Annotated in this window: 114 protein-coding genes and 3 tRNA genes (1 of these 117 running past the window's edge); 60 read left to right on the top strand and 57 right to left on the bottom strand. The window is 73.6% G+C overall.

Annotated elements, in window-relative coordinates:
* The 4 genes from CLV37_RS21885 to CLV37_RS21870 form a co-directional block, all read left to right on the top strand.
* Nucleotides 1–1,971, top strand: partial view of a putative bifunctional diguanylate cyclase/phosphodiesterase gene (locus CLV37_RS21885; protein WP_245885543.1) — the 3' portion only. 747 nt of this gene lie to the left of the window's left edge; only the last 1,971 of its 2,718 coding nucleotides appear in the window; its start codon lies beyond the left edge, outside the window; its stop codon occupies nt 1,969–1,971.
* 42 nt (nt 1,972–2,013) lie between these two features.
* Complete coding sequence (locus tag CLV37_RS21880; protein ID WP_245885542.1) at nt 2,014–2,535, top strand: FBP domain-containing protein; 522 nt, start codon at nt 2,014–2,016, stop codon at nt 2,533–2,535.
* A gap of 66 nt (nt 2,536–2,601) precedes the next feature.
* Nucleotides 2,602–2,674: transfer RNA gene (locus tag CLV37_RS21875), tRNA-Gly, on the top strand.
* A gap of 23 nt (nt 2,675–2,697) precedes the next feature.
* Nucleotides 2,698–3,138 (top strand): hypothetical protein, encoded by a 441-nt coding sequence (locus CLV37_RS21870; protein WP_146149537.1) that lies wholly within the window; start codon nt 2,698–2,700, stop codon nt 3,136–3,138.
* 46 nt (nt 3,139–3,184) lie between these two features.
* Here the strand turns inward: CLV37_RS21870 and CLV37_RS21865 are convergent, their stop codons facing one another.
* Complete coding sequence (locus tag CLV37_RS21865; protein ID WP_106214458.1) at nt 3,185–5,239, bottom strand: SpoIIE family protein phosphatase; 2,055 nt, start codon at nt 5,237–5,239, stop codon at nt 3,185–3,187.
* Between the two features lie 23 nt (nt 5,240–5,262).
* Nucleotides 5,263–5,724, bottom strand: coding sequence for a redox-sensitive transcriptional activator SoxR (gene soxR, locus CLV37_RS21860; RefSeq protein ID WP_106214456.1), 462 nt, complete (start codon nt 5,722–5,724; stop codon nt 5,263–5,265).
* An 87-nt stretch (nt 5,725–5,811) separates the two neighbouring features.
* Here soxR and CLV37_RS21855 point away from each other — a divergent pair, with 87 nt between their 5' ends.
* Together CLV37_RS21855 and CLV37_RS21850 are read left to right on the top strand one after the other, a co-directional pair.
* Nucleotides 5,812–6,465, top strand: a complete 654-nt coding sequence (locus CLV37_RS21855) for a VOC family protein (protein WP_106214454.1) — start codon at nt 5,812–5,814, stop codon at nt 6,463–6,465.
* 40 nt (nt 6,466–6,505) lie between these two features.
* Nucleotides 6,506–7,543, top strand: a complete 1,038-nt coding sequence (locus CLV37_RS21850) for an LLM class flavin-dependent oxidoreductase (RefSeq protein ID WP_106214452.1) — start codon at nt 6,506–6,508, stop codon at nt 7,541–7,543.
* 155 nt (nt 7,544–7,698) lie between these two features.
* Here the strand turns inward: CLV37_RS21850 and CLV37_RS21845 are convergent, their stop codons facing one another.
* From CLV37_RS21845 to CLV37_RS21830, 4 genes are read right to left on the bottom strand one after another with little or no spacing between them, the layout of a single operon-like run.
* Nucleotides 7,699–7,980 (bottom strand): DUF3618 domain-containing protein, encoded by a 282-nt coding sequence (locus tag CLV37_RS21845; protein ID WP_106214450.1) that lies wholly within the window; start codon nt 7,978–7,980, stop codon nt 7,699–7,701.
* A complete protein-coding gene (locus CLV37_RS21840; protein WP_106214448.1) occupies nt 7,977–8,444 on the bottom strand; it encodes a phage holin family protein in 468 nt (155 codons plus the stop codon). Before CLV37_RS21840 ends, CLV37_RS21845 begins: the two co-directional genes overlap by 4 nt.
* Before the next feature lie 33 nt (nt 8,445–8,477).
* Nucleotides 8,478–10,103 carry an L-glutamate gamma-semialdehyde dehydrogenase gene (gene pruA, locus CLV37_RS21835; RefSeq protein ID WP_106214446.1) on the bottom strand — a complete coding sequence of 542 codons (1,626 nt, stop codon included), beginning with the start codon at nt 10,101–10,103 and terminating at the stop codon, nt 8,478–8,480.
* A 31-nt stretch (nt 10,104–10,134) separates the two neighbouring features.
* Nucleotides 10,135–11,052: a proline dehydrogenase family protein gene (locus CLV37_RS21830; RefSeq protein ID WP_106214444.1), complete on the bottom strand. Its 918-nt coding sequence runs from the start codon at nt 11,050–11,052 to the stop codon at nt 10,135–10,137.
* 89 nt (nt 11,053–11,141) lie between these two features.
* On the opposite strand from CLV37_RS21830, the gene CLV37_RS21825 reads away from it, so the two are divergent.
* Nucleotides 11,142–12,227 carry a PucR family transcriptional regulator gene (locus CLV37_RS21825; RefSeq protein WP_106214442.1) on the top strand — a complete coding sequence of 362 codons (1,086 nt, stop codon included), beginning with the start codon at nt 11,142–11,144 and terminating at the stop codon, nt 12,225–12,227.
* Nucleotides 12,228–12,231: 4 nt separating this feature from the next.
* A complete protein-coding gene (locus CLV37_RS21820; RefSeq protein WP_211298852.1) occupies nt 12,232–13,035 on the top strand; it encodes a PHP domain-containing protein in 804 nt (267 codons plus the stop codon).
* Between the two features lie 3 nt (nt 13,036–13,038).
* Here the strand turns inward: CLV37_RS21820 and CLV37_RS21815 are convergent, their stop codons facing one another.
* Both CLV37_RS21815 and CLV37_RS27820 read right to left on the bottom strand, forming a co-directional pair.
* A complete protein-coding gene (locus CLV37_RS21815) occupies nt 13,039–13,554 on the bottom strand; it encodes a GNAT family N-acetyltransferase (protein ID WP_106214440.1) in 516 nt (171 codons plus the stop codon).
* Nucleotides 13,551–14,045: a P-loop nucleotide/nucleoside kinase family protein gene (locus CLV37_RS27820; protein ID WP_170127425.1), complete on the bottom strand. Its 495-nt coding sequence runs from the start codon at nt 14,043–14,045 to the stop codon at nt 13,551–13,553. Before CLV37_RS27820 ends, CLV37_RS21815 begins: the two co-directional genes overlap by 4 nt.
* Before the next feature lie 22 nt (nt 14,046–14,067).
* Between CLV37_RS27820 and CLV37_RS21805 the strand changes: the two genes are divergently transcribed.
* Nucleotides 14,068–14,574 (top strand): GNAT family N-acetyltransferase, encoded by a 507-nt coding sequence (locus tag CLV37_RS21805; RefSeq protein WP_170127424.1) that lies wholly within the window; start codon nt 14,068–14,070, stop codon nt 14,572–14,574.
* A 339-nt stretch (nt 14,575–14,913) separates the two neighbouring features.
* Here the strand turns inward: CLV37_RS21805 and CLV37_RS21800 are convergent, their stop codons facing one another.
* The 7 genes from CLV37_RS21800 to CLV37_RS27815 are packed head-to-tail and all read right to left on the bottom strand — an operon-like array spanning nt 14,914 to nt 21,563.
* A complete protein-coding gene (locus CLV37_RS21800) occupies nt 14,914–15,516 on the bottom strand; it encodes a hypothetical protein (protein ID WP_106214434.1) in 603 nt (200 codons plus the stop codon).
* Nucleotides 15,513–16,832: a hypothetical protein gene (locus CLV37_RS21795; protein WP_106214432.1), complete on the bottom strand. Its 1,320-nt coding sequence runs from the start codon at nt 16,830–16,832 to the stop codon at nt 15,513–15,515. The genes CLV37_RS21800 and CLV37_RS21795 overlap by 4 nt, the downstream gene beginning before the upstream one ends.
* Entirely contained in the window at nt 16,829–17,608 is a 780-nt protein-coding gene (locus CLV37_RS21790; protein ID WP_106214430.1) for an ABC transporter ATP-binding protein, read from the bottom strand. Before CLV37_RS21790 ends, CLV37_RS21795 begins: the two co-directional genes overlap by 4 nt.
* Nucleotides 17,605–18,423: a hypothetical protein gene (locus tag CLV37_RS21785; RefSeq protein WP_106214428.1), complete on the bottom strand. Its 819-nt coding sequence runs from the start codon at nt 18,421–18,423 to the stop codon at nt 17,605–17,607. Before CLV37_RS21785 ends, CLV37_RS21790 begins: the two co-directional genes overlap by 4 nt.
* A complete protein-coding gene (locus CLV37_RS21780; RefSeq protein WP_245885541.1) occupies nt 18,423–19,004 on the bottom strand; it encodes an RNA polymerase sigma factor in 582 nt (193 codons plus the stop codon). Before CLV37_RS21780 ends, CLV37_RS21785 begins: the two co-directional genes overlap by 1 nt.
* 37 nt (nt 19,005–19,041) lie before the next feature.
* On the bottom strand, nt 19,042–21,060 hold the full coding sequence (locus tag CLV37_RS21775) for a SpoIIE family protein phosphatase (RefSeq protein WP_170127423.1): 2,019 nt from the start codon (nt 21,058–21,060) through the stop codon (nt 19,042–19,044).
* A 53-nt stretch (nt 21,061–21,113) separates the two neighbouring features.
* Nucleotides 21,114–21,563, bottom strand: a complete 450-nt coding sequence (locus CLV37_RS27815; RefSeq protein WP_170127422.1) for a MarR family winged helix-turn-helix transcriptional regulator — start codon at nt 21,561–21,563, stop codon at nt 21,114–21,116.
* 70 nt (nt 21,564–21,633) lie between these two features.
* Here CLV37_RS27815 and CLV37_RS21770 point away from each other — a divergent pair, with 70 nt between their 5' ends.
* Complete coding sequence (locus tag CLV37_RS21770; RefSeq protein ID WP_106214423.1) at nt 21,634–23,454, top strand: ABC transporter ATP-binding protein; 1,821 nt, start codon at nt 21,634–21,636, stop codon at nt 23,452–23,454.
* A 91-nt stretch (nt 23,455–23,545) separates the two neighbouring features.
* The gene (locus CLV37_RS21765; protein WP_146149534.1) at nt 23,546–23,767 is read left to right on the top strand and encodes a hypothetical protein; all 222 of its coding nucleotides are present in this window, start codon (nt 23,546–23,548) and stop codon (nt 23,765–23,767) included.
* 43 nt (nt 23,768–23,810) lie between these two features.
* Here the strand turns inward: CLV37_RS21765 and CLV37_RS21760 are convergent, their stop codons facing one another.
* Complete coding sequence (locus CLV37_RS21760; RefSeq protein WP_106214577.1) at nt 23,811–24,164, bottom strand: MerR family transcriptional regulator; 354 nt, start codon at nt 24,162–24,164, stop codon at nt 23,811–23,813.
* 118 nt (nt 24,165–24,282) lie between these two features.
* Nucleotides 24,283–25,356 (bottom strand): acyltransferase family protein, encoded by a 1,074-nt coding sequence (locus CLV37_RS21755; RefSeq protein WP_106214419.1) that lies wholly within the window; start codon nt 25,354–25,356, stop codon nt 24,283–24,285.
* A gap of 583 nt (nt 25,357–25,939) precedes the next feature.
* Here CLV37_RS21755 and CLV37_RS21750 point away from each other — a divergent pair.
* A complete protein-coding gene (locus CLV37_RS21750; RefSeq protein WP_106214417.1) occupies nt 25,940–27,445 on the top strand; it encodes a SulP family inorganic anion transporter in 1,506 nt (501 codons plus the stop codon).
* A gap of 110 nt (nt 27,446–27,555) precedes the next feature.
* Here CLV37_RS21750 and CLV37_RS21745 read toward each other — a convergent pair whose 3' ends face one another.
* Nucleotides 27,556–28,296, bottom strand: a complete 741-nt coding sequence (locus CLV37_RS21745; RefSeq protein WP_211298850.1) for an SDR family NAD(P)-dependent oxidoreductase — start codon at nt 28,294–28,296, stop codon at nt 27,556–27,558.
* Nucleotides 28,297–28,427: 131 nt separating this feature from the next.
* Here CLV37_RS21745 and CLV37_RS21740 point away from each other — a divergent pair, with 131 nt between their 5' ends.
* Nucleotides 28,428–29,033 carry a TetR/AcrR family transcriptional regulator gene (locus CLV37_RS21740; RefSeq protein ID WP_170127421.1) on the top strand — a complete coding sequence of 202 codons (606 nt, stop codon included), beginning with the start codon at nt 28,428–28,430 and terminating at the stop codon, nt 29,031–29,033.
* Nucleotides 29,034–29,243: 210 nt separating this feature from the next.
* Here the strand turns inward: CLV37_RS21740 and CLV37_RS21735 are convergent, their stop codons facing one another.
* Both CLV37_RS21735 and CLV37_RS21730 read right to left on the bottom strand, forming a co-directional pair.
* On the bottom strand, nt 29,244–30,479 hold the full coding sequence (locus CLV37_RS21735; RefSeq protein WP_170127420.1) for a GGDEF domain-containing protein: 1,236 nt from the start codon (nt 30,477–30,479) through the stop codon (nt 29,244–29,246).
* A gap of 90 nt (nt 30,480–30,569) precedes the next feature.
* The gene (locus tag CLV37_RS21730) at nt 30,570–31,160 is read right to left on the bottom strand and encodes a TetR/AcrR family transcriptional regulator (RefSeq protein WP_211298849.1); all 591 of its coding nucleotides are present in this window, start codon (nt 31,158–31,160) and stop codon (nt 30,570–30,572) included.
* 49 nt (nt 31,161–31,209) lie between these two features.
* Between CLV37_RS21730 and CLV37_RS21725 the strand changes: the two genes are divergently transcribed.
* Together CLV37_RS21725 and CLV37_RS21720 are read left to right on the top strand one after the other, a co-directional pair.
* Nucleotides 31,210–32,766, top strand: coding sequence for an MFS transporter (locus tag CLV37_RS21725; RefSeq protein WP_106214408.1), 1,557 nt, complete (start codon nt 31,210–31,212; stop codon nt 32,764–32,766).
* 26 nt (nt 32,767–32,792) lie between these two features.
* On the top strand, nt 32,793–33,215 hold the full coding sequence (locus CLV37_RS21720; protein ID WP_106214406.1) for a ChaB family protein: 423 nt from the start codon (nt 32,793–32,795) through the stop codon (nt 33,213–33,215).
* A gap of 6 nt (nt 33,216–33,221) precedes the next feature.
* On the opposite strand, the gene CLV37_RS21715 is transcribed toward CLV37_RS21720, so the two are convergent.
* The gene (locus CLV37_RS21715; RefSeq protein WP_106214404.1) at nt 33,222–33,800 is read right to left on the bottom strand and encodes a hypothetical protein; all 579 of its coding nucleotides are present in this window, start codon (nt 33,798–33,800) and stop codon (nt 33,222–33,224) included.
* Nucleotides 33,801–34,006: 206 nt separating this feature from the next.
* Between CLV37_RS21715 and CLV37_RS21710 the strand changes: the two genes are divergently transcribed.
* Nucleotides 34,007–34,654, top strand: coding sequence for a PilZ domain-containing protein (locus tag CLV37_RS21710; protein ID WP_106214402.1), 648 nt, complete (start codon nt 34,007–34,009; stop codon nt 34,652–34,654).
* A 102-nt stretch (nt 34,655–34,756) separates the two neighbouring features.
* Here the strand turns inward: CLV37_RS21710 and CLV37_RS27810 are convergent, their stop codons facing one another.
* The gene (locus tag CLV37_RS27810; protein WP_170127419.1) at nt 34,757–35,656 is read right to left on the bottom strand and encodes a DUF5666 domain-containing protein; all 900 of its coding nucleotides are present in this window, start codon (nt 35,654–35,656) and stop codon (nt 34,757–34,759) included.
* 180 nt (nt 35,657–35,836) lie between these two features.
* Here CLV37_RS27810 and CLV37_RS21700 point away from each other — a divergent pair, with 180 nt between their 5' ends.
* Nucleotides 35,837–36,547 carry a response regulator transcription factor gene (locus tag CLV37_RS21700; protein ID WP_106214398.1) on the top strand — a complete coding sequence of 237 codons (711 nt, stop codon included), beginning with the start codon at nt 35,837–35,839 and terminating at the stop codon, nt 36,545–36,547.
* Nucleotides 36,548–36,550: 3 nt separating this feature from the next.
* Complete coding sequence (locus CLV37_RS21695; RefSeq protein WP_106214396.1) at nt 36,551–37,930, top strand: HAMP domain-containing sensor histidine kinase; 1,380 nt, start codon at nt 36,551–36,553, stop codon at nt 37,928–37,930.
* 99 nt (nt 37,931–38,029) lie between these two features.
* Here CLV37_RS21695 and CLV37_RS21690 read toward each other — a convergent pair whose 3' ends face one another.
* Entirely contained in the window at nt 38,030–39,544 is a 1,515-nt protein-coding gene (locus CLV37_RS21690) for a CCA tRNA nucleotidyltransferase (RefSeq protein ID WP_106214394.1), read from the bottom strand.
* 32 nt (nt 39,545–39,576) lie between these two features.
* Between CLV37_RS21690 and CLV37_RS21685 the strand changes: the two genes are divergently transcribed.
* The gene (locus CLV37_RS21685; RefSeq protein WP_106214392.1) at nt 39,577–40,053 is read left to right on the top strand and encodes an NUDIX hydrolase; all 477 of its coding nucleotides are present in this window, start codon (nt 39,577–39,579) and stop codon (nt 40,051–40,053) included.
* On the top strand, nt 39,957–42,212 hold the full coding sequence (locus CLV37_RS21680; RefSeq protein WP_425433630.1) for a DUF6049 family protein: 2,256 nt from the start codon (nt 39,957–39,959) through the stop codon (nt 42,210–42,212). The genes CLV37_RS21685 and CLV37_RS21680 overlap by 97 nt, the downstream gene beginning before the upstream one ends.
* Here the strand turns inward: CLV37_RS21680 and murJ are convergent.
* A complete protein-coding gene (murJ, locus tag CLV37_RS21675; protein WP_211298848.1) occupies nt 42,177–43,841 on the bottom strand; it encodes a murein biosynthesis integral membrane protein MurJ in 1,665 nt (554 codons plus the stop codon). The two genes, CLV37_RS21680 and murJ, sit on opposite strands and share 36 nt — an antisense overlap.
* A gap of 90 nt (nt 43,842–43,931) precedes the next feature.
* Between murJ and CLV37_RS21670 the strand changes: the two genes are divergently transcribed.
* From CLV37_RS21670 to trxA, 6 genes are all read left to right on the top strand, one after another.
* Nucleotides 43,932–45,059 (top strand): C40 family peptidase, encoded by a 1,128-nt coding sequence (locus CLV37_RS21670; protein WP_106214385.1) that lies wholly within the window; start codon nt 43,932–43,934, stop codon nt 45,057–45,059.
* 140 nt (nt 45,060–45,199) lie between these two features.
* Nucleotides 45,200–46,789, top strand: coding sequence for a protein kinase family protein (locus tag CLV37_RS21665; protein WP_106214382.1), 1,590 nt, complete (start codon nt 45,200–45,202; stop codon nt 46,787–46,789).
* Entirely contained in the window at nt 46,786–47,379 is a 594-nt protein-coding gene (sigM, locus tag CLV37_RS21660; RefSeq protein WP_106214380.1) for an RNA polymerase sigma factor SigM, read from the top strand. Before CLV37_RS21665 ends, sigM begins: the two co-directional genes overlap by 4 nt.
* 51 nt (nt 47,380–47,430) lie before the next feature.
* Nucleotides 47,431–48,153: a hypothetical protein gene (locus CLV37_RS21655; RefSeq protein WP_106214378.1), complete on the top strand. Its 723-nt coding sequence runs from the start codon at nt 47,431–47,433 to the stop codon at nt 48,151–48,153.
* 105 nt (nt 48,154–48,258) lie between these two features.
* The gene (trxB, locus tag CLV37_RS21650; RefSeq protein ID WP_211298847.1) at nt 48,259–49,284 is read left to right on the top strand and encodes a thioredoxin-disulfide reductase; all 1,026 of its coding nucleotides are present in this window, start codon (nt 48,259–48,261) and stop codon (nt 49,282–49,284) included.
* A gap of 40 nt (nt 49,285–49,324) precedes the next feature.
* Nucleotides 49,325–49,654 carry a thioredoxin gene (gene trxA, locus CLV37_RS21645; RefSeq protein WP_106214374.1) on the top strand — a complete coding sequence of 110 codons (330 nt, stop codon included), beginning with the start codon at nt 49,325–49,327 and terminating at the stop codon, nt 49,652–49,654.
* Between the two features lie 69 nt (nt 49,655–49,723).
* On the opposite strand, the gene CLV37_RS21640 is transcribed toward trxA, so the two are convergent.
* A complete protein-coding gene (locus tag CLV37_RS21640) occupies nt 49,724–50,386 on the bottom strand; it encodes a GNAT family N-acetyltransferase (RefSeq protein WP_106214372.1) in 663 nt (220 codons plus the stop codon).
* A gap of 151 nt (nt 50,387–50,537) precedes the next feature.
* On the opposite strand from CLV37_RS21640, the gene CLV37_RS21635 reads away from it, so the two are divergent.
* Nucleotides 50,538–51,902: an aminotransferase-like domain-containing protein gene (locus CLV37_RS21635; RefSeq protein WP_106214370.1), complete on the top strand. Its 1,365-nt coding sequence runs from the start codon at nt 50,538–50,540 to the stop codon at nt 51,900–51,902.
* Nucleotides 51,899–52,852 carry a D-alanine--D-alanine ligase family protein gene (locus CLV37_RS21630; protein WP_106214368.1) on the top strand — a complete coding sequence of 318 codons (954 nt, stop codon included), beginning with the start codon at nt 51,899–51,901 and terminating at the stop codon, nt 52,850–52,852. The genes CLV37_RS21635 and CLV37_RS21630 overlap by 4 nt, the downstream gene beginning before the upstream one ends.
* 1 nt (nt 52,853) lies before the next feature.
* On the opposite strand, the gene CLV37_RS21625 is transcribed toward CLV37_RS21630, so the two are convergent.
* Genes CLV37_RS21625 through rpmH form a run of 8 tightly spaced genes read right to left on the bottom strand, consistent with a single transcriptional unit; the run spans nt 52,854 to nt 58,730 of the window.
* Nucleotides 52,854–54,020 (bottom strand): ParB/RepB/Spo0J family partition protein, encoded by a 1,167-nt coding sequence (locus CLV37_RS21625; protein ID WP_106214366.1) that lies wholly within the window; start codon nt 54,018–54,020, stop codon nt 52,854–52,856.
* Nucleotides 54,017–55,435: a ParA family protein gene (locus CLV37_RS28650; protein ID WP_170127418.1), complete on the bottom strand. Its 1,419-nt coding sequence runs from the start codon at nt 55,433–55,435 to the stop codon at nt 54,017–54,019. Before CLV37_RS28650 ends, CLV37_RS21625 begins: the two co-directional genes overlap by 4 nt.
* 21 nt (nt 55,436–55,456) lie before the next feature.
* A complete protein-coding gene (gene rsmG, locus CLV37_RS21615; RefSeq protein WP_106214362.1) occupies nt 55,457–56,212 on the bottom strand; it encodes a 16S rRNA (guanine(527)-N(7))-methyltransferase RsmG in 756 nt (251 codons plus the stop codon).
* Nucleotides 56,213–56,258: 46 nt separating this feature from the next.
* Nucleotides 56,259–56,864, bottom strand: coding sequence for a Jag family protein (locus CLV37_RS21610; RefSeq protein ID WP_106214360.1), 606 nt, complete (start codon nt 56,862–56,864; stop codon nt 56,259–56,261).
* Between the two features lie 41 nt (nt 56,865–56,905).
* Nucleotides 56,906–57,916, bottom strand: a complete 1,011-nt coding sequence (gene yidC, locus CLV37_RS21605; protein WP_106214358.1) for a membrane protein insertase YidC — start codon at nt 57,914–57,916, stop codon at nt 56,906–56,908.
* A gap of 31 nt (nt 57,917–57,947) precedes the next feature.
* Nucleotides 57,948–58,223 carry a membrane protein insertion efficiency factor YidD gene (gene yidD, locus CLV37_RS21600; protein WP_106214356.1) on the bottom strand — a complete coding sequence of 92 codons (276 nt, stop codon included), beginning with the start codon at nt 58,221–58,223 and terminating at the stop codon, nt 57,948–57,950.
* A complete protein-coding gene (gene rnpA, locus CLV37_RS21595) occupies nt 58,220–58,573 on the bottom strand; it encodes a ribonuclease P protein component (protein WP_106214354.1) in 354 nt (117 codons plus the stop codon). The genes yidD and rnpA overlap by 4 nt, the downstream gene beginning before the upstream one ends.
* A 19-nt stretch (nt 58,574–58,592) precedes the next feature.
* Nucleotides 58,593–58,730, bottom strand: coding sequence for a 50S ribosomal protein L34 (rpmH, locus tag CLV37_RS21590; RefSeq protein WP_106214352.1), 138 nt, complete (start codon nt 58,728–58,730; stop codon nt 58,593–58,595).
* A gap of 526 nt (nt 58,731–59,256) precedes the next feature.
* Here rpmH and dnaA point away from each other — a divergent pair.
* The 12 genes from dnaA to CLV37_RS21530 all read left to right on the top strand — a co-directional run bounded on the left by dnaA (nt 59,257) and on the right by CLV37_RS21530 (nt 73,967).
* On the top strand, nt 59,257–60,831 hold the full coding sequence (dnaA, locus tag CLV37_RS21585) for a chromosomal replication initiator protein DnaA (protein ID WP_106214350.1): 1,575 nt from the start codon (nt 59,257–59,259) through the stop codon (nt 60,829–60,831).
* Between the two features lie 1,343 nt (nt 60,832–62,174).
* The gene (gene dnaN / locus CLV37_RS21580) at nt 62,175–63,302 is read left to right on the top strand and encodes a DNA polymerase III subunit beta (protein WP_106214348.1); all 1,128 of its coding nucleotides are present in this window, start codon (nt 62,175–62,177) and stop codon (nt 63,300–63,302) included.
* A gap of 59 nt (nt 63,303–63,361) precedes the next feature.
* Nucleotides 63,362–64,276: a phosphogluconate dehydrogenase (NAD(+)-dependent, decarboxylating) gene (gnd, locus tag CLV37_RS21575; RefSeq protein WP_106214346.1), complete on the top strand. Its 915-nt coding sequence runs from the start codon at nt 63,362–63,364 to the stop codon at nt 64,274–64,276.
* Nucleotides 64,277–64,307: 31 nt separating this feature from the next.
* Entirely contained in the window at nt 64,308–65,492 is a 1,185-nt protein-coding gene (gene recF / locus CLV37_RS21570) for a DNA replication/repair protein RecF (protein WP_106214344.1), read from the top strand.
* A complete protein-coding gene (locus CLV37_RS21565; protein WP_106214342.1) occupies nt 65,485–66,087 on the top strand; it encodes a DciA family protein in 603 nt (200 codons plus the stop codon). The genes recF and CLV37_RS21565 overlap by 8 nt, the downstream gene beginning before the upstream one ends.
* 248 nt (nt 66,088–66,335) lie before the next feature.
* Nucleotides 66,336–68,414 (top strand): DNA topoisomerase (ATP-hydrolyzing) subunit B, encoded by a 2,079-nt coding sequence (gene gyrB, locus CLV37_RS21560; RefSeq protein WP_106214340.1) that lies wholly within the window; start codon nt 66,336–66,338, stop codon nt 68,412–68,414.
* A 53-nt stretch (nt 68,415–68,467) separates the two neighbouring features.
* Nucleotides 68,468–71,197 (top strand): DNA gyrase subunit A, encoded by a 2,730-nt coding sequence (gene gyrA / locus CLV37_RS21555; protein WP_106214338.1) that lies wholly within the window; start codon nt 68,468–68,470, stop codon nt 71,195–71,197.
* Nucleotides 71,194–71,706: a DUF3566 domain-containing protein gene (locus tag CLV37_RS21550; protein ID WP_106214336.1), complete on the top strand. Its 513-nt coding sequence runs from the start codon at nt 71,194–71,196 to the stop codon at nt 71,704–71,706. The genes gyrA and CLV37_RS21550 overlap by 4 nt, the downstream gene beginning before the upstream one ends.
* A 67-nt stretch (nt 71,707–71,773) precedes the next feature.
* Nucleotides 71,774–71,847 (top strand) — tRNA-Ile (locus CLV37_RS21545).
* 47 nt (nt 71,848–71,894) lie between these two features.
* Nucleotides 71,895–72,296 (top strand): VOC family protein, encoded by a 402-nt coding sequence (locus tag CLV37_RS21540; RefSeq protein WP_106214334.1) that lies wholly within the window; start codon nt 71,895–71,897, stop codon nt 72,294–72,296.
* 41 nt (nt 72,297–72,337) lie between these two features.
* Nucleotides 72,338–73,351, top strand: a complete 1,014-nt coding sequence (locus CLV37_RS21535) for an ATP-binding protein (RefSeq protein ID WP_106214332.1) — start codon at nt 72,338–72,340, stop codon at nt 73,349–73,351.
* A 19-nt stretch (nt 73,352–73,370) separates the two neighbouring features.
* Complete coding sequence (locus CLV37_RS21530; protein WP_106214330.1) at nt 73,371–73,967, top strand: arsenate reductase/protein-tyrosine-phosphatase family protein; 597 nt, start codon at nt 73,371–73,373, stop codon at nt 73,965–73,967.
* A gap of 10 nt (nt 73,968–73,977) precedes the next feature.
* On the opposite strand, the gene CLV37_RS21525 is transcribed toward CLV37_RS21530, so the two are convergent.
* Nucleotides 73,978–75,375, bottom strand: a complete 1,398-nt coding sequence (locus CLV37_RS21525; protein WP_106214328.1) for a tyrosine-protein kinase domain-containing protein — start codon at nt 75,373–75,375, stop codon at nt 73,978–73,980.
* A gap of 189 nt (nt 75,376–75,564) precedes the next feature.
* Between CLV37_RS21525 and CLV37_RS21520 the strand changes: the two genes are divergently transcribed.
* Complete coding sequence (locus CLV37_RS21520) at nt 75,565–76,965, top strand: sugar transferase (RefSeq protein ID WP_106214326.1); 1,401 nt, start codon at nt 75,565–75,567, stop codon at nt 76,963–76,965.
* Nucleotides 76,962–78,074, top strand: coding sequence for a glycosyltransferase (locus tag CLV37_RS21515; RefSeq protein WP_106214324.1), 1,113 nt, complete (start codon nt 76,962–76,964; stop codon nt 78,072–78,074). The genes CLV37_RS21520 and CLV37_RS21515 overlap by 4 nt, the downstream gene beginning before the upstream one ends.
* On the opposite strand, the gene CLV37_RS21510 is transcribed toward CLV37_RS21515, so the two are convergent.
* The 5 genes from CLV37_RS21510 to CLV37_RS21490 are packed head-to-tail and all read right to left on the bottom strand — an operon-like array spanning nt 78,039 to nt 84,216.
* Nucleotides 78,039–79,520, bottom strand: coding sequence for a lipid II flippase MurJ (locus tag CLV37_RS21510; protein ID WP_245885580.1), 1,482 nt, complete (start codon nt 79,518–79,520; stop codon nt 78,039–78,041). The genes CLV37_RS21515 and CLV37_RS21510 overlap by 36 nt on opposite strands.
* A gap of 10 nt (nt 79,521–79,530) precedes the next feature.
* The gene (locus CLV37_RS21505) at nt 79,531–80,622 is read right to left on the bottom strand and encodes a glycosyltransferase family 4 protein (protein WP_106214320.1); all 1,092 of its coding nucleotides are present in this window, start codon (nt 80,620–80,622) and stop codon (nt 79,531–79,533) included.
* Nucleotides 80,619–81,716, bottom strand: a complete 1,098-nt coding sequence (locus CLV37_RS21500) for a glycosyltransferase (protein ID WP_106214318.1) — start codon at nt 81,714–81,716, stop codon at nt 80,619–80,621. Before CLV37_RS21500 ends, CLV37_RS21505 begins: the two co-directional genes overlap by 4 nt.
* On the bottom strand, nt 81,704–83,059 hold the full coding sequence (locus CLV37_RS21495; protein WP_106214316.1) for an O-antigen ligase family protein: 1,356 nt from the start codon (nt 83,057–83,059) through the stop codon (nt 81,704–81,706). Before CLV37_RS21495 ends, CLV37_RS21500 begins: the two co-directional genes overlap by 13 nt.
* On the bottom strand, nt 83,056–84,216 hold the full coding sequence (locus tag CLV37_RS21490; protein WP_170127417.1) for a glycosyltransferase: 1,161 nt from the start codon (nt 84,214–84,216) through the stop codon (nt 83,056–83,058). The genes CLV37_RS21495 and CLV37_RS21490 overlap by 4 nt, the downstream gene beginning before the upstream one ends.
* Nucleotides 84,217–84,314: 98 nt before the next feature.
* Between CLV37_RS21490 and CLV37_RS28210 the strand changes: the two genes are divergently transcribed.
* From CLV37_RS28210 to CLV37_RS21480, 3 genes are all read left to right on the top strand, one after another.
* Nucleotides 84,315–84,431 (top strand): DLW-39 family protein, encoded by a 117-nt coding sequence (locus CLV37_RS28210; RefSeq protein ID WP_211298846.1) that lies wholly within the window; start codon nt 84,315–84,317, stop codon nt 84,429–84,431.
* Nucleotides 84,432–84,445: 14 nt separating this feature from the next.
* Nucleotides 84,446–84,518 (top strand) — tRNA-Ala (locus CLV37_RS21485).
* A gap of 80 nt (nt 84,519–84,598) precedes the next feature.
* Entirely contained in the window at nt 84,599–85,117 is a 519-nt protein-coding gene (locus CLV37_RS21480) for a hypothetical protein (RefSeq protein WP_106214312.1), read from the top strand.
* An 85-nt stretch (nt 85,118–85,202) separates the two neighbouring features.
* Here the strand turns inward: CLV37_RS21480 and CLV37_RS21475 are convergent, their stop codons facing one another.
* Nucleotides 85,203–86,162 (bottom strand): hypothetical protein, encoded by a 960-nt coding sequence (locus tag CLV37_RS21475; RefSeq protein ID WP_106214310.1) that lies wholly within the window; start codon nt 86,160–86,162, stop codon nt 85,203–85,205.
* 163 nt (nt 86,163–86,325) lie between these two features.
* Between CLV37_RS21475 and CLV37_RS21470 the strand changes: the two genes are divergently transcribed.
* Nucleotides 86,326–86,850, top strand: a complete 525-nt coding sequence (locus CLV37_RS21470; protein WP_106214308.1) for a peptidylprolyl isomerase — start codon at nt 86,326–86,328, stop codon at nt 86,848–86,850.
* Between the two features lie 51 nt (nt 86,851–86,901).
* Nucleotides 86,902–87,723 carry a rhomboid family intramembrane serine protease gene (locus CLV37_RS21465; protein WP_106214306.1) on the top strand — a complete coding sequence of 274 codons (822 nt, stop codon included), beginning with the start codon at nt 86,902–86,904 and terminating at the stop codon, nt 87,721–87,723.
* Nucleotides 87,724–87,736: 13 nt separating this feature from the next.
* On the opposite strand, the gene CLV37_RS21460 is transcribed toward CLV37_RS21465, so the two are convergent.
* From CLV37_RS21460 to CLV37_RS21450, 3 genes are all read right to left on the bottom strand, one after another.
* Nucleotides 87,737–88,405: a TetR/AcrR family transcriptional regulator gene (locus CLV37_RS21460; RefSeq protein ID WP_106214304.1), complete on the bottom strand. Its 669-nt coding sequence runs from the start codon at nt 88,403–88,405 to the stop codon at nt 87,737–87,739.
* Between the two features lie 393 nt (nt 88,406–88,798).
* The gene (locus CLV37_RS21455; RefSeq protein WP_106214302.1) at nt 88,799–89,719 is read right to left on the bottom strand and encodes a glycosyltransferase family protein; all 921 of its coding nucleotides are present in this window, start codon (nt 89,717–89,719) and stop codon (nt 88,799–88,801) included.
* 118 nt (nt 89,720–89,837) lie between these two features.
* Nucleotides 89,838–90,143 carry a cell division protein CrgA gene (locus tag CLV37_RS21450; RefSeq protein ID WP_211298845.1) on the bottom strand — a complete coding sequence of 102 codons (306 nt, stop codon included), beginning with the start codon at nt 90,141–90,143 and terminating at the stop codon, nt 89,838–89,840.
* A 98-nt stretch (nt 90,144–90,241) separates the two neighbouring features.
* On the opposite strand from CLV37_RS21450, the gene CLV37_RS21445 reads away from it, so the two are divergent.
* The 4 genes from CLV37_RS21445 (at nt 90,242) to CLV37_RS21435 (ending at nt 93,460) form a co-directional block, all read left to right on the top strand.
* The gene (locus CLV37_RS21445; RefSeq protein WP_106214300.1) at nt 90,242–90,967 is read left to right on the top strand and encodes a DUF881 domain-containing protein; all 726 of its coding nucleotides are present in this window, start codon (nt 90,242–90,244) and stop codon (nt 90,965–90,967) included.
* Complete coding sequence (locus CLV37_RS21440; protein WP_106214298.1) at nt 90,964–91,668, top strand: class E sortase; 705 nt, start codon at nt 90,964–90,966, stop codon at nt 91,666–91,668. The genes CLV37_RS21445 and CLV37_RS21440 overlap by 4 nt, the downstream gene beginning before the upstream one ends.
* Nucleotides 91,668–91,829, top strand: coding sequence for a hypothetical protein (locus CLV37_RS27805; protein WP_170127416.1), 162 nt, complete (start codon nt 91,668–91,670; stop codon nt 91,827–91,829). The genes CLV37_RS21440 and CLV37_RS27805 overlap by 1 nt, the downstream gene beginning before the upstream one ends.
* Before the next feature lie 101 nt (nt 91,830–91,930).
* On the top strand, nt 91,931–93,460 hold the full coding sequence (locus tag CLV37_RS21435) for an LCP family protein (protein ID WP_106214296.1): 1,530 nt from the start codon (nt 91,931–91,933) through the stop codon (nt 93,458–93,460).
* Nucleotides 93,461–93,487: 27 nt separating this feature from the next.
* Here the strand turns inward: CLV37_RS21435 and CLV37_RS21430 are convergent, their stop codons facing one another.
* Together CLV37_RS21430 and CLV37_RS21425 are read right to left on the bottom strand one after the other, a co-directional pair.
* Nucleotides 93,488–93,961 carry an anthrone oxygenase family protein gene (locus CLV37_RS21430; RefSeq protein WP_106214295.1) on the bottom strand — a complete coding sequence of 158 codons (474 nt, stop codon included), beginning with the start codon at nt 93,959–93,961 and terminating at the stop codon, nt 93,488–93,490.
* A gap of 137 nt (nt 93,962–94,098) precedes the next feature.
* On the bottom strand, nt 94,099–95,097 hold the full coding sequence (locus CLV37_RS21425; RefSeq protein ID WP_106214293.1) for a Gfo/Idh/MocA family protein: 999 nt from the start codon (nt 95,095–95,097) through the stop codon (nt 94,099–94,101).
* 83 nt (nt 95,098–95,180) lie between these two features.
* Between CLV37_RS21425 and CLV37_RS21420 the strand changes: the two genes are divergently transcribed.
* From CLV37_RS21420 to CLV37_RS21400, 5 genes are all read left to right on the top strand, one after another.
* Nucleotides 95,181–96,182, top strand: a complete 1,002-nt coding sequence (locus tag CLV37_RS21420) for a LacI family DNA-binding transcriptional regulator (RefSeq protein ID WP_106214291.1) — start codon at nt 95,181–95,183, stop codon at nt 96,180–96,182.
* Nucleotides 96,179–96,583, top strand: coding sequence for a YchJ family protein (locus tag CLV37_RS21415; protein ID WP_106214289.1), 405 nt, complete (start codon nt 96,179–96,181; stop codon nt 96,581–96,583). The genes CLV37_RS21420 and CLV37_RS21415 overlap by 4 nt, the downstream gene beginning before the upstream one ends.
* A 69-nt stretch (nt 96,584–96,652) precedes the next feature.
* Nucleotides 96,653–97,783 carry a baeRF2 domain-containing protein gene (locus CLV37_RS27150; RefSeq protein ID WP_146149531.1) on the top strand — a complete coding sequence of 377 codons (1,131 nt, stop codon included), beginning with the start codon at nt 96,653–96,655 and terminating at the stop codon, nt 97,781–97,783.
* A 122-nt stretch (nt 97,784–97,905) separates the two neighbouring features.
* On the top strand, nt 97,906–98,616 hold the full coding sequence (locus CLV37_RS21405; protein WP_245885567.1) for a metal-dependent hydrolase: 711 nt from the start codon (nt 97,906–97,908) through the stop codon (nt 98,614–98,616).
* Nucleotides 98,617–98,649: 33 nt separating this feature from the next.
* Nucleotides 98,650–98,859 (top strand): hypothetical protein, encoded by a 210-nt coding sequence (locus CLV37_RS21400; RefSeq protein ID WP_106214286.1) that lies wholly within the window; start codon nt 98,650–98,652, stop codon nt 98,857–98,859.
* Nucleotides 98,860–98,868: 9 nt separating this feature from the next.
* Here the strand turns inward: CLV37_RS21400 and CLV37_RS21395 are convergent, their stop codons facing one another.
* From CLV37_RS21395 to CLV37_RS21365, 7 genes are all read right to left on the bottom strand, one after another.
* Entirely contained in the window at nt 98,869–99,108 is a 240-nt protein-coding gene (locus CLV37_RS21395) for a helix-turn-helix domain-containing protein (protein ID WP_146149530.1), read from the bottom strand.
* Between the two features lie 78 nt (nt 99,109–99,186).
* Complete coding sequence (mnhG, locus tag CLV37_RS21390) at nt 99,187–99,543, bottom strand: monovalent cation/H(+) antiporter subunit G (protein ID WP_106214282.1); 357 nt, start codon at nt 99,541–99,543, stop codon at nt 99,187–99,189.
* Nucleotides 99,540–99,821, bottom strand: a complete 282-nt coding sequence (locus CLV37_RS21385; protein WP_245885538.1) for an MrpF/PhaF family protein — start codon at nt 99,819–99,821, stop codon at nt 99,540–99,542. Before CLV37_RS21385 ends, mnhG begins: the two co-directional genes overlap by 4 nt.
* Nucleotides 99,818–100,420, bottom strand: a complete 603-nt coding sequence (locus tag CLV37_RS21380) for a Na+/H+ antiporter subunit E (RefSeq protein WP_106214280.1) — start codon at nt 100,418–100,420, stop codon at nt 99,818–99,820. The genes CLV37_RS21385 and CLV37_RS21380 overlap by 4 nt, the downstream gene beginning before the upstream one ends.
* Complete coding sequence (locus CLV37_RS21375) at nt 100,417–101,979, bottom strand: Na+/H+ antiporter subunit D (RefSeq protein ID WP_106214278.1); 1,563 nt, start codon at nt 101,977–101,979, stop codon at nt 100,417–100,419. The genes CLV37_RS21380 and CLV37_RS21375 overlap by 4 nt, the downstream gene beginning before the upstream one ends.
* Complete coding sequence (locus CLV37_RS21370; protein WP_106214276.1) at nt 101,976–102,404, bottom strand: Na(+)/H(+) antiporter subunit C; 429 nt, start codon at nt 102,402–102,404, stop codon at nt 101,976–101,978. Before CLV37_RS21370 ends, CLV37_RS21375 begins: the two co-directional genes overlap by 4 nt.
* Nucleotides 102,401–105,193: a Na+/H+ antiporter subunit A gene (locus tag CLV37_RS21365; protein WP_106214274.1), complete on the bottom strand. Its 2,793-nt coding sequence runs from the start codon at nt 105,191–105,193 to the stop codon at nt 102,401–102,403. The genes CLV37_RS21370 and CLV37_RS21365 overlap by 4 nt, the downstream gene beginning before the upstream one ends.
* Before the next feature lie 94 nt (nt 105,194–105,287).
* On the opposite strand from CLV37_RS21365, the gene CLV37_RS21360 reads away from it, so the two are divergent.
* Entirely contained in the window at nt 105,288–105,698 is a 411-nt protein-coding gene (locus CLV37_RS21360; RefSeq protein ID WP_211298844.1) for a helix-turn-helix domain-containing protein, read from the top strand.
* A gap of 59 nt (nt 105,699–105,757) precedes the next feature.
* Here CLV37_RS21360 and CLV37_RS21355 read toward each other — a convergent pair whose 3' ends face one another.
* On the bottom strand, nt 105,758–106,354 hold the full coding sequence (locus CLV37_RS21355) for a hypothetical protein (RefSeq protein WP_146149529.1): 597 nt from the start codon (nt 106,352–106,354) through the stop codon (nt 105,758–105,760).
* A 294-nt stretch (nt 106,355–106,648) separates the two neighbouring features.
* Nucleotides 106,649–107,299: an ATP-binding protein gene (locus CLV37_RS28645; protein ID WP_245885537.1), complete on the bottom strand. Its 651-nt coding sequence runs from the start codon at nt 107,297–107,299 to the stop codon at nt 106,649–106,651.
* 153 nt (nt 107,300–107,452) lie between these two features.
* Between CLV37_RS28645 and CLV37_RS21345 the strand changes: the two genes are divergently transcribed.
* Nucleotides 107,453–108,589 carry a sensor domain-containing diguanylate cyclase gene (locus CLV37_RS21345; RefSeq protein ID WP_170127415.1) on the top strand — a complete coding sequence of 379 codons (1,137 nt, stop codon included), beginning with the start codon at nt 107,453–107,455 and terminating at the stop codon, nt 108,587–108,589.
* Between the two features lie 281 nt (nt 108,590–108,870).
* Nucleotides 108,871–111,270, top strand: a complete 2,400-nt coding sequence (locus CLV37_RS21340; protein ID WP_245885536.1) for a SpoIIE family protein phosphatase — start codon at nt 108,871–108,873, stop codon at nt 111,268–111,270.
* A gap of 356 nt (nt 111,271–111,626) precedes the next feature.
* Here CLV37_RS21340 and CLV37_RS21335 read toward each other — a convergent pair whose 3' ends face one another.
* Both CLV37_RS21335 and CLV37_RS21330 read right to left on the bottom strand, forming a co-directional pair.
* Nucleotides 111,627–112,679 carry a GTP pyrophosphokinase gene (locus tag CLV37_RS21335; protein WP_146149527.1) on the bottom strand — a complete coding sequence of 351 codons (1,053 nt, stop codon included), beginning with the start codon at nt 112,677–112,679 and terminating at the stop codon, nt 111,627–111,629.
* Nucleotides 112,672–113,700 carry a DUF262 domain-containing protein gene (locus CLV37_RS21330; protein WP_170127414.1) on the bottom strand — a complete coding sequence of 343 codons (1,029 nt, stop codon included), beginning with the start codon at nt 113,698–113,700 and terminating at the stop codon, nt 112,672–112,674. Before CLV37_RS21330 ends, CLV37_RS21335 begins: the two co-directional genes overlap by 8 nt.
* 445 nt (nt 113,701–114,145) lie before the next feature.
* Here CLV37_RS21330 and CLV37_RS21325 point away from each other — a divergent pair, with 445 nt between their 5' ends.
* Nucleotides 114,146–114,706: an NUDIX hydrolase gene (locus tag CLV37_RS21325; protein ID WP_106214264.1), complete on the top strand. Its 561-nt coding sequence runs from the start codon at nt 114,146–114,148 to the stop codon at nt 114,704–114,706.
* A gap of 3 nt (nt 114,707–114,709) precedes the next feature.
* On the opposite strand, the gene CLV37_RS27145 is transcribed toward CLV37_RS21325, so the two are convergent.
* Nucleotides 114,710–115,318: an NsdA family TPR-like regulatory protein gene (locus tag CLV37_RS27145; protein ID WP_146149526.1), complete on the bottom strand. Its 609-nt coding sequence runs from the start codon at nt 115,316–115,318 to the stop codon at nt 114,710–114,712.
* Between the last annotated feature and the right edge of the window lie 25 nt (nt 115,319–115,343).

Here is a 115,343-nt window from a genome sequence, read left to right as displayed (position 1 = left end):
CGCCACTTCGCGCTGCGCAACAGCTGGGGCACGGCCGTGCTCACCGCCGACGCCCAGACCGTCGACGGCACCCTCGACGAGGCCGCCGCCGCGACCACCCGGACCGTCCCGGACGCCGAGACCCTCGTCGCGCTCAGCACCGCCGTCGTCGGCCGCGACGACGCCCTGCACGCGGCCCTGCGCGTCGCCGCCGACCGGGCCGTCGGGGTGGCCGAGGGCTACCGCGGCGCCGCCGAGCACGAACTGGTGAAGTACGCCGCGATCACCGTCCTGCTGCTGGCGCTGTCCCTCGGCGGCAGCCTCTACACCAGCCGGTCCATCGGCCGGCCCCTGGAACGCCTCGCCGACGCGGCGGGCTCCATCAGCCGCGGCGAGCTCGTCGACGTCACCGTGGAGGGCCCCCCGGAGACCCGCGTCGTGGCGCACGGCCTCGGCGCGGCCGTCGCCAGCCTGCGCTCGATGCAGGCCCAGGCCCAGGCCGTCGCCGACGGCGACCTCGACGACGCCGTCCTGCACCGCCCCCTGGGCGGCCCCCTCGGGCGCGTCGTGCACGCCTCCGTCCAGCAGATCGTCACCGCCGTGCGCGAGCGCGAGGAGCTGCAGCAGGAACTGGCCCACCAGGCCACCCACGACGCCCTCACGACCCTGCCCAACCGCGCCGAGGCCCTCGCCCAGATCGACCGCGCCCTGCGCCGCACCCACCGCACCGGCGACCGCGTCGGCCTGCTCTTCCTCGACCTCGACCAGTTCAAGACCGTCAACGACTCCCTGGGCCACGTCGCCGGCGACGCCGTCCTGCAGACCGTCGCGCAGCGCCTGCGCGAACGGGTCCGGGCCGTCGACGTCGTGGCCCGCCTCGGCGGGGACGAGTTCGTCGTCCTCGTCGAACCCGTCACCGACGAGAAGGGGCTGCTGGAGTTCGGCCAGGCCCTCATCGACACCGTGTCCGCCCCCATCCCGCTGCTCGGCTCCGCCGAGTCCCAGGCCGTCATCGGCGCCAGCGTCGGCGTCGCCGTCAGCCGCGTCGAAGCCGCACCCGGGGCCGGCGGGCACGAGGCGGCCGACCGGCTGCTGCAGGAGGCCCACACCGCCGCCTACCGCGCCAAGAACGCCGGCCGCGGCCGCGTCGAGGTCTACGACGACGACCTGCGCGCGGCGCTCGCCGCCCAGACCGCCGTCGAGGACGGGCTCCGGCACGCCCTGGTCGCCGACGAGCTCGTCCTGCACTACCAGCCCGTCACCGACCTCGAGACCGGCCGCGTCCGCTCGGTGGAGGCGCTGGTGCGCTGGGAGAAGCCCGGTGAGGGGCTGGTCCCGCCCGGCAGGTTCATCCCCGTCGCGGAGGGCTCGGACCTCGTCTGCGACCTCGGGCGCTGGGCGCTGCGGACCTCGCTGCGCCAGCTCGCCGAGTTCGACGCCACCGGCGGACCCGCGGCCGGCCTGAGCGTCGCCGTCAACATCTCCGGCCGGCACCTGCGGTCCCCGCGCCTCGTCGAGGACGTGCGGACGGCCCTGGAGGCGTCCGGGACCGCCCCCGGCCGCCTCGTGCTGGAGGTCACCGAGACCGTCATGGTCGAGGACGACGCGGCCTGGGCGCGGCTGGAGGAACTGCGGGCCATCGGCGTGCGCGTGGCCATCGACGACTTCGGGACGGGGTACACGTCGTTCGGGCAGCTGGCCCGCGTGCCCGTGGACGTGCTGAAGATCGACCGCAGCTTCGTCGACTCCGACGACCCCCGCACGGTCGAGCTCGTGCGCCTCGTCGTCGGGGCGGCCCGCAGCTTCGGGCTGCGCGTCGTCGCCGAGGGGACCGAGCAGGCCTCGCAGGTGCGGGCGCTGCAGGCCGTCGGCTGCGACACCGCGCAGGGCTACTACTTCTCCCGGCCCGTGCCCGCCGGCCGCCTCGCCGAGGCCGTCACCGGGTGCGGCGAGATCTTCTCCACGCTCGGCCGTTTCGCCGAGGCGGGCTGACGGGCGTACCCTCGTGCGGGTTTTTCCTCCGAGGGAGAAGACGTGTCTCAGGCAACGCTGGACCTCGACCCCGGTCACCTGACCGACGAGGCCATCCGCTCCACGATGACGAACTGCACCCGCGGCGAGGCGCACCGCATGCGCGTGCCCGAGTGGGTGCACGGGACCGACCCCGTCCACGAGGTCGTCGGCTGGCGCGACCCCAAGGCCCCCGAGCGCGGCTGGCTGCTGGTGCCGCTGGGCGAGGCCGTCGTCGGGCTCGCGCTGCGCGCCACCCCCGGCAAGGGCGTGCGGACCACCGCCATGTGCGACCTGTGCCGCACGACCCGCTCCCCCGGGGAGGTCGGGCTGTTCGTCGCGGCCCGCGCCGGGGAGTCGGGGCGCAAGCTGAACACCGTCGGGACGTACGTGTGCGCCGACCTGGCGTGCGCCGACAACGTCCGGGTCCTGCGCGCGACGCCGCGGCTGAAGCCGGACCCTGGGCTGAGCATCTCCCAGCGCCAGGAGGCGCTGCGCGAGCGGGCCGCCGCCTTCGCGCGCAAGGTGCTCGCCTCCGCCGACTGAGGGGCCGAGCGGGGGAACGTGGTGACGAGCACCCCGCGGGAGCGTGTAGAGTCGTCACCGCACGTTGCGGACGTAGCGCAGTTGGTAGCGCATAACCTTGCCAAGGTTAGGGTCGCGAGTTCGAGTCTCGTCGTCCGCTCTGTGGAAGTACCGTCGGTCCTCGTGGACCGGCGGTACTTCTTTCATGCCTGGACGGTGTTCCGCGCCGTGCGCAACCTGCCCGCGAGCGCCGTCGCCGTGGGGTGGGCCCGCCACCACGGGGCCACGATCCTCATCGGGAACGACCTCTTCGTCGAGTGCTCCGGGATGCCGCGCGGGACGTACGGCCGGGGCGGGACGACCGTCGGGAACGTGTGGCTCTACGGCGACCTGGGCGGCCCCGACCGGCGCCGGCACGAGCTGCGGCACGCCGACCAGTACGCACTGCTGGGGACGCTGCCCTTCCTCGCGCTGTACGGGCTCAACGCGCTGGTGACGCGCAACCTGCCGCACCGCAACGTGTTCGAGCGGTGGGCGGGGCTGACCGAGGGGGGCTACACCACCCCGGCGATCGAGGAACCCCACGCGGCGATCGAGGAAGATCAGGGAGGCCCGGGGCGGTGATTCCTCGATCGCGGCGCGGGGTTCCTCGATCGCGGCGACGGGGTCCTCACGGGACGGCGGTCGCGGCGCCCGGCTCCGGGCGCACCCGCACGGCCAGCACGGCGACGTCGTCCTCGGCGTGACCCTGGACGAGGCCGAGGACGTGGTCGCAGATGTCCGACGGCGCCATCCCCGCGTACCCGGACGCCGTCTCGGCCAGCCAGGCGAGCCCGTCGTCGATCGCGGCGCCGCGGCGTTCGACGAGCCCGTCGGTGAACAGCAGCACGGTCGCCCCCGGCGGCAGGCCGTGGACGTGGTCGGCGCGCGCGAACCCGGCCTCCAGGCCCAGCAGCAGGTCCGGGCTGGTCCGGAGCAGTTCGACCGTGCCGTCGGGGGCGACGACCAGGGGCGGGGGGTGGCCCGCGTTGGACCAGCGCAACCGCCAGTGCGCCGACCCCTCCAGCGGTTCGACGGTGGCCAGGATGCCCGTCGCCAGGGCCCCGACCCCCAGGTCGCGCATGGCCCGGTCGAGGGCCGAGAGCGCCGCGGCGGGCGAGACCTCCAGGGAGTACCCGATGCCGCGCAGCAGGTTGCGGACCTGCCCCATGGCCGCCGCGGCGTCCTGGTCGTGGCCGGTGACGTCGCCGATGACGAGGCAGGCGGTGCCGGCGGCGGTGAGGAAGGCGTCGTGCCAGTCCCCGCCGACCTGGGCGTGCTCGGCGGCGGGCAGGTAGCGCACGGCGATCTCGAGGTGGTCCGGCTGGGGCGCCGCGGTCAGCAGGCTGCGCTGCAGCGTCTCGGCCATCGTCCGGACGGCGGCGGCGGCGGCCCGTTCGGCCTGGGTGGCGCGGACGCGGTCCAGGGCCTGGGCGGTGGAGGCCGCGAGGGCGGTGATGAGGTCGGTGTCCTCGGAGGACAGGTGGCGGGGGGTGCGCCACGACAGGCCGAGGGCGCCGATGACGCGCTCACCGACCCACAGCGGCCAGGCGGCGGTGCTGGGGTCCTCGTCGACGACGGCGCTGCCGCTGAAGGCGGCGGTGAGCGCGGCGACGGCCGGGTCGTGCCGGTCGCCGAGGACCTGCAGGCGCCCCTCCTCCAGGACCCCGAGGACGATGCCGTCGGCGCCGAGCAGCCCGACGGCCCCCCGGCCCAGGACGCGCAGGACGTCGTCGACGTCGTCGACGCTGGGCAGGGCCTGGGCGACGGCGACGAGACCGGCGAGGCGCTGGGCCTGCCACTGCTGCAGGTCCGCGCGACGGCGTTCGGCCTCGTAGGAGGCCGCGGCCGACAGGGCGTCGCCGACGGTGGCGGCGACGAGCCGCAGGAAGTCGCGGTGGGCGGCGTCCACGGGCACGAGGTCGCTCAGGCGGGCGGCCAGGACCCCGGGGGACTCCCCGCCGAGGGCCGCCGGGATCCGGACCCAGGCGAGCCGGGTGCCGTCGGGTTGTTCGCGGACGAGGACCTGCCGCGGCGCCAGGGCCTCCGGCGGTGGCGGCAGGCGCAGGGGCTGGCCGGGCAGCTGCAGGTCGGCGGCGGGCAGGTCCAGCGGTGCGGTCGCCAGCACGTCGAGGGCCTTGCGGGCCAGGTCGGCCGGTGACTGCAGCTCGGAGGCGAGGTCGCCCAGCCGCGTGAGCAGTTCCAGGCGGCGGTGGTCCTGGACCTGGCGGGTGGTCTCGGCGGCGATGTCCATGACGCCGGCGATGCGACCCTCGTCGTCGCGCACCGGGGAGTAGGAGAAGGTGAAGCACGTCTCCTCGGGGCGGCCGTGCCGGTTCAGCACCAGGGGCATGTCCTCGAACCACACCGCGTCGCCGCCGCGCGCCTGCTCGAACAGCGGCTCCAGGTCGTCCCACGCCTCGGCGAACACCTCCCCGACGGGACGGCCGAGGGCGGCGGGGTGCTTGTCGGCGATCATGTCGGCGTAGGGCTGGTTGTAGAGCATCGCCAGGTCCGGACCCCAGCAGATGACGATGGCGAAGCGGGTCTCCAGCGCCAGCTCCAGGACGCGGCGCAGCGAGCGGGGCCAGCGGGACGGGTCCCCCAGGGACGTGCTGTCCCAGTCGACCGCCTCGTAGACGTCCCGGAGGGCCTGCTCGGACCCGAACGGGAGGTTGGCCACCACGTCACGAACGTAGTGGTGATCGTCTAGCGGGGCGCGTTCTCCGCGTCCCGCAACCACCGCGACCCGGCGCCCTCCTCGGCGGCGGCGTCGTGCGGGTTGAACAGGGTGCAGCGGGTCAGGCTGAGGCAGCCGCAGCCGATGCAGCCGTCGAGCGAGGTCCGCAGGGCGTGCAGCTCGCGGATGCGGGCGTCGAGCAGCTCCTGCCAGCGCTCGCCCACGCGCGCCCACTCGGAGGCCGAGGGGGCGCGGTCGGCGGGCAGGGTGGCGAGCGCCTCGCCGATGTCCTTCAGGGACAGGCCGACGCGCTGACCGGCGGCGATGACCGCGAGGCGGCGCAGGACGTGGCGGGGGAAGCGGCGGCGGCCGCCGCCGTCGCGGACGGGGGCGAGCAGGCCGCGTTCCTCGTAGTAGCGCAGGGCCGGGACGGACAGGCCGGCGCGGGCGGCGACGGTGCCGATGCTCAGGAGGTCGTCGCGGGCGCTCACGCTGCGATCCCCCGCTCCGGCGGGACGAGGTCGTGGCTCACGGCCCCATCTTGACCTCCAGCGGGCTTGAGGTGGTGCCGTGGGGGCGTGAGGATCTCGCGCGTCGTCTTCCCCGTCCCGTCCGTGGCCTCGTCCCTGGCGTTCTGGCGGGACGTGCTGGGGCTGCCGGTCGAGGGGTCGACCGTCCGGGTGGGCTCGACGGAGCTGGAGCTCGTCCAGGACCCCGCCGCCCGGCCGGGGACGCAGCACCTGGCGATCGACGTGCCGGGGGACGCGGGGCTCGCGGCGCGGGACTGGTTGCGGGCCCGCACCCCGCTGCTGGCCCGGGACGGGGAGGACCTGCTGGAGTCCTCCCCGGCCTTCGACGCGTGCTCGGTGTACTTCGAGGCGGGCGACGGGACGGTGCTGGAGCTCATCGCCCGGCGCCGGCTCCCCGACCGGCTGGGCACCGCCGCGTTCGGGGCGCAGCACCTGCTGAGGATCAGCGAGGTGGGGGTGCCGGTGGCGTCGGTGCCGCAGGCGGTCTCCCGGCTGGGGCTGGGGGTGCTGGGGACGGCGTCGGCGACGTTCGCCGCGGCCGGGGACGACGGGGGGATGCTGATCCTCGTCGCGCCGGGGCGGGCCTGGTTCCCGACGCGCGAGCACGTCTCGGCGGTCGCCGGCCTGGAGGTGGTCCTGTCAGGGACTGGCCGTCGGGGTGGTGTGCGGTTGAACTCGGGTACGGTGGTCTCGTATGCTTGAGACTTCAAGCAATTAGGCGTCACACTCACGGGGGTTCGTCGTGGAGATCGGGATCAGCGCGTTCGCGGAGACCACGCCCTACGCCGACGGCAGCGGGACGATCTCGCACGCCGCGCGGCTCAAGGAGGTCGTCGAGGAGATCGTCCTCGCCGACCAGGTCGGCCTCGACGTCTACGGCCTCGGCGAGCACCACCGCGCCGACTACGCCTCCTCCGCCCCCGCCGTCGTGCTTGCCGCCGCCGCGACCCGTACGCAGCGCATCCGGCTGTCCACGGCCGTGACCGTGCTGTCCTCCGACGACCCCGTGCGCGTGTTCCAGCAGTTCGCCACGCTCGACGGCCTCTCCGACGGCCGCGCCGAGATCATGGCCGGGCGCGGGTCCTTCATCGAGTCCTTCCCGTTGTTCGGGTACGACCTCGACGCCTACGACGAGCTGTTCTCCGAGAAGCTCGACCTGCTGCTGGCCATCCGCGACGACCCGGCGAAGGTGACGTGGGCCGGCGGGAAGCACCGCGCCGCCGTCCCCGGCCTCGGTGTGTTCCCCCTGCCCGTGCAGCAGCCGCTGCCCGTGTGGATCGCCGTCGGCGGCAACCCGGAGTCCGTCGTGCGCGCCGGGACCCTCGGGCTGCCGCTGGCCCTGGCGATCATCGGCGGGATGCCCGAGCAGTTCGCACCGCTCGTGGACCTCTACCGCCGGGCCGGGCGCGAGGCCGGGCACGACGAGTCCGTCCTGCGCGTGGCGACGCACTCGCACGGGTTCGTGGCCGCCACCACCGCCGAGGCCGAGGCCGTGCACTTCAAGCCGTACCAGGGCGTCATGAACCAGCTCGGCCAGGAACGCGGCTGGGGCTACTTCTCGCACACCTCCTACGAGGCGGCGCGCTCGCGGCGCGGAGCGCTGCTCGTCGGCTCACCCGAGGAGGTCGCCGAGAAGATCCTCTTCCAGCACGAGCACCTCGGGATCGACCGGTTCATGCTGCACCTGTCGGCGGGGACGATGCCGCACGCGGACGTCATGAGGGCCGTGGAGCTGCTGGGGACCGAGGTGGCGCCGCTGGTGCGCAAGGAGCTCGACTGAGGGGGGCGCCGGGGTGGGGGTCGTGGACGCCTTGCGCCAATAGGTTCGGCGCAAGGCGTCCACGACCCCGACCCCAGCCCGCTCGTCCACAGGGTTGTCCACACTGTCCACAGGCCCTGCGCCGGGCCGGGGGTCGCAGGCCCGGGTCGCCGGTCTCAGTCCCGGTTGCGGACCACGAGCCAGACCGCCAGCGCCGTCGCCACGACGATCGCCCCGACGAGGACCGCGGTCTGCTGCTGCGGGGTGCCGGGGGCGTTGTCGCTCGCCTCGTGGACCTTGTGCTGCGCGGTGGCCTTGAGGTCCTCGGCCTTGGCCTGCGCCTGGGCCTTGACGTCGGCCTTGGCGGCCAGGGCGTCGGCGGTGTTCGCGAGGCGGGCGCGGGTGGCCTCGATGTCGCGCTCGAGCTCGGCGCGGTCGGTGGGGACGCTGTCGCTCATCGGTGGAAGCCTTCCTTGACGGTCTGGACGTCCTGCTTGAGCCCCTCGACGGCGTCCTTCGGGACGACCGGCGTGGCCTGCTGGACCTCCTTCTTGCCCATCAGCGCCAGCACCGCCGCGATCGCGAACAGCACGACGGCGACGATGAGCGCGGCCAGCCACGCCGTCACGGCGTGGGACAGGCCGATGATCGCCGTCGTGACGAGCGCACCGACGCCGAAGAACGCGAGGAGACCGGCGCCGGAGAACATCCCGATCCCGACGCCGGCCTTCTTGCCCTTCTCGGTGAGGTCGATCTTCGCGAGCTGCACCTCGTCGCGCACGAGGTGGGAGACCTGCTCGGTGAGCTGGCTCAGCAGCTGACCCACCGACTCGTCCGAGCGGGTGGGACCGGCCGTGGGTCCCGGGCCGTGGGTGACGCTGAGGTCGTCGGTCCGGGTGCCGGACCCAGTGGGTTGAGTCATGCCCTCCCTGTACCCCGCTCAGTGATCTCTCAATCAGCCCATGTGCGGGTACACGTGCGTCGTGGGCGCGACGAACGTCTCCTTGATCGCGCGCGGGCTCGTCCAGCGCTGCAGGTTGTAGATCGACCCGGCCTTGTCGTTGGTGCCGGAGGCGCGGGACCCGCCGAAGGGCTGCTGGCCGACGACGGCCCCGGTGGGCTTGTCGTTGACGTAGAAGTTGCCCGCCGCGAAGCGCAGCGCCTCGGAGGCCTGCGCGACGGCCGCCCGGTCGGTCGCGACGATCGAGCCGGTCAGGCCGTACGCGGCGCCGGAGTCGACGGTGCGCAGCACCTGGTCGAAGTCGCGGTCCTCGTAGACGTGGACGGCGAGGAACGGCCCGAAGTACTCGGTGCAGAACGCCTCGTCGGTCGGGTCCTGGCCCAGCACGACGGTGGGGCGCACGAAGTACCCCTCGGAGTCGTCGTAGGTGCCGCCCGCGGCGATCGTCAGGCCGTCGGTCGCCTTCGCGCGCTCGATGGCGGCGACGTTCTTGGCGTAGCTGCGGGCATCGATGACGGCCCCGCCGAAGTTCGACAGGTCGGTGACGTCGCCGTAGGTCAGGGAGTCGACGGTGGCGCAGAACTCCTCGCCCATGACGTCCCACACCGAGCGGGGCACGAAGGCGCGCGAGGCCGCGGAGCACTTCTGCCCCTGGTACTCGAACGCGCCCAGGGTCAGGGCCGTGCTGAGCACCGCCGGGTCGGCCGAGGGGTGGGCCACGACGAAGTCCTTGCCGCCGGTCTCCCCCACCAGCCGCGGGTACGTGCGGTAGCCGGCGATGTTCTCCCCGACGATGCGCCACAGGTGCTGGAACGTCGCGGTGGAGCCGGTGAAGTGGATGCCGGCCAGGTCCGGGTCGGCGAGCAGGACCTCGGAGACGTCCTTGCCGTCTCCGGTGAGCAGGTTGATGACGCCCGGGGGCAGCCCGGCGGCCTCCAGCAGCTTCATCGTGTGCCAGGCCGCGAGGGTCTGCGTCGGCGACGGCTTCCACACGACGGTGTTGCCCATGAGCGCGGGCGCGGTCGGCAGGTTCCCGGCGATGGCCGTGAAGTTGAACGGGGTGATCGCGTAGACGAACCCCTCCAGCGGCCGGTGGTCCAGCCGGTTCCACACCCCGGGGCTGGAGACCGGCTGCTCCTCCAGGATCCGGCGCCCGAAGTGCACGTTCCAGCGCCAGAAGTCGACGAGCTCGCAGGGGGCGTCGATCTCGGCCTGCTGCGCCGTCTTCGACTGCCCGAGCATCGTCGCGGCGGCGATCCTCTCGCGCCACGGACCGGCCAGGAGGTCGGCGGCGCGCAGGAACACCGCGGCGCGGTCGTCGTAGTCCATCGCGGCCCAGTCGTGGCGGGCCGCGAGCGCGGCGTCGGCGGCCCGGCGGGCGTCCTCGCGCGTCGCGGTCCCGAAGGTGCCCAGGACGGAGGCGTGCTGGTGGGGCTGGACGACGTCGTGCTTCTCCCCGGCCCCCAGGACGGCCTCACCGCCGATGGTCTGGGTGAGCTCGACGGGGTGCGCGACGTGCTCGGCGAGCGCGTCGGTCAGCCGCTTGCGCTCGGGGCTGCCGGGCGCGTAGCCGTGGACGGGTTCGTTGCGCGGGGCGGGGACGTCGGTGACGGATTGCACGTCGGGTTCCTTCCGGGTCAGGGGCGCGGCGTCAGCCGGCGACGAGGGAACGGGCGAAGAACGCGAGGTTCGCGGGGCGCTCGGCCAGGCGGCGGGAGAAGTACCCGTACCAGTCGGTGCCGTAGGGGACGTAGACCCGCACCGCGTGCTGCGCGGCGAGGCGCTTCTGCTCACCGGCGCGGATGCCGTAGAGCATCTGGAACTCCGCCGAACCCGCGGGCTTGCCGGCGAGCAGCTCCTCGGCGAGGGCGACGATGCGCAGGTCGTGGGTGGCGATCATCGGGTAGGCGCCGCCGTCGAGCAGGGTCTTGAGGCAGCGGACGTACGCCTTGTCGACGTCGGCCTTGGCGGGGTAGGCGACCTCGGGGGGTTCGTTGTAGGCGCCCTTGACGAGGCGGACGCGGGACCCGGCGTGGGCGAGGTCGCGGGCGTCGCCCTCGGTGCGGCGCAGCATGGCCTGCAGGACGCAGCCGGTGCGGGGGAAGTCCGCCCGCAGCGCGCGGACGGTCTCGAGGGTGTCCTCGACGCGGGTGTGGTCCTCCATGTCGACCGTCACGTCGACCCCGTGCGCGTGGGCGCGTTCGACCAGCGTGCGGGCACGTTCGGTGGCTCGGCGCGGACCGTCCGGGCCCAGGCCCTGGCCGAGGGCGGAGAGCTTGATCGAGATCTCGTTGCCGGTCGCGAGCCCTTCGGCGGCGAGCCGGTCGAGGAGCTCGGAGTACCCGGCGACGGTCTCGTCGGCCTGCTCGGGGGCGGTGATGTCCTCCCCGAGCCGGTCGAGGGTGACGGCGATGCCGTCGCGGGTCAGGTCCCGCACGGCGCCGGTGGCCGCGTCGACGTCGTCACCGGCGACGAAGCGGGCCACGACGGGCCGGCTGAGGCTGCTGCCGGTGACGAGCCGGCGGACGCCGGAGTTGCCGGCGACACCGAGGAGGAGTTGTCCGAACACACCTCGACGCTAGGCCTTCACGCCCCGCGCGGCCACTGACGGACGTCACACGTCTCAGAGCCCTCGTCATCCAGGTGGATGATGCCCAGGTGAACCCCACGGACCAGGTGCAGGACCTCGTCGACACCGTCGCCGAGCTCACGGGAGCGCCCGTGACGCTGGAGGACCGGGACCTGCTGCTCGTCGCGTCCTCCGGTCACGACGACGAGATCGACGAGGTCCGGCGGCGCTCGGTCCTGCGCCGCCGCTCCGACCCCGTCGTGCAGGAGCTGTTCAACGGGTTCGGCATCGCCCGGGCGAACGGGCCGCTGCGCATCCCCGGCGACCCCGCGACCGGCCGGCTGCCCCGCTGGTGCCTGCCCGTGCGCTGGCGCGGCGTGACGTACGGGTACCTGTGGCTGCTCGACCCGCACGACCGGGTGCGCGTGGACCACCTCGAGCGCGTCGACGAGGCCCTCGACCTCGTCGCCGCGCACCTGGCGACCCGGGCCCGCACCGCAGACCGCACCACGTGGGCCGTCGGGGAGCTGCTGTCCGCCGACGCCGGGTCCCGGGCCCGCGCCGTGGAGGAGCTGCAGCGCGACGGGCTGCTGACCCCTGCGGTCACCGTGGTCGCGCTGGCGCCCGTGGACGGCGGCCCGACCGGCGTCGTCAACGGCTGGCTGCTGCCGCGCTCGGTCCTGGTGGCCGGGGTGGGGCACCGGGCCGCGCTCGTCGTCCCCGCCCCCCTCGCCGGCCGCGACGTCGCCGAGCGCGCCGCGGCCGCGCTGCTGTCGCAGCACCCCGGCGGCCTGGCCGTGGGGGTCTCCGGCGTGGTCGAGGCGTCGGCGGCGCACGTCGGGTGGCGGCAGGCGGACGCCGCGCTGCGCGCGGGGACGGCGGGGGTGCGCGAGTGGGAACGGCTCGGCGCGCACCGGCTGCTCGCCCTCGGCGACCCCTCGACGGTCGTCGTGGACGAGCGCGCGCGCCGGCTGCTGGCCGACCCCGAGCTGGCGGGCACCGTGCGCACCTACCTCGACCTCGCGGGGTCGGCGCAGCGCACGGCCGAGGCGCTGTCGATCCACCGCCAGACGCTGTACCACCGGCTGCGGCGGGCCTGCGCGCTCAGCGGGTACGACCTGGACGACGGGCGGGACCGGCTGGCGGTGCACCTGGCGCTGGTGCTGGGAGGCTGACCCGGTGCTGCCTCCCGACGGTCACGTGCACAGCGAGTTCTCCTGGGACGCGCGCCGCGTGGGGTCGATGCGCGCGACGTGCGCGCGGGCCGTGGCGATCGGGCTGCCCTCGGTGGCGTTCACCGAGCACGTCGACCTGACGCCGTTCCGGGCGGGTTTCCTCGCCGGGTCCTTCGGCGACCTCGTCGACGCCGACGGGATCCTGCACGCGCCCCTGCCGGACTTCGACGCCTACGCCGAGAGCCTGGACCGCTGCCGCGCCGAGTTCCCCGGCCTGGAGGTCCTGTCCGGCCGGGAGGTGGGGCAGCCGCACCTGCACGTGGCCGAGCTCGCCGCCCTGCCGCCCGTGGACCGGGTCGTGGGCTCGCTTCACTGCCTGTGGGACGAGGAGGCGTCCGCGTACGCGGAACCCTGGCTGCTGTTCGAGGACCGCCCGGCGCCCGACGTGTTCCGCGACTACCTCGCGGAGGTCTGCCGGATGGGCCCGGGGGACTTCGACACGTTCGCCCACCTCGACTACCCCGTGCGGTCGTGGCCCGGGGAGTTCGACCCGCGGGACTTCGAGGAGGAGCTGCGGACGGCGCTGCGCTCCCTCACCGACCGGTGCCTGGAGATCAACACGCGGTTGCCGCTGCACCCGACGATCCTGCGCTGGTGGGCCGAGGAGGGCGGGCGGCGCGTGACGTTCGGCAGCGACGCCCACGAGGCGCGGTTCGTGGGGACGGGGTTCGCGCAGGCCGGTGAGCGGGCGTCCGCGGCGGGGTTCGCCCCGGGCCGCCGGCCCGGGGACCCGTGGGTGCGGGCCTGAGCGTCACCGCCTGACGACCCACACCTCCACGTCGCGCTCCTCGCCGCCGATCGGGTGCGTCGTCGCGCCGACCCGGGTGAACCCGGCCCGCGCGAGCGTGCGCAGCGAGGCGGTGTTCCACGGCTCGACCAGCGCCTCGACGGTCCGGGCCGCCGGGTGCGTCCAGGCGAAACCGACGAGGAGGCCCAGCGCCTCGGCGGCCAGGCCCTGCCCCCGGGCGCCGGGGACCACGGCGTAGCCGACGGTGAAGCGCTCCGCCCCGGCGAACCACAGCCCGCACTGCCCCACGGCGCGACCCCCGACCTCGAGCGCGAAGGAGTAGCCGGCGCCCTCGGCGAGACGGCCCTGCTGGCGCCGGACCCACGCGGCGGCCTGGGCGGCGTCGGCGTGCGCGGGCAGCGAACCGGTGCGCGGCACGTAGGGGTCGGTGGACAGCTCACGGGCCATCGCGGCGTCCGCGGGGACGAAGGCCCGAAGCCGCACGCGCGGGCCGACGAGCGGGTCCGGGAACCCGCTCACCACAGCTCCCCCACGGCGGCGGCCTGGGCGGCCGGGTCCAGCCCGGCGACGTCGAGGCGGACATCGGCGGCGGGCGGGTCCTCGGCGTCGCGGCGGTGCAGCCAGGCGAACTCCTCCTCGGTCAGCCACGCGGGGCGGGTGGTGGCCCGCCGCCGGGCCTCGGCGAACGGCACCCGCAGGTGGACGACCAGGACGCCGGACAGGAGCTGCCGGTAGACGGGGACGGTCGCGGGGGCCAGGACGTCGGCCACGACGACGTCGAACCCGGCGTCGGTGAGGTTGCGGACCAGGGCGCAGGCGTTGCGGGCGGCGAGGGCCGCCTGCCGGGGGCCGTCCGGTTCCCACGCGGCGGCCGCACCGGCGACCACGAGCTGGCGGACGTCATCGACGTCCACGAAGGCCCCGGCGGTGCGCGCCCCGGCGAGCCGGCGCCCCGTCGTGGTCTTGCCCACGGCCGGACCCCCGGTGAGGACCAGCGGGCGGCGGGGCACCCGTCGTGTCTACCGTCGGCGCGTGGCCGTCGCACCCGGGTTCCGCGCCCTGACCGTCGACGACCTCGCCGACCTGGGCTGGGCGGGGTCCGGGACGCACCTGCGGGCCGTGCGCGCGGAGCTGACGCGCGGTGACGAGGTGGACTACCTCGCCGCCGTCGTCGACGGGCGGGTCGTGGGGGTCGGGGCCGTCGACCACGTCGCGCAGCCGGGACGCGGGGCGTTGTTCCAGCTCGTCGTGCACCCCGGCCACCGCTCGCGCGGGGTGGGGACGGCGCTGGTCGGTGCGCTGGAGGACGCGGTCCGCGCCCGCGGTGGCGCCGAGGCGGTCCTGGAGGTGGAGGTCGACAACCCGCGCGCGCAGGCGCTCTACGAGCGGCTCGGGTACCGGCGGGCCGGGACGACCGTGAGCTCGTGGACGGCCGAGCGCGCCGACAGGAGCACGTACGAGCACCGGGCGCGGTGCCGGGTGCTGCGGCGAGCACTGGTCGGGGACGTCGGTGACGGTCCCGCACCGGGGCACCGGTGAGGCTCGGGGTGTCGGGACGCCGGGGGCGGTCGTCGGGCTGGGCGGGTGACGAGCGGCCACGGCACCGCGTACGACTTCGGATGACCGCGACGTCGGGTGAGGTGTGTGCAGGATCGATGCAGCCATCGCCCGCCGCAGCCCGGCGGACGGTCCCGGGGACGGCGTGTCGGGAGATGGGCGCATCGATCGTGCGCGCTCGCGACACAGCGGCCGGAGATGGTGGGGTGGGCCCGTGCTCGTGGGTGCGTCGTGGGTGCGGTGCGCGAACGTCACGACATCGACGTGAGCGCGAGGTCATCGGGCAGCCGTGACGGGTGCACCGCGGGCCGCGCCGCCACCTCACCGGCTGACCCCCCGCCGCGTGTAGAGGAAGGCACCGGCCGTGAGCAGGACGCCCGCGACGGCCCAGGACGCGTCGGCCCCGCCGGGCCGCACGAGCCACCCCCACCACGCGACGCCGGCGCCGTCGGCGTGACCGGCGGCCAGGTACGTCGCGAACGTCACGAGGGTCGCGGGCGCCCAGGCCAGGTGCACCGGGACCAGCACCGCGGCCAGCAGGGTCAGCCCCGCCAGCCCGAGGGTGTTGCGCACGACGGCGGCCGCGCCGAAGACCGCCGGGTCGGCCAGGAGCGCCAGCGCCAGGGCGAGGGCCGGGACGCTCGCGCCGAGCAGGGCGTGGAGCGTGCGGAAGGCGGGGGTGAACCGCGGTGCGGTGCGTTCGAGGTCGGGGTCGTCGCCGGCGAGGGTGCGGGCGAGCAGGACGGCCGCGAGCAGCGGGCCGCCGACGGCGACGGGCACCCGGGCCGACGGGCCGGGGAAGTACGGCCGGGAGGCCAGCCAGTCCCCCGCCAGCCACGCGCCCACGGCGACCGCCGCGACCCACAGGGCCGTCGCCGGCAGCCGGCGGGCGTGGGCGAAGGGGTGGACGGGGGGCGCGCTCACCGCAGCCGCTCCAGGGCGGCGTAGTCGCAGCCGTGGACCGCGTCCAGGTACCGGCCGATCCAGGCGCGGGCCTCGGCGGGGTCCTGCAGCCGGGCGCGCAGGGCGGTCGCGTCCTGCGCCGGGGGGTAGTCGCCGAGGGCGGGGCGCAGGCTGGGGACGAGGACCCCGGCGGCGACGTAGGACAGGTCGAACGACGTCTGCACCTCGTCCTGCGGGACGTCGGAGGGGCCCAGCGGGCAGCGCATCGACACGAACTGCATGACCGTCTGGAACCGGACGTCGTCGGGGTCGGTCAGGCCGGGGCGGAACATCGCGCCCGAGGTCTGCAGGTTGGTGAGGGGCAGGTACCCGTCGGGCACGTCGCCGCGCAGGTCCTCCTGGGCCCCGCGCACGGTGACGACCGGAGCCATCTCCGCGATCACGCCCCGGGCCAGCGGGGTGACGTCGGCGAGGAACGCCTCGTGCTCGCGCGTCACGCACACGACGGGGGCGTCGCCGGTGCAGACCTGCCGCGCCGCCACGGGGTCGGTCCGCGCCCACGTCGGGTACCCGTCCGGGGAGTCCTGGGCCAGCAGCAGCACGGTGACCGCGAGCGCCGCGGTGGCGGCCGGGACGAGCGCCCAGCGGCGGCGCTGGGCCAGGACGGCGACGAGGACGACGGCCGCGATCGAGGCGAGCCACACCGCGTAGCCGGGGACGATCCCGGGCAGCAGCTCCTGGTAGCTGCCGTAGGGGAGGTGACCCAGCGGGGAGAGGTACCCGAGGGCACCGGCGGAGTAGGACAGGACGCCGGCGACGGCGTAGAGCGCGAGCCCGACCAGGGGGGCGGTGAGCCGACGCGGGACGAGCCGGCCCACGGCCCAGCCCCAGGCGGTGGCGACGAGGACCCCGAGGACGCCGAGCGCCGGCACGACGAGGTCGTCGACGCGGGGGTGGCGGGAGGTGGGGGCGACGGCGAGGGCGTACGCGACGGCCCCGGCGAGCTGACCGAGCACGACGGCCACGCCGAGGGCGGTCAGGGTCAGGGCGCCGCGGTGGGCGCGCGGGCGGGGGGTGGTGGCGAGCAGCTCGGTGAGTCCCCACCGGCGCTCGCGGGCGCCGACCCAGGCGGCGACGGTCGCGGCGACCGGCCCCAGGACGATGCCCCAGGCGGTGAACTCCCCCGCGGCGGCGCTCCACCCCGACGACCACGAGTTGTAGCCGCTGAGGCGGGGGGCCCGGGAGGTGAGCAGGGCCGCGGCGACGAGGACGAGGACGACGACGAGGAACCCGGCGGCGCCCCGGCGCAGCTCGGTGCATAGGACGCGGCCGCTCACCGGCCCTCCCGGTGGGCGCGCAGGGCGGCGGTGTAGCCGTGCTCGACGGCGGAGACGTCGGCGCGGGCGTCGCCGCCGAGGTCGGCCAGGGCGGTGGGGGTCCCGGTCCAGGCGACGCGGCCGGCGTCCAGGAGCGTCACCTCGTCGCAGGCGGCGGCGACGTCCTCGACGAGGTGGGTGGACAGCACGACGGTGGTGTCGGCGGACAGGTCGCGCACGAGGCGGCGGAAGTCGACGCGCTGCTCGGGGTCGAGACCGGCGGTGGGCTCGTCGAGCAGGAGCAGCTCGGGGTCATTGACGAGGGCCTGGGCCAGGCCGACGCGCCGGACCATCCCACCGGACAGCTCCTTGAGGCGGGAGTCGGCGCGGTCGGCGAGCCCGACGCGGTCCAGGGCGTGGTCCACGGCCAGCGGCGCCCGGGCGGCGGGGACCTCCTTGAGCCAGGCGAAGTACTCGACGAACTCGCGGACGCTGAAGCGCGGGTACCCGCCGAAGGTCTGCGGGAGGTAGCCGAGGCGGCGGCGGACCTCGCGCCGGTCGGACTCGCGCCCGGGGCGGCGGCCCAGCAGGTGCAGGTGGCCGTCGTCGGGGTCGACGAGGGTGGCCAGCACGCGCACGAGCGTCGTCTTCCCGGCGCCGTTGGGGCCCAGCAGCCCGTGGACGCCGTGGCCGAGGTCCAGGTCGACGCCGTCGAGGACGGTCCGGGCGCGCCGGCCGCGGCCCAGGCGCACGCGCAGGCCCTCGGCGCGGACGGTCGTCGTGGTGGTCGTGGTCATCGGGTCCTCCGGGCGGGCAGGAGCTGGAAGGTGTCGCGGCGCAGGGCCGTGACGGCGGCGGCGGCGAGCACGACGAGGACCCACAGGGGCTGGGCGCGGGCGGTGAGCAGGAACGGTTCGAGGGACCCGGGGTGCAGCCAGGGGGTCTGCGGGACGACGGCGAGCAGCGTCCAGGCGGCGGCGACGGCGACGGCGGCCCGGTGCAGCGGGACGAGCGTGCCGAGGGCGAGGCTGGCCGCGGACGTGGCGAGGCTGGGCAGCAGCCAGCGGAACTCCAGCGGCGAGGACCCGACGAGCAGCCCCGCCAGGGCGGTCAGGGGCAGCGCGGTGGCGACGACGAGGCAGGTGCGCCACAGGGTGGTCCGCAGCCCGGCGGAAGGGGTGGCGAGGGCCGCCTCGCGGGCGGGGTCGTCCTCGCCCCACGTCGACAGCGCCACCCCCAGCGGGGGGACGACGGGGGCCAGCACCCACAGTCCCGGCCACGACGGCGAGGCCAGCAGGTCCAGGACGGTGGCGGCAGCGACGGCGGCCAGGACGACGAGCGCCGCGCCGGGCCGCAGGAGCCAGTGCAGGTGACGGCGGCGGGTGCTGCGGGCGGGGCGGGTGGCCTGCGGGGGCGGGTCGGTGAGCAGGGCGGTGCGCTGGGCGGCGAGCAGGTCGGCGTCGTCGGGGTCGAGGACCAGGGCCAGCGCGGCGCGGCACTGGGCGCAGTCGACGAGGTGGGCCTCCAGGGACCAGGAGTCGCTGGGCCCGCTGCGGCCACCGGCGTAGGCGCTCAGCAGGGCGGGTGAGGCGTGCCAGGTGGGGTTCGTCATCACGCCTCCGGGGCGAGCTGTCGGCGCAGGGCGGTGCGGGCGCGGAAGGCGCGGGCCTTGACGGTGCCCTCGGGGATGCCGAGGACGCCGGCGGCCTCGCGGGTGGACAGGCCGTCGAGGACGGTGGCCTGCAGGACGTCGCGCAGCTGCGGGGACAGGCCGTCGACGGCGGCCTGCAGGGGCCCGGCGAGCAGGCCGTCGACGACGACCGCCTCGGCCGAGGGGGTCGTCGCCTCGTGCCGGTCGGCGGTGCGCAGCCGGTGCGCGGTGCCCTCGCGGACGGCGCGGCGGCGGAAGGCGTCGACGAGGCGGCGCGCGGCGATCGTCCACACCCAGGCGGCGACCTCCCCGCGCCCGTCCCAGGTGCCCGCGGACCGCCAGACGGCGGTGAAGGACTCCTGCAGGACGTCGGCGACGAGTTCGCGGTCGGAGCACCGGCGGCGCAGCCGCAGCAGCACCGTCGGGGCCAACCGCGCGTGGAGCTCGGCGTAGGCGGTGGTGTCCCCGCGCGCGACGCGGCGCAGCAGCACCGCGTCGTCCACCACCGTCAGGTCGTCCACGTGCTGCCTGACGCGGCTCACCCGGACCTGGTTCGCCCCGGGCGGGGACGACGTGGGATCAGGGGCGGACCGCCCCACGGACGCGGACGGCCACGAGCGCGACGTCGTCCTCGGGCTGCTGGGGCAGCAGGTCGTCGAGCAGGGCGTCGCACAGGTCCTCGAGCCCGCGGCGGGCGTGCCGGGCGACGGCCTCGAGCAGGCGGGCGGTCCCCACGTCGAGGCTCTGGTCGCGGCGTTCGACGAGGCCGTCGGTGTGGAACAGGAGCGTGTCGCCCTCGTGCAGGAGCAGTCCGCCGTCGTGGCGCGCGGTCGCCGGGTCGATGCCGAGCAGCAGGTCGGGGTCGTGCGCGGGAGCCAGCGGCGCGGCCGTGCCCGCCGCGCGCAGCAGCACGGGCGCGGGGTGCCCGGCGCTGGAGAACGCGAGCAGGACGCCGTCGGGCCGGGGTTCGAGGCGGCCGACGAGGGCCGTGGCCATCGTCGTCAGCCCCAGCCCGGCCATCGCGGCGTCGAGCCGGCCGAGCAGCCCGGCGGGCCCGTCGGGGGCGGCGAAGGAGATGCCGCGCAGCAGGTTGCGCAGCTGCCCCATGGCGGCGGCGGCGCCGATGTCGTGGCCGACGACGTCACCGATGACGAGGGTCGTGGAGCCGTCGGGCTGGTGGAAGGCGTCGTACCAGTCGCCCCCGACCTGGGCGGCCTGGGCGGCCGGGAGGTAGCGGACGGCGGTCTCCCAGTGCGGGGACTGCGCCGGCGGGGTCAGCAGGTCGCGCTGCAGGCCCTCGGCGATCTTCTGCTGCTGGCCGTAGAGCCGGGCGTTGTCGAGGGCGAGGGCGGCGCGCTCGCCGACGCCGGAGACGGTGGCGAGGTCCTGGGCGCCGAAGGGGCGCCGGCCGTGGTCGCGGGCCAGGGTGACGATGCCGACGGTCCGCCCGCGGGCGCGCAGCGGCAGGACGACGACGGACTCGGGGGCCAGCGCCCGGACGGCGTCGAGGGCCTGCCCCGGGTCCAGGACGTCGCTGATCGCGTCGACGGCGGGCACGGGCAGCGTGACGGGCCGGCCGGTGCGGACGGCCTGCAGGACGTACGGCGGGCCGCCGGGGTTCTTCGCGACGAGGGCGCGCATCCGGTGGGCGCGGTAGGACTCCAGGAGGTCCTGCCGGGCGGGGTCGGCGTGCTGGCAGCCGACGTCGCGCAGCGCGCCGTGCTCGTCGACGACGGAGACGATGCACCAGTCTCCCAGGACGGGCACGAGCACCCCGGCGAGCCGGGCGACCGCGGTCTCGGCGTCGAGCGTGCCGGACAGGTGGGCGCCGACCGCGGCGAGGACCTGCACCTGGGTGGTGGCGCGTTCGGCGGCCTCCTCCGCGGCCCGGCGCGCGGCCGTGGGCAGCAGCAGCACGCTGGTGCCCTGCCCGTCGGGCCAGGCCCGCAGCTCGCACCACAGCGACAGCGGCTCGGGGTGCAGGAGCTCGATGGTCTCGGCGCGGCCGGTGCGTTCGACGCCCTGCAGCACGCGGTCGGCCTCGGACCCGGCGGCGAGGGGGAAGACGTCGCCCCAGGGGTGGCCGAGGAGCTCGTCGCGAGGACGGCCGGCGAGCCGTTCGGCCTCGGCGTTGAGGGTGCGCAGCACGCCGTCGTGGTCGAGGGCGTAGTAGGCGGCGGGCAGCGACTCCAGGGCACTGGCGACGCCGAGCACGTGGTCGCGGCTGGAGTCGTGGGCCACCCCCACCAGGCGCCGCGGTTCGCCCCCCTGGAGGAGGACCCGCCCGTGCACGCTCAGCCACGCCGGCGCACCGGCCCCGTCGCGCAGCCGCAGTTCCACGTGGAACGTCCCGACCCCACCCACGGCGTCGGCCACCGCGGACCGCAGCCGGTCGAGGTCCTCGGGGCCGACCAGGTCGGTCAGCCGCCGCTCGAGGGCGGCGGAGGAGGTGCTGGGCGGGCAGCCCAGGAGCGTGGCGAGCCGTTCGTCGGCGCGCAGGTCGCGGGTGCGCAGGTCGTAGTCGAAGGGGGCCAGACCGACGGAGACGAGGGCCAGGTCCAAGCGCAGACGCTCGGCGTCCGGGGCGGGGTCGGGCACGCGTGCCGCACCTCCCAGCGGTTCCTGCGGTGGACTCCTCGGGCCGTCCGACTCTAACCGTGCGCGGCCGCGGGGTCCTCGGCCACGGCGCTCTCCACCCGGCGCAGCAGGTCGAGGAGCTGGCGCCGTTCGTCCACCTCCAGGACGGAGAAGGCCCGGGCCGCGCTCCGGCGCGCCCGCTGCCGCAGGGCGTCGAGGACGACGCCGCCGCGCGGGGTGAGGTCGAGCAGGACGGAGCGGCGGTTGTCGGGGTCGGTCGTGCGCCGCAGCAGGCCGGCGGCCTCCAGGGGGTCGACGAGGTCGGTCAGCGACCGGGGCGCGATGTGCAGGCGCTCGGCGACCGCACCCATGCGCGGCGGGGTGTCGCAGCGGCCGACGACGCGCAGGACGCGGCCCTGGGCCGGGGTGATGCCGAGGTCGTCGACGTCGCCGTGGCCGGTGCGGCGCAGCCGCCACTGCAGGGAGCGCAGGGTCTCGAAGAGGTCGGCGTCCAGGTCGTCCACGAGTGACAGCCTACCGTTCCTGAGGTAACCTCACCGTGAGGTAACCACACGATCCCCTGGAGGTGCGCCCGTGCGGGGTGACCCCGAACGCGACCCCTACCGGCCGGGCAAGGCCGACACCACCGGGCTCGACCGCCCCCGCAAGGACGAGGTCGCCCGGGTCCTGCACCTGTTCCGCCCCCACACGCGCACGCTGTCCGTCGTCGCCGTGCTCATCGCGGCCTCGGCCGTGGCCGGCGTCGCGTCCCCCTTCCTCATCCGCGAGGTCGTCGACGTGGCCCTGCCGCGCGGCGACGTGCGCCTGCTGGCCTGGCTCGCCGCCGGCCTCGTCGGCATCGTCGCCGTGAGCACCGCACTCGACGTCGTCCAGGGGCTGCTCACCACCCGCGTCGGGCAGGCCGTCATGCACGGCCTGCGGACGTCGCTCTACACCCACCTGCAGCGCATGTCGCTGGGGTTCTTCGCGCGCACCCGGACCGGGGAGGTCCAGTCGCGCATCGCCAACGACATCGGCGCCATGCAGACCGTCGTCACCAGCACGGGCGCCGACCTCGTCCAGAACCTCGCGACGGTCGTCGTCACCGTCGTCGCGATGCTCGCCCTCGACTGGCGGCTCGCGCTGTTCTCCTTCGTCGTCCTGCCCTTCTCTGTGTGGCTGAACCGCCGCGTCGGCCGGCTGCGCCGGCGCATCACCGCCCAGCGCCAGCGCCAGCTCGCGGACATGTCCGCCACCGTCGAGGAGACCCTGTCGATCTCCGGGGTCCTGCTGACGCGCACGACCGGGCGGACCCCCGAGGTCGTGCAGCGGTTCACGCGCCAGTCCGACGACGTCGCCCGCCTGGAGGTGGGCTCGGAGATGGCCGGTCGCTGGCAGTGGTCGCTCATCACGCTGACGATGGCCGCCGTCCCCGCCCTGACGTACCTGCTCGGCGGCTGGATCCGCGGCACCGGCACCGCCCTGAGCATCGGGACGCTCGTGGCCCTCGTCACCCTGCAGGGGCAGCTGTTCCGGCCGCTGGGGGCGCTGCTGCGCATCGTCGTCCGGTTGCACGCCTCGATGGCCCTGTTCACGCGGGTCTTCGAGTACCTCGACACCCCCGTGGAGGTCGAGGAGAAGCCCGGGGCGCGCACCCTGGCCGCCCCCGCCGGGCACGTCCGGTTCCAGGACGTGTCGTTCTCCTACCCCGGCGCCGACCGGCCCACGGTGGAGGGGATCACCCTCGACGTCCCCGCAGGGTCGTCGCTGGCGGTCGTCGGCGCGACGGGGTCGGGCAAGACGACGCTGGGGTACCTGCTGGCCCGGCTGTACGACGTGGACTCCGGGGCCGTGACGGTCGACGGCGTCGACGTGCGCGACCTGACCGCGCGCTCGCTGTCGGACGCCGTCGGCGTCGTCACGCAGGAGACGTTCCTGCTGCACGCCTCCGTCGCCGACAACCTGCGGTTCGCCCGGCCCGGCGCCACCGACGACGAGCTGCGGCGCGCGGCGCGGATCGCACAGATCGACGACGTGCTCAGCGCCCTGCCGCAGGGCTACGACACCGTCGTGGGCGAACGCGGCTACCGCTTCTCCGGCGGGGAGAAGCAGCGCATCGCCCTGGCCCGCACCGTGCTGCGCGACCCGCCGGTGCTGCTGCTCGACGAGGCCACCTCGGCCCTGGACACCCGCACCGAGCGGGCGATGGCCGGGGCCCTGGCCGAGCTGTCCAGCGGCCGGACGACCATCACCATCGCGCACCGGCTGTCCACCGTCCGCGGCGCCGACCAGATCGCGGTGCTCGACCACGGCCGCGTCGTCGAACGCGGCAGCCACGCCGAGCTCCTCGCCGCGGGCGGCAGGTACGCCGAGCTCGTCGCCGCCGACGAGGCGCGCGCCGAGCTCGTGCAGTAGGGGCGGGGCCCCCGTGCGTCCCCCGCACGTCGGACCCGACCGCGACCGACGGGGGATGGGGACCGGGCGCCTCGCGCGGCAGGGTCGGGGCATGACGCAGCGACGCACGCCGCCGGCGGTGGCCCCCACGGACCGGCCCGTCACCTGGATCGCCCTGGCGGTCGCCTTCCTGGCGATCTCGCTGCCGTCGTGGGTCCAGGCCCTCGGCGGCGGGAAGACCCTCGGCTACCTGCCCGCGGCGGCCTTCACCCTCGCCGCCCTCGCCTTCGCCGTGCAGGCCCGCCGGTGCGCCCGGCGCCGCAGCGGGCGCTGAGGCGGCCGCCCCACCCGGCGCAGGAGCACCGGGGCGGACCGCCTCACAGCCGCGAGCGCAGGTCCTCCAGCCAGGCGTCGGCGGTTCGCACCTGCTGGGCGAGCCGGTCCCGGCGTTCCTGAGCGGTGGCGACGAAGGTCCGCAGCTCCCGGACGCGCTGCTCGTCACCGGGGGTCGCGGTCAGCTCGTCCAGGACGGCGATGAGGTGACGCATGTCGTCCAGGGAGAAACCCAGCGGCTTCATCTGCCGGATCAGCAGCAGGCGCTGCACGTCGGCCTCGGTGTAGAGGCGGAAGTTGCCGGCGCTGCGGGTGGGGGTGAGCAGGCCCTCGTCGTCGTAGTGGCGCACGGTGCGGTGGGAGAGCTGGACCCGTTCGGCGACCTCACCGATCTGCATGAGCCGCGTGGTCCCCGGCTCCGAGGCGGCGGGGGTGTCCACCGTCGTAGTCAAGCACTCCCCCGCCGGCCCCCGGTCCTCAGGCGCCGACCGGGGTCCGGACGCCGGCCCCCGCTGGTCAGCGGCGCAGCCGGCGGGGTGTCCGGGTGACCCAGGTGGCGTTCTTCCAGCTCAACGCCGGGCGTTCGACGAAGGTCCAGGAGGCCGCGGCGATCGCGGCGGTCAGCGCCAGGCCGAGGAGGACGAAGGGCACCACGGTCACGGCGCTCGCGCCGAGGGCGAACAGCACCTGGGCGGTCGGCCAGTGCCAGACGTACGTGCCGTAGGACAGGTCGGTGCGCAGGCGCGGGCGCCACGGGCAGCGCACGACGGCCCACAGGAACAGGTAGGCGAACGCCGGCCCGGCCAGGGCGCGGTAGTCCGGCAGGACGACCAGCCCGACGACGACCAGGACCAGGCTGAGCGCGGCCAGCCACCCGCGCACCGGGATCCGGTCGGCGAAGAGGTGCCCGGCGGCGCCCAGCAGGAACACGAAGCTCAGGCGCAGCATCAGCGTCGAGCCCAGCGGGTTGAACCCCGCCGTGGCGGCGATGGTCAGCACCCACAGGGCGACCACCAGGGCCAGCACCAGCCACCGCCGGCGGCGCAGGACGCCCAGCACGCCGAGGGCGGCGACGAGGACGTAGCAGCAGGCTTCGTAGAACAGCGTCCACAGGGATCCGTTGACCACGTCCGGCGCGCCGGAACCAGCACCCAGACCGCTGATGCCGAACTGCTCGACGTGCAGCAGCGCGTTGCGCGTCAGGTAGTCCAGCGCGGAGTCCGGGCCGGTGAACACCGAAGTCGCTGAGCGTCCTTCGAGCACGGCCAGCAGCGGGGCGACGACTCCGGCGGTCAGCAGCAGGGACACCCAGAACCCGGGCAGGATCCGCAGCGCGCGGTGCCAGACGAAGCGGCGCAGGGAACCCAGTCGCAGGTAGCTGCGGGTGACGAGGAAGCCGGACAGGACGAAGAAGGCGTCCACGGCCAGGCTGCCCAGGTCGGTGGAGCCGGTCTGCGGCTGGTGGCCGGTGCCGATGAGCGCGGTGTGCACCACCGCCACCGTGGTGGCCAGCGCCAGCCGCAGCAGGTCCAGGGCGTTGCTGCGCGGGTCGAAGGCCTCGGCCAGCGTCGGCCGGTCCCGGCGGTGCACCCGCCTGCCGCGGCCGTTCGTCGAGGGTGCTCCCGGGGCGGAGGTCGACCCCGGGCGGCGGGTGCCGGGACCGTGCGGTCGGTCGGAACCACGACGGAACGGGATCGCCGGTGCGGCTGGTGACCCCCCGATCCGGCCGTGCTGGGGGCGGACGTCGGGGTGGTGGGCGCGGCGGCCAGCGGGACGGCCGGGAGTGGTGCTCACTCGTCCTCATCTCATCGACCCGGGTGGGAGCAGTCGGGGGACGACGCGGTGCGTGACGTCCACGGGTGCCCGGCGGGCACGGGGACGCCACTGCTGCGCCGTCAGCGACCCGGACTCTACCCTTACGTTAGGGTAGAGTTGAGAGCACGGCGGGACACCACCCACCGATCGGGTCACCTCTCCACGAAGTCGTCGCAGCCAGCACAGAAGCCACCACGCTCTGGTGCGGCCGGCGGGTCAGGGAACGAGGGAAACGGCCCGGCGGCCGGTACGCCGCTCACCACCCCTGCGCACTGAGCACTGATCCACCCACCGACGGCCGGACACCTCCGCCCGGCGCCGGTGCCGTCCTGCTGACCACCCGTGAACGGAGCACCCCTTGGCCTCGTCCGCCACGTCCCCGGCCGCCCCGGCGCCGGTCACCCACCGCCGCCCGCCGTGGCTGACGCCCCGGGTCCTGCGCACCGAGGCCCTCGCCGGCCTCGTCGTGGCCCTGGCCCTGATCCCGGAGGCGATCTCGTTCTCCGTCATCGCCGGCGTCGACCCCCGCGTGGGGCTGTTCGCCTCCTTCACCATGGCCGTCTCCATCGCCGTCCTCGGCGGCCGTCCGGCGATGATCTCCGCGGCCACCGGCGCCGTCGCCCTGGTCGTCGCCCCCGTGGTGCGCCAGTACGGCCTGGACCACCTGCTGGCCACCGTCATCCTCGCCGGGGTCCTGCAGGTCGTCCTGGGCCTGCTGGGAGTGGCCAAGCTGATGCGCTACGTGCCGCGCAGCGTGATGGTCGGCTTCGTCAACGCCCTGGCCGTCCTCATCTTCTGGGCCCAGGTGCCCCACCTGCGCGACGTGCCCTGGATCGTCTACCCGATGGTCGCCGTCGGCATCGCCCTGATGGTCCTCCTCCCCCGCCTGACCCGGGCCGTCCCGGCCCCGCTGGTCGCGATCGTGCTGCTGACCGTCGTCACCGTCGCCGCGCACCTGGCCGTCCCGAACGTGGGCGACGAGGGCGAGCTGCCCAGCAGCCTGCCCTTCCCGCTGCTGCCGGACGTGCCGCTGACCCTGCACACCCTGAGCGTCATCGCCCCCTACGCCCTGGGCATGGCCCTGGTCGGGCTGATGGAGTCGCTCATGACGGCCAAGCTCGTCGACGACGTCACCGACACCCCCTCGCGCAAGGGCCGGGAGGCCTGGGGCCAGGGCGTGGCCAACGTCATCACCGGCTTCTTCGGCGGGATGGGCGGCTGCGCCATGATCGGGCAGACCATGATCAACGTGAAGGCCGGCGCCCGCACCCGCGCCTCCACGTTCCTGGCCGGGGTGTTCCTGCTGGTCCTGGTCGTCGGCCTGGGCGACGTGGTGGCCACCATCCCGATGGCCGCCCTGGTCGCGGTGATGATCGTGGTGGCGGTCGGCACCTTCGACTGGCACTCCGTGCGCCCGGCGACCTTGCGCCGCATGCCCGGGAGCGAGACCGCCGTCATGGTCGCCACCGTCGTCGTCGTGGTCGCCACCGACAACCTGGCCATCGGCGTCGTCGTCGGGGTCCTCCTCGCCGCCCTGCTGTTCGCCCGCCGGGTCGCGCACCTGGTGGAGGTCACCAGCGTCCTGGACCCGGCCGGCACCACCCGCACCTACTCGGTGACCGGCGCCTTGTTCTTCGCCTCGTCCAACGACCTGGTGACGCGGTTCGACTGCTCCGGCGACCCCGGGCACGTCGAGATCGACCTGTCCGCCGCGCACGTGTGGGACGCCTCCACCGTCGCGGCGCTGGACGCGGTCCAGACCAAGTACGCCGCCCGCGGCAAGACCGTGAACGTCACCGGCCTGAACGCGGACAGCTCCGCCCGCCTCGAGCGGCTCGCCGGGCACCTCGGCAGCGGGCACTGACCGCCCGCTGCCGAGTCGGCCACGGGCCGGACCCCGATCGCCGCCCGAGCCCGCCCCCACGCACGAGCTCGGGCGGCTCCCCGCGACCGGCCCGCCGACGTCCGGTGCGCTCAGACGGCGGTGCGACCGCCGTCGACGGGCAGGACGGCGCCGTGGACCCAGCCGGCGGTGACGAGGTAGGCGATCGCCTCGGCGACCTCCTCGGGGGTCCCCGGCCGGCCCGCCGGGGCCTGCGCGGCGAGCTGGTCCAGCGCCTCGCCCATGACGGCGGTGCCCTCGGTGCGGGTGGGGCCGGGGCTGACGGCGTTGACCCGCACGCCCGAGGGTCCGTACTCGGCGGCCCACGCCTTGGTGAGCGAGGTCAGGGCCGCCTTGGAGGAGCCGTACAACGCCATGCCGGCCGCGCCGTACTGGGCGACCATGGTGGTGACGTTGACGATCGCCCCGTCACCGCGCTCGGCCATGCGGGGGGCCAGCTCGGCGACGAGGAAGTACGGCGCCTCGACGTTGAGCGCGTAGACGGCGTCGAAGTCGGCCCCACGGGTCTCGTGGGTCGGACCGAAGGGGAAGACGCCGGCGCTGTTGACCAGGACGTCGACGTGGCCGCCGCCGAGCTCGGTCGCGGTCCGGGCCAACGAGCGGGCGGCGCTCTCCCCGTCGAGGTCGGTGGCCGCGAAGTCGGCCCGGTGGCCGTCGGCGCGCAGGGCCGCGACGACCTGATCGCCGCGGACCCGGTCGCGGCCGCTGACGACCACGTGGGCGCCCAGAGCGGCCAGCTGGCGGGCGGTCGCACGGCCGATGCCACTGGTGCCGCCGGTGATCAGGGCGGTCTTGCCGTCGAGGGTGTTCACGGTTCCTCCGAAGGTGCGTGAGGTGGATCAGAACTGAACAGGTCCGTTCAGTTGAAGACGACTGTACAGGTCTGTTCAGTCGCGTCAAGGGGAACTGAACAGATCTGTACGACCACGCGTACGCTGGGGCCGTGACCGCGCTGAAGACCCGTCGCCGACCCGGCCTGGAGAAGGTCCTGAGCACCGCTGACCGCCTCTTCTACGAGGCCGGCATCCACGCCACCGGGGTCGACACCATCGCCGCCGAGGCGGGGGTGTCCAAGACGACGATGTACACCTACTTCCGGACCAAGGAGGACCTGGTCGCGGAGTACCTGCGCGGGCGCAGCCGCTCCTGGCAGGACCACGTCGCCGACCGGCTCGGGGCCCACGACGGCAGCGGGGTGGACAAGCTGCTGCTCGTCTTCGACCTGCTCGGGGAGTGGTTCGACAGCGACGGCTTCCGCGGCTGCCCCTTCACCAACGCCGAGGCCGAGAGCGAGCCGGACGCCCCGGCCCACCAGGTGAACCTCGCCCACCGCGCCTGGGTCCGCGAGCTGTTCGCCGGCCTGCTGCGCCAGGACGGCCTGACCGGTACCGACGTCCTGACCCACCAGCTCGCGATGCTCTACGACGGGGCGATGACCGGCGCCCACGCCGAGCCTGGCCAGGGCTGGGCCGTCGCCGCGCGCGAGGCCGCCCGCGCGCTGGTGGCGGCGGCCGGGACGGCCGGAGATCCCGGTCGGGCCCGCGGGTAGAGCACCTGCAGGTCGTTCGGCAGCGCCGCCTCGACCTCGCGCGTGACGTCGTCGACCAGGACCTCCGCTGCCCCCGAGCGGATGCCCTCGACGATCTGCGCGGCGCGGTCGAGCCGGCGGTCCAGGGGGTGCGGGAGCCGCACGCGGGTCCAGCGCCACGTGCGGCGGGCGCGCCGGGACGACCGCCCGCGCGCAGCCGCCGGCCGCGGGTCAGCGGGCCGCGCGCTTGCCCTCGGCCACGGCCTCCTCCACGCGCTGCAGCACCGACCGCACCCCCGTGTCGAAGGGTGAGCGGCACTCCAGCGAGGTGGCGCGCACGACGCCGACGGTGACGCCGACGGGCGGGTCGTCGGCGCGCCGGCCGCGCGAGGGCAGCGGGAACGGCGGGGTCCACGCGCCGACCGTGCGGGCGACGCGTTGCACCTCGTCCTCGGCGAGGCCGGGCAGGACGACGGCGAACTCGTCGGCGCCGAGGCGGCCCGCGGTCGCGGTGGGCGGCAGCGCGGAGCGCAGGTGCGCGGCGAAGGAGATGAGGACCGCGTCGCCGGCGGCCAGGCCGTAGGAGTCGTTGACGGCCCGGAAGCCGTCGAGGTCGGCGGCGAGGACCCAGACGGGGTCGTCGCCGTCGGTGGCCGCGGACAGGACGGCGCCGATGCGCTCCTGCAGCAGGCTGCGGGCCGCGACCCCGGTCAGCGCGTCGCGGTGGCTGGCGCGGGCGACGGCGGCGGCCCGGTCGCGCAGGGCGCGGGTCGCGGCCCGCAGGGACTGCTCGAGCTCACGCACCGGGGTGACGTCGCGGCTGACCAGGACGGCGCCGGCGTAGCCGCCGTGCGGGTCGGACAGGGCGGTGGCCGACGTCTCGACGAGCACCGTCCGGCCGGCGAGGGTCGTGACCTCCCCCTCGACGCCGCGCCAGGGCTCACCGGCGCGCAGCGCCCGGGCCACGGCCCGCAGGACGTCGTCGGTGCCGTCGTCGCGGGTGAGGGCGCGCGCGGGGCGGCCGACCGCCTCGACGGCCGGGACGCCGTACAGCTTCTCGACGCCCCCGTTGGCCGAGCGCACGATCCCGTCGGCGTCGACGGTCAGGACGGCGTCGCTCACGTGCTCGAGCAGCTCGGCCAGCACCGCGCGGCCGATCGCCCCGGCGTCGCCGGTGCTCACGCGCAGCGACGCGTGGCGCAGCCCGTCCTGCACCCAGAGCACGACGGAGCCGTGCACGGGCCGGCCGTGGGCGTCGCGCAGCGCGACCGGGCCCGCCGCCGCGGCGGCGTCCCCGAGCACGTCGAGCGGGGTGCGGCCGGCGACCTCGGCGAGGGTCAGGCCGAAGACGTCCTCCGCGGCGCGGTTCCACGCGACGAGACGGCCGTCGCCGCCGACGCTCCAGGTGGGGTCGGGGAAGCTCTCGAAGGACCGGGCCGTCGCCGGGACCCCCTGCTCGAGCTGCACCACTCCACCCCTCCCCGCGGACCCCCGTGGGGTCCGTCACGGATTTCTTCGGCAGCGCTGCGTGGCGGCCGGAGCCGCCGAACGGGTGGATCAGCCCGTGGTCGCGGCGTGTCGGCTCGACCGCACCAGGCGGCGGACCTGGTCGAGGACGACGTCGAGGTCGTCCACCGGGATGCCCATGGACGCCGACCCCCACAGCCCGTCGCCGACGAGCTGGACCATCCGGGCCAGCGACCGGTCGCCGCCGACCTCGGTCTCGATGAGGGCGCGCCAGTCGGCGTTGACGGCCGCGAAGGCGGCCGTGGCGCGCGACTCGCCCTCCTGGGCCAGGCGCAGGGTGGCGACGAGCGCCGTGGACAGCGGGTCGGGCTCGTCGGCGAACAGGCTCACCGCCTCCAGCGCGGAGGTGCGGACGTAGTACTCGGCGGGGCCCTCGGGGGCGGTGCGCATGCGCTCGAGGTCGGCCTCGGTCAGCTGCCGCAGCCGGGCGAGGAGACCGTCGACGAGGGCGCTCTTGGAGGCGAAGTGGTACAGCAGGCCGCCCTTGGACACCCCCGCACGGGCGGCGACGGCCTCCAGGGTCGCCGAGCGGGCCCCGGACGTCACGACGATCGCGGCGAAGGCGTCGACGAGTCGGTCCCGGGTCGCCGCGGGGTCGCGGGGCGCGCGTTCTCTCGGCACGGGGGGAAGGCTAACCACTCGCCAACTGTACCGTCCGGACGGTACAGTCATGGACGACCTCCGATCCAGGAACGAGACCATGACCCTCCAGGCCGCCCCGGCCCCCGCCCGTCCGACCTCCCGCCAGTGGGCCGCGCTCGCCGTGCTCGTGCTGCCCGTACTGCTCATCTCGATCGACATGACCGTCCTGAGCTTCGCGCTGCCCGCCATCAGCGAGGCCGTCTCCCCCACCGGCACCCAGCTGCTGTGGATCGTCGACGGCTACTCCCTGGCGATCGCCGGCCTCCTCGTGACCATGGGCACCCTCGGCGACCGCTACGGCGCCCGCAGGATGCTGCTCATCGGCTCCGCCGGGTTCGGGGTCGTCTCCTTCCTGGCCGCCTTCGCCGACTCCGCGACGGCGCTCATCGCCGCCCGCGTCGCCCTCGGGGTCTTCGGCGCGACCCTCATGCCCTCGACGCTGTCGCTGCTGCGCAGCACCTTCACCGACCGCGAGCAGCGCCGCACCGCGTTCGCCGTGTGGGCCGGCGGGTTCGCCGCCGGGGGCGCCCTCGGGCCCATCGTCGGCGGCTGGCTGCTCGAGCACTTCCGGTGGGGCTCGGTCTTCCTGCTCAACGTGCCGTTCATGGTCGCGCTGCTCGTCCTGGCCCCGCTCCTGGTGCGCGAGCACCGCAACCCCGGCGCGCACGGCCGGCTCGACCTGGTCAGCGTCGCCGTCTCCGTCCTGGCCCTGACCTCGCTCGTCTACGGGGTCAAGACCCTCGCCGAGCACGGCTTCACCACCGGCCCCGTCGCGACGTCCGCGCTCGGGCTCGTCCTGGCCGTCGTCTTCGTGCGCCGCCAGCTGCGCCTGGCCGATCCGCTGCTGGACGTCGACCTGTTCCGGCTGCCCGTCTTCCGCGCCTCCGTCCTGGCCAACCTCATGAGCGTCTGCGGGATGACGGGCATGCTCTTCGCCGTCTCGCAGTACCTCCAGCTCGTCCTGGGGATGCGGCCCCTGCACGCCGGTCTGCTGCTGCTGCCCGGGGCCGTCGTGACCTTCGCGGCCGGTCTCGTCGCGGCCCGCCTCGCCCGTCGGTTGCGCCTGGACCTGCTCATCGCCACCGGGCTGCTGCTCGGCACCACCGGGTACGTCGTGATGTCGCTGCTCGGCTCCGGCACCGGGACCGGCGCCGCCGTCCAGCTCGCCGTCGCGTTCGTCGTGCTGTGCGCGGGCGCGGGCCTGGCCGAGACCCTGACCAACGACGCGATCCTGTCCGCCGCCCCCGCACACCGCACCGGCGCCGCCTCGGCGATCTCCGAGACCGCCTACGAGGTCGGTGCCGTGCTCGGCACCACCGTCCTGGGCAGCGTCCTGAACGCCGTCTACCGCCACCGGGTCGAGGTCCCCGCCGGGGCCGAGCAGGCGCGCGAGACCCTCGGCGCAGCCGTCGAGACCGCCGCGGCCCTGCCCGACGGCTCCGCCCTGCTGGACTCGGCGCGCGCGGCCTTCACCCACGGCCTCGACGCGACGGCGCTCGCCGGCGCCGTCCTGACGGCCGGGGCCGCGCTCGTCGTGTGGCGCTCGCTGCGGCCCCGGGGTGTGGAGGGGGCCGGGCGGGCCTAGCGTCGGAGGCGTCGAGAGGAGTCGCGATGCCCAAGACGACCGGGGGCGGCAAGCCCGTCGCCGACGAGCTGCCCAGCACGCTGCAGCGCTCGGACGCCAAGGCCCAGGCCACCTACGCCAAGGCCCACGACGCGGCCGAGGAGCAGTACGACGACGCCCAGCGCGCCAACCGCGTCGCGTGGGCCGCGGTCAAGCACACCCACGAGAAGGTCGGCGACCACTGGCAGCCCAAGGAGGACGGCCGCAAGGGGCCCTCGGACCCGCAGTCCGAGGGCGGGGTCGACACCCACCGGCGGACCTCCGGCGGCGTCGACGAGCACGCCACGAAGGAGCACCTGCTGCAGCTCGCCCGCGAGCTCGACGTGCGGGGGCGGTCGTCGATGACCAAGGCCGAGCTCGTCGACGCGCTGCGCAAGGCCAACGACCGGGCGACGCGCGCCAGCCGCTGAGCCGCCTCAGCTGTTGAGCAGCGGCGTCGCGCACCGGCGGTGCGCGGCCTCCACCTCGTCCCGCTGGGCCTGCGCGCGGTCGGCCAGCCCGCGGACCCCGGCGGTCCACTCGGCTCCCTGCCGGGCCACGAGCTCGCCCAGCAGCCGGGCGGCGACGGCCCGCCGGTGCAGGCCGCCCACGACGTCCTCGAGCGTGATGAGGGCCTCGACGACGGCCTCGCGGCTGGGGTGCGTCGCGGGCAGCGCCCCGGCGACGCGGTCGACGACGGGCAGCCGGTGCAGCAGCGGCGACAGGCGGCTGGCGTGGGCCGCCAGCCATCCGGCCCCCACCACGGCCCAGTCGGTCGAGGCCCCCAGCCGGCGCATGGCCGTCCGCAGCGCGGCGCGGTCGGCCCCGACCTCGCGGCGCACGCGCAGCAGCGTCGTCCGCTCGGCGACGAGGACCTCCATCGCGGCGGCCCGCCGCAGCTGCTCGCCCAGACCCGTCGCGGCGGCCAGCTGCTCGTTGAGGTAGGCGCGGAGCACGGGGTCGGCGGGCGGCGCGTCCCGACGCCGGCCGCTGATCAGGGTGGGGACGGACAGCACGGGGACGACGCTAGCCCCGGGGCTCTGGAGGCGCACCGCCGGTGCGCCCGGCCGCGACCCGTCCCGCCGGTGGTGGGACTCCTGCGCAGGGAGTGACGGATGTGACCAAGGGTCACGACGAACTCCCTCGTTCCGGTGGAACGACCCCCCTTTGTCACGTAGCGTGTTCATTCGGTCACACCATTGCACGACACCAGGGGGACGCTGTGGACGGCACGCAGGGCGGCACGCTCATGACCGAAGGACCGGCGATCGACACCACGGTCACCCTGATGCCGACCACGAGCAGCACGGGTGCCTGGCACACCGGCACCGTCCGGTCCTGGACCGCCGGGGCCGCCGGCCTCGTCGTCACCAGCCACGTCGCCGCCGACCCCGCCACCGTCGAGGAGCTCGACGGGCAGCGCGTCTGGGTCAGCACCGACGCCGGCGACGACACCTCCGTCACCCCGCACGCCGTCTTCCAGGCCGTCGCCCAGGCCCACCGCGACGACGAGCTCGCCCTCACCGGCGTCATGCTGCTCGCCGCCGAGACCCGCCGCGGCGCCGTCCGCGCCCCCGCCTCCCTGCCCGCCCACCTCACGATGGCCGAGGGCGTCGCCGACGTCCGCACCGTCGACTACTCCCGCACCGGCATGCGCGTCGAAGGGGCCATGGACATGCCCGCCCACGCCGACGTCGACGTCGCCCTCGAGCTCGCCGACGGCCGCGAGGTCCACGCCCGCGGCGAGGTCCTGCGCGTCGACGAGACCTCCGGCGAGGCCGTCGTGCGGTTCGTCGAGCTCGACGAGGGAGCCGCCGAGGCGCTGGAGCGCAGCGTGCTCACCGAGCTGGCCCGGCAGAACCGGGGCTGAGACCCGCACGCGCAGCACCCCCGGACCGCTCCGGTCCGGGGGTGCTGCGCGTGCGGGCGGGCGGGACCGCACTGGGGGCGGCCCCGCCCGCCCGGGGCCGGGTCAGCTCCCGCTGGTCGGTGCGCTGCCGCCCGTCGTGGGCGACGCGCTGCCCGTGGGGGGTGCGGGCGCGTCCTGACCGGGCGTCGGCGCACCGGTGCCCGGGGCCGGAGCGCCCTCGGGCGGGGTCGGGGCCCCGGCCGGCGGGGTGGGGCGGCCCACCTCGACGCGCGTCGCGGTGAACGACCCGTCCTGACCCACCGCCGTGCCCGCGGCGGCCTCGGCGTGCACGTGCTCACCGACGGCGATCGAGGAGACGTCCGCGCTCTGGCCGTCGCGCAGGACCTGCGCCCCCGCGACGTCCACGACGGTGCTCGCGCCGTCGGGCCCGGCGATCGTCAGCGAGTCCCCGTCGACGGCCGTCACGTCCCCGTCGGCGCGCACCGGCTCCACGACGACGCGGGCCGCCGTCACGCCGCCGGTCGTGGACGACGAGGAGGACGCCGCCTCGACGTGGACGCGCTGCCCGACGCTCAGGGCGCTGCGGTCGGTGGTCTCCTCGCCCTGCCCCAGGCCCCGGTCGAGCACGACGACGGTGTCGCCGGTGAGGGTGACGGTCGTCATCTCCCCGCGCGGCGCGGTCAGGGTCAGGGTGTCGCCGTCGACCGCGGTGAGCGTCCCGCCGGCCGGCGGGCCGGCACGGCCCGGGCCACCGGGGGCGCCGGGTCCGGCGGGGCCGCAGGGGGCCGGTGCGGTGCCGTCACCGGGCGCGGCCGGGGCCGAGGCGGACGGGCTCGTCGCCGTCCCGGTGGGGGTGTCCGGTGCGCTGGTCGCCGCGACGGCGGCCGTCGCGGCGAGCCCGCCGGCGGCCGTCGCCACGGCGGCGCCGAGGACGAACCGGCGGACGCGGGCGCCGCGGCGCGCGGCGCGGTCGGTCGGGTCGGTGGGGCGGGTGGTGGTCACGGTGTTCCTCCACGGTCGGTCTCGGACCTGCTCTCACCGCGACCTCGCGGTCCGCGGCGAGGTCCACACCACCGGCCGGACCTGAAGCCGGCCTGAAGCGGGCACCCCCGGCCGCGGTCCTTCAGCCTCCCTTCAGCTCGTGCGCTGGCCGCGCCTGCACCGCTCTGCGATGTTCGTGCGGTGCCCACCGCAGCCGTCCGGGTCCTGCTCGTCGAGGACGACCCGCTCATCGCCGAGTCCGTCACCGAGGCGCTCACCGGCACCGGGATGGTCGTGCGCGCCCGCCCCGACGGGCGCGACCTCGACGAGGTCGTCGAGCACTTCCGCCCCGACATCGCCGTCCTGGACGTCATGCTGCCCGGCGAGGACGGCACGTCCCTGGCCCGGCGGGTCTGCGTGCCGCGCGACGTGCCCGTCGTCTTCGTCACGGCCCGCGACGACATCGACGACCGGCTGTCCGGCTTCGCCGCGGGCGCCGACGACTACGTCGTCAAGCCGTTCGCCGTCGAGGAGCTGCTCGTGCGGCTGCGCGCCGTGCTGCGCCGCTCCGGCCGGACCCCGCAGGTCGTGGAGGTGGGCGACCTCGTCGTCGACGAGTCCGCGGCCGTGGCCCTGCGCGCCGGGGTGGCGCTGGACCTCACGGCGACGGAGTTCCGGCTGCTCGCCCAGCTCGTCCGCCACCGCGGGCGGACCCTGTCCAAGCTGCAGCTGCTCACCCAGGTGTGGGGGTACGAGCACTACGACCAGAACCTCGTCGAGGTCCACGTCAGCGCCCTGCGCCGCAAGCTGGAGGAGCACGGACCCCGGCTCGTGCACACCGTCCGCGGGCTCGGCTACGTGCTGCGGGTCCCCACCGCGAGCCCCACCGCGCCCACCGACGGCGACGGCTGAGCGGTGCGCACGGTCTCGCTGCGCCGCCGGGTGGTCGCCGTCGCGACGGCTGTCCTGGCGGCGCTGCTGCTCGCCGTCGGGCTGTTCGTCGACGCCGACCTGGGCTCGCGGCTGCGCGACGACGCCCGGACCCGGCTGTCCTCCCTGGCCGAGCTGGGCGTCCAGCTCGACGGCACGGTCGACGACCAGACCCTCGTCAACCGGCTCCAGACCGCCGGGGCGGACGCGCGGCTGGAGTCCGACGAGGGCACCGTCGTCGGCACCCCCGGTCCCCTGGACGGACCCGCCGGGCCGCCCGGGACGGCCGGGCCCGCCCCGGGCGGCCCGAAGGCGGCCGTGACGCAGGACGGGGACCTGCTGCGCACGAGCCGGACCCTGCGCGGCGACCGGGTCCTCGTCCTGACGACGTCGCTGCGGCCCGTCGAGGACGCCCTGGCCCAGTTCCGCCGCTCGATGCTCCTGGGGGCGCTCGCGGGTCTGGCCCTGGCCGTCGTGGCCTCGTGGCTGCTGCTCGGCCGGGCCCTGGCCCCGCTGGACACCATGACGGCCACGGCCCGCTCGATCGCCGACGGCGACCGCGGCCGGCGGCTGGACCCGGACCGCACGGACACCGAGCTGGGCCGCACGGCCGCTGCCTTCGACCGCATGATCGACTCCCTGGAGGGGGCCGAGGAACGCGCCACCCGCTCGCGGGACCGGATGCAGCGCTTCCTGTCCGACGTCGCCCACGACCTGCGGACCCCGCTGGCCGCGGTCACCGCGGCGGCCGAGCGGCTGCTGCTGGACACCGGGGAGGGACCGGACCGGCGGGCCCGCGAGGAGGCCGCGGTCCGCATCGTGCGCGAGGCCCGGCGCGCGGCCCAGCTCGTGACGGACCTGCTGTCGGTGTCGCGGCTGGAGGAGCTGCAGCCCCGGCCCGTGCGCACCGGCCTCGCCCCGCTGGTCCGCGCGGCCGTGGAGGAGGCCGGCCCCCTGGGGCGGGGCGTGGACGTGCGCGCCCCGGAGGGCACCGTGGTCGAGGTCGTCGCCGACCCCGACCACGTCCGCCGGGTCCTGGTGAACCTGCTGTCCAACGCGCGGCGGGCCGCCCCCGCCGGGCCCGTCGTCGTCACCGTGGACCGGCCGGACGGGTGGGGTCGCGTCGTCGTCGCCGACGGCGGTCCGGGCATCGCACCGGCCGACCGCGAGCGCGTCTTCGACCGCCTCGTGCGGCTGGACCCGGCCCGCGCGGGCGACGGGGGCGCGGGGCTGGGCCTGTCGATCTCGCGGGGGCTGGCCCGCTCCGGCGGCGGGGACCTGCGGTGCGCGGACCCGGCCGAGGTGGACCTGCCGCCCGGCCTGCCCCGCGGGGCCGTCCTCGTCCTGACCGTGCCCCTGGGCTGAGGGCCGGGTCGGGGTCGGGACCGTTGACGCATCGGTACGAACCTTTCGCACCGATGCGTCAACGGTCCCGACCCGACGAACGACCAGAGTCCCGGCTCCTCAGCCCTGCGGGGACTCCTGCGACTCCGGCTGCTGCGCCCACCACGCCCGCAGCTCCCGTTCGGCCTCCTCGGCCCCCAGCGGCCCGCGGTCCATCCGCAGCGACAGCAGGTGCTGGTAGGCGCGCCCGACGACGCGCGAGGGCCCGATCCCGAGCAGCGCCATGATCTGCGTCCCGTCGAGGTCGGGGCGGATCGCGTCGAGCTCCTCCTGCTCACGCAGCCGGGCGATGCGCGCCTCGAGGTCGTCGTAGGCCTGCGAGAGGCGCTTGGCCTTGCGGGCGTTGCGGGTCGTGCAGTCGCTGCGGGTCAGCTGGTGCAGGCGCGGCAGCAGCGGGCCGGCGTCGGTGACGTAGCGCCGCACGGCGGAGTCGGTCCACTCCCCGTCGCCGTAGCCGTGGAAGCGCAGGTGCAGCTCCGTCAGCCGCGCGACGGCCTTGATCGTGTCGTTGTCGAAGCGCAGCGCCTTCAGCCGCTTGGTCACCAGCTTCGCGCCGACGACCTCGTGGTGGTGGAAGCTGACGCCGCCGCCGTCCTCGAACCGGCGGGTGCGGGGCTTGCCGATGTCGTGCAGCAGCGCGGCGAGGCGCAGCAGCAGGTCCGGGCCATCCGTCTCGAGGTCCATCGCCTGCTCCAGGACGGTCAGGGAGTGCTCGTAGACGTCCTTGTGGCGGTGGTGCTCGTCGATCTCCAGCCGCAGCGCGGGCAGCTCCGGCAGGACGTGGTCGGCCAGGCCGGTCTCGACGAGGATCCGCAGCCCCGCGACGGGGTCGGGCGCGACGAGCAGCTTCTCCAGCTCCACGCGCACGCGCTCGGCCGAGACGATGGCGATGCGCTCGGCCATCGCGGCCATCGCCGCCGTGATCTCGGGGGCGACGCGCAGGCGCAGCTGGGCCGCGAACCGGGCCGCGCGCATCATCCGCAGCGGGTCGTCGGAGAACGACTGCTCGGCGGTCCCGGGGGTGCGCAGGACGCCGGCGGCGAGGTCCTTCAGGCCGTCGTGGGGGTCGGCGAAGTCCAGCGACGGCAGTCGCAGGGCCATCGCGTTGACGGTGAAGTCGCGCCGGGACAGGTCGCCGACGAGGTCGTCGCCGTAGGAGACCTCGGGCTTGCGGGAGTCGGCGTCGTAGCTCTCGGAGCGGTACGTGGTGACCTCGACGACGAGGTCCTTCTTGCGGGCCCCGATGGTGCCGAAGTCGCGGCCGATCTCCCAGTAGGCGTCCCCCCACTGCTTCAGCAGCGCGACGGTGTCGTCGGGGCGCGCGTCGGTCGTGAAGTCCAGGTCGGCCGAGCGCCGGCCCAGGAACGCGTCGCGCACGGGCCCACCCACGAGGGACAGCTCGAAACCGGCCCCGGCGAAGACCCGGCCGAGGTCCACCAGGAGCGGCATGACGGGTTCGAGGGCCTCCACGGCCCTGGCCCGCGCCTCGTCCAGGGCCAGCTCCAGCGCGGCGGCGGGTTCGGTCGGGGCGGTCGGGCGGGACTCCTCGGGCAGCACGGGGTGCAAGCCTGCCATGAGACGGCACCCGCCCTGGCTACAGTGAGCCGATGGTCAAGCCTGCCCGGGAACCGCGTCGGCGGTTGCCCACCGTGCAGGAGACCTCCTCGGGTGGGCTCGTCGTCGACCTCTCGACCGGTGTGCCCCGCGCCGCCGTCATCTGCCGCCTCAACCGCGCGGGCCGCGCCGAGTGGTGCCTGCCCAAGGGCCACCTCGAGGGCGAGGAGACCCTCGAGGAGGCCGCGGTGCGCGAGATCGAGGAGGAGACGGGCATCCGCGGCGAGATCGTCGAGACCCTCGGCGCCATCGACTACTGGTTCTCCGCGGACGGCCGGCGCATCCACAAGGTCGTCCACCTGTTCCTGCTCAAGGCCGTCGGTGGGTCGCTGACCGTCGAGAACGACCCCGACGCCGAGGCCGTCGACGTCGAGTGGGTCCCGTTCACCGACCTCGACACCCGGCTGGCCTTCCCCAACGAACGGCGCGCCGCGACGGCGGCGACGCTGCGGCTGGGCGAACTGGCGTGAGCTCCCGGCTCCCCGTGACGCGTCGGGGGCTGCTGACGGGGCTCGCGGTCGGTGGCGTCGCGGCGGGCGTGCCCGCGAGCGCGCAGGCGCGGTCGAGACCCACCGCGAAGACGACGGGGACGGCGACGACGGGGACGGCGACGGCGACGACGGCGACGGCCCTGCCGCTGGGGGTCGTCCTGCTCGACGTCACCCCGACGGCGTACGCGGCGGCCGACCCGGCCCGCTCCGTCGTCACCGTGCGGGCCCGGGTGCGGCACCGGGGGACGAGCGCGCTGACGGGCCTGACCGCGCGGTTGGTCGCCCAGCGCTCGCCGACGGTGGCCCGCACGGCGCTGGACCAGTGGGCGCGGGCCTCGGACCGGGCCTCCATCACCCGCTCCAGCGCCAGTTCGGACGACGTGGTCGTCGGCTCCGGGGGCCTGTCGCCCGGCGAGTCGGCCGACGTCCTGCTGACCCTGCCCGCGGCCTCGCTCGGCGCCGGGGTCGGTGCGCACCTGGCCGCCGTGGAGGTCTCCGACGACTCCGGCCGGGTCGGTGTCGCGCGCACGTTCCTCGTCTCCGCCCCCCAGGGCGACCCGACGCCGCTGACGCTGCTGCTGCCGCTCGTGGCCGGCCGCGACGGGTCCCCGGGCGGGCTGGCGCGGGCCGTGGAGGACCGGCTGCGGGCGCTGGTCGCCGGCAGCGCCGACCCCCGGGTGGCGTGGGCGCTGGACCCGGCGCTGACGGCGGCGGTGGACTCCCTGCGCGGCGGTGCGCAGACCGCCGCTGCCACCGCCGGGGCCGACGCGGACGCGGCCACCCTCACGGGCTGGGTCGCCGAGCTGACGGCCGCGGCCGCCGGCCGCGTCGTCCTCGGGCTGCCCTTCGGCGACCCCGACCTCGCGGCGCTGGAGCGCACGGCCGTCGGCTCCGACCTGCTCGGGCGCGCCGTGCGGTCCGCGGGCGGGGCGTTCGACGCGCTGACGGGGGCCGTGGTCCGCACGGACGTGGCCTGGCCCGCCGACGAGGCCGCCGACGAGGACCTGCTGGCGTTCTGCGTCGGCGGCGGCGCCACGACGGTCGTCCTCGACGACGTCTGCCTGCCGCCGTCGGCGGACCTGACGTTCACGCCCGTGGGACGTGCGAGCGTCGACCTGCGCGACACCTCGGTCGAGGCCCTCGTCGCCGACCGGACGATGTCCTCGGTGCTGGCCGACGCCGCCGACCCCGACCAGGTCGTCCTCGTGCGCCAGCGGCTCATCGCCGAGGCCGCGACCACGGCGTCGCAGCGCCCCAGCGACCCCCGCGGGCAGCTGCTCGTCGCCCCGCGCAGCTTCGCGCCGGCCGCCGAGCAGCTGTCCGCCCTGATCGCCGACGTGGAGTCGTCCGGCTGGGCGAGCTGGCAGCCGCTGACGGACCTGCTCGCGACACCCGCGCCCGACGTGGAGCGTTCGGGCCCGGACGTCCCGGCGGCCACGGCCCGGGCGGCGCTGCCGACCGCGCACGTCGTGGACGTGCAGGAGGCGCTCGTCGGGGTCGACGACTTCGCCACGGCCCTGCCGTCCGGTGCCCTCGGCGCGGGTCTGCTCTCGCAGCAGCGCGCGGCCCTGGTCCTGCTGGGGGTGTCCTGGCGCGGTCACGTCGCGGAGCTGCCCGCGGCCCGCGCCGGGCTCGCGCGCGCCGTCGAGGCCCTCACGGCGGGGGTGAGCGTCGTCACCGGCAGCGTCCGCAACCTCGCCGCCGAGCGCAGCGAGCTGCCCATCACGGTCGTCAACGAGCTCGACGTGCCCGTGCAGGTCGACCTGGTGCTGCGGCCCCGGACCGCGCGGGTGCAGCTGGACGCCGTGCCCCGCCAGACGGTCGCGGCGCGCAGCCAGAGCCGCGTCGCGGTGCCGGTGCGGGCCCTGGCGAACGGCTCGGTCGTGGTGGAGGCGCAGCTGCGCACGCCGGCGGGCAGCGCCCTCGGCGAGCCGGTGGAGATCCGGCTGAACGTGCGCGCCGACGTGGAGAACTGGATCAGCGGGGTCGTGGGTGGGGGGGCTGCCGGGTTGCTGGTGCTGGGCCTCGTGCGGGCGTTCCGGAAGGGGCGCCGGCGCGTCGACGGGGCCGCGCACGCCGACGTCGCGCCCCCGCCCGCCCCCTCAGAGCCGGCGCAGGCCGGGGACCCGGCGAAGTAGCGGGTTCACGAGGTCCTCGAGCTCGCGGACGCGCATGAGGCGGCATAGCAGGGTGAAGACGGCCAGGACGAGGACGCCGCCGACGAGCACGACGGCGAGGTCCACGACGCGGCCCTGGCCGACGAGGGCCCCTGCGCGGGCCACGGCGAACCCGACGACCGCGGCGAGGACGGTGATGATCGTGAGCCGGACGAGCGTGCGCAGCAGGCGGTGACCGTCGACGCCCCGGCCGTCGAGGGCGTGGAAGCGGCGGCGCAGCAGGCTCAGCCCGAGGACGCAGCCGACCACGTTGGCCGCGCTCATCGAGACGCCGATGGCGACGACCTGCCACTGCACGGGCACCTCGAAGTGGATGACGACGTTGCCGACGGTGGTCACGGCCGCGACGACGACCTGCACGACGAACGGGGTCCGCGCGTCCTCGTAGGCGTAGAAGACGCGCTGGACGAGGTAGGTGACGCTGAAGGGGACGAGGCCCACGGCCATCGCCACGAGCACCTGCCCGATGGGACGGGCCCCGAACATCGCGCCCCCCACGGCCGGGCCGAGGGAGACGAAGGCGGCCACCGCCAGGGCCCCGGCGACGGCGACCGTGCGGGCGCCGGAGGAGAAGTCGCGGCGGACGGCGGCGACGTCCCCGGCCACGGCCGCCTTGCTGAGCCGGGTGAACAGGGCGGTGACGAGCGAGACCGCCACGAGGGAGTGCGGGAGCATGAACAGCAGGTAGGCGTAGCTGTAGGAGTTGCCGGAGGCGCCGTCGACGTGGGCGGCGTTGAGCGCCTCCCCCGCCGCGGTCATGACCTTCGACGTCGGGATGAACGCGACCTGGCCGACGAGCACCCCTGCGAAGGTCCAGCCCGCGACGCGGCCCGCGCTGCCCAGCCCCATGCCCCGGAAGCCGAAGCGGGGCCGGTAGCGGAACCCGACGCGGTGCAGCGGCCACAGCAGGACGAGCGCCTGCAGCGCGACGCCCGCGGTGGCGGTCCCGGCGAGCAGGGCGATCATCTGCGGGGTCCACCGCTGCGCCGTGAAGCCCTCACCCCCCGGGTAGACCGCGAGGAAGGCGACCGTCCCACCGATGGCGACGACGTTGTTGACCACGGGGGCCCACATGAACGGGCCGAAGCTGCCGCGGGCGTTGAGGACCTGCCCGAGCACGGTGTAGAGGCCGTAGAAGAAGACCTGCGGCAGGCACCAGAAGGCCATCGCGGTGCCGAGGGCCAGCCAGTCGTCGTTCCAGCCCTTGGAGTAGAGCCGCACGACGAGCGGGGCCGCGGCCGTGATGAGGACGGTCGCCACGGCCATGATCAGCAGGGCCAGGGTGATGAGCCGGTCGACGAACTCCTGGCCGCCGTCGGGGAGGCGGAACGCCTTGACGATCTGCGGGACGAGGACGGCGTTGAGGACGCCGCCGGCCACCAGGATGTAGAAGTTGTTCGGCGCCTTGTTGGCCACGTCGAAGACCTGGCCGCCGACCCCGGCCGCCGTCCCGCCGATCGCCGAGGCGAGCAGCGCGACCCGGACGAAGCCCAGCACGCGCGAGACGAGCGTCCCGCTCGCCATCAGCGCGCTGGAGCGCGCCAGGGAGTCCTTCGACGCGGTGGTGGGCTCGTCCACTTCTGCACTCACGGGGTCGATGGTCGCCGATGAGTGCGCCGGACGGGTCATCGCGTCCCCGGTCCGGTCAAGGTCTTCACACGCCGTGACGACTCATCGACGGTGACGAGGGTCCAGCGGGTCGTGGCGGCGGGTGTCGTGGCGCTCGCGCTCTGGGCGCCGGTGGCGAGCGCCCACGCCGAGCCCGCGCCGGCCGTCCCGGCGAGCGCGACGCTGAAGGCGCAGGCCGACGCGCTGCGCGCCCGGGTCGAGGCGCTGCAGCTGCAGCAGTCCGTCGCGACCGAGGCGTACGACACGGCCGTCGACGACACCGCGACGGCGGTCTCTGAGGAGGTCCGCGCGCAGTCCGCCCTGGACGCGGCGACGGGCACGAGCAGCCGGGCCACGGCGCAGGCCACGCGCCGGGTCCGCTCGCTCTACATGACGGGCCCGAGCCTGCCGGCGGGGTTCGACCTGCTCTCCGGGGACCTCGACGCGGCGGCGACGGCGGCGCGGGCCGCGGCGATGGCCGCGAGCGTCGTCACCGACGACGCCACCACGGTCGACCGCGCGGCGGACGCCCGGGCCGCCGCGCAGGCCGCCGAGACCCGCCTGCAGCAGGTCCGGGTGCGCAAGACCGCCGCCCAGGCCGCCGCCGCGCAGGCGCAGGTGCAGGTCACGCAGGCCCTGGCCACCCAGCGGCAGCTGCTCGCCGACGCCGACGCGGCGGTCGCGCGGGCCGTGGCGCAGGAGGAGGAGCAGGCCCGGCAGGACGCCCTCGCGCAGGCCGCCGCCCGGGCCGCCGCGGCCGGGGTCGCCGATGCGACGGCGTCGGGGTCGGGGTCGGGGTCGGGGTCCACGGTGGCCGACGCCGTCGCGGGCGCCTCCAGCACCGCGCAGGCCGCCATCGCCGCCGCGCACACCCGCGAGGGGATGCCGTACGTGTGGGGCGCGACGGGCCCGTCGACGTTCGACTGCTCGGGCCTGACGCAGTGGGCGTACGCGCAGGCGGGCGTCACGATCCCCCGCACGTCGCGCCAGCAGTACGCGGGCCTGCCGAAGGTCCCGCTGGACGCGCTGCAGCCCGGTGACCTGGTGTTCTACGCCAACGGCAGCGACCCGTCGAGCATCCACCACGTCGCGCTGTACCTGGGCGGCGGCAAGGTCCTGCACGCGCCGCACACCGGGGACGTCGTGCGCGTGGCCGGGGTGGCGATGCCGGGGCTGTTCGGGGCCGTGCGCCCCTCCTGACCCCGCGCGTCCGGCCGCGTCCGCGCGTCCGGACCGCCGCACCGCGCGGGCGCCCTAGCATGGGGCGACCGGACGTCGGCGCGACACGAACACGGGGGGTAGGTCTGGACGGGGCAGGCCGCAGCACGGGCGAGCAGCTCGTGGCCGACCGCTACGTCCTCGATCGCGAGCTGTCGGTGGCCCGGTGGGTCGACGGGCAGGGGCTCGGGACGAGGGACTACCTCGGACGCGACCTGACGCTGGACCGGCCCGTGCGCGTGCGGACGCTGGACGCCGCGGACCCGCGCGCCGAGGAGTTCCTCGACGCCGCGCGGCGCGCCGCCATGATCACCGACCCGCGGGTCCCGCGGGTGCTGGACGCGGGCACGGACCTGACCGACGGGACCCCGCCGGCGGTCTACGTCGTCGAGGAGGCCGTCGAGGGCCGGTCGATGACGGACCTGCTGCGCACGGGGCCGCTGAGGCCCGCGGCCGTGCGCGCCCTGGTCGGCGAGGTCGCCTCCGCCCTCGACGCGGCCGCCCGCCGCGGTCTGCACCACACGCGCCTGACGCCCGACGACGTCCTGCTCGGTCCCGACGGCGTCGTCCGGGTCCGCGGGGTGGGCCTGGGTGCCGCGCTGGACCCGGACCCGCCGGCCCTCTCGGCCGCGCGGGCGGCGGCGCTGGCCAACCGCGCCGACGCGGTCGCCCTGGTCGCCCTCGTCTACGCCGGGCTGGTCGCCCGCTGGCCCGCCCTGGAGGGCCTCGCCGCCTTCGACGGCCTGCCCGAAGCGCCCACCGGCGACGGGAAGCCGTTGCCGCCCAAGGACATCCGTCCCGACGTCCCCAACGACCTCGACACCTTGTGCGTCGTGACGTTCGGCCCGCACGAGGACGGCCCGCACGACCCGGCCGAGCTCGCGCTGCAGCTCGCGCCGTGGTCGATGGACGTGTGGGACGAGACCCTGCGCCGCATGCGCGGGGAGGCCGCGACGGCCGCCGTCCGGGGGCGGCTGAAGAACCGCGAGGACGTCGTCCCCGAGGCCGAACCGCCCGTGCCGTTCACCCGCCCGCACTCCACGGCCCGCCCGCCGCGCGGCGACGCGCGGCTGGTCCTGACCATCCTCGGGGCCGTCGTGGTCGTCGGGCTCGTGCTGGCGGTCTGGCAGCTGACCTCGATCAGCGTGCCCGGCATCCCCACCAGCACCCGGCCGAGCGCGTCCGCGTCCGCGTCCTCGGCCCCGGCCGCCGACGCCCCGACACCGGCCCCCACCGCTCCGGCGTCCTCGGCGCCGGCCGCGGCGGCTCCCGCCGTGGTCCCGGTCGTCGCGATCTCGGCCCTGGACCCGCAGGGCGGCGGCGAGTCGTCCCAGACGGCGCCGCGCGCGATCGACGGCGACCCCGCCACCGCGTGGCAGAGCCAGCGCTACAACTCCGCCGCGTTCGGCGGGCTCAAGGACGGCATCGGGCTGCTGCTCGACCTCGGCGCCCCCGTGGACGTCACGACGGTCGCCCTGACGAACGGCGGCGAGGGCGGGGCGATGTCCCTGCTCGCCGCCCCCGGCGACACCCCCGACGGCTGGCAGCCCGTCGCGACGGCCCCCGCGGCCGGCGGGCAGCAGTCGCTGACCCCGGCCCAGCCCGTGCGCGCCCGCTACCTCGCGGTGTGGTTCTCCCAGCTGCCGACGACCGACGGCGCCTTCCGCGTCTCGGTCGCCGAGATCGCCGTCACGGGGACGCCGGCGTCGTGAACGTCGCGGGCGCCGTTCCGGACCCGCGCACCGACGCCGAGCTCGTCGCCGCGCACGTCGCGGGGGACCCGGAGGCCTTCGGCGAGGTCGTCCGCCGGCACCGCGACCGGCTGTGGGCCGTGGCGCTGCGCACGACCGGCGACCGCGAGGAGGCCGCCGACGCCGTCCAGGACGCGCTCGTGTCCGCGCTGCGGGCCGCGTCCAGCTTCCGCGGCGACTCCGCCGTCACGACGTGGCTGCACCGGATCGTCGTCAACGCGTGCCTGGACCGCGCGCGCCGCCGGGCCGTGCGCCCGACCCGGCCCCTGGAGGAGGAGGCCGGCGGCGGTGACGACGGCGTGCGGACCGGTGCCGCGCTGGCCGTCGTCGAGGACGCGACCCCGCACGTGGAGGCCCGGCTCGACGTGACCGCGGCCCTGGCCCGGCTGCCGGAGACGCAACGGGCCGCCCTCGTCCTCGTCGACATGTACGACGTGCCCGTCGCCGAGGCCGCGCAGGTCCTGGGGGTCGCGGTGGGCACCGTGAAGTCCCGCTGCTCGCGCGGACGGGTGGCCCTGGCCGAACTCCTCCGCGTGCGGGGGAACCCGTGAGTCCGGTCGAGCGTCGTAGTGCCGGTTCGACGAGGAGGAGGCGGGTCCCGGGTGAGTGAGTTCGACGACGCGCAGCTCAGCGCGCAGGAGCGCCGCGTGCGCGACCTGCTGCGGGGTGCGGCCGACGTCGGCCCGATGCCGGACGACGTGGTCGCCCGGATCGACGAGGCGCTCGCGGCGGCCCGGCCCGCCACCCCCGTCGCGTCGCTGGCGGCGCGCCGCCGCCCCCGCGTCCCGCGCGTGTTCGCCGCCGCGGCCGGTCTGATCGTCGCCGCGGGAGCCGGGGTGCTCGCGCTGGACCAGCTGCAGTCCGGTGGTGGCGGTGCGGCCTCGTCGGGGTCCGCGGCGGACTCGGCGGCGGGTTCGGCGGCGGTCACCACCGAGCAGGTCCCGGCCGACGCCGAGATCCTGCTCAGCGGCACCGACTACACCGACGTCGCCGCCGTCCAGGACCTGGGGGAGGAATCGCTGGACTCCCCCGCGACCGACGACGCCACCCGGGGCAGGACGCCCGACATGCTGAGCGCGCCGCAGTCCTCCGAGTCCGCCTCCAGCGACCCGTCGCAGCGGCCGCAGGCCGAACGGGCCCTGGCCTGCACGAAGGCGCTGGGGGTGGACCCGGCCTCGGTCGTCGCGGTCGAGATCGCGGCCTGGCGGTCCGAACCCGCCGCGTTCGTCGTGCACCGGACGCCGGGGGCCGCCGAGGTCGTCGTCGTGGCCCTCGACTGCGCCCCCGGGGACGCGGCGCTGAGCACGGTGCCCGTCCCGTCCTGACGGGTTCGGCCCGGGAACACCGGCCCCCTACGATCGGTTGAGCAGTCAGCACGGCACCCCGGGCAGCGGGGTCCGGCACCGATCGAGGGAAGCAGGTCCGCACAGGTGAGCACCACCAACGAGATCCGCAACGTCATCGTCGTGGGCTCGGGGCCTGCCGGGTACACCGCCGCGTTGTACGCGGCGCGTGCGGAGCTGAAGCCCCTCGTCTTCGAGGGGTCGGTGACCGCCGGCGGTGCGCTGATGAACACGACCGAGGTCGAGAACTTCCCCGGGTTCCCCACGGGCATCATGGGCCCGGACCTCATGGACAACATGCGCTCGCAGGCCGAGAAGTTCGGCGCCGAGCTCGTGACGGACGACGTCGTCGACGTGCGCCTCGACGGTGACGTCAAGGAGGTCACGACCGGCGGCGGCGAGACGTACCGCGCCCACTCCGTGATCCTCGCGCTGGGGTCGGCCTACCGCGAGCTCGGGCTGCCCGACGAGAAGCGGCTGTCCGGTCGCGGCGTCAGCTGGTGCGCCACCTGTGACGGGTTCTTCTTCCGCGAGCAGGACATCGTCGTCGTCGGCGGCGGGGACTCCGCGGTCGAGGAGGCCACGTTCCTGACGCGCTTCGCCCGGTCGGTGACGATCGTCCACCGCCGCGACGAGTTGCGCGCCTCGCGGATCATGGCCAAGCGCGCCGAGGACAACCCCAAGATCCACTTCGCCTGGAACTCCGAGGTCATCGGCATCACGGGCGAGAACAAGGTCGAGGGCCTCACGCTGCGCGACACCGTGACCGGCCAGACCCGCGAGATCGCGGCGACGGCGTTGTTCATCGCCATCGGCCACGAACCGCGCACCGACCTCGTGAAGGGCCAGATCGACCTGGACGAGAACGGGTTCGTCCTCGTCGAGGGCCGCAGCACCCGGACGAACATCCCCGGGGTGTTCGCCGCCGGTGACGTCGTGGACCACGAGTACATGCAGGCCATCACCGCCGCGGGCATGGGGTGCTCCGCCGCCCTGGACGCGGAGAAGTACCTCGCCGCCCGCGGCGACGCCGGGCTCGACGAGCAGCCCCCGCGCGAGGAGACCGACGCGTCCGTGCCGACCGCCGAGACCGTCGCCCGTCCCCAGCTCTGACCTCTACCGAGACCACCTTCGCGAACACCAGGAGGAAACCGTGAGTGCCACCACCCCCGCCGTGACCGACGACAGCTTCGACGTCGACGTCCTGCAGTCCGACAAGCCCGTCCTCGTCGACTTCTGGGCGCCCTGGTGCGGCCCGTGCCGCCAGGTCGCCCCGATCCTCGAGGAGATCGCGGCCGAGCACGGCGAGAAGATCACCGTCGTCAAGGTCAACACCGACGAGAACCCGCGCATCGCGGCGAAGTACGGCGTGACGTCGATCCCGACGCTCAACGTCTACTCCGGCGGTGAGGTCGTCAAGACGATCATCGGCGCGCGGCCCAAGCCCGTGCTGCTGAAGGAGCTCGAGGACTTCGTCGGCTGACGTCGACCACTGCGCGCAACGGCCGGTACCCCGTCGGGGTGCCGGCCGTTTCACGTGGAACCAGCCCTCTCACGTCGGGGCGACGCCCGTGAGGGTGGGGATCCGCACGCTGCCGAGGAGCCGCTCCAGGGCCGCCTCGACGTCCTCGCGCCAGGACAGCGCGTTCTTCAGCTCCAGCCGCAGGCGCGGGTGGCGGTGGTGCGGGCGCACGACGGTGAACCCGACCGACTCCAGCAGGTGGGCGGGCAGCACGCACGGCTCGCCGTGGTCGTGGGCGACGTCCTCCCGGCCGTCCCCGCCGACCGCGGCCTGACCGCCGCCGAAGACCTCGACGGCCTTCGTCCCGCGCTGGGTGAGGTCCTTCGCCGCGCCCTGCAGCAGCATCCGGGCCAGGCCCTCCCCGCGGAAGGCCGGCTCGATCCATCCCGTGGTCAGCAGGACGGCGTCCCCCGAGACCGGGGAGGTCGGGAACTGCGTCGAGGCCGGCACGTACTCCGGCGGTGCGTACATGACGAACCCGACGGCCTGGTCGTCGACGTAGACGAGGCGGCCGCACGGGCCCCACTGCAGGAGGACGGTGGAGATCCACGCCTCCTTCTCGAAGTCCGGGTACCCCGCCTCGGCCGCGCGCTGCGCCGCCGTCGCGTCCAGCTCCCAGAAGACGCACTGCCGCGACTGCTTGGGCAGGTCGGCGACGGTGTCGAGCGTCAACGGCGCCATTCGACGACCCACCGGGGCTGCCTCCCGTCCCGATCGAGGTTCCTACGAGGCGTTCACGTTTCGCCGGTGCGGCCGACGCGTCCGGAGTGGCAGGCTCGTGGTGAGCTCCCCACCGGGAGTGACCATCTCACAGTGCCGTCACGTAGAGCCACAGGAGGCCGCCATGAGCCAGTACCCGCCACCCTCGAGTCCCGGGGACGCGCACCCCGCGTCCGCCGCGGCCGGGGCCGGGGCGGCTGCTGGTAGCCGGCTGGACCGCTGGGTGGGCACCTACGCCCAGCGCACGTCCTCGATGACCGCCTCGGAGATCCGGGCCCTGTTCGCCGTCGCGAACCGGCCCGAAGTCGTCTCGCTGGCCGGCGGGATGCCGTACCTGCCCGCACTGCCCCTGGACGCCATCGCCGACCTGACGGCCCGGTTGGTCGCCGAGAAGGGTGCCAAGGCCCTGCAGTACGGCTCCGGGCAGGGCGAGGAGGTGCTGCGCGAGCAGATCGTCGAGGTCATGCGCCCCCAGGGCATCACCGCCCACCCGGACGACGTCGTCGTGACGACCGGCTCTCAGCAGGCCCTCGACCTGGTCTCGCGCATCTTCCTCGACCCCGGCGACGTCGTCCTGGCCGAGGCCCCCAGCTACGTGGGCGCGCTCGGGGTCTTCAAGAGCTACCAGGCGCAGGTCGAGCACGTCCCGCTCGACCACGACGGGCTGCAACCGGCCGCCCTCGAGGAGACCCTGGTCCGGCTGCGGGCCGCGGGCAAGCGCGTGAAGTTCCTCTACTGCGTGCCCAACCACCACAACCCGGCGGGCGTGACCCTGTCCCTGGAGCGCCGCCGCGAGGTGGTGGCCATCGCCCAGCGGCACGACCTGCTCGTCCTGGAGGACGACCCCTACGCCCTCCTCGGCTTCGACGGGGACCCGCTGCCGGCGATGCGGTCCCTGGACGCCGACCACGTCATCCACCTCGGCTCCTTCTCCAAGACCTTCGCGCCCGGGTACCGCGTCGGCTGGGCCGTCGCCCCGCACGCCGTCCGGGACAAGCTCGTCCTCGCCTCGGAGTCGGCCATCCTGTGCCCGACCTCCTTCGGCCAGTTCGCCATCGCCGAGTACCTGTCGACGTACGACTGGAAGGGCCAGGTCAAGGTCTTCCGCGAGCTGTACCGGGAGCGGCGGGACGCCATGCTCGCGGCGCTGGCCGCGCACCTGCCGCAGACCACGTGGACCCACCCCGGGGGCGGGTTCTACGTGTGGGTGACGCTGCCCGACGGCCTGGACGCCAAGGCGATGCTCCCCCGAGCGGTCACCGGCCGCGTCGCGTACGTCCCGGGCGGGGCCTTCTACGCCGACGGGACGGGCGGGCAGTCGCTGCGACTGTCCTACTGCTTCCCCACCGCCGAGCGGATCACCGAAGGCGTGCGCCGGCTGGCCGGTGTCGTGCGGGACGAGCTGGACGTCGTCCAGCTGTTCGGCTCCCCCGCGAACTCCCGCGCCGGACGTCCCGGCGTCGACAACCCCGGACCGGAGCTGGCATGAGCGACCACCCCGAACCCACGACCGTCACCGTCCTCGCCGGCGGACTCTCCCACGAACGCGACGTCTCGCTGCGGTCGGGGCGCCGGGTCGCCGAGGCCCTGCGCACCTCCGGGTTCGACGTGGACGTCCTCGACGCCGACGCCCACCTGCTGCCCCGGTTGGCCGCCGACCGCCCGGACGTGGTGTGGCCGGTGCTGCACGGCGCGATCGGGGAGGACGGGGCCCTGCGGGACGTCCTGGAGGTCCTGGGACTGCCGTACGTGGGCTCCCGGCCGGCGGCGTGCCGGCTGGCCTGGGACAAGCCCATCGCCCAGTCCCTCGTGGCGGCGGCCGGGATCTCCGTCCCAGCGTCGATCGCGCTGCCGCAGGCGACCTTCCGCGACCTCGGGGCGCAGCCGGTCCTCGCCGCGGCGGCCGACTGGGCCGGGTTCCCGCTCGTCGTGAAGCCCAGCCGCGGCGGCTCCGCGCTGGGGGTCGCCGTCGTCGGCGAGACGCGCGACCTCGCCCGGGCCGTCGTCGACGCCTTCGCCTACGGCGACACGGCCCTCGTGCAGCAGTTCGTGCCCGGGACGGAGGTGGCGGTCTCGGTCGTGGAGACCGGCGGCACGGTGCAGGTGCTGCCCGCCGTCGAGATCGTCGCCGACGGCGGGTCCTACGACTACGCGGCCCGCTACACCGCCGGTGCGACCGAGTTCTTCGCCCCGGCCCGGCTGCCCGACGACGTGGCCGAGCGGGTGGCGAAAGCGGCGCGCGGGGTGCACGAGGCGCTCGGGCTGCGGCACCTGTCCCGCGTCGACTTCATCGTCACCGACGCGGGGGACCCGGTCTTCCTGGAGGCCAACGCGGCCCCCGGGATGACCGAGACGTCCCTGCTCCCCCAGGCCGCCGAGGCGGCCGGGATCGCTCTCGACGTCCTGTACCGCGGGATCGTCGAGAGCGTCCTGGGCTGACTCAGCCCGGCTGGTTCGTCGCGCCGAGGAGGGCAAGGATCCGGTCCAGGTCCTCCTCGCCGGCGAAGTCCACGGTCAGCCGGCCCCGGGTGCGACCCATCGAGATCTTCACGCGGGTGTCGAGCCGGTCGGCGAGCATCGTGGCCCGCGCGTCCAGCCCCGGCTGCGGCTCGGCCGCGGCGCGCCGGCGCGGGGTGTGGTCGGCGTCGCCGAGGGCGATCATCTCCTCGACGGCGCGGACCGACAGCCCTTCGGCCACGACGCGCTGCGCGAGCCGCTCCATGGCCGCACCGTCCTCCAGGGACAGCAGCGCCCGGGCGTGCCCCGCGCTGATGACCCCGGCGGCGACGCGACGCTGCACGAGCGGTGGCAGCTTCATGAGGCGCAGGGTGTTGCTGATCTGCGGCCGCGACCGGCCGATGCGGGACGCCAGCTCCTCGTGCGTGCAGCCGAAGTCCTCCAAGAGCTGCTGGTAGGCCGCCGCCTCCTCGAGCGGGTTCAGCTGACTGCGGTGCAGGTTCTCCAGCAGCGCGTCGCGCAGCAGGTCGTCGTCGGCGGTGTCCCGGACGATCGCGGGGATCGTGTCCAGACCGGCTTCCGTGGAGGCCCGCCACCGCCGCTCCCCCATGACGAGCTCGTAGCGCGCGCCGCCGTCCTCGGCGGCCGCGATCGGGCGGACCACGATGGGCTGCAGCACCCCGATCTCGCGGATCGAGTGGACCAGCTCGGCCAGGTCGTCCTCGTCGAACACCGTCCGCGGCTGGCGCGGGTTCGGCGTGATCGAGGTGACCGGGATCTCCGCGAAGCGGGCACCCGGGACGTCGACGAGGTCGTCCACCGTCGACCCCTGAGGGGTCTCTGACGGGGCGGCAGGACCTCCGGCGTTCTCCGGGTCCCTGGGCGTCTCGGAGACCCCCTCAGGAGCCTCCTGGGGCGTCTCGTCGGTGGTGACGACGCTGAGGTCAGCGGGGTGACCGTCGTGGACGTCCTCCTCCTCGACCGGCAGCGGACGCTGGTCGAAGAACAGATCGACCGGGCGGCTCGCCGGACGCATGGCCGGGGGGACCGAGGTGGTCGCCGAACCGGGCCGGTTCGCCGTGGTGGTCGCCCCTCCGCTGGGGATCAGGGCACCCAGACCACGTCCGAGACCCCGTCGCTTGTCGCTCACGCTCCACCCTCCTTCGACGCGCTCCCGCGCCGTGTCGCCAGGCCGTCCGTCCACCGAGCCCACGGATCCGGCGCCGCGGGCGGTGCGCCCACGTCAGGATCCCCCTCGGGTTGCGCGTCCTCGTGGACGCCACGCTGAGCCATCTCGCGCGCCGCTTCCAGGTACGCGAGGGCCCCGGAGGACAGCGGGTCGTAGGCCATGACCGTCTGGCCGTGGCTCGGTGCCTCCGAGATGCGCACCGACCGGGGGACCAGGGACCGCAGGACCTGCTCGCCGAAGTGGTGGCGGACCTCCTCCACGACCTGCGCCGCGAGGCGCGTCCGGCCGTCGTACATGGTCAGCAGGATCGTCGTGACCGCGAGGTCCGGGTTCAGGTGCTCCTGGATGAGCTCGATGTTGGCCAGCAGCTGGCTCAACCCCTCCAGGGCGTAGTACTCGCACTGGATGGGGATGAGGACTTCGGGTGCCGCGACGAAGGCGTTGATGGTCAACAGGCCCAGGCTGGGCGGGCAGTCGATGAGGACGTAGTCCACGCGACGCTCCCCGGCCTGCTTCAGCGCCTTGAAGTACTTGGCCACCGCGCGCTGCAAGCGGGACTCCCGCGCGACCATCGAGACCAGCTCGATCTCCGCGCCGGCGAGGTCCACCGTCGCCGGGGCGCACCAGAGGTCCGGCGCCTCCTCGCACTTCTGGACGACGTCCTCCAGCGGTTTGCCCTCGACGAGCACCTCGTACATCCCCGCGACGCCCGAGTGGTGGTCGATGCCCAGGGCAGTCGACGCGTTCCCCTGCGGGTCCAGGTCGAGGACGAGGACCTTGAGCCCAGCCGCTGACAACGCCGACGCCAGGTTGACGGCTGTCGTCGTCTTCCCGACGCCACCCTTCTGGTTGGCGATCGTCATGATGCGCGTCTGGGTCGGACGCGGGAAGCGCTCGTTGACCCGCACCGCGGGTGTTTCACGTGGAACGGGGGCCTGCGCCTCGTCCTCGTCGGAGAACAGGTCATCCGGGAACTCGGGCGTGGAGTCCCGTGAAACGTCTCTCAACGGCAGGACCGGAGCGAGCGTTTCACGTGGAACATCTGCTTTGTTCGTGGCGACGGGCTCCGCGACGGGCTCCGCGACGGGCTCCGCGACGGGCTCCGCGACGGGCTCCGCGACGGGCTCCGCGACGGGCTCCGCGACCGGCTCCGCGACCGGCTCCGCGACCGGCTCCGCGACCGGCTCCGCGACCGGCTCCGCGACGACGGTTTCACGTGGAACGATGACGTCAACCTCGGTCACCGTTTCACGTGGAACATCAACGGCCGACTCGGCCTCTGTTTCACGTGGAACCTTGGTGGAGTGGGTCGAGAGCCACCCCAGCTGTCCGTGGTCCCTCGAGGTCGAGCGACCGAACCAGCCCAGCTGTGTCACGCTTCGTTCCCTTTCCATCGATCAACGACGCCGACTGCGCGGCGGACGGCGCTTGAGAGCGGCGGGTGCCGCAGCCGAACGCAGAGCACCGTGCCCACGGGCGACTCGGACCACCGTCGTCCCTGACTCCTCGTCCGGACCGACCCGGAGCACCTCGGGGGCCTCGGTGATGCCCATCGCCTGCAGTGTCTCCGCTGCGGCGGCGATCTCGTCGGAGGCGCTCCGCCCCTTGATAGCGATGAGGTGACCTCCGGTCACCACGAGCGGCAGCGCCCAGCCGTAGAGCGTCGCCAGGGGTGCTACAGCCCGAGCCGTGACCACGGAGGCGGAGAACTCCCCCCGCACGTCCTCGGCGCGTCCGCGCGCGACGGCGACCTGGTCTCGGAGGTCCAGTTCGGTGATGGCTTCGCGGAGGAACGTGTAGCGACGTTCCAGCGGTTCGACGAGCCGCACCTGGACGTCGGGACGTGCGAGAGCCAGGGGGATCCCCGGGAGGCCGGCACCCGAGCCGATGTCGATGACCGAGGCCCCCTTCTCGATGACCTCACCGAGGTAGGCGCAGTTCAGCACGTGACGGTCCCAGAGTCGCGGCACCTCCCGCGGACCGATCAATCCCCGCTCGACGCCAGCACTGGCGAGCAGGTCGCGGTAGGCCTCCGCCTTGGCCGCGCGATCCCCGAACACGCGGGTGATCTCTTCGAGAGGGACCTCTGCAGGGTCCCCGGGAACGACGAAGGGCGGTGGTGTTTCACGTGGAACACCACCGCCCTCAGGCACTTCATCCGACACGCGGCCAGCCTATCGGCCGGGTGCAGGAGTCAACTCACTCGTTCTCGGCCTGTGCACCCTCGTCGTCGGAGACGGCGGCCGTCGGCAGGACGACCACGCGGCGCTTGGGTTCCTCACCCTCGGACTCGCTGCCCAGACCGGCGGCGGCCACCGCATCGTGGACGACCTTGCGCTCGAAGGCCGGCATCGGGTCGAGGCGTTCCGCGGTACCGCTCGCCTTGACGCGCGCGACGACCTCATTGGCGAGACGGACGAGCGAGCCGCGCTTGGTCGAGCGGTGCCCAGCGACGTCCAGCATCAGACGCGTCCGGTCACCGGTTTGCGCCTGCACGGCCAGCCGCGTCAGCTCCTGGAGGGCCTCGAGGACTTCTCCGCCGGGCCCGACCAGGCGCGACAGGGCGGGGGTGCCCGCCTCGTCGGCGACGATCGCGACCGACGCGCGGCCGTTCTCGATGTCGATGTCGATGTCGCCGTCGAGGTCGATGATGTCGAGGAGTTCCTCGAGGTAGTCGGCGGCGATGTCGCCCTCCTCCTCGAGGCGGCTCTTCGCGGAGCCCTTGCGGCGGGGCTCCTCCGCGGGCGCGGCGTCGGCGGTCTCGTCCACCGGGGTCGACTCGACCGTTTCCGTCGTGTCGTTCACACGTCCTCCTGGCTGGTGTGGCTGTGGAGCTGGTCTGGTGGTCAGCGGTTCGGGCCCTGGCTCGACCGCGAGCCTCCCGGACGGCGCTGTTCGCGGCTGTTGCCGCGCTTGGGCTGCTGACGCTGACGACGCGCCGGTGCCGTGGTGGTGTGCTCAGCGGTGGTCGTGCTGCCCGCGGCGGGGTCGGTGCTGAGCACCTGGCCACGACGGGCCGCCCGGCGAGCGCGGCGCTCCTCCAGCTCCTTCTCGGCCAGGGAGCCCGGGTTGGGCATGCGGCGGATGACGAAGAACTGCTGCCCCATCGACCACACGTTCGTCGTGAGCCAGTAGAGGAGGACACCGATCGGGAAGTTGACGCCGGAGACGGCGAAGATGATCGGCAGCACGTAGAGCATCAGCTTCTGCTGCTGCGCGAAGGGGTTGCCCTCCATCGAGGCCGACGAGGTGTTCTTGGCCATCAGCTGCTTCTGCGTGATGAACTGCGACGCAGACATGAGAACGATCATCACTGCGGTCAGGACGATGGCGTTCCAGTTGCCCGAGCTCCACGACTTCATGAAGACGTCGGACAGCTGCGCACCGAAGATCGTGGCCTTGTCGGCCTGGTCGACCAGCGTCTGGTCCAGCGGCCCGATGGTCTTGCCCTGACCGATGCCGTTCAGCGTGTGGAACAGGGCGATGAAGATCGGCGACTGGAGCAGGATCGGCAGGCAGCTGGCCATCGGGTTCGTCCCCGAGGACCGGTAGAGGGCCATCATCTCCTGCTGCATGGCCTGACGGCTCGCAGGATCGTTCTTGCCCTTGTACTTGGCCTGGATCTTGCGCATCTCCGGCTGGATGACCTGCATCCCGCGCATGGCCTTGATCTGCTTGACGAACAGCGGGATCAGCAGGATGCGGATCACGACCACAAGGCCGACGATCGACAGGGACCAGGCGGCGCCGCCGGCCGGGTTGAACCCGAGCAGCGTGAACAGGTCGTGGAACCGCACCATGATCCACGCGACCACCCACTGGATCGGATGGAGCAGGGAGTAGAAGAAGTCGATCATCGGGCGGTTTGTCCTCTCACAGGGTTCGGGCTCACGGGGCCTTCACCCGCGAGTGGCCCTTCGGCGGAACGGGGTCCACCCCACCAGGGTTCCACGGGTGGCAGCGGAGCAGGCGCCGGACGGTCAACCAGGTGCCGACGACCGCCCCGCGGGTGCGCAGCGCCTCCACGGCGTACGCGGAGCAGGAGGGGTAGAAGCGGCAGGTGGGGCCCAGGACGGGCGACACGAGCAGCTGGTAGGCCCGCACGAGCAGGACCAGGAGCAGAGCCGGCCAGCGCAGCGGGTGCCACCACCTGCGTCCGGTCACGGGTTCTGGGCTCCCAGACCCAGGCGACGCAGCCCACGGTCGACGTCGACCGCCAGCTCCGCGGACGTCGCACCGCCCGCGGACGGGAGCGCCCGCACGACGAGCAGCCCCCCCGTGGCCGGCAGGACCGGCAGACGGGCCGAGGCCAGGTGCCGCAACCGCCGTTGCGTGCGGTGCCGGACGACCGAGCCGCCGACCGCCTTGGACACGACGAAGCCCACCCGCGTGGGGTGGGCTGCGTCGGTGGCCGCCCAGTGCAGGACCAGGCGGTGGGTCCCCGCGCGCCGACCGTTCCTCAGAGCGACCGTGAAGTCGTCCCGATGGCGAAGGCGGTGCTCCGCAGCAAGCACGCGGGGGTGGTGGGGGAGGTCAGGCGGAGATCGCCGCGCGGCCCTTGGCGCGACGCGCCGAGAGGATGGCGCGGCCGGCGCGGGTGCGCATGCGCAGACGGAAGCCGTGCACCTTGGCGCGACGACGGTTGTTCGGCTGGAAAGTGCGCTTGCTCACGGCGTTGCTCCTGGGACTCGTGCGGGCGGGGCCCCGCCGGGATGCCGACGCGGATCGCTGAGCGAGAAGCACTGAGCGAACCGGCGGCGGTGCGGAGCACAATCCCCAGCAGAGTACGGGGCGTTGCGCGCCCGGGTCAAAGCGCGCGGGGACGACTCGCGGCCCGTCGTCCACAGGGTGCTCGCGGAGACCGTCCGGGTGATGCCGGGAAGGTACCGTTCCTCCTCAGGTCCGGCGGGCACGACCCGCCGGGCGAGGTCCTCGACGGGCCGGGCCCGACGCCACCCGGAGGGGGTGGGGGAGGTCACGGCGCGGTCGGGACGTCCAGCGGGCGGCGACGGGGGAGACGGCACTTGAACGGTGGCCGTCGACGTTGTTACCGTCCGCCTCGACGTGCCGACGCCCGCATCCCGATCGAGGTGCCTGCGGCGGGCCGTTCGTCGCACCCCGCCGTCATGCACAGTTGTGGACAGGGGTGTGGACGAGCACCCGTCGAACGGATCCGGTACGACGGGAGAGGGCTCGAGTGGAGACCGACGGAGGGGACTTCCCCAGCGTCTGGGAGCGCGCGGTCGCGCAGCTGGACGACGGAGGGATCACTCCTCACCAGCGCGCCTTCGTCCGCCTCACCCGCCCCCTGGGGCTGCTCGACGGGACGGCGCTGCTGGCCGTGCCGAACGACCTCACCAAGGAGGTCATCGAGCAGAAGGTCCGCGAACCGCTGATCCGGGCGCTGTCCGACGCCTACGGCTCGGCCATCCGGCTCGCCGTGACGGTGGACCCGTCCATCGGTCAGGTGCTGACCCCCGAGCGCACGGGGGAGCGGTCCGGGACCGACGGGGTCCCGAGCGTCGAACGCGAACGCGTCGCGGCGGCCACGTCGCTGGACGCCGAGGCCACGGTCCCCGCGCAGGACGACCGGCGTGCCGGGTACGCCCACCAGCTCGACGAGGAGTCGCCGCTGGACGACTCCGACCCCGACCTGCTGTTCACCGGGTACAAGGTGGACCGCGGCGCGGGGACGGGCCGGCAGGCCCCCCGCGGCCGTTCCACCGCCAAGGTCGAGAACTCGCGGCTGAACCCGAAGTACATCTTCGAGTCCTTCGTCATCGGGGCCAGCAACCGCTTCGCGCACGCCGCGGCGGTCGCCGTCGCCGAGGCCCCCGCCAAGGCCTACAACCCGTTGTTCATCTACGGCGAGTCCGGCCTGGGCAAGACCCACCTGCTGCACGCCATCGGGCACTACGCCCAGAACCTCTACCCCGGCGTGCAGGTGCGGTACGTGAACTCCGAGGAGTTCACCAACGACTTCATCAACTCCATCCGCGACGACAAGGCCCAGGCGTTCCAGCGCCGGCACCGCGACGTCGACGTCCTCCTGATCGACGACATCCAGTTCCTGTCGAACAAGGTCCAGACGCAGGAGGAGTTCTTCCACACCTTCAACACGCTGCACAACGCCAGCAAGCAGGTCGTCATCACCTCCGACCTGCCGCCGAAGCAGCTGTCGGGCTTCGAGGAGCGCATGCGCAGCCGCTTCGAGTGGGGTCTGATCACCGACGTCCAGCCCCCGGACCTCGAGACCCGCATCGCCATCCTGCGCAAGAAGGCCATCGGGGAGCGGCTGGAGGTCCCGGACGACGTCAACGAGTACATCGCCTCGAAGATCTCCTCGAACATCCGCGAGCTCGAGGGCGCCCTCATCCGCGTCACGGCGTTCGCCAGCCTGAACCGGCAGCCGGTCGACATGAGCCTGGCCGAGATCGTGCTGCACGACCTGATCCCCAACGACGAGACGCCGGAGATCACGGCGTCGGCGATCATGGGGCAGACGGCGTCGTACTTCAGCGTCACGCTCGAGGACCTGTGCGGGACGTCGCGCTCGCGCACCCTCGTCACGGCCCGCCAGATCGCCATGTACCTGTGCCGCGAGCTGACCGAGCTGTCGCTGCCGAAGATCGGCCAGCACTTCGGCGGCCGCGACCACACGACCGTCATGCACGCCGAGCGCAAGATCAAGCAGCAGATGGCCGAGCGGCGCAGCACCTACAACCAGGTCACCGAGCTGACCAACCGCATCAAGAAGCAGGCCGGGGCCTGACCCCCGCTGACGTCAGCCCGCTGACGTCAGCCCGGCGGTGAAAGCCCGCAGGTCCGCCGGCAGCGGGTCGGGGGCCTGCGACGAGGCGACGTGGTCGCCGGAGAAGACCGCCCCGGCCGTCGGGACGCCGGAGGCCGGTCGCGGCCCGGAGGCGTCCTGCGGCTCCTGATGGAGCCGGGCCGAGGTCTCGGCCGGTCGACGTCAGCCACGTCGCGCTGACGTCGGCGAGCACCGCTGAGGGGTCCCATGGGGCTCTGGCGCCCCCGGGCCAGCAGTCCGGCCGGTGAGTCCACGAGGGCGTGGGCCAGGGTCTGCGGGCGCGTCCCCTGCACGACGGCGTACCCCTGCCGCTCCGGCCGCTGGGCGGCTCGGGCCGCCGCGACAGTCCTCTCCTGGTCGGGCAGACCGGCCGGCGGCTCCGGTGAGCGCCGGTCGGGGGTGGCCACGAGCGCGTCGACGTGCACCCCGAGCGTCCGTACCGGGACGACGCGGCCCACCTCGGGCGAGACGAGGGACCGGACGACGGCGACCGGGCCCGCGCGGTGCGTCGCGCGTCCTCGCCGGCGCCCCGCAACGGCCCCCTGGCGGCGAACCCCGGCAGCGCGGCGTCCTGCGGGCCGCTCAGGGGCTCCAGCAGGTCGGGGGAGGGCACGTCGAGGAAGTCCGGCACGGTGCTGTGCCACCCGGTCGCGCACGTCCCCGACCCTCATCCACAGGTCACCGACCACGTCCTGCGCGGTGGGTCCAGCCTGCACCGAGAGGCTGTCCACAGTTGTCCACACCCTGGGGACAGAGGTGTGGACATCTGCGTCCCCAGCGGTGGACAAGAGGGTGGACAACCCGTGGACGCCGTGCGGACCGCCTGGGGACAGCGGTGGACCGCCGCGACCGTCCGCCGGGGCCTGTGGACGGAGCAGCCTGTGGATCCACGGGTCGTCCACACCGCCGAACTAGGGTGGATCGGGCTCTGACCTGCGACGACGCCCGTTCGTCCACAGGCTCCACAAGGGCTACTACTACGACTGATCCCTCTACGCTGATGCCCGTCAGCCCACGTCCAGTGTGGACTGGTGCTGGGGACGGAGGCCCTGGAGGGGGAGTGGAGCCACGGGCCCGCTGCCCGTTCGAACAAGCTGTGGCGCTGCCGCCCCACCCCTGGTCACGCACCGTGACCGCCGGCTGGGATGCCTTCTAGAAGAGGTTGGCGGGGCGGTGGAGGCCCGTTCACGTCCGTCCGGGCTCTCCACTACTGTCGAAGCCGCCCCTCGACCACGCGGGTGGACGACCGGCCCCGAGGACCGGTCCGGGGCTGGACGCGCAGGACGACAGGAAGGCGGTGCCTGGTGGAGTTGCAGGTCGAGCGCGACGTGCTGGCCGACGCCGTGGCGTGGGCGGCCCGGGCGCTGCCTTCGCGGCCGCCGGTGCCGGTGCTCGCGGGTGTCCTCCTCGAGGCCACCGACGAGGGCTCGCTGAAGCTGTCCACCTTCGACTACGAGGTCTCCGCCCGCGTCGAGCTGCCCGCCGACGTGCGCACCGCGGGTCGCGTCCTCGTCTCCGGCCGGCTGCTGGCCGACATCTCCCGGAGCCTGCCCAACCGCCCGGTCACCCTGACGACCGAGGGCTCCAAGGTCGTCGTCACCTGCGGGGCCAGCCGCTTCACGCTGCTGACCATGTCGGTCGACGAGTACCCGGCGCTCCCGCAGCTGCCCGAGGGCTCCGGACGGATCCCCGGCGCGGAGTTCACCGAGGCCGTCGCCCAGGTCACGATCGCGGCGAGCCGCGACGAGACCCTGCCGATCCTCACCGGCGTGCGCATGGAGATCGAGGGCGACAAGCTGACGCTCCTGGCCACCGACCGGTACCGCCTCGCGGTCCGTGAGCTGCGCTGGAACCCCAGCACCCCCGACCTGTCGGCCGTCGCCCTCGTCCGCGCCCGCACGCTGTCCGACGTCGCCCGCTCGCTCGGTTCCTCCAGCGACCTGACGCTCGCGCTCGCGGACGGCAAGAGCGACCTCATCGGCTTCCAGGCCGGCGGCCGGTACTCGACCTCGCTGCTGGTCGACGGGGAGTACCCCAAGGTGCGGGCGCTGTTCCCGGCCGAGTCCCCCACGCACGCGGTGGTCTCGACCGCGGCCCTGACCGAGGCGGTCAAGCGCGTCGCCCTCGTCGCCGAGCGCAACACCCCCGTCCGCTTGCGGTTCGAGGACGGCGTGCTGTCCTTGGAGGCGGGTCAGGGTGAGGACGCTCAGGCGACCGAGGCCCTCGAGACCACGCTCGTCGGTGAATCCATCGCCATCGCCTTCAACCCGCAGTTCCTGCTGGACGGTCTCGGTGCGCTCGCCGCGCCGTTCGCCCGGCTCTCGTTCACCCAGGCGACGCGTCCGGCGGTCCTCACGGGCCAGCAGGACCTGGACGGGGACGACGACGACAGCTACCGGTACCTCCTGATGCCGGTCCGCCTCGCCGGCTGAGCCGGCACCACCAACTGCCCGGTCCCCGCGGCCGGGCGCGAGAAGGGAAGCGTCTGGCCATGCACATCGGTCTCGTCGGTCTCGGCAAGATGGGCGGGAACATGCGCACCCGCCTGCGCGACAAGGGCATCGAGGTCACGGGGTACGACCCCAACCCCGACGTCACCGACGTCCCCAGCCTGGCGGCGCTGGTCGAGGCCCTGCCCTCGCCGCGGGTCGTCTGGGTGATGGTGCCCTCGGGCAAGATCACCCGGGACACCGTCGCGAACCTGGCGCCGCTGCTCAAGGACGGCGACCTGGTCATCGACGGCGGCAACTCCAAGTGGACCGACGACGAGGTCAACGCGGCCCTGCTCGCCGAGCGCGGCACCGGCTACCTCGACTGCGGCGTCTCCGGCGGGGTCTGGGGCAAGGACAACGGCTACGGCCTCATGGCCGGCGGGGCCAAGGCCCACGTCGAGCTCGCGATGCCCATCTTCGACGCGCTGCGTCCCGAGGGCCCCCGCGAGGAGGGCTTCGTGCACGCCGGCGGCGTCGGCGCGGGGCACTACTCGAAGATGGTCCACAACGGCATCGAGTACGGCCTGATGCACGCCTACGCCGAGGGCTACGAGCTCCTCGAGGCGAAGGGGATCATCCACGACGTCCCCGCCGTCTTCAAGGCGTGGACCCGCGGCACGGTCGTGCGCTCCTGGCTGCTGGACCTCATGGTCCGGGCCCTGGAGGAGGACCCCAAGCTGGACAACATCAAGGGCTACGCCCAGGACTCCGGCGAGGGCCGGTGGACCCTGGAGCAGGCCATCGAGAACGCCGTCCCGATGCCGGTGCTCGCCGCGGCGCTGTTCGCCCGGTTCGCCTCGCGCCAGGAGGACTCCCCCTCGATCAAGGCCGTCGCCGCGCTGCGCAACCAGTTCGGCGGTCACGCCGTCGCCCACGCCGGGCCCACCTCCGGCACGGGCTCGACCCACGACTGACCTGACGGACTGAGCCCAGGACCGGCCCGGCGTGCACGTCGCGCACCTCTCCCTCGTCGACTACCGCTCCTACCCGAGCCTGGAGCTCGACCTGCGTCCGGGGACGACGACCTTCGTCGGCCTCAACGGGCAGGGCAAGACGAACCTCGTCGAGGCCATCGGGTACGTCGCGACGCTGGGCAGCCACCGGGTCTCCGGTGACGCCCCGCTCGTGCGGCAGGGGGCTCCGCGCGCCGTCGTGCGGGCGGAGCTGGTGCGCGGCGGGCGCCGGGCGCTCGTCGAGCTCGAGATCACCCCGGGCAGGGCCAACCGGGCGCGGCTGAACTCCAACCCGGTGCGCCGCACGCGCGACGTCCTCGGCGTGCTGCGCACGGTCCTGTTCGCCCCGGAGGACCTCGCCCTCGTCAAGGGCGACCCGACCGAGCGGCGCCGGTACCTCGATGAGCTGCTCGTGACCCGCTGGCCGCGCGTGGCCGGGGTCCGCGCCGACTACGACCGGATCCTGCGCCAGCGCGGGGCCCTGCTGAAGTCCGCCGGCGGCGCGATGCGCTCGGGCCGGGCCGACACCCACACCCTCGACGTGTGGGACGAGCACCTCGCCGCGACCGGCGCCGAGCTGCTGTCGGCCCGCCTGGCGCTGCTGGCCGACCTGCGCGAGCCGGCGGGGGAGGCCTACCGGTCGGTGAGCAAGGGGCAGGGCGACCTCGAGCTCGGCTACCGCTCGTCGCTGCCGCTGCTGGCCGAGGGGGTGGCGACCACCCCGGGCGGGGCCACCCCGAGCCCGGAGGAGCTGCGGCAGGGGCTGCTGGCCTCGATGGCCGAGCAGCGCAAGAACGAGCTCGACCGCGGGGTGTGCCTCGTCGGCCCGCACCGCGACGACCTCGTCCTGACCCTGGGTGGGATGCCCGCCAAGGGGTACGCCAGCCACGGCGAGAGCTGGTCGGTGGCCCTGGGGCTGCGCCTCGCCAGCTACCGGCTGCTGCTGGAGGACGACGTGATGGACGACCCGGGTGGTCCCGTCCTCGTCCTCGACGACGTCTTCGCCGAGCTCGACGCCGGGCGGCGCGAGCGGTTGTCGGAGGTCGTGGCGGACGCCGAGCAGGTCCTCGTCACCGCCGCCGTCCCGGAGGACGTCCCCGCCGCCCTGCGCGGGGAGCGGGCCGACCGCGTGCACGTCAGCACCGGGGTCGCCGTCCGCGAGGACGGCGGTGACTGAGCAGCCGGGCGAGGGGGCCGGGCCCGGGGACCGCGAGGACGACGCGGACCGGGACGAGCAGGCGCCCGAGGGCGCCGACCTGGCCCGCACGGCGCTCGGCCGGGCCCGCGCCGCGGCCGCCCGCAAGGGACTGCGGCCCGGGCAGGCCCCGCCCGGCAGGAGGTTCGGGGACGACCGGCGCCCGGAGGGACCCCGCCGGGGTGACCCCTCCGCCCGCTCCGGCGCCTGGCCCGACGCCCGGGACCCGCAGAGCCTCGACGCCACCCTGGGCCGCTTCGTCGGTGAGCGCGGGTGGCAGGAACCCGTGGCGGTGGGCGGGGCCTTCGGCCGCTGGGACGCCGTCGTCGGCGCCGAGCTCGCCGGGCACTGCACCCCCGAGTCGCTCAAGGACGGCACGCTCGTCGTGCGGGCGGAGTCGACCGCGTGGGCGACGCAGGTCCGCCTGCTGACGAGCCACCTGGTGCGCCGGCTGGACGAGGAGCTGGGCCACGGGGTCGTGACGAAGGTCGTGGTGCGCGGCCCGCAGAGCCCGTCGTGGCGCAAGGGCGGCCGCTCGGCACCGGGCGGGCGGGGACCGCGCGACACCTACGGCTGATCCGTGGGCCATGCTCGGCCCTCCCGTCGCCCGACCCCCCGGTACGTGGTCCCCCACGTCCACGGGGGTCGAACGCCTCAGGAGCCGCGCCAGGGCGCGCGCAGCGTGAGGAAGCCTGCCAGTCGGGGTAGACTGTGGAGGAATCCGGCGGTCGACACGGGCCCTCCTCGGAGAACCGGCGCACTGGGCCCTCCCGCCCCGTCGCCGCCCGCGCCGACCGCCTCGACGCGGAGGGAGCACACCCGCTCGTGCCTGACGAAGAGACGCAAGGTCCCGAGGACACCACCCCCGAGGTGAGCCCCGAGGACGCACCCTCGTTGGCCGACGCGGTCGCCCCCGACGGAGCCCCCGACCCCGAGTACGGCGCCGACGCCATCACGGTGCTCGAGGGCCTGGAGGCCGTCCGCAAGCGTCCCGGCATGTACATCGGGTCCACCGGTGAGCGCGGTCTGCACCACCTGGTCTCCGAGATCGTCGACAACTCCGTCGACGAGGCGCTCGCGGGCCACTGCGACCGGATCGACGTGACCCTGCTGGCCGACGGCGGTGTCCGGTGCGTCGACAACGGCCGCGGCATCCCGGTCGACGTCATGCCCGGTGAGGGCCGCCCGGCCGTCGAGGTCGTCCTGACCGTCCTGCACGCCGGTGGCAAGTTCGGCGGCGGCGGGTACGCGGTCTCCGGTGGTCTGCACGGCGTCGGCAGCTCGGTCGTCAACGCGCTCTCGACGCGCCTGGACGTCGAGGTCCGCCGCCAGGGCCACGTCTGGCGCCAGTCGTACGCGAACGGGGTCCCCCTCGCGCCGCTGGAGAAGGGCGAGGAGACCCACGAGACCGGGACGACCATCACGTTCTGGGCCAACGGCGACATCTTCGAGACGACCGACTACTCCTACGAGACGCTGCGCACGAGCTTCCAGCAGCGCGCCTTCCTCAACAAGGGCCTGACGCTGTCGCTGAAGGACGAGCGCGCGCACCCCGAGGACGACACCGCCGAGGTCTCGACGGACGACAAGCCGCAGCGGGAGGTGAGCTACCGCTACGACGAGGGGCTCATCGACTACGTCAAGCACATCAACGCGCAGAAGAAGAACGAGCCGCTGCACGAGACGGTCATCTCGCTGGAGGCGGAGGACAAGGAGAAGGGCATCGCGGTCGAGATCGCGATGCAGTGGACCACCGCCTACTCCGAGGCCGTGTTCACCTACGCCAACAACATCAACACCTCCGAGGGCGGCACGCACGAGGCGGGTTTCCGCACGGCGCTGACGAACCTCGTCATCGACTACGCGCGCACCGCGAAACCGGCCATCCTCAAGGAGAACGAGTCCCTCGACGGCTCCGACATCCGCGAGGGCCTGACGGCGATCATCTCGGTCAAGCTGTCCGAGCCGCAGTTCGAGGGGCAGACGAAGACGAAGCTGGGCAACACCCTGGCCCGCACGTTCGTGCAGGCGCAGGTCCGCGAGCACCTCGGGCACTGGTTCCAGGCCAACCCGAAGGAGGCCTGGACGATCGCGAAGAAGGCCCAGTCGGCCTCCATCGCGCGCCAGGCCGCCCGCAAGGCGCGCGAGGCGAGCCGCAAGTCGCTGCTGGAGCGCAACTCGCTGCCGGGCAAGCTGAAGGACTGCCAGTCCAACAACCCCGCCGAGTGCGAGGTCTTCATCGTCGAGGGCGACTCCGCGGGCGGTTCGGCCACCCGCGGCCGCGACCCGCGCACCCAGGCGATCCTGCCGATCCGCGGGAAGATCCTGAACGTCGAGAAGGCCCGGCTGGACCGCGCCCTGGGCAACCAGGAGGTCCAGGCCCTCATCACCGCGTTCGGCACCGGGATCGGCGAGGACTTCAACCTCGAGAAGCTGCGCTACCACAAGATCATCATCATGGCCGACGCGGACGTCGACGGGCAGCACATCCGGACGCTGCTGCTGACGCTGCTGTTCCGGTACATGAGCCCCCTCGTCGAGAACGGGCACGTGTACCTCGCGCAGCCGCCGCTGTACCGCATCAAGTGGCTGGGGGGCATGGAGAACCACGAGTTCGCCTACTCCGACCGCGAACGCGACGCGCTCATCGAGGCGGGCCTGGCCGCGGGCAAGAAGCTGCCCAAGGAAGGCCGGACCCAGCGCTACAAGGGGCTGGGCGAGATGAACTGGGACGAGTTGTCCGAGACGACGATGGACCGGACGCACCGCACGCTGCTGCAGGTGACCCTGGAGGACGCCGCGGCGGCCGACGCCGTGTTCTCGATCCTCATGGGCGAGGACGTGGAGTCGCGCCGCAGCTTCATCCAGCGCAACGCCCGCGACGTGAGGTTCCTCGACGTGTGATCCGGGTTTCACGTGGAACACCCGCCGAGACCTTGAGCTGAGAGGCACCACCCGTGAGCGAGAGCACCACCGAACCCCCCGCCGGCGACCGCGTCGAACAGGTCGACCTGCAGGCCGAGATGCAGCGCTCGTACCTCGACTACGCCATGAGCGTCATCGTGTCGCGCGCCCTGCCCGATGTGCGGGACGGGCTGAAGCCCGTCCACCGCCGGGTCCTGTACGCCATGTACGACGGCGGCTACCGCCCCGACCGCGGGTACTCCAAGTGCGCCCGCGTCGTCGGCGACGTCATGGGTCACTACCACCCGCACGGCGACTCCTCCATCTACGACGCCCTGGTCCGCCTGGCCCAGGACTGGTCGCTGCGCTACCCCCTGGTCGACGGGCAGGGGAACTTCGGTTCCCCCGGCAACGACCCGGCCGCTGCCCCCCGGTACACCGAGTGCCGCATGGCGCCGCTGGCCATGGAGATGGTCCGCGACATCGACGAGGAGACCGTCGACTTCTCCCCGAACTACGACGGCCACACCACCGAACCCGACGTCCTGCCCAGCCGGTTCCCCAACCTGCTCGTCAACGGCTCGGCCGGCATCGCCGTCGGCATGGCGACGAACATCCCGCCGCACAACCTGCGGGAGGTCGCCGACGGGGTGAAGTGGTTGCTGGACCACCCCGAGGCCTCCGACGAGGAGCAGCTCACCGCGATGCTGCAGCGCATCAAGGGCCCGGACTTCCCGACCGGGGCGCACATCCTCGGCCAGCGCGGGATCGTCGACGCGTACCGCACCGGCCGCGGGGCCATCACGATGCGGGCCGTCGTCACGGTCGAGGAAATCTCGAACCGGACGTGCCTCGTCGTCAGCGAGCTGCCGTACCAGGTGAACCCGGACAACCTCGCCGAGAACATCGCCAACCTGGTCCGCGACGGCCGGCTCACCGGCATCGCCGACGTCCAGGACCACACCTCCGGCAAGACCGGTCAGCGGCTGGTCATCGTCCTGCGCCGCGACGCCGTCGCGAAGGTCGTGCTGAACAACCTCTACAAGCACACCCAGCTGCAGACGAACTTCGGCGCGAACATGCTGGCCCTGGTCGACGGGGTGCCGCGCACCCTCCCGATCCACGCCTTCCTCAAGCACTGGGTCACCCACCAGCTCGACGTCATCGTCCGGCGCACCCGGTTCCGGCTGCGCAAGGCCGAGGCCGAGGCGCACATCCTGCGCGGTCTGCTCAAGGCGCTCGACGTCCTCGACGAGGTCATCGCCCTCATCCGGGCCAGCGCCACGGTCGAGTCCGCCCGCGAGGGCCTCATGGAGCTGCTGGACATCGACGAGGAGCAGGCGCGCGCCATCCTCGACATGCAGCTGCGCCGCCTGGCCGCCCTGGAGCGCCAGCGCCTCACCGACCGCTACGACACGCTCATGGCGATGATCGAGGACTTCAACGCGATCCTGGCCAGCCCCGAGCGGCAGCGCCAGATCGTCGGCGACGAGCTCGCCGAGCTCGTCGAGCGCTACGGCGACGAGCGCCAGACGCAGATCCTGCCCTTCGAGGGCGACATGACCGCCGAGGACCTCATCCCCGTCGAGGACGTCGTCGTCACCGTCACCCGCGGCGGCTACGCCAAGCGCACCCGCACCGACCTCTACCGGGCCCAGCGCCGCGGTGGCCGGGGGGTGCGGGGGGCCTCGCTGCGCGAGGACGACGTCGTGGAGCACTTCTTCACCACGACGACCCACCACTGGCTGCTGTTCTTCACCAACCTGGGCCGGGTCTACCGGGCCAAGGGGTACGAGCTGCCCGAGGGCGGCCGCGACGGCCGCGGTCAGCACGTCGCGAACCTGCTGGCCTTCCAGCCGGGGGAGCGGATCGTCGCCGTCCTCGACATCGAGGACTACGAGCAGGCGCCGTACCTGGTCCTGGCGACCCGCGGCGGCATCGTGAAGAAGACGCGGCTGGCGGAGTACGACTCCAACCGCTCCGGCGGGCTCATCGCCATCAACCTGCGCTCGCACCCGGGCCCGGACGGCGGGGAGGAGGTCGACGACGAGCTGTTCGCCGCGACACTCGTCAGCGAGGAGGAGGACCTGTTCCTCGTCTCCCGCAAGGGCATGAGCGTGCGCTTCGAGGCCACCGACGAGAACCTGCGCCCCATGGGCCGGGCCACCTCGGGCGTCACGGGGATGAAGTTCCGCGGCGACGACGAGCTGCTGGCCATGGCCGTCGCCCGCGACGACCTGTCCGTCTTCGTCGTCACCGAGCTCGGGTACGCCAAGCGCACCGCGATCGCGGAGTACCGCAAGCAGGGCCGCGGGGGTCTGGGGATCAAGGTCGCCAAGCTGAGCGAGGAGCGCGGTGACCTCGTCGGCGCGCTCACGGTCGCCGACGACGACGAGGTGCTCGTCGTCATGCAGGCCGGTCGCGTCGTCCGCTCCCGCGTCGACGAGGTGCCGGCCAAGGGCCGCGACACCATGGGCGTCACCTTCGCCAAGCCGGAGAAGAACGACCGGATCATCGCGGTCGCCCGCAACGCCGAACGCGTCATCGACGAGGAGGTGGAGGCCGAGGAGGCCTCCGAGGCGACGACCACCGGCGCCGACGACCCGATCGCGGACGTCGCCGGCGGCGGCGACGACCAGGCTGCGGCCGAAGGGGCGGACGAGGCCCCGATCGGTGGAGTCCCTGTGGAGGAACCCGGCATCGACCCTGTGGCCGGGGGGGCCGATGGCGTACCGTCGGGCGAGGCTCCGTCGGAGGAGCCTGACTCCGGAGGTGACGAGTGACCCCCGCCGAACGCGCGACAGCTTCGTCGGCAGAGGCAGCGGCCCAGGCAGCAGCCCGGGCCGCGGCGCAGCAGCCCGGCCCGTCGGCCCGGCAGCAGGCCGCCGCGGGCGCCCAGCAGGCCCGTCCGCGCAACGGCGTGGACGCCGTGCCGCGCCGGGTGCGGCTGACGCTGGCCCGTGTCGACCCCTGGTCGGTGACCAAGCTGTCGTTCCTGCTGTCGGTGGCCGTGGGCATCGCCCTCGTGGTGGCGACCTCGGTGATCTGGAGCGTCCTGGACGGCATGGGGGTCTTCACCGACCTCAACGGCCTGCTCAAGGACGTCATCGGCACCGAGGTGAAGTTCGACCTGCTCGACTACGTCGGGTTCGGGAAGGTCATCTCGCTGGCCACGGTCATCGCCGTCGTCGACGTCGTGCTGCTGACGGCGCTGTCGACCATCGTCGCCTTCCTCTACAACGTCTCCTCGGCGCTGGTCGGCGGCCTGCACGTCACGCTGTCGGACGACTGACGACGACCGCCCGGTCCGGAGCACCGGCTCCGGTCGGGTAAGGTTGGTCTCGCTGCGTGCAGCGGACGGGCCTATAGCTCAGTTGGTTAGAGCGCATCCCTGATAAGGATGAGGTCGGAGGTTCAAGTCCTCCTAGGCCCACCGGAGCCCCCGTGGACATCTGTCCACGGGGGCTTTGTCATGGAGGGGTGACCACACCCTTCCCCCGCTTCCTGCACACCGTCCTCGACGCGACCGACGCCCGCGCCCTCGCCGAGTTCTACCGCGAGCTGCTGGGCCTGCGGTACCGGCCCGGGGACGAGGGGACCGCCCCGGCGGGCTGGCTGGTCCTCACCGAGGACGACGGGACCCGCGTCCTGGCGTTCGAGCAGGTCGACGAGCTGCCGCCCAGCACCTGGCCCAGCCCGCAGGTCCCCGCCCAGGTCCACGTGGACTTCACCGTCCCCGACCGGCAGGCGCTCGCGCACCACCACGAGCGCGCGCTGCAGCTGGGTGCGCGGCACCTGCGCGACGGGAGCGAGGAGGCCGAGGAACCGATCCACGTCTACGCCGACCCCGCCGGCCACCCCTTCTGCATCTTCGTCGCGTGAAACCAGAGTGACGGGTGAATCACTCACGGTAGGGTCCAACGGTGGAAGGACGGCTGCTGGCCACGGCGGCGCACGTGCGGGCGCTCGTGGAGAGCCACACCTCCGGCGACGACGCGCGCTTCCGCGCCGCCGTCGCGGAGCTGCTCGAGGCCGCGGGCCGGCGCGGGGACCGGGTCCGGGAGGTCGAGGAGCTGCGCGGCCTGCTGGAGACCCGGCGGGCCAGCGTGCGCCCGCAGGCCCCGGCGCAGCCCACCCTGCCGGCGTCGGTGGCCCAGCCGCGCGGCGAGCTCGCCCAGGTGCTCACCGTCGCCCTGCCGCGGCTGAGCCTGGCCGACCTCGCCCTCGGCAGCGACGTCATGGCCCGGCTGCACCGGGTGCTCACCGAGCAGCGCCACGCCGAGACCCTGCGGGCCCGCGGCTTCCAGCCCCTGCGCAAGCTGCTGCTGACCGGGCAGTCCGGGACGGGCAAGTCCATGACCGCCGAGGTGCTGGCCGCCGAGCTCGCCCTGCCCGTCCTCACCGTCCGCCTCGACGTCTTCGCCGACCTGCCCGCCGAGGACGCCGTCGCCAAGCTCTCCCTCGTCTTCGACCTTCTCGCGCAGAGCCGCGGGGTGTGCCTGTTCGACGACGTCGACGCCCTCATCGACCCCGACGGCGGCGAGCGCAGCCGCACCCGGCTGCGGGACGTGCTGCGCGCCTTCACCGGTTTCCTCGACGCCGACACCTCCACCGGCGTCCTCGTCGTCACCACCAACCGGCCGCAGCTGCTCGACCGCCCCGTGCTGCGCCGCTTCGACACCGTCGTCGACTACCCGCTGCCCAGCACCGGGGTCGTGCAGGAGGTCGTGCTGCGCCGGCTGCGCGGGTTCGACCTGTCCGGCGTCGAGTGGCCCCGGGTCGCGTCCACGGCCAGCGGCCTCAGCCACGAGCAGGTGTCCGCCGCGGCGGCGCTGGCCGCCAAGCAGTCCATCCTCGACGGGGCCGCGCAGGTCGAGACCGGCGCCCTGCTGGCGGCGCTGCGCGAACGGCGTCAGATGCTGAAGATGGCCCCGTGAGCCCCGCCGGGGGAGCGGGGTGAGGACCCGCTTCGAGGTCCTCGTCGTCTGCACCGCCAACGTCAGCCGCTCGCCGATGGCGGTGGCCCTGCTGCGGCACCGGCTCACCGAGCGCTTCGGCGAGCAGGCCTCGGCCGTCCGGGTGACGTCCGCGGGCACGTCCGCCCTGGTCGGGGAGCCGGTCGACCCCGAGGTCCCCGCGGTGCTGAGCGCCGTGCTGGGCCCGGTGGCCCGCTCCGTCGCGGCGCCCGAGGCGGCCCGGCAGGTCGACACCCACCTCGTCGGCGCGGCCGACCTCGTCCTGACGATGACCCGCGAGCAGCGGGGGGCGGTCATCGGCCTGGTGCCCGCGGCCCAGCGCAAGACCTTCACCGTCGTCGAGCTCGCCCGGATCGCGCGGATGCTCGGGCAGGAGCGCCGGCTGCCGTCGAGCGCCAGCGCGGCCGCGGGGCTGAAGGCGCTGGTGGCGGCGGCACCGGCGTGGCGGGGGCCGACGGCCCCCGCGGACCCCGCCACGGACGACGTGGAGGACGTGCACCGGGCCCGGCGCGAGGTGCAGGTGAAGGCGGCCCGGCGCCTGGACGAGGCGCTGACCGCCGTCGTGGGGGTCCTCTAGCGCTCCAGGACTAGCGCTCCAGGACGACGTGCTCGGCGTCCGAGGGCGTCGTCGGCTGGTAGCCGTAGCCGTAGCCGTACTCGTACGCCGAGGAGTACTCCGACGCCCGGGTGGGGACCATCGTCAGGACGCCGCCGAGGACGCGGGCGTCGACGGCCCGCAGGCGCTCCAGCCCCCGGGCCAGGTGCTCGCGCGTCGTCCGGCCGTGCCGGACCACGACGACGGCCCCGTCGGCCTGCCGGGCCAGCACCGCCGCGTCGGCGACGGGCAGCAGCGGGGGGCTGTCCACGACCACGAGGTCGGCGCGTTCGCGGAGCCGGTCGAGCAGGTCGCTCATGTGCCGCGAGCCCAGCAGGGCGGCCGGGTTCAGGGGGATCGGTCCCGCCGCCAGCACCGACAGGCCCGTGTCGCCGTACGGCTGCAGGACGTCGTCGAGGTCGGCGCGGCCGGCCAGGACCGTCGTCAGACCGGCGCTGTCCTCCACCCCGAGGTAGTCCGCGACCCGCGGCAGCCGCAGGTCGCCCTCGACGAGGATCGTGCGCAGCCCCGCCGTCGCCGACGTCAGCGCGAGGTTCACGGCCGTCGTGCTCTTGCCCTCCCCGGGCAGCGCGGACGTCACGACGACCAGGCGCGGCGGGTGGTCGAGGTCGGCGAACTGCAGGTTGGTGCGGATCTGGCGCAGCGCCTCCGACTGCGGGGAGCGCGACCCCTCCACGACGAGGTCCGGGCGGTCGCCGCCGCCGCCGGCCGGGACCGACCCCAGCGCCGGGGCCCCCAGGTCCGTGATGGCCGTCAGCGTCTTCACCGTCGTGTCGAGCACCTCGCGCAGGATGGCCAGGCCGGTGCCGAGCACCGCCCCGGCCAGCAGCCCCAGCGCCAGCGTCCGGGCCAGGTCGGGCGCGATGGGGTCGGGGCGGACCTCCGCGGGGCGCAGCACGTTGATGCGGACCGGGCTCATGGTGTCCGGGGTGGCCTGCTCGAGCTCGCTGACGGCGACCCCGAAGTGCTTGGCGATCGAGTTGGCGACGTCGGCGGCCAGCTCGGGGGAGGACTCGTCGACCGTGACCTCGATGAGCACCGTGCCGATGGGGGCCTTGGAGTTCACGTGGGTGGCCAGGGCCCGGGCGGTGGTGTCGAGCCCGAGCTCGGCGATGACGGGGTCCAGGACCTTGGGGCTGGTGAGCACGCTCGTGTACGACTGGACGCGCTGCTGCGTGAACATGCTGCCCTGCATGAGCGTGGCCGCGTTGCCCGTGTCGTACATGGACACGAACATCAGCGAGTCCGCGCGGTAGACGGGCGCGCTGGCCGAGTAGGCGCCGAAGCCGCCGCCGCCGCCGAGCAGCACCGCGAGGACCACGAGGATCCAGTGCTTGCGCAGCGCGCGCAGGTAGTCGACGAGGTCCACGGGCGTCCATCGGCCGCCGTCACCGCTTGCTGACCCCGCCCCCGCGGCTCACCCGGACGGCTGCGCCGAACGGGTCGCACGGCCCGGTCACGGTGCTCCCGTCCTCAAGTGGACACGCGGGCAGGACGAGATCCCTCCTGTCGAGCCCCTGGGTGTGCTAGGGGATGGCCCGGACGAGAAGGACACCGCGTGACGTTGCTCGGGGACGGGGGTGCGGGCTCCGCCGTGGCCCCGCGGTCCCCGGGACACCCCGCGCGCGCCTCCCGCCGTCCCCGCGGCCGTCGCTCCCAGCTCACCCTGCTGATGCTGGCCTGTGACGGCCTGTGCGTGCTCGCCGTCGTCGCGCTGTTCGGCTCCAGCGCACCCGCGGTCGCCGTCTTCTCCGTGTCCGTGCTCGTCGTCCACGCCTTCGCCGGGCTCTACCGGGTTCGGCTGGACCTCAGCGTCCTCGACGACCTGCCGCTGCTGCTGAGCTCGACCCTGGCCGCGACGGGCGTCGCCGCGATCGTGCAGGTCGCCACCGGTCTGGGCACGCTCCAGGTCCGCGACCTGTGGATCGTCGTCGGGCAGACGCTGCTCGTCGCTGTCGCCCGCTCCGTCCTCTACGCCGTCCGCCGCCGGCAGCGGATCGCCGGCCGGGTCGCGGTGCGCACCCTCGTCGTCGGCTGCGGCGGGCTCGGCCTCCAGCTCGTCGAAGCCCTCTCCTCCGGTGAGCACGGCCTGCGGCCGGTGGGCTTCATCGACGACGACCCGCGGCTGCCCCCCGCGCAGCGGCCGCTGCCCGTCCTCGGCGGGATCGCCGACCTGCGCGAGCTCGTGCTGCGCCACCGCGCGGACGTCGTCGTCATCGCCTACTCCAACGTCCCGGAGATGATCGTCGTCGACGTCCTGCGCGGGTGCCAGGGGCTGGCCGTCGAGATCCTCGTCGTGCCCCGGTTCTGGCAGGTCACGCCCACGCACCGGCTCCTGCAGTCCGTCAACGGCGTACCGCTGGAGCAGCTGCGCCGGCCCGCCTTCCGCGCCCCCACGTGGGCCCTCAAGCGGGTCGTGGACGTCGTCGCCTCCTCGGCCGGGCTGCTGCTGGCCACCCCCGTCCTGGCAGTGTGCGCGCTCGCCGTGCGGCGCGAGGTCGGTGCGGGCGTGCTGTTCCGCCAGGAACGCGTCGGCCTGGACGGGCAGCGCTTCGAGCTGCTGAAGCTGCAGACCATGCGCCCCGACGTCGAGTCCGACACCCGCTGGAACGTCGAGGACCGCGTGGGACCCGTCGGTGGCTGGCTGCGGCGGACGTCGCTGGACGAGCTGCCGCAGCTGTGGAACGTCCTGCGCGGTGACATGTCGCTCGTGGGACCGCGGCCCGAGCGCCCGCACTTCGTCGAGCGGTTCAGCCGCGACCACGACGGCTACCTGTGGCGCCACCGCGTCCCCGCCGGCGTGACGGGCTGGGCTCAGGTCAACGGCCTGCGCGGGGACACCTCGATCGAGGCCCGGGCCCGCTTCGACAACCACTACGTCGAGAACTGGTCGCTGTGGCTGGACGTGAAGATCCTGCTGCGGACGGTCGTGCAGGTCCTCACCGCGGCGGGCCGGTGAGCGCGCGCGAGCCGCTCGTGCTCGTGCTGGGGACCGCGGACTGGAACGCCCCGATCGCGACGAACCAGCACCGCGCGGCGACGGCCTTCGCCCAGCGCTGGCCCGTGCTGTTCACCGAGGGCGCCGGGACCCGGCAGCTGCGGTGGTCCGACGCCCGGCGCGTGCTGCGCCGGCTGTCCCCGCGCCCCGCCACGGCCGGCCGCGCCCTGCCGGAGGGTCTGCACGTCGTGTCCCCCCGCCTCGTGCCCCACCACGCCGCCTCCACCCGCGCCCTCAACGGCGCCCTCCTGCACCGGCAGGTCCGCCGCTGGCTCGACCACGACGGCCCCCGCCTGCTGTGGACGTGCACGCCGTTCACCTACGGGTTGCACACCCGCGCCGACCGGACCGTCTACCACCTCGTCGACCTGCTGCACGAGAACCCCGGTGTGCACCGGGGCCGGCTGCTGGCCGCCGAGCGCGCTCTGGCCCGCGGCACGCACCTGGCGGTCGGGACGAGCCCGGTGATCGCCGGGCACCTGCGCTCCCAGGGCTTCGCCCCCGTCCGCTGCCTGCCCAACGTCGCCGACGTGGAGGTCTTCGCCGCCGCCCGCGCGCGCGGCCTGCCGCGCAGGCCCGTCGCCGTGTTCGCCGGGACGATCACCCGGCACAAGGTCGACCTGGACCTGCTCGCCGACCTGGCCGACGTGGTCCGGCTCCGGCTCGTCGGGCCCGTCGGCGACGTCGCGGGCCCGGCCTGGGAGCGGCTGCGCGCCCGCGCCGACGTCCTCGGGACGCTGCCCGCGAACGCGCTGGCCGCCGAGCTGGCGCAGGCCGCCGTCGGTCTCGTCCCGTACCGCGTCTCACCGCTGACCGCGGGGATCAGCCCCCTGAAGACGTACGAGTACCTCGCGGCGGGACTGCCCGTCGTGAGCACCGCCCTGCCGGCCGTCGAGGCCGTGCCCGGCGCCGTGTGGGTCGAGGACCGCGACGCCTTCGTGGCCCGCGTCCGCGACGTCCTCGCCGCACCGGGGGACCCCGAACGCACGGCCGTCCACGCCGAGGGCCACGACTGGACCACGCGCGGTCGCGAGCTACGCGCGCTCGCCGACGAGCTGCTCACGACCTGAGACCAGGCCCCGGACGACGCGCCGCCACCCCGGCACGAGCGCGCAGGCCCCGGCGAAGACGGCGAGCACCACCGCGCCGATCGCCGCGCACCCCGGCAGCCCGCCCCACGGGACGACGTGGGCCGCGCAGCCCGCGACCACCGCCACGGGCAGGCAGGACGCCGTCCACCGCAGCAGGAACCCGCCGACCCCCAGCGCCCGCGCCGCGACGACCGTCGTCACCACCGAACCCGCCGACGTCGCCAGCCCCAGGGTGACCGGCCCCAGCACCCCGTGCAGGCCCACGTTCACCGCGACCGTGACGAGCAGGCCCGCGACCAGCGCCAGCGCCGCCACGGCGTTGCGCCCGGCCGCGTTCAGCGCCTTGACCAGCACGTACGCCGTCGACTGCGCCCAGAACCCCACCCCGAACCCGGCCAGCACCGCCGCCGAGGTCCGCACGGCCCGCGCGTCGAAGGCCCCCCGGGCGTAGAGGACCTCGACCACGGGGGCCGCGCCCACCACCAGCACCACCGAGGCCGGGACCACGACCAGCAGGAGGCCGGGCAGCACCGGGGCCAGGCGCGCGCGGGCCGCGGACGCGTCGAGCCCGGCCAGCACGGCCAGCCCGGCCAGCCCCAGGGGGACCGCGAGCAGGTTGACCCCGGTGGTGGCGACGAACCGCGCGTAGTCGACGGCGGCGACGACCTCCTCGCCCAGCAGCGAGGCGACGACGCGCTCCAGGACGACGGAGGACTGCAGCACGACCGGCAGCAGCAGCAGCGGCCGCAGCCGCACCCAGAGCCGGTGGCGCAGCTCGCGGCCCACCCCTGGTTCCACGTGGAACACCGGAGGCAGCAGCCCGCGGCGGCGCAGCGACACGTGCCCCCAGGCGTGCAGACCCAGGTAGGCGGCCGCGAAACCGGTGGCCACCAGGACGGGGCGGTGCAGCAGCCAGGCCGCGGCCAGGGAGGCGATGAGCCCGGCGTTCTGCACGGTCGCGCGCACGCTGGACAGGGTGAACCCGCCGTGCGACATCTCCAGGTAGCTCAGCAGCGAGAACTGCAGGTAGCTCGGGATCCCCAGGGCCGTCAGCTGCAGGAACAGCGCGGCGCTCGCAGCCGTCGAGGGGTCCAGCCCGGGAGCGACGAGGCCGACCACCGGCCGCGCACCGGCGAGCAGCCCGACGGTGAGCACCGCCGCGAGCGCCCACAGCGCCGTCCGCAGCCCCCGGAACAGCACGGCCGCGCGGGCGGGGTCCAGGCCCCGGTGCAGCGGCAGGAACCCGGCGGTGAGGACGTCGGCCGTGAACAGGTCGACCGGGGACAGGGTCGCGGTCTGCGCCACCCGGGTCGCCGTGACGGGTGCGCCCGTCCCGTAGGCCGCGGCCAGCAGGACCTCGCGCAGCAGCCCGAGCAGCTTGCCCACCAGTCCGCCGAGCACGAGCCGGCGCACCGCCTGCCGCATCACGGGGCCCTCACCGGGCCCCCAGGAGGTCGGCGTACCGCGCGGCGACGCGGCGCAGGTCGTACCGCGCCGGCAGCAGGGACACGTCCGAGCGTCCCCGGGCCAGGACCTCGCGGACCGCGGCGAGGAGCTGCGCGTGGTCGGCGGCGTCCACGCGGGTCACGTCGGCGCCCTCGACGGGCGCGGTGGTCGAGGCGGTGACCACGGGGGTCCCGCAGGCCAGCGACTCCAGGACGGCCATCGGCAGCCCCTCGCGCCACTGCGACGTCAGCAGCGACACGTCGGCGGCCGCGAGCAGGGCCGGGACCCGGGACCGGTCGACGGCCCCGAGGAAGCGCACCCGGTCGGCCACCCCGAGCGAGGAGGCCAGCGCCTGCAGGGCCGGCCGGTCCGGTCCGTCCCCGGCCAGCACGAGCTGCGCCCCGGGCAGGTCGGGCAGCAGCCGGACGGAGCGGTCGACCCGCTTCTGCGGGTGCAGCCGCCCCACGACGAGCAGCACCTGCCCGCGCGGCCGCCCCGGCGCGGGCCGGAACACGTCGACGTCGACCCCGTTCTCGACCAGGTGCACCGGCGGCATCCCCACGAGCCGGCCCAGCGGGGGACGGGTCAGGGAGTCCGCGACGGCGGGACCGACGGCCACGACGTCGTCGAACTCCCGGTACGTCCGCGCGTCGCGCAGCAGGCCGTGCACGTTGTTCACCGCCGAGGCCGCCGGCCGCCACCGCCGGCTGCCGAGCTTGGAGGCCAGCTCCATGACGGAGGTGCCGTGCGCCTGCAGCACGCTGCGGGCCCCGAACCGGGCGGGCAGGTCGACCGCGCCGAAGGCGCCCGCGCTGACCGACAGGACCCCGCCGACCCCGCCCGCCTCGAGCTCGGCGAGCAGGGCCGCGCGCGAGGCCGACCACCAGGCGCGCGAGTACCGGCCGGGCGCGGTCCCGGGCAGCGCGCGGACCCGTCCGTCGACGGGGCCGGGCAGCGCCGTGGTGAGGACGGTGACGTCGACGCGCCCGGACAGCGCCCGGCACAGGTCCCACGCCACCGACTCCATCCCGCCGGCGTGGTGGAACGGCAGGCTGCGGGTGAGGACGACGACGCGGGTCACCGGCCGCCCACCCCCACGAGCCCGTCGAGCAGCTCCTCCAGCCGCGCGGTCTGCCGGTGCACGTCGAAGCGGGTCCGCACGTGCTGCGCGGCGGCCGCCCCCAGCGACCGGGCGAGGCCGTCGTCGTCGAGCACGCGCCGCAACGCCGCCGCCAGGGCCCGCGGGTCGCGTTCGGGCACGAGCAGGCCCGTCGTCCCGTCGACGACGGCCGAGGGGATGCCGCCGTGCCGGGTGGCGACGACGGGCCGCCCCAGCGCACCGGCCTCCAGGAGCACCTGCCCCAGCCCCTCCTCGTCGCCCGTCGGGCCCGTCGTGCTCGGCAGGCACAGGACCGCCGCCGACGCGACGCGGCGCAGGACGGCGGCGTGGTCCAGGGCGCCGGTGAACTCCACGTCCAGCCGCAGGTGCGCGGCCAGCCGTTCGAGGTCGGCCCGCAGCGGACCGTCCCCCACGCACGTCAAGCGCACCCCGGGCAGCTCGCTCAGGGCGTGGAACAGGTCCGCGTGGCCCTTCTTGGCGACCAGGCGCCCCACGTGCACGACGGTGCGCGCGGCGGGGACGACCGGAACCACCGGCAGCTCGTCCAGGTCGATGCCGAGGTGGTGCGTGCGCGTGCGCGCGGCGGGGAAGCCGCGGTCCAGGAGCCGGGAGCGCAGGTGGTCCGAGACGGGCAGGAACAGCTCCCCGCGCCGGGCCAGGGCCGCCCGGCGGCGCACGTAGGTGGCCCACGAGACCTTCCGGGCGCGCAGCAGGGCGGCGCTCGAGGTCGTGGCGTCGAAGCCGTGGAAGACGGTCGCCAGCGGCACCCCGGCCCGTCGCGTCGCGGGCAGCGCGCAGGCCGCCTCGACCCCGAAGTGCGCCAGCACGGCGTCGACGCGCAGCGAGCGCAGCAGGTCCGCGAGCGCGCGCGAGGACAGCCCCGCGGTGTGCAGGACCGCGGAGCGGGGGTCCAGGGCCGCCCCGTCGAGCCCGGCGGGCAGCGGGTCGCGCGAGACCAGGACCGGCTCCCAGCGGCGCAGGGCCCGCGCCTGGGCGAGCACGAACGGTTCGGACGGCAGCCCGAACGTGTGCCGGACGACGGCTACGCGGGGCACGGCACGGCCTCCTCGCGGGAGCGCAGCGCGGCCAGCCGGCTCGTGACGAGCCCGAGCAGCATCGCGAGCAGGATCATCGACTTGGCCTCGCCGTACACGGCCGTGTTGTCGCCCATGCCGTGGATCAGGACCCACCACCAGGCCCCGAGGGCGAAGGCCGTCGTGCGCCCGGCGGGGGTCCCGGCGTGGCGCACGACCGCCCGGGTCAGCACGACGAGGATCGTGACCGCCAGGGTGAGCAGCGCCGCGACCCCGGGCAGCCCGCTGTTCGCCCAGGCCGCGATGAACAGGTTGTGCGGCGGCAGCGCGGTGATGCCGAGGGACGCGAACTGCTCGATGGTCCGCGCCCAGCCCCCGAAGCCGAGCCCGAGCACGGCGTGCTCGCGGAACATCGTCAGGGCGAAGTCCCACATGGGCTGCCGGCTCTCCAGGCTCGCCGAGGAGGCGTCGGCGTACCCGGGCACCACCTTCTCCAGCAGCCTCGGCGCCTGCCAGACGCCCAGCCCGATCGCGGCGGCGGCCTGCGGCAGGAACCACTTCGCGCGCGGCCGGCCCAGGACCTGGACCCCGCGCACGGCCAGCGGCAGGACGAGGGCCAGGGCGGCGGCCGTCTTCGACCCGGTCGCGAAGGTGGCCGACCAGCAGACGAGGGCGCCGAGTCCGTACGCGCGCCGCCGCCGGCCCCGCAGCCCGACCCCGAGGGCCAGGAACCCGAACGTCGCGACGCCGAGGAACATCGAGGACACGTTGGCGTTGATGAAGAACCCGCCGGCCTTGGCCGGGTCGGTGACGTTGTTGGCGCCGCCGGCGAAGAAGGCCGTCATGGCGTCCGGCCCGACGATCAGCGTCGCCAGCGGCGAGGACAGGAACGTCGACTCCAGCGCGGGGGAGAGCCGGAAGGCCCACACGAGAACGGCGTCGAGCACGGCCCAGCCCAGGACCACGGTGAACGGCCCCGTCAGGGCCCCGGCCCGGCGGCGTTCGACGTCGGTGGCGTAGAGCGTCAGGAACGCGAACGACAGCAGCCGCGCGACCTCGAGGATCCCGGCCACGGGCACCGGGGACCAGGAGATCGCCAGCCCCTGCACGAGCGCGAGGAGCAGGACCGCGCCCAGGACGGGGTCCCGCACGGGCAGCTGCTTGCGCTCGAGCAGCCGGCAGACGGCGATGAGGATGACCCAGCACTGGCTCAGGGGCAGGTTCAGCGTCGCCAGCGGCCCCACGTACAGCTGGGGGACGGCCAGGAACGCCGCCACGAGCAGCCGGGTCCGGTCGCCGGCGGTCACGCAGAACAGCAGCCCGGTGAAGGCGGCGGCGAGCGCGAGGACGAGGGTGAGGATCACCGCGGGACTCCCGCGCGGTCACCGCCGCGGTCGTCGAGGGGGTCGTCGAGGCGGTCGTCGAGGTGGCCGGCGACCCAGGCCCGCACGCGCTCGCGGAAGCGGTCGACGTCGAAGGCCAGCGCGCGGCGGCGGCAGTCCTGCGGCCGGCAGGCCTGCGCCCGGGCGACGGCGGCGGCGAGCTCGTGGACGTCGAGGGCCTCGACGAGGGCACCGGTGACGCCGTCGAGGACCGTCTCCCCGGAACCGCCGCGGGCGGGGGCGACGACGGGGGTCCCCGAGGCCATGGCCTCCACGGGCACGATCCCGAAGTCCTCCACGGTGGGGAACAGCAGGACGTCCGCGCGGCGCAGCAGCTCGCGCACGGTCGCGGTCGACGGGCCGTCGAGGACGACGACGGGCACGCGCGCCGTGGCGGCCCGGGCGCGCAGGTCCGCGAGCAGGGGACCGCGGCCGGCGACGACGACCGGCCGGCCGAGCCGCTCGGCGACGTCGACGGCGAGCAGGTGGTTCTTGTAGGGCACGAAGCGCCCCAGGGCGAGCAGGAACCCCTCGGGCAGCTCGAGGGTGTCGGGGCCGTCGGCGGCGAAGGCGGCGACGTCGACGGGCGGGTGGACGACGACGGCCTCGCGGCCCCAGCACCGTTCGACGCGCCGGGCGACCTCGGCGCTGTTGGCGGCGAAGGCCGTCACCCCGCGGGCGGCGCGGCGGTCGACGGCGGCCAGGGCCCGGCGGGCGGGGGTCAGCAGCGCCGAGGTGCCGCGCCCGTCCAGCTCGGGGTTCCAGACGTACCGCGCGGGGGTGTGGACGTAGGCCAGGTGGACGCCGCCGGGCGCGACGAGCCGGTTGGACGTGGCGTACGCGTGGTGGGAGGTGACGACGAGGTCGTAGCTGCGCTGGACGTCGCGCGCGTGGGCGGCCCAGGCGGCCGGCATGAGCGGCAGGGTCAGGGCGCGGTGGTGGCGCCACGGGTCCAGCGCGGTCGTGCGGACCGCGCGTCCGCCCAGGTCGAGCCGGACGCCGGGTTCGGCGGTGAGGGCGTGCAGGTCGGCCCGGGGCCACAGCCCGGCGAGCACCTCGAAGACCTGCTCGGCGCCGGCGCGCGCGGCGATCCACTCGTGCACCAGCGCGGTGCGCGGTCCTGCCGCCGGGGTGCCCATGACGACCATCGGTCGGCAGCCCCGGCGCCGAACTGAGCGCGATCACGGCGCGTGCTAGCGTTTCCGCGTCGCGATCCGCGTTCTGGGGGAGGTCCGGAGTGAAGAAGCTGCTGCTGCTGGCACTGGTCGGCGGGGGCGTCTTCGCCTGGCGCCGCAGGGCGTCCCAGAAGGCCGAGCGCGACCTGTGGGCCGAGGCCACCGACACGGTGCGCTGACGTCCCGCTCCACCGGGGGCATGGCGCAATTGGTAGCGCACCTGCTTTGCAAGCAGGGGGTTAGGGGTTCGAGTCCCCTTGCCTCCACCCGGTCCTGAAGGCCCTCTCCCGCTGCGGGGGAGGGCCTTCGGCGTGCGCGGAGGCCTCCACGGGAGCACGCTCGGCGGGTGCTGGAGCGGTGGCGCGGGTCCTCGGTGCTGGTGCGGTCGATCACCGTGGGCGTGGTGTTCGCCGTGGTGCAGCTCGCCTCCTGGCCCTTCCTGCAGGGCGGCAGCCTCACCGGGGCCCTGGTCGGAGCGCTGATCGCCGGGGTCCTGTTCGGCACCGGGACGGGCCTCTGGATGCGTCGCCTGGACCGGCGGCCGGCACCGGCAGGTCTGGGCACCCTGGAGGAACCCGACCGGCGGGCGGTCCTGCGGGCCGCGTGGCGCGGTCCGCGACCGCGGGACGAGCGCGTCCGGAGGGCCGCGGTGGGCCTCGTGGAACACCGGCTGGGCACGGCGGTGCGCAACCGGCGCTGGGAGGTGCCGGTGTTCGTCGCCTTCGCCGTGCTGGAGGCGGGGACGGCGCTGGCGGACGGCGGCTGGGGCTGGTGGCTCGCGGTGGCGCTGTTCGTCGCCTTCGCGCTCGTCGCCGTCCTCGAACCGCGTCGGCTGCGGCGCCGGCTCGCTCGGCTGGACGGCTGACGCACCGTCCACCCGTGCGAGGGCCCCGTCGGCCCGGACCGGCCGGGTCGCGGCTGGCACCGCGGACCCGACCGGGGGGACGGGGTCAGTCCTTGCGGCCGCCCTCGGTGTCCTCGGTCGAGGACGTGCCCTCGGTCGTGGCGTCGAGGTCCACGTCGGTCCCGTCGTCCACCGCGGTGCCGGTCGCCACGCCCGGGATCGGGGTGACGTCGGCGACGGTGGCGTCGGTCGTCGACTGGTCGCCCGTCGCCTTCTCCAGGTTCTCGGTGCTCGCGGCGGCGGCCGGGGTCGTCGGCGTCGTCGTGGCGGGCGCGGGCGTCCAGGCGGCGCCCGGGGCCGACCACGGGTCCTCCTTCTGGGAGTTCCTCACGACCGCGTAGACGGCGGCACCGCCCGCTGCGACGAGGGTGAACACGAGGAACCGCTTGCCCGCGCGGCCCTTGCGCTTGGCGACGGCCTCGCCCTTCAGCACGGCGAGCGCGTCGCTGGAGCGCTGCGCGGCGACCTTCTTCGCGGCCTTGGCGGCCACCTTCCCCGCCTTGCGCGTGGCCTTGGCCCGGGTCTTGGCCTTGGTCTTGGCCTTCTCGGCGGACGTCGACGCCTTCTTGGCGGACGTCGTCACCGACGCCGCCACCGACTTCTCCAGCGACGCCTCGGCCTTCCTGCCCTCCTTGAGGGCGTCCTTGATCGTGTCGCGGGCCGAGGTCGAGGCCGCGACGGCGGCCGTGCCGGCGGCGGCGGCGACCGGGGCGGCGCTCTTCTGGGCGGCGGCGGCGGCGTCCTGGACGGCCTCGACGATCTTGGGCAGCAGGTCGTCGACGATCTTGTCGCGCGCGGTGTCCACGGCGGGGGACACGCGCTGGGCCGCGGCCCCCACGTGCGGGGCGGCCGTCTCGCGCGTGGTGTCCCAGGCCTTCTCGAGCCGGGGCTGGGCCCAGTCCACGGCGGACTCCACCGCCGGCGCGACCTTGCTCGCCAGCGCGACGGTGCCCGCCAGCGCGGTCCCCTTCTGCAGCTTCTCGATGCGGCTCTTGCTCGACGACATCCGATCCTCCTGTGCTCGTCCCCTGTGCTGTCGCGAACGTGCGGACTGCGCGACCCGTGCCCCACGCCGAACGATCACCAACCGACACCCAACCGCAGGTGGGCCCGTCCCGCCACCAGACGTCGGGGAGAGGGCGTGCGCGGCCCGTGGAAGGATGGGCGGCATGCACGCCACCCTGCACACCAACCACGGCGACATCCGCCTGGAACTGTTCGAGAACCACGCCCCCAAGACGGTGGCGAACTTCGTGGGCCTCGCCGAGGGCACGAAGGAGTGGCAGGACCCGGCCACCGGTGAGAAGAAGTCCCAGCCGTTCTACGACGGGCTGACCTTCCACCGCGTCATCGACGGCTTCATGATCCAGGGCGGCTGCCCGCGCGGCGACGGCCGCGGCGGCCCGGGGTACCAGTTCGACGACGAGATCCACCCCGACCTGCGCTTCGACAAGAAGTACCTGCTGGCCATGGCCAACGCCGGCAAGATCGCCGGTCACGGCACCAACGGGTCGCAGTTCTTCGTGACCGTCACGAACACCCCGCACCTCAACGGCAAGCACACGATCTTCGGTGAGGTCGCCGACGACGAGAGCCGCGCCGTCGTGGACGCCATCGCCACCGTGCCGGTCGGCCCGGGCGACGCGCCCCGCGAGCCCGTCGTGATCACGTCGGTCGACGTCGAGCGCGACTGACCTCACAGCTTGAGCACGAACGACGGGGGCGTCCCGCGCGTTGCACGTGACGTGAGCGACGTCCCCGTCTGTCCGCGCCACCCCGACCGCGAGTCGTGGGTCCGGTGCCAGCGCTGCGAGCGCCCGGCCTGCCCCCAGTGCCAGCGGCCCGCCGCCGTCGGCGTCCAGTGCGTCGACTGCGTCGCCGAGGCGAACAAGGGCGTCCGGCAACCGCGGGGCACGTTCGGCGGGGCGATCGCCTCGCGCGACACGGTGGTCACGAAGGTGCTCATCGGGCTGTGCCTGGTGATGTTCCTCGCCAAGCAGGTCATGCCGGCGAAGCTGTTCACCGAGCTGTCGCTCGTCAACGGGTACTACCTCGACGCCTTCAGCAACGGGCTGTGGTGGCAGCCGATCACCTCGGCGTTCCTGCACGCCAGCCTGCTGCACCTGCTGTTCAACGCGTACGCCCTCTGGGTCTCGGGGCAGTACCTGGAACCGCTGCTCGGGCGGGTCCGCTTCACCGCCCTGTACGTGATCTCCGCCCTGGGCGGGGCCGTGGGCGGGACCCTGCTGCCCGGGACGGCCGACAGCCAGCTCGTCGGTGCCTCGGGCGCGATCTTCGGCCTCTTCGCCGCGCTGTTCGTCGTGAACCGGCACCTGGGCCGGCAGACGGGTCAGATCCTCGCGCTGATCGTCATCAACTTCCTCATCGGCGTCTTCTACGCCGGGATCTCCTGGCAGGGCCACCTCGGGGGCCTGGTCACGGGTGCCCTCGTCGCGACGGCGATGACGCTCGGGCGCCGGCGCCACCCCGCGGTGCAGTGGGTGGGGACGGGAGCCGTGGCCGCCGTCGTGCTGGGCCTGCTCGGGTACGCGTCGACGCTGTACTGACCCGCTCCCCGCGTCACGACCGCGCTGCGCCCCGCAGCGCCCGGTCGATCCACTCCACCATGAGCGAGCGCTCGGCCAGGGTCAGCGCGGACATCCCGGGCACCGACGCCCGGAACGCGACGGTCGCGGAGTCGTCGCGGGCAGCGGGGACGTCGGTGAGGATCGCGGCGGCCAGGGCCTCCCACAGGGCCTCCCGCAGCCGGTCGTCCGGGCCGAGCTGCGACAACGTGACCACGGCCCCGTTGCCGGTCGCCGCGACGAGCTTGACGGCGAGGTCCTCGCCGACGCGCAGCCGGCCGGCCTCGGCGACCCGCTGCACGCGCCGCTCGAGCACCTGACGCCCCTCCCACGCGGCCGGGGTCGTCCGCTCCAGCAGGATCCGGAACAGCACGGGGTTGTCCACGCCGAACCCGACGTGGGTCTGCCAGCCGGCGTGCAGGTCCTCGACGGGGTCGAGGTCCTCGCGCGCGGACTTGCCCTGCACGTAGCGGGTCATGACGTGGTCGGCGACGGCGTCCAGGAGGCCGTCCTTGTCGGTGAACAGCCGGTAGATGGCCGGTGGCTGCACCCCGGCGGCCTGCGCGACGGCCCGGGTCGTGAACCCGGAGGCACCCTGGGTGGCCAGGAGGTCCGCGGCGACGCGGATGAGGTGGTCACGCAGAGCAATCGGTTCAGCCGTCACGTTCCAAAGGTATCGATGTGGTGCTACCGCCGTTCTCCATCCACAGGGGTTTCGCACACCTGTGCGAAAGCGGTCGTGATCGTCCCCAGTCGGTGGACAGCCCTGTGGACCCAGGAGCGGGTTTCCCACACTCGTCCACAGGTTGTGGATGAGTCGGTGGACAAAGGTTGTGGACGGGGCCGGTCGTCGTCCACACCCCGTCCCCAGCCCGGGAACGGGCGCAACCGGAGCGCCACGCCGTCCCGCGTCCTCCGCGCACCTCGACGGACGACCGGACCGACCACGTTCCGTCGCCGGAACGCAGCCTCGTCCTCCTCGTCCACCGCACGCGAAGGACCCCCGGACACGGTTGTCCGGGGGTCCTTCGCGTGCGGTGGACGGAAGACGGGGAGCCTACGGCCGCACGAGCGGGCCCGCCGCCGTCCCGGCCCCGTCCCAGGCGGCGGTCCGCTCGGCCAGCTCGTCCCAGAACGCGGGGCGCTGCGCCGGCGTCGGCGCCAGCCAGCCCTCCTCCATGTGCGTGCACACCGCCGGGTCCGCCGCCGCCAGCCGCCGGCGCCGCGACGGCCGGCGCAGGGAGCCGACGTCCACGGCCGTCCGGAAGACGACGAGGTAGGCCCTGCGGGCCAGCTTCACGGCCGGGTTCGAGGACGCGCCCTCGTGGTGGTCGACGAGGTCGCGCAGCGTGAACCGCGGGATCCCCTGCACGGCCAGCAGGCTCGTGTGGTCGAAGTCGCCGCCGGACAGGCAGCACACGACGAGCAGCGCGTGGTCCTCGCGCAGCGCCCCCACCCGGACGGCGAACGTGCTCGTCGTGCTCTCGTGCGGCACCCACCGCACGACGTCCGCGGGGACCTCGGACTCACCCCGGGCCGCGCGCGGCCGGCGCCACTGCGGCACCCGGCCCTCGATGTCGTCGTGCGTGCCGACCCCGTAGGGGGCGAAGTACTCGGCGCGGCGCTGGGCCGCCGTCTGCAGGAGCGAGGCCAGCGCGTCCGGCCGCCACAGGTAGTCGTCCTCGGCGAACAGCACCACGTCGTCCGGTGACCAGTCCGCGCGGACCGCCAGCTTCAGGCCCGCCAGGTAGCTGGCGCGGTTGCTGCCCCCCGTGATCGCGCGCACGCGGCCGTGGGGACGCATGAGCTCCAGGCGCGCCGCGGGGATCGGCCCGTCGTTGAGGAAGACGACGTCGACCGGCTCGCCCGCCTCCTCGACGGCGCGCAGGAAGGAGCGCAGCGCGAGGGTCTTGGAGTACCAGGACGGGCGACCCTTGGCGTTCTCCCCGCCGTGGGATCGGTAGACGACGTGCAGCACCAGGCCCCCTGGGGATCGCGGAAGGACGCGGTCAGCCTAACCGTCACGCGTGGGGAGGGTTCCCGTCACACGTTCAGGCGTCACCCGATGTGAGCAGTCGGACTGGTCCGGCGGGGCCTCAGCGCCACCGGGTCGTCATGCCGAAGCCGATCAGCACGAGCCCGAACCCGACCACCAGGTTCCAGTTGTCCCAGCCCGGCACCGGCAGCAGCGAGCTCGACAGGTAGAACACGACGATCCACGCCAGGCCCAGGACCATGAACCCGACCATCAGGTAGATCCACCAGCGCGGCGTCAGCTGGTTCTTGCGCTTGATCGCCCGGTCGGCGTCCGCGACGGCGTCGCCCGCCGTCGCGCGCCTGCGCGCCGCGGCGTCGGAGGACGTCACGTCGCCGGTCTCGTCGGACTTCTTGCGGCGGGGCACGTCGACCTCCAGTCGGGGGTGGGCGGGGGACGGGGTGCGTCACCTCCCGTCCAGCGTAGTGCGACGATCGGTGGGCAGGCCGTTCACGGGGGTAGTGGGTGAGAGTCACAGGGGGGCGGGTCGTCCGCCGGGCCGGTGTCGTGCTCGTGCTCGCCGCCGCCGGGCTCCTCTTCGCCACCAGCGCCCTGACCTCCGGCGGCACCGACCTGCGCTCGGAGTCCGCCGACCTCGGCTCCGTCGTCGCCCAGCGCTCGCGCGACAACGCCGCCGAGGCCGCCCGGGTCGCCGTCCTGCGCTCCGAGGTCGACGCCCTCAGCCGCGGCGGCACGACGACGGGCCAGGGCGAGGACCCCCTCGACGACCCCGCCCTCGGCGCCGCCTCCGGCGCCCTCGCCGTCCACGGCCCCGGCCTGAGCGTCACCCTCGACGACGCCCCCGACTCCGTGCGGCCCGCGAGCGCCTCCCCGGACGACCTCGTCGTGCACCAGCAGGACGTCGAGTCCGTCGTCAACGCCCTGTGGGCCGGCGGCGCCGAAGCCATGATGATCATGGACCAGCGGATCGTGTCGACCTCGGCCGTGCGCTGCGTCGGCAACGTCCTCGTCCTGCAGGGCCGCACGTACTCCCCGCCGTACACGATCAGCGCGATCGGTGACGTCACCCGGCTGCGGCAGGCGCTCGCGGACTCGGCGCAGATCGCGGTCTACCGCCAGTACGTCGCGGCCTACGGGCTCGGGTACCGGGTGGACGCGGCCACGGACCTGCGGCTGCCCGCGTTCGACGGGACGACGACCCTCACCTACGCGCGGGCGGGTGCCGCGTGATCCGCCGGACCACCTCGGTGCTCGGCGAGCTCCTGCTGACGGCCGGGGTGCTGACCCTGCTGTTCGTCGTGTGGCAGCTGTACTGGACGGACCTGACGTCGGGGAAGGTCCAGGCCGCGACGGTCTCCTCCCTGGAGCAGCGCTGGGGTCCCTCGACGCCGGCGCCGACCGCCCCGGCGACGCAGCCCGTGGCGGACCCGCCCGTGGACCCCGTCGCCGTGCCCGCGCTGGGGGACCCGTTCGCGATCGTCTACGTCCCGCGCTTCGGCGGCGACTACGCCGTGCCCGTCGTGGAGGGCACCGGCACCGAGGAGCTGAAGGACGGCATCGGGCACTACGTGCAGTCGGTCATGCCGGGGCAGGTCGGCAACTTCGCCATCGCCGGGCACCGGGTGACGTACGGCAAGCCGTTCAACCGGATCGCCGAGCTGCAGGACGGCGACGCCGTCGTCGTCGCGACGGCGACGCAGTGGCTGACGTACCGGGTGCGCTCGCACGAGATCGTCAGCCCGCAGCAGGTGTCCGTCATCGCGCCCGTGCCCGACCAGCCGGGCGTGACGCCCACGCAGGCGTGGCTGACGATGACGGCCTGCCACCCGATGCACTCGGCGCGCCAGCGCTACGTGGTCCACGCGCAGCTGGAGTCGGTGCGCGACCGTTCGGACGGCGAACCGCCGTCCCTGGCCCCGGTGGGGGACTGATGTACGCGGCGTGGTGGCGGGTCCTGCCGGGACCGTGGTGGCTGAAGGTGCTCATCAGCGCGGTGGTGGCGGCGGCCGTCGTGCTGTTCTGCTTCGAGGTCGTCTTCCCCGCCGTGGCCGACCGGCTGGCCATCAACGACGGGACGGTCGACGGGCGCTGAGGGTGCACGGACGCGCCGGTTCGTGAAGGCCTCGCGGACGCGCTGCGCAACTCTGCCGTCACCGTTCAAGGTGGGGGGTCGTCCGGCCGTACCGTGACGACGTGCCCACTTCCACTGACCGCGAGCCGCAGCGCGAGGTCCCCGGAGCCGGTCGCCGCGCCCGCGGCGCCCACTCCGACCACGCGCACGGCACCGCCTTCAAGGTGCTGCGCGGGTTCCTCGTCGCGGCCGTCGTCCTGACGGTCCTCGCGGCCGGGGGTGGGGTGTTCGCGTACTACAAGCTCCAGGGCAACATCAACGCCCAGGACCTCGGCAACCTCGTCGGGGCCAAGCCCTCGGACGAGTCGACGGTCGACCCGACCACGGGCCAGGACGCCGTCAACATCCTCGTCATGGGCAGCGACACCCGGGACCTGTCCGACGGCTCCGGCGACGAGTACGGCGGCGAGTCCGCCGACCCCGGCGCCCGCTCGGACACCACGGTGCTGGTGCACCTGGCCGCCGACCGCAAGAGCGCGACGCTGGTGAGCATCCCGCGCGACTCGATGGTCCAGATTCCGTCCTGCACGACGTCGGACGGGCAGACCACCAAGGCCCAGAAGGGCATGTTCAACTCCGCGTTCTCCCTCGGGGGCGCGGCGTGCACGATCAAGACGGTCCAGGCCCTGACGCAGGTGCCGATCGACCACTACGTCGTCGTCGACTTCTCCGGGTTCCGCTCGATGATCGACGCCCTGGGCGGGGTCACGATCTGCACCCCGGACGCGATCGACGACAAGGCGTCCAACCTGCACCTGACGGCGGGCACGCACGACGACGTGGACGGGGAGACGGCGCTGGCGTACGCGCGGGTCCGCCACATCGGCGACGGCTCGGACATCTCGCGCATCGGGCGCCAGCAGGCGCTGATGAGCTCGATGGTCCAGAAGGTCACCAGCTCGGCGATCCTGACCCGCCCGGACAAGCTGTACTCGTTCCTGGACGCCGCCACGAAGTCCGTCACGACGGACACGGGCCTGGCGAGCCTGTCGGAGATCGCGTCGCTGGCGCAGTCGCTGCAGAAGGTGCCCGCGAACGGCGTGCAGTTCGTCACGGTGCCGACGGAGGAGTACCCGGCGAACAAGAACCGGGTGCAGTGGACGCCGGCGGCGGCCACGCTGTGGCAGCAGATCCGCACCGACACCGCCGGCCCGGCGGCCTCGACGCCGACGGCCAGCGCCACGGCCGACCCCTCGACCAGCTCGGAGCTGCTGGTCGCGCCGTCGAAGATCTCCGTCCAGGTCCTCAACGTGGGCGGGACGGCCGGGGTCGCGGGCACGGTCTCGAAGGGGCTGACGGGCGTCGGGTTCGTGGGCGCGGGCACCGGCGACGGCACGGCGCACTCGGCGACCGCGGACGTGCTGGTGCGCTACGGCACGGGGCGGCAGGACTCGGCGAACACGGTCGCCGCGGCCCTGGGCGGGGCGACGACCCAGCTCGACGCGAGCCTGGGCAAGAACATCGTCGTCGAGGTGAAGTCCGTCGTGACGGTCACCGACGTGCGCTCGCGGGTGACGGGCACGCCCGCGGCGACGCCGACGCCGACCCCGACGATCACGGGCCGGGTCGCCTCGGACAGCATCTGCGCCTGAGCGCGCAGCCCCCACCGTTCGGTGGGGTCAGCGGACCAGCAGGAGCGCGGCGAGCGCGGCCAGGAAGGCCAGGACCGTCGCGACCGTGCGCACGAGGAAGAAGCGTTCCCAGCGGCCCCGCCAGACGGTCCAGTCGGCGGGCGGGGCCTCGGGCCGCCACCCGCTCATCCGCCGGTTGATCGGCAGGTCGCCCCGCAGCACCGCGACCAGTGCGGCGCCGGCGACGACCAGGGCCGAGCCGGCGACGACGGCGACGGCGGTGCGCCCGCCGAGGGCGGCCAGGAGCGTCTGGGCGAGCAGCGCGACGAGCCCGCTCAGGGTCAACGGGCGCATGAACGGCTCGAAGTGCCGGTCGGCCGACTGCTTGACGGTGACGTAGCTGCGGCTGTCCACGTCGCGCAGCGTCGGGTTCAGCGCGGCCAGACCGCTGAGGTGCACCCCGGCGGACAGGCCGAGGAGCACGACACCCGCCGCGCTCACCACGAGCAGGACCGTGCTCACGGCCGGTGCCCGCGGTGGGCAGGGCGACGGGACACGGACCCTCCCCGGTGAGCACGACGGTTCGTCCTGGCACCGGAGGATGCGCGGGGACGACGTCCCGGTCAAGGGGCAGCGCCGTCACGACGCCCCGCGTCGGTTCAGCCCACCCGCACCGGCACCCCGGTGATGAGCGACTCCTGCGCCGCGTCCGCCACCTTGGAGGCCGCGACGGCGTCCTCGGGCCGGCACAGCTCCCCGTCGATCCCGCGGACGAGGTCGGCGAAGGCGGCGATCTCGGCGCGGTAGGCGTCGGCGAAGCGCTCGGCGAACGTGGTGTGCGGGGTGCCGCCGGGGAAGGTGACGCCGGGTTCGGCCGAGCGCAGCGCGGTGCGCTCGTCGAGGCCGACCTCGATCGAGCCCTTGGAGCCCTGCAGCTCGAGCCGGACGTCGTGGCCGGCGCCGTTGTAGCGCGAGGCGGTGACGACGGCGAGGGTCCCGTCGTCGAGGGTGCAGACGGCCAGCGCGGAGTCGACGTCGCCGACCTCCCCGATGGCGGGGTCGCCGTTGTTGGAGCCGCGCGCGTAGACCTCGACGACCTCGCGGCCGGTGATCCAGCGGATGACGTCGAAGTCGTGGACGCTGCAGTCGCGGAACAGCCCGCCGGAGGTGGCCAGGAACGACACCGGCGGGGGTGTGACGTCGCAGGTCACGGCGCGGATCGCGTGCAGCCAGCCGAGCTCGCCGGCGGTGAAGGCGCGCTTGGCCTCCAGGTACCCGGCGTCGTAGCGGCGCTGGTGGCCGATGCGGACGACGCCGTCGCGGCGGGCGATGAAGTCCAGGACGGGCAGCGAGAGGGCGACGTCGGGGGCGACGGGCTTCTCGGAGAAGACGGGGATCCCGGCCTCGACGCCGGCGCGGATCAGCTCGGGGTGCTGGGCGGTGCCGGTGGCCACGACGAGGCCGTCGATCCCGGCGGCGAGCAGGGCCTCGACGTCGGCGGCCGAGTCGGCGCCCACCTCGGCGCCGACCTGCCGCGCGCGGTCGGCGTCGACGTCGGTGACGGTGAGCCGCCCGACGCCGGGGGTGGCGACGATGGTGTGGGCGTGCATGACGCCGATGCGACCGACACCGGCCAGGCCGAGGTGGAGATCGGACATGTTCGGGAGCTCCTCGCTGAGTATTGGACCGGTCCAACGCGGTCTACGATCAGGCGTTCCGACCCAGCTGTCAAGGAGGCCGCGTGACCCGCCCGACCATCCGCAGCGTCGCAGCGCGCGCCGGCGTCTCCAAGTCGCTCGTCTCCCTCGTCCTGCAGGGCTCCCCGAAGGTCTCCGACGAACGGCGCGCCGCCGTCCTGGCTGCGATGGACGAGCTCGGCTACCGCCCCGACCCCACCGCGCAGAGCCTCGCCCAGGGCCGCACGCGCGCCATCGGCCTCGTCCTCGACGACCTGCGCAACCCCTGGTTCGTCGACGTCCTCGAGGGGCTGCGCCCCGTCCTGCGGGAGGCGGGGCTGCGCCCGGTCCTGGCCGAGTCCCGCAGCGAGCCCGAGGCCCCCCGCACCTTCGCCGACCTGCGCGTCGACGGCCTCGTCGTCATCGGCACCCTGCCCGACCTGTCGGTGGTCGCGGAGGTCGCCGAGACCGTCCCGACCGTCCTGGCCGGCACCCGCCTCGACCCCGGCGACCCCCTCGACGTCGACGTCGTCGCGGGGGACGACGCGGCCGGGACCCGGCTGGCCGTCGAGCACGTCCTGGCCCTGGGGCACCGGCGGGTCGCGCACGTCGGCGGCGAGGGCCCCGTCGGCCGTCTGCGCCGGCAGGCCTTCGAGCGGGCCGTGGCCGACGGGGCGGGGGAGCCCCTCGTCGAGCTCGGCGCCATGACCGAGGACGCCGGGCACCGCGCGGGGCTGGCGCTGCTGTGCCGCGAGGACCCCCCGACCGCCGTCGTCGCCGCCAACGACGCCGTCGCCGTCGGGGTCCTGGCCGCCGCGGCCGACCTGGGCGTGGACGTGCCGGGACGGCTGTCGGTCGTCGGCTACGACGACACCTCCACCGCCCGGCTGCGCGCGGTGTCGCTGACCAGCGTCGACAACTCCGCCCACGAGGTCGGTCGGCTGGCCGCCGTCCGGCTGCTCGCCCGGCTGGCGGACCCCGGTGCCCCCGCGGACCTGCAGCTGGTCGCGCCGCGGCTCGTGGTGCGGGCGACGACGGCCCCGCGAGGCGCGAGGATGACCGGGTGATCACCGACGACGCGCCCTGCCCCTGCGGTTGGGGCGAGCCCTTCGCCGGCTGCTGCGGCCGCTACCTCTCCCGGGGCGCCGAGGCCGACGCCCCGACGGCCGAGGCCCTCATGCGCTCGCGCTACACCGCCTTCGTCGTGGGCGACGTGGAGCACCTGCTGCGCAGCTGGCACCCGTCCACCCGCCCGGCCGACCTCGACCTGGACCCGGACGTGGAGTGGAAGCGGCTCGTGGTCCTGGGCACCGACCGGGGCAGCCCCTTCGACGACGAGGGGACCGTCGAGTTCGAGGCCCACTACCGCCTCAGCGGACGCCGGGGCGTGCAGCACGAGGCGTCGGCCTTCGTGCGCGCGCAGGGGCGTTGGGTGTACGAAGGGCCGATCGGAAACCGAGTCGCGTGATCGTCGCGGTTCCTACACGCTGAGTCACGGACTGGGAGCGGAAAGCAACATCACGAGGGAAGGAGTCCCGTGAAGCTGGACTGGCTGAAGGACGTGGCCCTGGATCCGGGGCCGCACGTCACCGTCTACACCGACGCCACCAGGGACCGGGAGACCGGAGCCCACGACATCGACCTCCGCTGGCACGAGGCCCGCACCGCCCTCGCCGGTCAGGGCGCCCCCGAACCGGCCCTCGTCGCCCTCGACGCCGTCGCCACCGAACCCACCGGCGTCGGCGGCCACGTCGGCCGCGCCATGATCGCCACGGCCACCGGCCTCGAGCTCGACGTCGTCCTGCCGGCACCGCCGCCGCAGGAGGAGGCCACCACCGGCCCCGTCGCCCACCTCATGCCCCTCGTCCGCTCCACCGCCGACGACGTCCGCTACGTCCTCGTCGAGCTCGACCGCGCCGGCGCCGACATCACCGTCACCAGCTCCGGCGCTCTGCGGGCCGCCGACGTCCACTCCGTCGAGGGCGGGCACGACCTGCTCCACAAGGGCTCCGGCGACAACCGCGCCGAGCACCGCTACCAGCACGCCGTCCAGGACTCCTGGGACCACAACGCCGCCGCCGTCGCCGACGACGTCGCCGATCTCGTGCGCCGCGAGCACCCCGACGTCGTCCTCGTCACCGGCGACGCCAAGGCCGTCGCCGCGTTCAAGGACAAGGCCCCGGTCGCCCTCACCCAGCTCCTGTGCGAGGTCAAGGGCGGCGGCCGCGCCGCCGGGACCCGCGAACGGGCCTTCACCGCCAACGTCGCCCACGCCCTCGACGAGGTCCGCACGCGCCGCCGGCAGGCCGTCGTCGACCGCTTCGTGCAGGAGCGCGGCCGCCAGGGCCGGGCCGTCGAGGGCCTCGGACCCGTCGTCGCCGCCCTGCGCGCCGGCCAGGTCGCGACCCTCCTGCTCCTCGACGACCCCACCGCCACCGGCCACCTGTGGGCCGGGACGGGTCCCCTGGAGCTGGCCACCACGACCACCGACCTGCACGCGATCGGCGTCCGCGACGTCGAGGAGGTCCGCACCGACGCGGCCCTCGTGCGTGCCCTGGCCGCCTCCGACGCCGAGATCGAGCTCGTCCCGCGCCCCGAGGAGGACGGGCAGGAGCCCCTGCTGGCCATGGCCGACGGCATCGGCGCCCTCCTGCGGTACACCACCTGAGCGTCCGCGCGGGAATCGGCACGTTGACTCCCCGGTCTCGATGACCGGGGCCGTTGAGTCAACGTGCCGCTTCCAAGCCGGGTACCCTCCGAGTCTCTGACCTGGGAGGACGACACACCGTGATGGGCCCGGCGCACGCCGCCAGCGGGTTGGCGGCGGGAGCCCTGACCCTCGGCCTCGCCTCGACGCACCTCGGCATCGACCGACCCCTCGAACAGCTCGCGTGGGTCGTCGCCTGCGGCGGCTTCGCCTACCTGCCCGACCTCGACCAGAAGGGTTCCACCGCCGGCTCCATGTGGGGCCCGCCCACCCGCTGGCTGTCGCGGGCCATCGGCGTCCTCGCCCGCCGCCACCGCGGCGGCACCCACGACGTCGTCGTGGCCCCGCTCGCCTTCGGCCTGCTCGCCGCGTTCGCCGCGAGCAACCACTGGTCGGCGCTGGTCGTGCTCGCGCTGGGCATCGGCCTGGCCCTGCACTCCGTCGCCCAGTACATCCCCGGCGACACCGAGAAGACCGCGCTGGGCAACCTCGTCGTGTCCTTCGCCGCCGCCTGGTGGCTGACGAAGCAGGGCGTCGTGGTGCCCTGGCTGCCCGTCGCGGTCGCCGGCGGCGTCGTCGTCCACGTCGCCGGCGACGCCCTCACCACCGACGGTGTGCCCGTGCCGTTCACGACGTGGCTGCGCAAGAAGCCCGTGACGGTGGGGTTGCGGCTGTTCCGCGCCGGCCGCGGGCCCGAACCGCTGCTGCAGTACTTCGTTTTCCCGGTGCTGACCGTGCTCGGGCTGGTGCGCTACGTCGAGCCGGTGCGCAACCTCCTGATCCCGCTCGTGTGACGGGGCGCGCCCGCGGCCCGGCATACTGGTGCCGTGGCGAGACAACCCTGGTGGCGGGCGACGAAGACGCTGGAGCAGTCCCGGCGCTCCGGGCTGTTGTACGCGGTCCTGGCCGCGCTGTCCTGGGGCGTGGTCGTCACCGACGCCGGCCCCCTGGCCTGGCTGGCGGCGCTCGCCTTCAGCGCGGGGGCCGTCTACTTCCTCGCCGCGTGGCGGGTCCGGCGCTCGCGCGAGGGGGAGTGACCCACCCCGTCAGGTGAGCTGCTCCCCGCTCGTCCGGGGCCGGACGATCAGCCCGGCGGTGCGGGCGGCCGAGATCACGGCTGCGGTGCTGCCGACGTCGAAGCGGTCCCGCAACCCGGCCACCGTCCGGGTCACGGTCTCCACGTCCAGGGAGAGCTCGGCTCCCGCACCCACGAGGGACCGCCCGTCGGCGACGAGTTCGAGCAACCGTCGTTCGAGCGCGGACAACGCAGGCGCCGGGTCGCTCACGGATGGACTCCCAGTCGTCGACGGCGAAAACTCCTTCGAAACGTTACGTCGTCCGTCCGTGATGCGCCAGGGCCACCGTCACCCCGCCGAGCGCCGCTCCCGCTCCAGCTCCTCGGCCAGGTCGTCGTGCGCGAGCACCGACGGGTCGACCTGCCCCGTCCGGTACGCCGCGCGCCCCACCATGTGCGCGGCGACGGGCACCGTCAGGAGCTGGAACGCGCCGATCGCGACGATCATGGCGATGTCGGTGGCCCGGTGCAGCTGCAGCCCGACCCCCACCAGGGCCAGCAGGACCCCGAGCACCTGGGGCTTGGCCGTGGTGTGCATGCGGGCCAGCAGGTCGGACAGCCGCAGCAACCCGACGGCCGCCAGCACCGTCAGCAGGCAGCCCAGCAGCAGCGCGATCGAGACGACCACCTCGGCGACCGGGTTCACCGCTTCCCCCTCTCCTCGTCCGACTCCTTCGCCGCGTACCGCGCGACGCTGACCGACCCCACGAACCCCACGAGCGCCAGGACGACGATCACGGGCAGCGTCGTCGCGTGCCGGTTGGCCGCGGCCTCCACGCACAACCCGATGACGACGGTCGCGACGACGACGTCCAGGGCGACGACCCGGTCCAGCATCGTCGGGCCCTTCGCGACGCGGATCAGCGCGCACAGCGCCGCGACGAACAACATGCCCACGCACAGGGCGACGACCACGGGGTTCACGCCGGGCTCCCTTCGCACAGGCTGTCGGACCCGTCGGCCCGGCAGCGGTCGAGGTACTCCGCGTACACCTGCGGGGTCGCGAACGTCTTCAGGATGCGGCGCTCGGTGAGCAGCACCTCGCGGCGGATCCGCTGCCGCCCTTCCTCGGTGTCGACCCCGAGCGCGTGGACGTAGATCGACCCCTGACCGCCTTGCAGCGACGGCGCCCCGAGCTCGACGATGACCGAGCCCGGCACGAGCGAGACCATCTCCGCGGTCATCGTGACGAACAGGTCCGAGCCGGAGTGCAGCGGGACCTTCACCACGGAGTTGCGCGGCTGCCGCCCCGGACGGACCGTCAGCCACGCCACCTGGGCGCTCGCGGCGAACAGGTCGGCGGCGAACCGCGCGAGCAGCGCCACGATCCGCAACGGCCGGATCCGGATCCCGAGCGAGACCGTCGGCATCGGCAGCACCAGCGTGACGAGCAGGGCCAGCACCGTCCCGGAGATCACGTTTGCCCACGACAGGTCGCCCCACAGCAGCAGCCACAGGACGACGAGCCAGACCAGCAGCGGGACGCTCACGCGTTCGCGCAGCGACAGGACCTTGGCGTTCACTCGCCCACCTCCGGGACCCGGTCGTGCAGGACGGTCGACGTGTACGGCGTGCGGTCCAGCAGGTCCTGCGCCGCGCGGTCGCTGATGCCGAACAACGGCCCGGCGATGACGGTGATGCCCACCCCGACGACGACGAGCGCCGCCGTCGGCACGACCATCCCGAGCGGGGTGCGGGTGCCGACGCGGGTCGCGGTGGCCAGGCCGCCGACCTCGCCGGACGGTTCGGTCTGCGGTTCCTGCCAGAAGGCGCGGTTCCACACCTTCGCGATGGCGTAGAGCGTGAGCAGCGACGTGACGACGCCCCCGGCGACGAGGACGTACGCCTGCCACGTCCCGACGTCGACGCCGGCCTGCAGCAGCCCGAGCTTGCCGAGGAACCCCGAGAACGGCGGGATCCCCGCGAGGTTCATGGCGGGGACGAAGAACAGGACCGCCAGCAGCGGCGTGCGCTTCGCGAGCGAGCCCAGCGCGTCGAGCGAGGTGCTGCCCGCGTAGCGCTCGATGAGCCCCGTCACGAGGAACAGCGTCGTCTGCACGGTGATGTGGTGCGCGACGTAGAACACCGCGCCCGACAGCCCGCCGGCCGTCCCGAGCGCGACGCCGAACACCATGTACCCGATGTGGCTGACGAGGGTGAACGACAGCAGACGCTTCACGTCGCTCTGGGCGACGGCACCGAGGATCCCGACGACCATCGTCGCCAGCGCCACCCACAGCAGCAGCTGCGACGCCTGCCCGCCGGGGAACAGCAGGGTCTCGGTCCGGATGATCGCGTAGACGCCGACCTTGGTCAGCAACCCGGCGAACACCGCGGTCACGGGCGCGGGCGCCGTCGGGTAGGAGTCCGGCAGCCACGCCGACAGCGGGAACACCGCGGCCTTGATGCCGAACCCGACGAGCAGCAGCAGGTGCAGGACGAGCTGCACGTCGGGGTCGACGTCGCGCAGCCGCAGCGAGAGTTCGGCCATGTTCACGGTCCCGGTCGCCATGTAGATCAGGGCGATGGCCGTGAGGAACACCATGGACGACAGCAGGCTCACGACGACGTACGTCGTCCCGGCCCGCACGCGCGCTTTCGTCCCGCCGAGGGTCAGCAGGATGTAGCTGGCGGCCAGCAGGATCTCGAACCCGACGTACAGGTTGAACAGGTCCCCGGACAGGAACGCGTTCGAGACGCCCGCGGACAGCACGAGGTACGTCGGGTGGTAGATCGAGACCGGCGTGCCCTCCTCGCCGTCGGCGACGCCCTGGGCGAGGGAGTACAGCAGGACGGCGAGGGTCACGACGGAACTCACGACGAGCATGAGCGTCGACAACCGGTCCGCGACGAGCGGGATCCCGAGCTTGGCGGGCCAGCCGCCCACGTCGACGGAGTACGTCCCGCTGCCGTGGTCGGTCATCACGAGCATCGTGACCGCGGCGACGACCACGACGCTCAGCGCGGTCACGGAGATCGTGCGCTGCGCCCGGGGCCGGCGGGCCAGCGCCAGGGTCAGGCCCGCCGCGAACAGCGGCAGGACGACGGGCAGGGGGAGGAGGACGCGCGCCCACTCGGTCACGGGGAGGTCCCCTCCTCTTCGCTGGTCTCACGGGTGTCGTCGTCGTAGCTGGCGGATGTCTCGTCGAGCTCGGCGCGCCGCACGATGCGGCGGTCCTCGACGTCGTCCTGGACCTCGTCGTGCCCGTCGATCTGCCAGCTGCGGTAGGCCAGCGCGAGGACGAACGCGACCATGCCCAGGGTGATGACGATGGCCGTCAGCACCATCGCCTGCGGCAGCGGGTCGCTCATGGTCTCCGCGGTCGCCTTCCCCAGGATCGGCGCGAGGCCGGGGCGGCCGCTGGCGACGAGGAACAGGATGTTGATCCCGTTGCCGAGCAGGACGACGCCGACGAGGACGCGGGTCAGCGTGCGTTCCAGCAGGAGCGCGACGCCGCAGGCGACCAGAACTCCTGAGACGACGATCAGCGTCACGTTGGGGCTCATGAAGAGGTCTCCTCGATCTGGCGGTCGATCTCGGCGCCCAGGCTGCGGATGACGTCGACGACGAGGCCGACGACCAGCAGGTACACGCCGACGTCGAAGAACAACGAGGTCACGAGCTTCACGTGACCCAGGACGGGCAGGTCGTACTGGAGGATCTCGGTCTGCAGCACGTCGCCGCCGAGCAGGATCCCGACGAGCCCGGTGCCGGCGGACAGGAACAACCCGCTGCCCAGCAGCCAGCCCGCGTTGATCGGGACGGCGGTGTTGAACTCGTACCGGCCGCCCGCGAGGTAGCGCACGACGAGCGCGAGCCCGGCGACGAGGCCGCCCGCGAACCCCCCGCCGGGCTGGTTGTGCCCGGAGAACACGAGGTAGACCGACAGCACGACGATGGCGTGGAACGTCAGCCGGGTCACGACCTCGAACACCACGGAGCGGCGTTCGGGGTCGACGGTCCCGCCCGCGGGCAGCCACGCCGTGGGCTTCTTCGGGGTGTTCTCCTCGTCGTGCGCGGCGAACGCCTGGTCGATGGACCCCATGCGGCGGCGGAACACGAGGGAGGCGACGCCGGTGGCCGCGACGAGCAGCACGGAGATCTCGCCCATGGTGTCCCAGGCGCGGACGTCGACGAGGGTCACGTTGACGACGTTCTTGCCGCCGCCGTAGTCGTACGCCCACTGCGGCAGGTCGATGGACGTCGGGACCGCGACCCGCGCGCCGGAGGCGACGAGCGCGAACAGCGACGTGCAGGTCCCGACCGCGATCCCGATGGCGATCCGCACCCAGCGCGTCCCGACGAGCGGGCGGGAGGAGAAGAACGGTGGCAGCCGGCGCAGCGCGAGGACGAACACGACGAGCGTGATCGTCTCGGCCAGCGCCTGGGTCAGGGCGAGGTCCGGTCCGGCGTGCAGCACGAACAGCAGCGTCACGCCGTACCCGGTGACCCCGACGAGCATCACGGCCCGCAGCCGGCGCCGGGCGCGGACGGTGAGGACGGCCGCGACGACCATGACGACCCCCACGACGACCTGCCCGAGGTTGTCGTAGAGCACGACGTCGGACGGCCACGGCTGCGTCCACAGCAGCGCCCCGCCGGGGACGAGGACGACGACGAGCAGGATCGAGGCCAGGTAGATCGGCAGCGAACCACGCTGCGTCGCCCCGGTCACCTCGACGGCGACGCGGTCGACGGCGCGGACCGTCTTGCGGTACCCGCGGTCGGCGGCGGGGACGTCCGGGGCCTTGCTCTGCAGCAGTTCCACCTGGTCGCGGGCGAGGAACAGCAACCCCGCGAGCAGGAACGTGATGACCGTCAGGACCAGCGGCAACCCGACGCCGTGCCACAGCGCGAGGTGCTCGGCCTCCCCGGGCAGCTCGTGCGCGATCAGCGCCGCCGGCTTGTCGACGAGCGGCGCGAGTGGCCCGGTGAGCAAGGTCACGGCAGCGAGGACCAGGGGAGCGGCGATGAGCGCCGCGGACGGTTTCGGCGCCGTCGAGTCGGGGACCCCGGGCTTGCGGCAGAACGTCCCCCATACGAACCGCGCGGAGTACGCGGCGGTCAGCACCGAGCCGAGGACGAGGACGCCGAGGACGACCGGGTCCTCCTCGAACGCCGCGTACGCGGCCTCCTTGGCGACGAACCCCGACGCGATCGGGACCCCAGCCATCGAGGCGGCCGCGACGGTCCCGACGACGGCGAGCAGCGGCATCCGCCGCCCGAGCCCGGACAGTTCCCGCAGGTCGCGGGTGTGGGTCTGGTGGTCGACGATGCCGACGACGAGGAACAGCGCCGCCTTGAACGTGGCGTGCGCGACGAGCAGCGCGATCCCGGCCGTCGTGGCCGCCGCGGTCCCCGCGCCCACGAGGACGGTGAGGAACCCGAGCTGGCTGACGGTGCCGAACGCGAGCAGCAGCTTCACGTCGTGCTGGCGCAGCGAGCGGTACCCGCCGATCACCATCGTCGCCAGGCCCAGGACCAGCACGGTCGTCCGCCAGGCCGGGAGTTCCGCGGCGGCGGGCGCGAACCGGGCGATGAGGTAGATCCCGGCCTTCACCATGGCCGCGGCGTGCAGGTACGCGCTGACGGGGGTGGGCGCGGCCATCGCGGCGGGCAGCCAGAAGTGGAACGGCACGAGCGCCGACTTCGAGATCGCGCCCACGAGGACCAGCACGACGGCGACCGTCGTGGCCGTCCCGGTGGGGAAGTCCTCGAGCACCTCCGAGAGCCGGTAGGTGCCCGCCGACTGTCCGATGACGATCAGCCCCACGAGCATCGCCAGCCCGCCGAACGTCGTGACGACCAGGGCCTGCGTCGCGGCGCGTCGTGCGCTGCGCTTGTGCGCGTCGTACCCGATGAGCAGGTACGAGAACACCGTGGTGAGTTCCCAGAACACGTAGAGCTGGACGAGGTCGTCGGCCAGCACGAGGCCCGTCATGGCCCCCGTGAACGCGGTCAGGACGGCCGCGAACCGCGCCGACCCGGGGTCGTTCTCGTGGAAGTAGCTCCCGCAGTAGAACAGGACGAGCGCGCCCACACCCCCCACGAGGAGGGTGAGGACCCACGAGAGCGGGTCGAGGCGGAACGCGAGTTCCACGTGCAGGGACGGGACCCAGTTGACGACGACCTGGGGTCCGTCGCCGCGCAGGACGGCGGGGCCCTGGAACGCGGCCCAGACGGTCGTCGCCGCGGGGGCGAGGGCGAGCACGCTGAACGCTCGGCGGTCCAGGAGCCGGACCAGGGGCACGGCGAAGACGGCGGCGACAGCGTGGACGAGCAGCAGTGTCAGCACGGCCGGTCCTCACGAATCGGGGGCAGGTCGGTCTTCACAGGATAACCCAGACTTTCGTTCTGTTCGATTCGGAGTTCGCTGTTACCGTGGTCGGGTGTCATCGACCGTCGCCTGTCACGGCGCCGAGGTCACCGTCAGACCCGGCCTCGCAGGGCTCCCCGAACTCGCCGAACTCCTCGTAGCGCACCCCTCCGGGACGCTGTCGCTGAAGGTGGGACGGCGTTCCGTCGAGCTCCCCCCGGAGCTGGCCACCGCCCTCCGCGAGACCGTCCAGGCGTTGGCTCACGGCGAGGCCGTGACCCTCACCCCCCACGAGGCGCTGCTCACGACGCAGGAGGCCGCCGACGTGCTCGGCGTCAGCCGGCCCACGCTCGTGCGGCTGCTGGAGTCCGGCGCGCTGCCCCACACGAAGCCCGGCGTGCACCGACGGGTGCGGCTGGAGGACGTACTCGACTACGCCGAGGCGCACCGCAGGGGACGGGCGCCGCTGCCGCGGCACGGCTGATCCCCGCGTTCCGACCTTTGGTCCGTGCTCCGCGGGTCGGAACGTGCAGCTCCCCGTTCTCAGGCCAGCACCCCGGCGTCGGCGACCAGCTCCACCGCCGCGCGCGGACCCCTCCGCGTCAGCAGCGCCGCCCGCAGCTCCCGGCCTCCGCGTCGAAGCAGCCACGTCACGAGCACGACCCCCGAGGTGTCGACCTGGACTCCCACGTGGACCCCGTCGACGGTGATGACGGTGAAGTCACCACCGCTGGCGGTGTCCCGACTGCGGGCCACCCGTTGGGGCCACTGCGTGTTCTTGTCCCGCTCCTCGACGTCCAGAATCGACCCACCCCGCTGCACCGCCGACCACCGCAGCGCCCGCTCCCACGCCAGGTCGGCGGGGAGGTAAGTAACGCGCAGGTGCAGCCGGAGGGACCCCTCCACCAGTTGGTCCGCGACCGGCTCCATGGGGAGGCCGCGGTGGACGGAGATGCGCTCCACGACGTCCAGTCCGCGGAATGCAGGCAGGGTCGGGACCGGACCGCCCAGCAACCCCGCTGCCGTCGGCTCGTCGACGAGCTCATGGCGCCACGACAGGCTGCCCGGGGCGCGGCTGTGCCCGGCGAGAGCGTTGCCCAGCGCGTCATGGGGGACGAGCGCGGCCAGAGCGGTCGGCACCTTCGCGTCTAGGGTCACAAGGACAATCTTGGGTTCAGAGGAGCCGGGGACGCGCCGCTGGTGGCCTCTTCGTCCCGAAGCTTCGCGGACCATCCGGGACCGACTCGTCCTCTCTACTGCCGCTTCCAGTCCGGCCCGCAGGTGTCCGAGAGAGTCCGAGTCCGTTGTCACGCAGATAGACACTCGCTCGTACCTCGATGACCGCAGCTTGGGAAGCCTCGCGGAACAGGTCCGGGGATGTCGAGAGGCGCGTGTCGCGGACGTTCCAGGCCTACCAGGACGGCCTGTTGGCTCTCAACCGTCGATGTGGGTGGCGGGGCACTCGAACCACACTGTCTTGCCCGGTCCGTCGGACTGGGGCTCGTACCCCCACGTTGCTGCCAGCAGGTCGACCAGGGCGATCCCGCGACCTCCCGTGTCGTCCCACTCCGCGTCTCGCAGCACGGGCGGTTCAGGACTCGCGTCCACGACCCCGATGTGGACGCAGTCGGGTCGACGATCCAGCTCCAGCCGCAAGGGCTCTCTACCGTGTACGACCGCGTTGGTCACGAGCTCACTGGTCAGGAGCTGCACGACGTGCACCGTGTCTTCGTCCACGTGGGACGCGCATCGTCCGGTCATCCAGTGCCGCGCCAGACCGACAGCTGACAGTTGGGCGGGCAGGGCGAGTTCGTGGTGCTCCATGGCGTCTTCCTGTTCTGGCGCCTGGACCACTGGCCGCATGGTGCGCACTGCCGAGTCGACGCCGTACGGCGCCACTGCTGCCCACTGTGCAACCACTTGCGGGGTGATGCCATCAGAAGCCGTGTCGTCGGACCACGACTGGGCCCCTTGGTCGTTCGCCTCGCCGGCGCGGCAGGTCGCAGTAGCCTGAATGGACGCCAATGCGATCCAGTGAGCGCTCGTCATCCTCGTCGAGGCCTGCTGGACGCTGGTCGCGCACATCGTCACAGGATGCCCGCCGCCGCGGGGGCGGGATGGTAGGTAGCTCATGCACCGCAGACGGTGCCGTGGCGGGGCTTTCGTGGCATCAGCGCCCGAGAGCGCTCGATGAGTGCGTCACAGCCGGATGGGGTGCGGGTGGATCAGGCTCGGTTGGTGCAAGTCGTCGGCGGCTTGGCGCGTCGCGCGATCGGTGACTTCACTCTGGAGAGCCTCTTGCAGGACCTGGCTGTCGCGGTCGCTGATGTGCTCGAGATCGACGGTGTCGGCGTCAGCTACCACGACGGCGAGCACATGCGTGTCGTCCACACCCTGCCCCCGCTGGTCGACGGTGCCGAGCGAGTCCAGGAGGAGGACGGGAGCGGGCCGTGTCACGACGCGGTCAACACCGAGAGCCAGGTCTCAGAGGGTGAGCTGGCGCAGCACTCCTACCGGTGGCCTCGTTTCGCTGAGCAGGCCCTGGCTGCGGGTCTGAACGCGGTCGCAGCGCTGCCCATGTTGGGCCGGGGCCGTGCTTGGGGTGCTTTGAACCTGTACCGCCGCGAACCTGGGCCTTTCAGCGCTGAGGAGCTCACCGCGGCTCAGGTGCTGACCGATGTGGCCTGCGGGTACGTGGTCATGGCCCACGATCGTGCGGTCGCTGAGGAAGCCGAGCGGCAGGCAGCTCACACTGCGACGCACGACGGGCTCACGGGCCTGCCGAACCGGGCTCTGCTGTACGACCGGCTGAACCACGCCGTGGCGACGACCTCTCGCGGCCGACGTGCCATGGCTGTGATCTTCATCGACCTGGACGGCTTCAAGAGCGTCAACGACACCCACGGCCACCAGGCCGGGGATGAACTGCTCCGACAGGTCGCCGGTCGACTGTCCACGGTGGTCCGCAAGGGCGACACCTTGGCCCGGTGGGGCGGCGATGAGTTCGTCGTCATCTGTGAGGCGCTGACACCAGGGCATCCACGAAGCGCCGGAGCGGCGGCTGGTCGGAGCAGTGGTGACGCACCTCAAGGAGCAGATGAGCACGCCTTGGAGGTCATCGTCGATCGGCTGCACGGTGTCTTGGCGGCGCCTTTCGAGCTGCCCGCCGTGGTCCGGATCGGCGCTAGCGTCGGGGTGGCCGCTGGTGTTCCAGATGACGGCTCCTCCACTGGTCGTGATGACGTCGATGCACTGCTGCGCCTTGCCGATGAGGCCATGTACACGGCCAAGCGGCAGCAGCACCAGGATGCTGAGAGCTCCCACAAGGTGATCAACCTCTTGGTGGAGGAAGACTCCACCCGTACCGATGGGTGACCACCGGGAGCATCCGCCTCGGTAGGACCTGCAGTCGGTGTCGCGCGTCGGGTGTGCTGTCCGGACCGGGGCCGGCCCCTGACCGACGTTCACTGATGTTGCGTGCAGTCCTCACGCCCCCGCCGTGAACAGGTCTTGAGCGATACTGGTCGTGGTCGTAGCCCACGGCCAGCTGTCCGAAGACGTTTCCGCGACCTACCGGTGGTCGGCCATGATGAGCGCGCACGCTGCGTCGCACACGGGTGGCGATCAGTTCGAGCCTGGAAGTGAGGGGACCTGAGGTGGAGCGCTCAGCGGAGCAGCCGAGCGACGACCGGACCACCTCGGTGGCGAAAGTCCCCGAAAGCGCTGTCACAGCAGCTCACACCCTGCTGTCAGATGTTCGGCGGGTCCGGGCGGCGGAACGACTGCTGGCCGCCAAGCCGGGTGCCCCCGGCCTGGAACGCATCGCCCTGCTGGCCGGTCAGTTGCTGGGAGCGACAGCCACCCAGGTCTCGCTGCTGGGCCGTGAACACGTGGTCCTGGCCGGTACGGGGCTTTCCCCGTCAGCGGTCGGTTCCTCCACCGCGCTGGAAGAGACGATGTGCACGCTGAGCATCACGTCCGACGGCCCCATGATCGTCGAGGACGCCCCCAGCGATGCGCGTGTGCAGGACATGCCTGCGGTGACCTCCGGTGAGGTCGGCGCGTACCTGGGGGTGGCTCTGACGGGCTCGGCGGGAGTGCCGGTGGGGTCGTTGTGCGTCTTCGACCCGGCTCCTCGCAGCTGGACCGCTGCCGACGTCCGGACCCTGCAGCAGCTGGCCTTCCTCATCGTCAGCGAGCTGGAGCTGACCGCCCTTTCGATCGAGCACGAAGCCAGCAACACCTTGCTGGAGCTGGCGGCACAAGCTGCCGGGGTCGGTGCCTTCACCTTGCACGTGCCGAGCGGGCGGGTGACGTGGGACGAGCAGATGCACGCCCTGTTCGGCTTGGACCCGGCCGACCCGGACGAGCAGGTCACCAGCTTGAGCGACGTCATGGCGCGCATCCACCCCGACGACCGTGCGGACGTCACCTCCAGGCTGACCGAGGCCGTCGACACGTTGGGGGATTTCTTCACCGTGTACCGCGCGGTGCGGCCCGACGGCTCACTGCGCTGGCTGCAGGCCCGTGGACGCATATTGGCCGGTACCGACCGCACTCCGGTGCGCTTGATCGGCACCACTCACGACGTCACCGAGGAGCAGGAAGGCGCGCAACGAACGGCGGCCCGCTTCAACCTGCTCGTCGAGGTCACCGAGGCGTTGAGCACGACGTCGAACGACAGCGGACACGGTGCCACCAACTCCGTGGCCGAGCGCGCAGTACAGGGACTGGCCGAACTGCTGGTCCCCGCGTTGGGTGACTGGTGCGTCATCAGCCTCGTCGACGACGACGCCCCGGCCGCCGACCCGGCCAGAGCCCGGACAGCGCACGTCAACGAGCTCCGCCGCGGCCTGCGGGACCTCAGCAGCTGGCACCGCGATCCTCAGCGGCGCGCAGCGGCTGAGAGCTACGCCCTGCACCGCTTCGACGAGATCGGCGACGACGCCTTCATCCTGCGCGCACTTCGTCACTCCCGGCCCCTGCTGGTGACGGAGGCGACGAAAAACATCGGTGCTACGTTCCCGTCCGAGGCGTACTCTCTCCGCGCTCTGGACGATCTGGCCCCGCACAGCGCCTACATGCTTCCGCTGCGGGGACGTGGCCGGACCCTGGGCATCCTGTCGCTGTTCACCTCACGTGAGCGTGGGCCCTTCAGCGACGAAGAGCTGATGACTGCTCGTGACGTGGCTGATCGGATCGGTCTTGCTCTGGATGCTTCCCGGCTGCACCGCCAGCACCAGCACATCGCTGAGGGTCTGCAGCGGTCCTTGCTGACCAGCCCGGTGCAGCCGGACCACCTGCAGATCGTCGTGCGCTACATGGCAGCGGCCGAGGCCGCTCAGGTCGGTGGGGACTGGTACGACGCCTTCATCCAGCCCGGTGGTGCGACGGTCCTCGTCATCGGTGACGTCCTGGGACACGACGTGCGCTCGGCGGCAGCGATGAGTCAGGTCCGCTCGACGGTTCGTGCTTTCGGTGCCATCGGCGACGAAGGGCCGGCTGCGATCCTGCGTCAGACCGATGAGGTCATGCGCACGCTGATGATCGACACCACCGCGACCGCTCTGGCTGCCCGCTTGGAACAGGACGGGGACGAGGTCGAACGCGGCATCACACGGGTGCGGTGGTCCAGCGCCGGTCACCCCCCGGCGATGCTCATCAATCCCGACGGCACCGTCACTGCTCTCGCCGACGTCGGACACGACCTGCTCCTGGGGGTGGAACCAAGCTTGCCCCGGCACGAGTCGGAGCTCCTACTCGACCGCGGCGCGACCTTGCTGCTCTTCACCGACGGCCTCGTGGAGCGCCGCGACCAGCCTCTGGGCGAGGGCTTGGAGCGGCTACGCGACACGCTGCAGCGCCTCGCCGCTGACGGTTCCTCGCTCGACGATCTCGTCGATGCCGCCTTGGCCGCAATGTTGCCCAGCCACCCCGAGGACGACGCCGCCGTCCTCGCTGTGCGGCTGCACCGCCAGGATCGTCCGCGACCGGCCGAAGCCGGCCCGAACCGCGTACCGCCCGGTGTGCCCGCAGAGCCCCCCATCGTCGCCTGAGTTGCTGAGGGGCGAGGTCCGATGTGTCTTCGCAGGGAGCTGCGAGAGGCGTCGGACCCTGAGTCGCACCGTAGCTCGGCGTCTGGTTGGCCTCTTTCGTCCCGAAGCTTCGCAGGCAAGTCAAAATGAGACTGGTGCGCCTCAACGAGGTTCAGGGCGGCCCCCGTCGCCCCAGTGCATCCATGCCGGTTGTCACGCAGTTAGACATACAGCGGTATGAATCGGTAGGTCGGCGAGTCACGCACGCTTAAACCGCACCATTGGGGCACCTGCCCGATGTCTCGCAGAACCGAGACGTCGTAAACGGCATTTTTGACAGTGCGACAAGCGCCATTGACAGCAGATACTGCGGTACCTCATTCCATTTCGTTCGATTCAGATTCAGACTCGTCATCGCTCGTCAAGACTGCAAGAACGGCGCTAGTAAAAGCCCCTTTGAAATCTGCAACGACCTCGCTTTTGGCGATAGCAGCCACAAGCAGCGCGGCGTAATAATGAGGGACCTCTGTGGAGGCACAACCAGCCTCCGCCGCATACTTTGCGAATATCTCTGCGGCTCTCGCGCTTCTTACGAGAACGATGAGCTCCGAGACGGAACGTACACCAGCCGCTTGCAGAATTTCGACGCAAAGCGCATCACTATGGTGGGTCTTTGCCGCACTGGGAGCAGCATCTGATCGCCAACCCGGCGCCTGCGGCATTACGACTTCGAAAGCGGCCGCTAATCTGGCTGAATCAAGATCCTGCTCGAGAGACATGTGAGCCCTGTAAGCAGCGATGTAAGTGTCGACCAAACGGTACTTGGCATCTCTTAGATTTTCGAGCTCCCGATCGAGAATTTCTAGCGTGCTAGCCACCGCGTAAACACGACGCCTAAATTGCTCATCGTAGACAACGCCGCTCTTATAAACGACTTCATGTTCTACCTGCGCCCATGCATGCTCAAGTAGCGTTCTTATCTGAATCTCAACATAAACTGGCGGCTCGGTCGGGAGTTTCGCCATAGCTAATTCAGATTCTGGCAGAGTTCCAATGATGTGGACTGATCTATAGCCAAACTGAGACGCCGTGAGGTTGTCTCGCTTGTCCCCGCTTCGCTCCGAGTCGACTGTGCCCAGAATGCTGCGAACATAACCAGATATCTTATCGACTTCGTCGGAGTAGTAAGTAATTATTCGCGCGCCTACTAGGTCGGTCAGATCTGTCTCTGGATTTTCGTAGTGCTTGCGACGGAGCTTTTCGCGTACGCTTTGGGGCTCTTTAGCGCGAGCCGTGACGGCCTGCACTGGCATGCCCTGCTCAAGGAGTCTCCTTAACAGGAATTCCTGCGCCAGTACGGCGTGCTGGACGTAGATTGGATGCTCTCGTGAATACTTTTCTGCGAAAGCAGCAGGTTTTCCGTCACTCACTAGGCACCTCGAAACGGGTCAGGATCCTCCTGGCTAGGATTTCGCGCCGGGTCTCCCTTGGTTTGATGTTGTCCGTCTGACGGCTAGCGGCAGCTAGGTATCGTGCTACGTCACCATCCGCCGTACCATCGGCACACTCCGCATCAAATTCAACGAGACGTTTTCCCGACGACTCGGGGTCCAATTCATCGACTCCGCCCGCCGCAAGAGAAATCATATCTATTGCCGAAATCAGCGAATAGTAATCAACAGGGCGACGGAATCGGGTTTCAGCAAGGCTCGGAAGGGCGTTCGAAATCCATTCCTGGTACCCGCGGAGGCGCTCTCGAACCTCTTCTGCTTCTGGGAACTCTGCCCGGAATGTCTGGTACCAGAGATCAATGCTTGCCTTCTTGTCTTGTGGACCCTCCATAAGCAGAATTACCAATTCTGCAGCAAATTCCGTGCTTCGATGCCTCTGCAACTGCGCAGCAGACAGGATGCGATTGTCTGCCCAGTATGTCCATAGGCCCACTTCTTCTACAAAGTTGGCGAAGGCGCCCGTCTCTCGAGCATTGCGGATTTCTGCCGAGTTAAGCGATACCACGAATCGATTAAATCGCACGAAGATGTCTTTGATGTCTTCTTCGTTGTATTCCGAGAGTTCTTCAACAACGAAGTCATAATTTAGAATCTGACCCTGGTCGACCGGCTCAAGCGTTTGGAACTTTTTTCCACTCCGACTCGGCCCAGCTTGGTCCCCTAGGCGAAAACGACCATCCAGGTAGTCGAACACTGTTCGGAGGCGCTGTTGACCATCAATGACTTCATATGTAATCCGCCCACCTAGGGTGGCGCTAGTTCGCTTAACTAGCAGCGGCGGAATAGGACGATCGCGCAGAATGGAGTCCAGAAGGTAAACCTTTGCTGCCCGCGGCCAAACACTATTGCGCTGATATCCGGGCACTAGATTCAGCTGGCCGGACTGGTAAAGCTGATGCAGAAGACCAACATCTTTGGTGGTTGTAGTTCTCTTAGCCACTGATCGTCTCCCCCTCGAGTACCTGATCCCCACACCGTGCCACACAGAGAGCTCCAAGGGGGAGTTCTTGTTGAGATGGCCCTAGTGCCCGCGTAGCCCGCACGTCATCGCTCGCGGTGCATGGATGCGCGGCGCTAATCCAGCCATGCGCGAAGGCACCCGCGCGTCCATGTAGCGCAACCTGGGGTCCAGGGGCGGGAGCCCCTGGTACCACTCAGCTGCTACCGACTGGCATCAGGCATTAGAGAGGTGGTGCACCGATGCGACGCCGGGCCTCGTGGCTGTCGGCGAGCACGGCCGCAGGCCGCGCGCAGACGGCGGCCGCGGAGGGGCGGTGACGCCGGCGGGCGCGTCCGCCGCCTTGACGGAGTAGAGAAAGTTCTCACAGCTGGACTTGGTGAGGTGCGGGCACCCACTGCCCCTCGTGGATCAGTAGGCTCGTTGTATGGATGAGCCCGCCGTGCAGGAGCCGCCTCGGTGGCAGGTCTTCGGTGAGCGGACCATCTACGACAACCCGTGGGTGCGACTGGTCCTCGTCGATCTGGAGCCCCCGGACGGGAAGCGGTTCGAGCATCACGTGGTGCGTCTCCAGCGCGTGGCCGTCGCGCTCGTGCTCAACGCCGCTGGCGACCAGGTGCTCATGCTCCGCAGACATCGCTTCCTGACGGATCAGGTGGGCTGGGAGCTGCCGGGCGGCATCGTGGACGCAGGCGAGACGGCCTTGCAGACCGCCGCCAGAGAAGCCGAAGAGGAGACCGGTTGGCGTCCCAGTGGTGGACGCCAGCTGCTCGAGTTCCAACCCATGGTGGGGATGGTCGACACCCCTCACGAGGTCTACGTGTTCGAGCAGGCGCAACAAGTTGGAGCGCCTACGGATCTGGTCGAGGCCGGCGTCGTCGACTGGGTGGCCCTCGACGATGTGGTGGAGCTAATCGACCGGGGCGAGATCCTCGGCTCCGGCTCCATCACAGGGTTGCTGCGCTTCCTCGTGGATCGGCGGCTCTGACCTTCACGCTGCCTGACGCAGCGCCTCCAGCCGTCGGCGCTGGCGCACCGACCCCATCCGGTTCGCCAGTGAGGTGGCCTGACGCAAGTAGTGCTGCGCCTGATCGCGGTCGTCGCGGTGCAACTCAGCGGCGGCCAGATCGACCAGCACGCTGGCTTCGGCTCGGCTGTAGCGACCACGAACGCTGGCCAGGCCCTCCAGGAGCTCATCGACGGCGCTGGGGTCGTGCAGCCGACCAAGGCAGTGTCCGCGCCAGCGGGTGAGGTTGGCGGTGTCCAGGCGGAGGTACGGCGTGAGGGCGGCATCGTCATCGCTGCTCGGCAGGAGCGACTCAGCGGCGGCGAGAGACCTGCGGGCTGCCTCGCCGTCACCTGCAGCAGCACGGTTCTCGGCCTCTGCTGCGTGGAGCCAGGCCATGAGGCGAGGCGGTAGCCCATGCAGCCGACGGGCCTCAGCGACCATGTCCGCGCCATCACGTCCTCGTCCGAGGTCAAGCAGCGCGAAAGACTGCTCCCCCGTCGCGTGAGCAAGCAGCGAGCGCGGGTTGTGTCCACCAGAGTGGTGTACGACCAGGCCGGTGACAGGCGTGGCTGACACGTAGAAGGCGGCCACCGCGTGATGCTTCGAAGGACCTCTC

Origin of the sequence: Kineococcus rhizosphaerae (assembly GCF_003002055.1) — a bacterium.
Lineage (GTDB): Bacteria > Actinomycetota > Actinomycetes > Actinomycetales > Kineococcaceae > Kineococcus > Kineococcus rhizosphaerae.
This window is presented reverse-complemented; position numbering and strand designations above follow the sequence as displayed.

Bases quoted from the DNA above. Each gene is read 5' to 3' on its own strand.
- CLV37_RS21370 (WP_106214276.1), bottom strand. From the start codon at position 102,404: ATGAGCCCCAACGTGACGCTGATCGTCGTCTCAGGAGTTCTGGTCGCC.
- CLV37_RS21425 (WP_106214293.1), bottom strand. From the start codon at position 95,097: ATGTCCGATCTCCACCTCGGCCTGGCCGGTGTCGGTCGCATCGGCGTC.
- CLV37_RS21845 (WP_106214450.1), bottom strand. From the start codon at position 7,980: ATGAGCGACAGCGTCCCCACCGACCGCGCCGAGCTCGAGCGCGACATC.
- CLV37_RS21725 (WP_106214408.1), top strand. From the start codon at position 31,210: ATGGACGACCTCCGATCCAGGAACGAGACCATGACCCTCCAGGCCGCC.
- CLV37_RS21510 (WP_245885580.1), bottom strand. From the start codon at position 79,520: ATGCGGCAGGCGGTGCGCCGGCTCGTGCTCGGCGGACTGGTGGGCAAG.
- CLV37_RS21840 (WP_106214448.1), bottom strand. From the start codon at position 8,444: ATGACTCAACCCACTGGGTCCGGCACCCGGACCGACGACCTCAGCGTC.
- CLV37_RS21475 (WP_106214310.1), bottom strand. From the start codon at position 86,162: ATGTCGTCGAGCAAGAGCCGCATCGAGAAGCTGCAGAAGGGGACCGCG.
- CLV37_RS21720 (WP_106214406.1), top strand. From the start codon at position 32,793: ATGCCCAAGACGACCGGGGGCGGCAAGCCCGTCGCCGACGAGCTGCCC.
- CLV37_RS21405 (WP_245885567.1), top strand. From the start codon at position 97,906: ATGGGCCCGGCGCACGCCGCCAGCGGGTTGGCGGCGGGAGCCCTGACC.
- CLV37_RS21490 (WP_170127417.1), bottom strand. From the start codon at position 84,216: ATGGGCACCCCGGCGGCAGGACCGCGCACCGCGCTGGTGCACGAGTGG.
- CLV37_RS21790 (WP_106214430.1), bottom strand. From the start codon at position 17,608: ATGACCACGACCACCACGACGACCGTCCGCGCCGAGGGCCTGCGCGTG.
- CLV37_RS21630 (WP_106214368.1), top strand. From the start codon at position 51,899: ATGAGCGACCACCCCGAACCCACGACCGTCACCGTCCTCGCCGGCGGA.
- CLV37_RS27805 (WP_170127416.1), top strand. From the start codon at position 91,668: ATGTACGCGGCGTGGTGGCGGGTCCTGCCGGGACCGTGGTGGCTGAAG.
- yidC (WP_106214358.1), bottom strand. From the start codon at position 57,916: ATGATCGACTTCTTCTACTCCCTGCTCCATCCGATCCAGTGGGTGGTC.
- CLV37_RS21765 (WP_146149534.1), top strand. From the start codon at position 23,546: ATGACGCAGCGACGCACGCCGCCGGCGGTGGCCCCCACGGACCGGCCC.
- CLV37_RS21325 (WP_106214264.1), top strand. From the start codon at position 114,146: ATGGATGAGCCCGCCGTGCAGGAGCCGCCTCGGTGGCAGGTCTTCGGT.
- CLV37_RS21635 (WP_106214370.1), top strand. From the start codon at position 50,538: ATGAGCCAGTACCCGCCACCCTCGAGTCCCGGGGACGCGCACCCCGCG.
- CLV37_RS21470 (WP_106214308.1), top strand. From the start codon at position 86,326: ATGCACGCCACCCTGCACACCAACCACGGCGACATCCGCCTGGAACTG.
- CLV37_RS28645 (WP_245885537.1), bottom strand. From the start codon at position 107,299: ATGTGCGCGACCAGCGTCCAGCAGGCCTCGACGAGGATGACGAGCGCT.
- gnd (WP_106214346.1), top strand. From the start codon at position 63,362: ATGCACATCGGTCTCGTCGGTCTCGGCAAGATGGGCGGGAACATGCGC.
- CLV37_RS21685 (WP_106214392.1), top strand. From the start codon at position 39,577: ATGGTCAAGCCTGCCCGGGAACCGCGTCGGCGGTTGCCCACCGTGCAG.
- CLV37_RS21690 (WP_106214394.1), bottom strand. From the start codon at position 39,544: ATGGCAGGCTTGCACCCCGTGCTGCCCGAGGAGTCCCGCCCGACCGCC.
- CLV37_RS21785 (WP_106214428.1), bottom strand. From the start codon at position 18,423: ATGACGAACCCCACCTGGCACGCCTCACCCGCCCTGCTGAGCGCCTAC.
- CLV37_RS21760 (WP_106214577.1), bottom strand. From the start codon at position 24,164: ATGCAGATCGGTGAGGTCGCCGAACGGGTCCAGCTCTCCCACCGCACC.